We start from the raw sequence: 114,320 nt of genomic DNA on the forward strand, positions 1-114,320 counted from the left end.
TCGCCGATCTGCACCACCGGCAGCGATCGCTCACGGCTCTGTTCTGCTCGCTCTGCTCCTTCTCGTGAAGGCGTGGTCCTACGCGCTCGATCGCTATTTGCTGCTCTATGGCGACAATGGCGTGGTCGTTGGCGCCAGCTACACGGACGTTCACGTGCAGCTTCCGGTGCTGTGGTTATTGATTGTGCTTTCGCTGATCGCCGCATTGATGGCGTTCGCAAACCTGGGTGCGCGAACCTATTGGCTTCCGGTAGCCGCGATCCTGGTCATCGCCCTTGGCTCTTTTGTGCTATCCGGCGTCGTCCCCTCGCTGTTCCGACACTTTTTCGTCAAGCCAAGCGAGCTCGAGCTGGAGAAGCCCTACATTGCGCGCAATATCGCGCTGACCCGACAGGCATACGATCTCGATCGGATCGCCGCCAAACCGTTTGCGGCCGAACAGACCCTGACCTTCAAGACGCTGGAGGCCAACAAAGCGACCATCGACAATATCAGATTGTGGGACTGGCGCCCCCTATCGGATACCTACGCTCAGCTCCAGGAGATCCGAACGTACTACAAATTTCACGACCTTGATGTCGATCGTTACTGGCTGGGCGGCTCCTATCAAAGCGTGATGCTCTCGGCGCGCGAACTGCGACCCTCGCTGCTGCCGCCGAATGCCCAGACCTGGGTCAACCGTCATATTCTGTTTACGCACGGCAACGGCGCCGTGATGAGCCCGGTGACCCGCAAGAGCGCCGAGGGGCTGCCATATTTCTATTTGCGCGATATTCCCCCCGTTGCGGACGGCGGCCCCGAGATCCGCGAGCCGCGCATCTATTACGGTGAAGAGAGCGACGGCTACGTCATCGTCAAGAGCACCGTTGCGGAGTTCGATTACCCCAAAGGAAAGGATAACGTCTATGCCGCTTACAACGGAAGCGGTGGAGTTCCGATAGCGGGACTGTTGAGGAGAACCCTGTTTGCCCAATACTTCAGCGACGTGAACCTGCTTCTCACGGATTACATCACGGGCGACAGCCGTATCATGCTCCGGCGCAACATTCAGGAGCGGGTGCGCACGATCGCTCCCTTTCTGAGGCTGGATCACGATCCGTACCTCGTCCTCAGCGAGGGGCGGATGTTCTGGATACAGGACGCTTACACGACGAGCTCGTATTTTCCCTCCGCTCAGCCCGCGCAGGATCTCGATCTCAACTACATCCGCAATTCCGTGAAAGTCGTGATCGACGCCTACAACGGCACCGTTGCCTTCTATCTGATGGACCCGGGCGATCCGATCGCCGCGACCTACCAGCGCACATTTCCAACTCTGTTCAAGCCGTTCGCGGCAATGCCTGCGGACTTGCAGAAGCACATCCGCTATCCGGAGGACCTGTTCCTGATCCAGGCGCAGATCTATCAGGCCTACCATATGGAAGACGCCGCCGTTTTTTATAATCGCGAGGATCTTTGGCAATTCCCGCGCCAGCCGGGTGGCGATGGCACCACGATGATGGCCCCCTACTACATTATCATGCGGCTGCCGGGCGAGCCGCAGGCCGAATTCTTTCTCATGCTGCCGATGGTCCCGAGCCGTCGCGACAACATGATCGCCTGGCTTGCCGCACGCTGTGACCCGCCCGATTACGGCAAGCTGATCGTCTACGAATTTCCCAAGGACAAGCTCGTCTATGGTCCGTTCCAGATCGAAGCGCGCATCAACCAGAATACCGAGATTTCCCAACAGCTCACGCTGTGGAACCAGATGGGATCGCGGGTGATCCGCGGCAACCTCCTCGTGATCCCGATCGAGAACTCGATCCTCTATGTGTCGCCGCTCTATTTGCGGGCCCAACAAGGACACCTGCCGGAGTTGAAGCGGGTGATCGCGGCCTACGACGAACACGTGGTGATGAAGGAGACGCTATCGGAGGCTTTGTCGGCGCTGTTCACAGAACCTGGCCCCGCGCCGACCACGCAAGCATCGCACGAAGGCTCCGCGCAGCAGGCACTCGATCACTACAACCAGGCAATGGAGCGCCTGAAATCAGGAGATTGGGCCGGCTTCGGCAAGGAGATCGAAGCGATGCGTGTCATTTTGGAAGCCTTGGGGGGACGACCGAGCGAGCCGCAGCGTCCTGGCGAGGCGAATGGCGGAAATCCCAGCCGGTAGCTGCACGAAGCGCAGCGAAGTCGCATGCGCGCAAAATCGAATTTTATGAAGCCCTTCAATCTGATCGGCGTTTTCAAGATGTCGCGCGAAAATAAATCGCTTTGCGATGACCCCAAATCAGTCGCATTCTCCTTCGCGTCCCACCTCGATGAGGGGCGTACGCGTCGTCACGGACGTTGAGTGCGGGATGCGGTGGACGCGAGGGTGCCGAACGACGAACGGCATCTTTCGCGGACGGCGAAGTCGTGTGGTCCTGGCGCCCCAAGGCTGGCGCCAAGTTTCGCGAAGATGCGCTTTGCGCATCTCGCAGGCGACGGTGACAACAAAGTCTGGCTCACCGGGGAGAGCGCGAAGTAAGCCGTAAAACCACTGCGCAGGGAATGCCGGACTGCTCCGGCTGAACCTGTGGTCAACGCCCCGCGCACTTCTTTCGCGCGGGGACCATGGGTGCAGCCAGCACCCGGCATTCCCTGCGCCCTCTGATTTTCGAGAGGGTCGTCCCGATGCAAGACTCGGGTGCTACGCGCCGCGGGAACACGAAGTCATGGCCGCCGCATCACTCATGGCCCATCCTTCGCGACGCCGCGGAGTCTATCATCGGCCGCGCTTTGCGCGGACGCGTTGGCGGCTCCTTGGGGATGAGGTCCTCATGTCCGGCACACTGTCCAATCCTCGTGGTGAGGAGGCGCGAAAGCGCCGTCTCGAACCATGGGGCCCGGATGCGCAATATCGCCAATCAAACCTTACGGCTTCAGCGTCTCCAGGAAGCGCACCGGCTCGCCCTGCGATGGCGTCACCAGTTCGCCTTGCCACATCACGCGCTTGCCGCGGACGAAGGTGCCGACCGGCCAGCCGGTGACGCGCATGCCGTCGTAGGGTGTCCACCCCGCCCGCGAGGCTATCCAGTTGTTCGTGATGGTCTCGCTGCGCTTGAGATCGACGATGGTAAAGTCCGCATCATAACCGGCCGCGATGCGGCCCTTGCAGGCGATGTTGTAGAGCCGCGCGGGTCCTGCGCTGGTGAGATCGACAAAACGGGCGAGCGACAGCCGTCCGGCATTGACGTGGTCGAGCATGATGGGCACCAGCGTCTGTACCCCGGTCATGCCCGAGGGCGAGGCCGGATAGCTCTTGCTTTTTTCCTCCAGCGTATGCGGCGCATGATCGGAGCCGAGCACGTCGACGATGCCCTGGCTGATGCCGTACCAGATGCCCTCGCGGTGATCGGCCGTGCGCACCGGCGGGTTCATCTGGGCCAGCGTGCCGAGCCGTTCGTAGCATTCCGGCGCCGCCATGGTCAGGTGATGCGGCGTCGCCTCGCAGGACGCAACGTCCTTGTGGCCGCGCAAGAACTCGATCTCTTCCTTGGTCGAGATGTGCAGAACATGGATGCGCTTGCCGGTCTCGTGCGCCAGCGCGACCAGGCGCTGGGTCGCCATCAGCGCCGCCGTCTCGTCCCGCCAGACGGGATGCGAGCGCGGGTCACCCTCGATGCGCAGGGATTTGCGGTCGTTGAGACGGTATTCGTCCTCGGCGTGAAACGCAGCGCGGCGGCGGATCACCTGGAAGATCCTGCGCAGGCTCTCGTCGTCCTCCACCAGCAGCGCCCCGGTCGAGGAGCCGATAAAGACCTTCACCCCGGCGCAGCCCGCCGCGCGCTCCAGTTCAGGCAGAGCCTGAACATTCTCGCGCGTCCCGCCGATGAAGAAAGCGAAATCGCAATGCATGCGATGGGTGCCGCTCCGGACCTTGTCGGTGAACGCCGCCTTGGTGACGGTCAGGGGCGCGGTGTTCGGCATTTCGAACACGCCCGTCACCCCGCCCATCACGGCGCTGCGGGAGCCGGTCTCGAGATCTTCTTTATGCGTGAGCCCCGGTTCGCGGAAATGCACCTGGGTGTCGATCACGCCGGGCAGGATGTGCAGACCCTTGCAGTCGATCACCTCGGCGGCGGAGGCGTTCGCGAGCGCGCCGATTTCGGCAATCCGGCCGCCGGTAATCCCGATATCGCGGACACCCTCGCCGTCCTGATTGACCACGGTACCGGACTTTAGAATGGTATCAAATCGTTGATTCATGGATCCTCAATGCCCGCTTTGGCGAAACGTATTGGCGAAACGTATGGTCGCGCAGGCCTTGTTGGGCGCACCTTAGCGGCTTACCTTGCGACGTAATATCGGCTAGGTGCCGTATCCAACAAGAACTTCAAGAGAACCCGATGAAAGCAGCGTTTCTTCCCGACCGCGGCGTGGTCAAGGTCTCCGGCGAGGACGCGCGCAATTTCCTCAATGGCCTCGTTACCACTGATGTGACGAAGCTCAAGCCCGGAGAGGGCCGGTTCGGGGCGCTATTGACACCCCAGGGCAAGATCATCGTCGATTTCCTGATCACGGAGGCGCCTTCCGGCCATGGCGGCGGCTTTCTGCTGGACTGCCCGCGTGCGCTTGCGCAGACGCTGGCCACCAAGCTCGGTTTCTACAAGTTGCGGGCCAAGGTCGCCCTGGAAAACCTCGCTGGCAGCCTCGGCGTGTTCGCCGCCTGGGACGGAACACCCGCAATGCAACCCGACCTCGCCTTCGGCGATCCGCGCGCGGGCGAACTCGGCGTTCGCATTTTCGCGCCCGGAGATCTCGCCCAGAAGGTCGCCGATCTGATCGGCGCCGAGCTCGTCGATGCGAGCACCTACGAGGCCCACCGCATCGCCTGCGGCGCCCCGCGCGGCGGGATGGATTTTATATACGGCGATGCCTTCCCGCATGAGACCAATATGGACCGGCTGCACGGCGTCGATTTCGACAAGGGCTGCTATGTCGGCCAGGAGGTGGTGTCGCGCATGCAGCATCGCGGCACCGCGCGTACCCGCACGGTCAAGATCCTGCTCGACGGCCCTTCGCCGGAAACGGGCGCGACCATCCTCGCCGGCGACAAGCAGGTCGGCACCGTCGGTTCGACGGCAGGCGGAAGCGGATTGGCCCTGGTGCGGATCGATCGGGTCGCCGATGCGCTTATCGCCGGCCAGCCGCTGATGGCCGGCGGACTCTCGCTCCGCCTCGCCGATCCGGACGCGGTGCTCAAAGCCAACAAGCAGAGCGTGGCATGAGCCGGTCCGCACGCTTGCATTCCGACGGCAAGATCCGCTGCCCCTGGCCGGGGGACGATCCGTTCTATGTCGCCTATCACGACAATGAATGGGGCGTACCGGAATATGACGACCGCGCGCTCTACGAGAAGCTGATCCTCGACGGCTTCCAGGCCGGCCTCTCCTGGATCACGATCTTACGCAAGCGCGAGAATTTCCGCCGCGCCTTCGACGACTTCGAACCCGCAAAGATCGCACGCTACAATGCGAGGAAGGTCCATGCGCTGATGAACGATGTCGGCATCGTGCGCAACCGCGCCAAGATCGAAGGCGCGATCGAGAGCGCGAAATCCTATCTGAAGATCATGGAAGAGGGTCCCGGCTTCGCCAAGTTTCTGTGGGATTTCGTCGACGGACGTCCCAAGGTCAACCAGTTCAAGACCACGGCGAGCGTCCCGGCCTCGACGCCGCTGTCGGTGAAGATTTCAAAGGAGCTTGCCTCGCGCGGCTTCAAATTCGTCGGCCCCACGATCGTCTACGCCTTTATGCAGGCGACCGGCATGGTCAACGACCATCTCGTCAACTGCTTCTGTCACGAGACTTGCGGCAAGCAACACCGCGCGCCGCGCCTTGCCGTCAAATGAGCGCAAATCAAGCGAGCGCAAGCAAGCCGGTTCAGCAGCCACGCGCCTGGCAGCGCATGCTGTCCGGGCGCCGGCTCGACCTGCTCGACCCCTCGCCGCTCGACGTCGAGATCGCCGACATCGCCCATGGGCTCGCGCGCGTCGCGCGCTGGAATGGCCAGACGACCGGCGCTCACATCTTCTCGGTCGCGCAGCACACGCTGTTGGTCGAAGCCGTGATGCGCGCGGAAAATCCCAACGTTGATACACGCGTGCGGCTTGCCGCACTGCTGCACGACGCGCCGGAATATGTTATCGGCGACATGATCTCACCCTTCAAGGCGGTGTTGGGAGGCGATTACAAGGCAGTCGAAAAGCGCTTGCTTGCGGCAATTCACGTTCGCTTCGGCCTGCCGGCGCAGTTGTCGGGCGACATCGAACGGCAGATCAAGGCCGCCGATCGCGGCGCGGCCTATCTGGAGGCGACGGAACTGGCGGGCTTCTCCAAGGAGGAAGCGAAACGGCTGTTCGGCCGCGATCCGGGCCTGCCGGAAACCGCCATGCGCGATTATCTGACCCCCTGGAGCGCGGTCAAGGCGGAGAAGCGGTTCCTGGCCCGTTTCAAGGCGCTGGAGGGTTGAATAGGAGGGGCGAAGGTGCTTTCAAACGGCTCTACCCGCGTAATTTTAAGGTGGGCAAGGGCACTCGCGCGCCGGACCCACTGGCTTGGTGAGTTCCCGACGCCCCAGCTTAGCCCACCCCGCAAGTTCGATATAAGGAGGCCAATGATACACGTCTGTTCGCTCGCCGCCCTGCCCGAAATCGTACGCTTGACGGGCGCCAGCCATGTGCTGACCGTGATGGGCAAAGTCGATCAGGTTCAGCGGCCGGCGTCGATTCTCGAGGCGAACCATTTGAAGGTCTCGGTGGACGACATTATTGAGCCGATGGAAGGCTTCGTTGCGCCATCGGCGGAGCACGTCGAGCAGGTTCTCAATTTCGTCCGGAGTTGGGACCGCGCCGCGCCGCTGGTGATCCATTGCTATGCCGGCGTCAGCCGCTCGACCGCGAGCGCCTTTGCGGCCGCCTGCGCGCTCAATCCGCACCGCGATGAGATGGCGATCGCCCGGCAGATCCGCGCCGCCTCGCCGATCGCCTCGCCCAACCGGCTGATCGTGAGCCTCGCCGATAAGGCCTTGGGGCGCGAGGGCCGCATGCTGCGCGCGCTCGATGCGATCGGTCCCGCATCGATGATGGTGGAGGGCCGGCCGTTCCGGGTCGAGCTCGATTGAGGCCACGTGATAGACTCTCGCCCCGAGGCTGACGCGTTCGGATTCGGGGCAGCAGGCATGAGCGAACAGGCTCTCAAGCCGATCGAGATCGGCCTGACCGCGGCAATCGTCGCCATGGAGGACAGTGAGCCGCTGATCCTGACCGCGTCCGGTCAGGATGATGGCAAGCTGACCGGCCTGCCCTTCGGTCCCTTCGATGCGGTCGCGCACCGCACCTTCGAGATCGGCTTGCGCGCGTGGGTCGAAGAACAAACCGGCTTGCGTCTCGGCTATGTCGAGCAGCTCTACACCTTCGGTGACCGCGGCCGCCACGCGCAGGCTGCCGATACCGACGCCCATGTCGTCTCGATCGGCTATCTGGCGCTGACCCGCAAGGTCGCGGAGAGCGCCACGCCCGCGCCGCGGGCAAGCTTCGAGCCGTGGTATCGCTTCTTCCCCTGGGAGGATTGGCGCCAGGCCCGCCCCGACATCATCGAACGCCACATTCTTCCCGAACTGACGGCGTGGGCCGGTCAAAGCGAGCAGCCGGAAACCGCGCGCGCGCTGGCGCGCAAGGACCGCGTCAAACTCTATTTCGGCACCGAAGGCGCGAATTGGGACGAGGAGCGCGTGCTCGACCGCTATGAGCTGCTTTACGAGGCGGGCCTCGTCGAGGAAGCGCGCCGCGACGGACGTCCCGCGGCGCTGGCGCGGCCGGCGTTACCGCCGCTCGGTGTCGCCATGCGCTTCGACCACCGGCGGATCCTGGCGACCGCGATCGCGCGGCTACGCGCGAAGCTGAAATATCGGCCGGTGGTGTTTGAACTCATGCCGGGCGAATTCACCCTGACTGACCTGCAGCGCACCGTGGAGGCGATCTCGGGGCGGCATCTGCATAAGCAGAATTTCCGCAGGCTGGTGGAGAGCGGCGCCCTGGTCGAACCGACCGGCGTGATGTCGACCCAAACGGGAGGGCGGCCCGCCGCGCTGTTTCGCTTCCGCCGCGAGGTGCTGCAGGAGCGCCCTGCTCCGGGCCTCCGGGTGCGCGGCCGGCGTTGACGAAAGACGAGCGGATGATCAATGCGCCGGAAAGACGATCAGTTATCAGCGGATGCGTGGCGCCTTACGCGCCGCGCGCCACATCCAGAAACTCACTGGATTCGAGTCACTCAGTCGAGCGGCGCAGCTCGGGCGCGGGGTCCGGCTTTGCGGGTTCGGCCTTCTCGGATTTGACCGGCTCGAGCTTGGCGCTCTCGACCTGCGGCGTCTCCACCCGTGCCGCGACTTCTGCCCGCGGAGCATTGGCAGAGCCCGTCTGCTCCGCACGACGCGAGCGCGGCCGCGCGACCGCCCGCGCCATCAGCATCTGGTGCCCGCCCTCGTGGTGGAAATCGCAATACGCGAAGCTCATGCCGGCAACCGACCCGCGGAAGCTGACCTCGTCCTTCTTATCGAGATTGAAGCAGGGCTCGAACGGCAGGCCGCGCAATGACGCGCATACCGATTGGCCGCGAATCTGCAGGGTATTGCCGGGCAGCCGGACATGCCGGATCGGACCGGAGCCGGAGAACTGCACGGCGCCTGCCGCGCCCATGTCATCGAGAATGCGTCCGGCACCGCGGGTGCCGTCAACGCAGGTGAAGGCGAAGACCTTGCCGGCAACGAATTTGCGGGCCTCGTCGGCGGTCATCATCCCAGCGAGCGCAGGTGCAAACATGGCGCCGGCGGTGACGGTGCCCAACAGGATACGCGCAAGCATGCTGCAACTCCAACTTAACTCAGCGCGAGCAAGTCTGCCTTCTTTACCCGCTGCTTACCATACTAACCGTGGCAACATTGGAGCAGCTTGGTTGGTAAAGTCTGAACGTCCTCAGACAATTTTTACCACGATGCGCCCGCGAACCTGGCCAGCAAGGATTTTCGATCCCATCCCGATGACTTGGTCCAAGCCGATTTCATGAGTGATTTCAGAGAGTTTTGCCCGATCCAAATCGCGCGCCAGGCGCTCCCAGGCATTTTTTCGCAAAGCAAGCGGGCACATCACGGAATCGATGCCGAGAAGGCACACCCCGCGCAAAATAAACGGCGCGACCGATGACGGCAGGTCCATGCCCCCGGCAAGGCCACATGCCGCAATGGCCCCGCCATATTTGGTCATGGACAGAAGGTTGGCGAGCGTGGTCGAACCGACGCTGTCCACCCCACCCGCCCAACGCTCCTTGCCCAGCGGCTTGGCAGGAGCTGACAACTCGTTGCGGTCGATCACCTCGGCCGCACCGAGGGCCTTGAGATAGTCGCCTTCGGACATCCGCCCGGTCGAAGCGATGACATGATAGCCGAGCTTGGCGAGCACCGCCGTCGCGACCGAACCGACGCCGCCCGCCGCGCCCGTGACCACCACCGGACCGGCTTGCGGCGACAGCCCGTGCTTTTCCAGCGCCAACACCGCGAGCATGGCAGTGAACCCGGCGGTGCCGATCGCCATGGCCTCCCGCGCCGACAGCCCATCTGGCAAACGCACCAGCCAGTCGCCCTTGACCCGTGCCTTTTCCGCATAGGCCCCGAGGTGGGTCTCACCCATCCCCCAGCCGGTGCAAACGACCTTGTCACCCGGCTTCCAGTTGGGGTGGGAGGACTGCGCGACAGTTCCGGCGAAATCGATGCCCGCGATCATGGGAAAGCGCCGCACCACCGGCGCCTTGCCGGTGACGGCAAGGCCGTCCTTGTAGTTCAAGGTCGACCATTCGACAGCGACGGCGATGTCGCCATCCATCAATTCGGCTTCGTCGAATTGCGTGAGCGCGGCGGTGGTGCCTTTGTCGGCCTTGTCGATCCTGATCGCCTTGAACGTTGCCACGGCAAAACTCCCTAAAACGTCTGCTTGCCGGGGTTTTAGCCCATCAGGCCGGTTGCGCAATGGCTCGAGGCACCGGCTTTTCGACGATCGGCAGGTTGATCAGCGCGGAGAGCACGCCGAACAGCACCGACAGACACCAAACGGGGGTGTAGGAACCGAAACCTTCGAACACCACGCCGCCGAGCCAGACGCCGAGAAATCCGCCAACCTGGTGACTGACGAAAGCAAAGCCGTAGAGCGTCGAGAACCAACGTGTGCCGAACATCAGCGCCACCAGCGCGGAGGTCGGCGGCACCGTGGACAGCCACATGAGGCCGCTGATCGCGCCGAACAGGATGGCGGATATGGGCGTGACCGGAAACGAGATGAAGGCAACCGTCGCCAGCGCGCGCACGAAGTAGATGGCGGACAGGATGTAACGCTTGGGCAGGCGATTCTGCAGCCAGCCGGCGCCGAGAGAGCCGATGATGTTGAACAGTCCGATCGCCGCGATGACCCAGCCACCGGTCTGCGCGGTGATGCCGCGATCGGCAAGGTAAGCCGGCAGGTGCACGGTGATGAAAGCAAGCTGAAAGCCGCAGGTGAAGAAGCCGAGCACCAGCAGCACGTAGGAGCGGTGGCCGAACGCTTCCACGAGCGCCGTCTGGAACGATTGCTGGTCCCCAGCGCCGGCTCTCGCGGGGAGCGCCGGCGGCGTTGCAATCGCAAGCGACAGCGGAATGATCAGCAGCATCAGGCCCGCGAACACCATCAGCGCCGTCTGCCAGCCGAAGTTGTCGATCAGCGCCACGCCGAACGGCGCGAAGAGGAATTGTCCAAACGACCCAGCCGCGGTGCCTGCGCCAAGCGCGAGCCCGCGTCGCTCGGGCGACAGCAATTTGCTGAACGCTGACAGCACCAGATTGAAGGAGCAACCGGCCAAGCCAAAGCCGATCAGCACGCCCGCGCCGATATCCAGTGAGAAAGGCGTGGCCGCGTAACGCATCAGCACCAGCCCACCGGCATAAAGCAGGGCGCCGACGATCATCACCCTGAGCACGCCAAAGCGGTCGGCAATCGCACCGGCCAGCGGCTGACCGAGGCCCCACAGCAGGTTCTGCACGGCGAGCGCGAGGCCGAACACGTCGCGGCCCCAAGCGTATTCCTGCCCCATCGGCTTGATGAAGAAGCCGGCGCTGGAGCGCGGGCCGAAGCTCAACAAGGCGATGGCGCAGCCGCAGATGATGATGACGGGCGGCGTGCGCCAACCGGCACGACCGGGAGCCGGCGAAAGATCAGTCGTCGACATGCAGTTTCCCCTACTCCGTCCTTTGGCGGCTCTCCGGAATCGGCGACCCCGGAGGTCTCCAAGGATTAATGCATCTGCATGAAAAGCCAACCGTCATCTAAAAGGAATTTCATTGCGCAGGGCTGCCCTGCAAAGCGCACCGGTCTGTTACGCTGAATTGATCATGCGCGGATCTGGCGCGATGCGGAGGCCCGTGCTATATTCGTTTTGCTCATCTTGAGGATAACAGCTATCCTTCGAGTGCTGAGGTTCCGCGACGCTGCGGCGCTCCAGCTAAACCGAGACCAGGAAACGATGACCGGCCCGGCTAAGGCCGGGTTTCTCAGCGCCAATATATACTCAAATTGAGTATATTCGCTGGGAGGGCAACGTGAACAGGGAGGCTGACATGCCGATCGCCGGAATTTACGGACCCGAAGATTTCGCCACTGAGCGGACGCAGGTGGCAACGCTGCCGCCGCGGACCGCGACCAGTTCGCCCCCTCGCGCACTGCCCGCACCGGCATTGGAATGGAACAGCGACGTCGAGCGTGCCACGGCGCCTCTGTATGAGCGGGTCAAGCACGTCATTCCGCCGATCGAGTGGCCGTTCATGGCCCCCTACGTCAAGGCGATCAACGAACTGAAGGGCGAACGCGACGCGGTGATCCTCGCGCATAATTACCAGACGCCGGAGATCTTCCACTGCGTCGCCGATATCGTCGGCGATTCTCTGCAGCTTGCCATCGAGGCCACCAAGGTAAGGGCCTCGACCATCATACAATGCGGCGTCCACTTCATGGCGGAGACGTCGAAGATCCTGAACCCGGACAAGACGGTGCTGATCCCGGATTCGCGCGCCGGCTGCTCGCTGGCCGCGAGCCTGACCGCGGCCGACGTGCGGCTGCTGCGCGAACGTTTCCCGGGCGTGCCCGTGGTTGCCTATGTCAACACCTCGGCCGAGGTGAAGGCGGAGGTCGACATCTGCTGCACGTCCTCGAACGCGGTGCAGGTGGTTGAGAGCCTGAACGCTCCGACGGTGATCTTCCTGCCCGACCAATATCTGGCGAAATACGTCGCCTCGAAAACCGACGTGAAGATCATCGCCTGGAAGGGCGCCTGCGAAGTGCACGAACGCTTTACCGGCGATGAGCTGCGCGCCTATCGCCAAGCCGATCCGACCGTTCAGATCATCGCCCATCCGGAATGCCCGCCGGATGTGCTCGCAGAAGCCGATTTCACCGGGTCGACCGCGCATATGATCAACTGGGTGCGCAACAAGCATCCCAAGCGACTGGTGATGATCACCGAATGCTCCATGGCCGACAATGTGCGCGCGGAGCTGCCCGGCATCGAAATGGTGCAGCCGTGCAACCTGTGTCCGCACATGAAACGGATCACGCTCGCCAATATTTTGGAGAGCCTGGTCCACCTGCGCGAGGAAGTCACCGTCGATCCTGTGATCGCGGAGCGCGCGCGACGTTCGGTCGAGCGAATGATCAATCTGAAGAACTAGCTCCGTCGTCCCGACCGAGCCAACGGGTCCCACGCGAATGCGCGGTCCGATGCCAGGCTCCCCGCGAGCCGGGGCGAGGAGAGACAACCACGAAACGACGCCGGCTTTGGTTATGGGGCTGGCGTTCGCCAGGACGCAAGGTGACAGGCATGAGCAACTCAATTCAGAATCTGAAAAGCGCAACCGACATCGTCATCATCGGTGGAGGTCTCGCAGGCCTGTTTTGCGCACTAAAACTGGCGCCGCGACCGGTCACGTTGATTTCGGCGGCGCCACTCGGGAGAGGCGCCTCGACGGCCTGGGCGCAAGGCGGCATCGCTGCCGCGCTTGCCGAGAACGATAGCGCCGAAGCACATGCCGCTGACACGATTGCGGCGGGCGCCGGGCTTGTCGATGAGAGGATCGCTCTCGGCCTCACCCGCGAAGCGGCCGACAGAATCGACGACCTGCTCCGCTACGGCGTTCCGTTCGATCGCGACCTCGAAGGCCGGCTGGCGCTTGGCCGCGAGGCGGCGCATTCAGCGCGACGCATCGTGCATGTGCGCGGCGACATGGCCGGACAAGCCATTATCGCTGCACTGACGGACGCGGTGCGCAACACGCCATCGATCCGCGTGGTGGAAGGCTTTGTGGCCGAGGCGCTGCTAGCCGAGGACAACGCGGTGACGGGACTGCAATTGCGAAAGCGCGGCGACGACATGGCGAGCCCGGAAACGATCGCAGCTCGCGCGCTGGTGATCGCGACCGGTGGCATCGGCCACCTCTACGCAGTCACCACTAATCCGCAGGAGGCAAGCGGTCTTGGCGTTGCGATCGCCGCGCGCGCCGGCGCCGTCATCGCCGATCCCGAATTTGTCCAGTTTCATCCCACAGCAATCATGGTCGGTCGCGATCCGGCGCCGCTTGCGACCGAAGCCCTGCGCGGCGAAGGCGCGACCTTGATCAACGACAAAGGCGAGCGCTTCATGCGAGCGGCTCACCCACTCGCCGAGCTCGCGCCGCGCGACATCGTCGCTCGCCGCGTGTTCGCGGAGATCGTCGCTGGCCGCGGTGCATTTCTCGATGCCCGCGCGGCGCTGGGCGATCGCTTCGCGGACAAATTCCCCACCGTTTACGCAAGCTGCATGGCGGCCGGCATCGATCCGGCGAGGCAGCCGATACCGGTCGCGCCCGCCGCGCATTATCACATGGGCGGGATTGCCGTTGATGCACGCGGCCGCAGCTCGATTGAAGGACTCTGGGCCGCCGGCGAAGTGTCGTCGACCGGCGCGCATGGCGCCAACCGATTGGCCTCCAATTCCCTGCTCGAGGCGATCGTGTTCGCCGCGCGCATCGCCGAGGACATTGCAGGCCGCATCGCCTCGTCGACGAGGCGGCCGACGACCGAACAACCCACCCCGCGCAACTGCGCTTTGCCGGCGAAAGCCGTGCACGACCTACGCGCCATGATGACGTCGCATGTCGGCGTGATCCGCGATCGCGAACATCTTGCGGAAGCCGTGCGCGCCTTCGCCGCGCTCGAACGCGACACGGGCAATGTCGTCTTACGCAACATGGCGACAACGGCGCTCATGGTTGCGGCCTCCGCCTTCAACCGCCGCGAAAGCCGCGGCGCACATTACCGGGACGACTATCCGGCGCCAAGCAAGGCATTGGCCCGCCGTACGATGACAACGTTGACGCAAGCGCGGGAGATCGCGCGAGCGCTCGACGAAAGCGCGCAAGACGCCGTGCAGCCGATGATGGCCTGAGGAGGACTACGTGACGACACCCGCTTCGCTTCCGCATTCGGACGCATTTCTCTCGCAGCTCGCGATCGACGAAGCCGTCGTGCGTGCGCTCGACGAAGATCTTGGCCGCGCCGGCGATGTCACATCGATCGCCACCATACCCGAAGCCACCAAGGCCCAAGCCGTTATGGTGGCGCGGCAGCCGGGCGTCATCGCCGGCCTGCCGCTCGCGGTCGCGGTATTCCAAAAGCTTTCGAGCGAGGTTCGCGTGCAGGCCCATGTCCGCGATGGCGCGTCCGTTGCCGCTGGTACGCATGTACTGACCATTTCGGGACCGGCGCGCGCGGTGCTCACCGGCGAGCGCACCGCGCTCAATTTTGTCGGCCGCCTCTCCGGCATCGCCACGCTGACGGCCGACTACGTGCGTCGCACTGCGGGCACCAAGCTGCGCATCTGCTGCACGCGCAAGACCACGCCTGGCCTGCGCGCGCTGGAAAAATACGCCGTGCGCTGCGGCGGCGGCTTCAACCACCGCTTCGGCCTCGATGATGCGATCCTGGTCAAGGACAACCACATTGCTGTCGCTGGCGGCATCAGGCCGGTGTTGGAGCGTGCCCGCGCCCACGCCGGCCATCTCGTCAAGATCGAGATCGAGGTCGACACGCTCAAGCAATTGCGCGAGGTCTTGGAGACCCGGCTCGCCGACGCGGTGCTGCTCGACAACATGGATATCGCAACGCTCACCGAAGCAGTGCGGATGGCGGAAGGTCGCGTGGTTCTCGAAGCCTCCGGCGGAGTCACGCTCGATTCGATTGCACAGATCGCGGCAACAGGCGTGGATTATGTTTCTTCCGGCGCACTGACGCATTCCGCGGCGAATTTCGATATCGCGCTGGATATCGAGGCGTGAATGGCTACCCCGTCAGCCCGAGGCGCTCGCGCAGGCGAGCCTCGAAGGATGAACGGCCCCGCTGCGAGAGCCGGGCCGTCGCCCTTCGAGACGGCGCTACGCGCCTCCTCAAGGTGACGGAGAGAAACCGAAGCGGCCGGCAGCGGTACACAACGATTGCCCCTTATCGCCGCACCGAGTTCGGGTACATCTCGGCCTCGCTCTTCGCCTCTTCGGCGAGCTCCGCCGAGATCGCGGCGGTCTGCTGCGGCGTGCCCCAGCTCGGCGCATCGCTGCCGTCGCCCCAGGCTTTCGGCCGGTAGAACGTGTGCACGCCGAATTTGTACATCCGCTTCATCTCGGCCACCCAGGACGGATGCACATAATAGGCGTGGTAATGGGTCGACTTGCCGACTTCGGGCAACCAGATCAGGCCGTCCAGCATCGCCTTGGCGATCTTCTTCGCGCGCTCCCACATGTCGGGCTCGCGGATGACGTCGGGATATCTGTCGCAGGCGAAGGTGAACTGACAGGCGTAGTGCCGGTACTTGTTCTGATAGACCACGCCGCAGACCGTGGTCGGATAGTAGCCGGAGAAGGTGCGGTTCATCACCACTTGCGCCACCGCGATCTGGCCACGCACGGCTTCGGCCCGAGCCTCGAAATAGACGGCTTCCGCCAAGCACTTTTCCGCCTTTGCACGCGACTTCGGGTCAAACAGGCCGAGGCGCTCGGCCGGCGTCTTGGTGCGCTGATTATCGGCGTTCACCTCGCCCTTCGGGGCGATGCTTTCGCCGCTCTCGGTTTCCTTGGCGGCATCACCGGAAAGCGGCAGCGAAGCCGTCACCTTCAGATCGGGATCGGGCTGTACGCTGGGGCTGACGATCAGCGGCTCTTCGCCGGGCTGCCAGCGCTCGATATTCTCGTAGGAGCCGCCGAGCGAGGCAGTACCGAAATAAAGGCTCGCAGTGTTGACGTTGAAACCATCGTCCCGCGAAGGCGCAGGTTCAGCCGGAAGGATCTCCGGAGCCTTCTTCAGATCGTCCAGTGGGTGCGCTTCCAAGGACAGCGAGATGTCGTATTGCGACAAGGGCGGCGCGTTCAGCGCCTCCTGCAGTTCCGGGTCGAGTCCCCCGGACGCTGCTGACGGGAGCGCGGCGGTCTTGGCGCCGGCGATCGAAAAATTGGGCGTCGGGGGATTTTCAGACGCGGGCGGGTTCTCGGCGGGAGCTGCCTGCTCCGCCGGAGCAGGCGGCGTCACCACGAGACGGTCGCCCTTCAAAGTCCGATCGACCTTGGGAAAATCGGAAGGCTGATAGCGCGGCGGCGTCTGCAAAACCGGATTGCGCGTCACCGCTCCTGTCAGACCGTCGTGATCGAAGCTCGCCAGCAGCAAAGCAGCGCTCCGCGGCGCGGATGTGCCGATCGGCCGCGCGAAACTGTAAGTGGCAAGCTGGATCGACGCGGCCGCAGAAAACACCCGCTTCTGCCAGCGCTCGGCGACGCCAGGCTGGCGCGCCAAAAGCGAAGCGATGTCCTGATAGCCGATTTCGTTCGGCACCATTGCAAAGATGCAAAGGCCGAGACCGAAGGACGCGAACCGCACGCCCTTCGGCCGGTTACGCACGACTGACATTGATACGCTCACGCAACGCTTACACACGTCAGGAACCGAACGCAGTACATCCGTGCAATTCGGCCGTTTGCGGTAGTAACTAATTTAGGTTGCTGGGGCGTTAATCGGCGTGGCGTCCGCGACACACGCAAGCAAACGCGCGCCTCTGCGCGCTGATCTCGACACCGTTGGTAAATGGCCGCTGGATGCGACTGGTAAAGATCGCGTCAAGAAATATGGTTAGGGAACTGTGACCCGTGTGACTACGGGTGGCTTCAACAACGCTTGTTGTTGAGCACGTCATTCCGGTGCGTCGCGTCAGCGACGAACCCGGAATCTCGAGATTCCGGGTTCGATGCTTCGCATTGCCCCGGAATGACAGTTGTGAACGGCTATGCAGTGCCTATGCTTCGCCCTAACTCAGCTCACGCCGTGCTGGAGACCGTCTTCCCGTTCGCCGCTTGCGCGGCGGCGAGCCGCGCGATCGGCACGCGATAGGGCGAGCACGAAACGTAGTCGAGACCGGACTCGTGGCAGAACGCCACCGAGGCCGGATCGCCGCCATGCTCGCCGCAGATGCCGACCTTCAGGTTGGGCCGCGTCTTGCGGCCCCGCGCGACACCGATCTTGACGAGCTCCCCGACGCCGTCGCGGTCGAGCGAGATGAAAGGATCGACCTCGAGAATGCCCTTGGCGATGTAGGTGCCGAGGAAGCTCGCCGCGTCGTCGCGGCTGATGCCATACGTCGTCTGCGTCAGGTCATTGGTGCCGAAGGAGAAGAACTCCGCCGAATTCGCGATATCGGCGGCCATTAGCGCCGCTCGCGGCAGCTCGATCATGGTGCCGACCTGGTAGGCGAGCGTTGCCCCGGTCTCACGCATGACGGCTTGTGCGGTCGAATCGATCCGCGCTTTGACCAGATCGAGTTCGGCCTTGGTCGCGATGAGCGGCACCATGACCTCGAGCCCGACCGCCTTGCCGGTGCGCTTTCCGGCCTCGACCGCCGCCTCGAAGATGGCGCGCGCCTGCATCTCGGCGATCTCAGGATAAGCGATCGCCAGACGGCAACCGCGGAAGCCGAGCATCGGGTTGAACTCCGACAGCTCGCGCACCCGATCGGACAGCCGCCGCGGGTCGGTGTTCATCGCGCGCGCAACTTCCTCGATCTCGGCATGGGTGTGTGGCAGGAATTCGTGCAGCGGCGGATCGAGCAGGCGGATGGTGACCGGCAGGCCCTTCATGATCTCGAACAGCTCGACGAAGTCGGCCCGCTGCATCGGCAACAGCTTCGAGAGCGCCGCACGCCGCGCCTGCTCCTCTTCGGCGAGGATCATCTCACGCACGGTGCGGATGCGCGTCTCCTCGAAGAACATGTGCTCGGTGCGGCAAAGCCCGATTCCTTCCGCGCCGAACTTGATCGCGGTGCGCGCGTCATCGGGGGTGTCGGCGTTGACGCGCACGCCGATCTTGCGCACCTCGTCCGCCCAGCCCATCAACGTGCCGAACTCGCCCGACAGCTCCGGTTCGATCATCGGCATGCGGCCGGCCAGCACCTGGCCGAGTGAGCCGTCGATGGTGATGACATCACCGGTCTTGAAGGTGCGCGAGCCGATGCTCATGGTGCCGCGACCGTAGTCGACGCGGATGTTGCCGCAGCCGGAAACGCAGGGCTTGCCCATGCCGCGCGCGACCACCGCCGCATGCGAGGTCATGCCGCCGCGCGTCGTCAGGATGCCTTCGGCGGCGTGCATGCCGTGAATATCTTCGGGGCTGGTCTCGATACGAACCAGGATGACCTTGCGGCCGTCGGCCTGGAGCTTGGCGGCTTCATCGGAGGAGAACACGATTTCGCCGGATGCCGCTCCGGGCGAGGCCGGAAGACCCGTGCAGATCACATCGCGCTTGGCGGCGGGATCAATGGTCGGGTGCAGGAGCTGATCGAGCGAGGCGGGGTCGATGCGCGACACGGCATCCTTTTTCGTGATCAGGCCTTCATTGGCGAGTTCGACCGCGATCTTCAGCGCCGCCTTGGCCGTGCGCTTGCCGTTTCGGGTCTGCAGCATCCACAGCTTGCCGCGCTCGACCGTGAACTCCATGTCCTGCATGTCACGGTAGTGCTTCTCCAGCAGCGTATAGATGCGCGTCAGCTCCTTGAAGGCATCGGGCATCGCGACTTCCATCGAGGGCTTGTCGGAGCCGGATTCTCTTCGCGCGTCCTCGGTGATCTCCTGCGGCGTGCGGATGCCCGCGACCACGTCTTCGCCTTGCGCGTTGATCAGGAACTCGCCATAGAGCTTGCTCTCGCCGGTCGAGGGGTTGCGCGTGAAGGCAACGCCGGTCGCCGACGTCTCGCCCATATTGCCGAACACCATCGCCTGCACGTTGACGGCAGTGCCCCAGGACTCCGGAATGTTGTGCAACTTGCGGTACGTCACCGCGCGCGCATTCATCCAGGATGAAAACACCGCGCCGATTGCGCCCCAGAGCTGGTCGTGCGGATCCTGCGGGAATTCCTTGCCCGTCTCGCGCGCTACCGCCTCCTTGTAGCGGCCGACCAGTTCGACCCAGTCTTCCGCCGAGAGATCGGTGTCGAGAGAATAGCCCTGGCTGTCCTTAAAGGTGTCGAGGATGTCCTCGAAATGATGATGCTCGAAGCCGAGCACCACGTCGGAATACATCGTGATGAAACGGCGATAGCTGTCATAGGCGAAGCGGCGATCGCCCGACATCGCCGCTAGCGCCTCGACGGTCTGATCGTTGAGACCGAGATTGAGCACGGTATCCATCATGCCCGGCATCGAGGCGCGGGCGCCCGAGCGCACCGAGACGAGCAGCGGATTGTTGGGATCGCCAAACTTCTTGCCGGTGAGCTTGCCGACATGATCCAGCGCTTTTTCGACCTGTGCCTTCAGCTCCTTCGGATAGGTCTTGTCGTGCTCGTAGAAGTACGTGCAGACCGAGGTCGGAATGGTGAAGCCGGGCGGGACCGGCAAGCCGAGATTGGCCATTTCGGCGAGGTTTGCGCCCTTGCCGCCCAAGAGGTCGCGCATCTCCGCACGCCCCTCGGCCTTGCCGTCACCAAAGGTATAGACCCACTTGCCGGGCTTCGCGGCTGAGACCGCGGGCGCTGCCTTCTTCGGCGCAGGCGTGGCGGCCTTTTTGGAAGCCGGCGCCGGCTTCTTGACCGCTGCGGGCTTTTTCAGCGCTGGTACGGGTTTTTTCAGCGCCTGCGCGGGTTTGGCCGCAGCCTTTTTCAGAGCCTTGCGCGCCGGCGCCGCGGATTTGGCCCGGGCTGGCGTGGATGGCTTTGATTTCGCAGCGATTTTCTTCGATCTCGCGAGGGCTTTGGCCATGGCTTGCTACGATCCGGGATGATGGACGGGATGAACGAGAGGTTGCGCGCGTTACAACATTTTGGGCCGGCCGGCGCAAGCCGGCGGGTTCCGGTTTTTGCCCGCTAGAGGTGCAGCCACCGCAACAGGCCGAGTCCGATCAGGCCGACGAAGATGAGGTAGATGGCTACAATGAAGTTGAGGAGCCGCGGCATGATGAGGATCAAAATGCCTGCGATCAAAGCCACGATGGCAGGCACATGCGCAGCGGTGATGACCATTTGAATTGTCTCCGGATGATGCGGGAAAACGAATCGGGGAGAGCATCTTAGCGGTGCGGGTTCCGAAATAGGAGACGCCGACGCCGCTCATCGGGTTCCGTTGATCTTCTATATTGCTGAAAATTGTTGCGCGTAAGACGCGGTGTTCCGCGGAACGATACCGCGCGAGACGCATTGGCGCGAGTGGCATACCGGCGCAAGCCGGTCGATACTTTCGAAGTTGGAGTCGCCCCCATGCGGAACAACATCCTTGCCATCGTCGCTCTCGCGGCCGCGGCCAATGCGCCGATCCTGGCGCACGCGCAAACCGTGGGCGTGGCGCCCGGCACAAGCGTGATCGTGGAGGACGCCCCCGGTATCGCGGCGGAATCCTATCCGGCCTTTCGTGAATACGTCATCGGCGAGCGAATTCCGAATCACACAATTCCCGGCACCATCGCTGTTGGCACCGTGCTGCCCGACGATGGCGTCACTTTTTACGATGTCCCGCCGTCATTTGTGGCGACACCTTATCGTTACACCGTCGTGAACGGCGAGACCGTCCTGGTTGAGCCGCGCACGCGGCGTATCGTTCAAGTCATTGAGTGATGTCATCGAATGTTTCCGGTCGAACAGAACATCACCAAATTGTCCGGATAGCCGCAGCGGCGCCGGACAAGAAGGCCCTGCCCGGTTCCCCCCGCCGGGTGGGGTTCTTTTTGCGCAGCTAAAGCGCGATGGGATTAGGTTGAATCGCCATCGCGCTTTCGCTTCTTGTTTGAGCATGATCTTTCCGGAAAACCGCCTCACACTTTTCCGGACCATGCTCTAGCCCGCTTTCCGCGCGACGAGGCGGTGAATGGTCTTTCCCGACGAAGCACTGACCACCTCTTCGTCGAGCAGCAGCATTGCTTTGGTCAAGGCGCTGCGTACCAGCTCAGTATCGAAAGCCGCATAGAGCCGGCCATGACCATCGCGCAAATCGGCGCCTTCGGTCACGCGCCAGCTCAGATAAAGAATGCCATTCGGCTTGACGATATCGAGCAAGCGGCAAACGGACGGCGCAATCCGTGCAGGCTCGAGATGCATGATGACCGTCTCGCAGAGCACATTGTCGTAAGTGTTGGCCGCAATGCCTTGGAGCTCCGGCAGCTCGGCATGGCCGAATTTGAGCTGCGGATAGCGATCCTGCGCCTGTCGCAGCAGGCCGTCGGATGCATCAAAACCCTCGGCAGCAAAACCGTTGACGGTGAGCCAGGCAACCTCGCGGCCGCTGCCGCAGCCGATATCGCAGGTCTTGCCGCCCCGGATGAAGAAGCGCGCGACGATCTCGTGCAGATCGGTCGGAGCCGACTGCTCATGCCAATCCTTCGCGAAGGCGGCGGCGTCGTGATCGTAGGCCGCGAGAGTCGCAGGGTCCATGATCAACCCTCGATCTTGGAGAAATCGGCGACCGCCCGCGTGGCGGCGCGAATCTGGTTCAAGAGCTTCAGGCGGTTCTCGCGCATCTTGGGGTTTTCATCGTTGACCCTCACCTTATCGAAGAACGCGTCGACCGGCGGGCGAAGCGTTGCCATCACGCTCATTGCGCCGGCAAAATCCTCGCGTGCGACGGCCGCGCTTGCTTGCGCCTTCACCTGATCGATCGCCTTTGCGAGCGCCTTTTCCTCGGCGAGACTATAGAGCGCGACATCCGGCGCGCCGTCGAACGTGCGCTTATCCCGTTTCTCTTCGATCGCGAGAATGTTGCTCGCGCGTTTTGTGCCGGCGAGCAGGTTCTTGCCGTCATCGGTGTCGAGAAATGCAGCCAGCGCCTCGACGCGGCGGACAATCATGAGGAGATCGTCCTGGCCTTCGAGCGAAAAAACGGCGTCGACGAGGTCGTGTCGCGCGCCCTGCTCGCGCAGTTGCACTTTGAGGCGGTCGGCGAAGAAGGCGAGCAGGTCGGAGAGAAGCTCGTCGCAAGCTGGCAACTCGTTGATCACGTCGTAATAATGATCAACACTGTGCAACACGAAAGTTACCGAACTTTCTGTATGGGACTCTGGCTCATTCTTGTTTTTGGAAACGCACACCAAAGCTTGCTTCGAAAAATCGAATTCCTTTCGAAGCTTGGGGTCTGTTGCAATCATTGACGTTATCGATGCATAACCCTTTCCGTCTTGGGTTGGCAGAAACACAAACAAGTTGCCTCGTTGGATTCGCAACAAATGAAGGAGGTACGAGCTTCTAAACAACTTCGTTAGTGCTTGGCGGTACTGACCTTCCAATATTAACCTGATCACCCCCAGCGCTGCACGCCGCAGTGCATAAGGATCCTTGCTGCCGGTCGGTTTCTCGTCGATCGCCCAGAACCCGACCAGCGTGTCGATCTTGTCGGCGAGCGCGACCGCGACCGAAACCGGATTGGTCGGCACGTCGTCGTTCGGGCCTTGCGGTTTGTAATGCTCCTCGCAGGCGGCCGCGATGGCGGGATCCTCTCCTTGCGCCAGCGCGTAGTATTTGCCCATCAGCCCCTGAAGCTCAGGGAATTCGCCGACCACCTCGGTGAGCAGATCGGCCTTGGCAAGCCGCGCCGCGCGTTTTGCTTTTTCGAGATCGGCGCCGACCAGCGGCGCAATCTCCGCCGCGAGCCGTTCGATGCGCGCAATGCGTTCGCCCTGCGTGCCCAGCTTCTCGTGGAAGACGATGGAATCGAACTTCGGCAGCCGATCCTCTAACCGCGTCTTCAGATCGGTCTCGTAGAAAAATTTCGCGTCCGACAGCCGCGCGCGGATCACCCGCTCATTGCCGCCGACGATGGTCTTGCCGCCATCGGCCGTTTCGACGTTGGCGGCGAGGATGAATTTGTTGGCGAGCTTGCCGCTTCTGGGATCGCGAACGACAAAACACTTCTGATTGTTGCGGATGGTGGCGCGGATCACTTCGCCGGGAATGGACAGGAAGTCGTTATCGAACGATCCCATCAGCACCACGGGCCATTCGACGAGGCCCGCGACCTCGTCGAGCAATGCCGGATCTTCCACCAGCTCAAAACCTTGCGCGAATGCGAGCTGGCGCGCATCGGTGACGATGGAATCCTTGCGGCGCTCTGGATCGAGAACGACTTTCGCGTTCAAGAGCTTTGCTTCGTAATCCTCGAAACGACGAACATTGATGGCGGCGGGCGCCATGAAGCGGTGGCCGAACGTGGTCTGGCCGGCTTCGATGCCGTCGACCGAAAAATTCACGACGTCCGGCTCCTCGGTCTCGAGCCCAAAGGTCGCGGTGATCGCATGCAGCGGCCGCACCCACGACAGCGAGCCGGGTTTTGCCGAGCGCGCGCCCCAGCGCATCGATTTCGGCCACGGAAAAGTGCGGATGATCACCGGCAGGATATCGGCCAGCACGTCGATGCTGGCGCGCCCCGGCTTTTCGATCAGCGCGACGTAGAAGTCGCCCTTCTTGGGATCGCGCTGAATCTTGGCTTCCTCGAGCGAGGCAAGGCCTGCGGCCTTGAGAAAGCCCGCAATCGCGGCCGGCGGCGCATCGAGCCGTGGCCCTCTCCGCTCGTCCTTCAAATCCGGTTGGCGTACCGGAATGCCGTGCACGGTCAGCGCCAGCCGGCGCGGGGTGGCAAAAGCCTTGGCGCCTTCATAGACCAGGCCTTCCGCAACCAGCCGGTCGGTCACCATGCGGCGCAGGTCGTCCGCCGCCTTTGCCTGCATGCGCGCGGGGATTTCTTCGGAAAAAAGTTCAAGCAGAAGGTCAGGCATTTGATTCTACGATGTTCGAAGTCAGCAGCGGCGACGGGAGCAACGAAAGGACGAGCGAACGGCTCAAGCGCCCACGCCGCCAGCTTCGGTATGGATCCAGGCTTCGCCGCAAGCCTTTGCGAGGTCGCGCACGCGCAGAATGTAGCTCTGCCGCTCCGTTACCGAGATCACGCCGCGCGCATCGAGCAGGTTGAACACGTGGCTTGCCTTGATGCACTGGTCGTAGGCGGGCAACGCCATCAAATGTTCTTTGCGGTTGCCCTCGCGCCAGCCCGCCGCGAGGTATTTCTTGCAGGCCTCTTCCGCCATCCGAAACTGCTCGAACAGCATCGCGGTGTCGGCATATTCGAAATTGTGGCGCGAATATTCCTGCTCCGCCTGCAGGAAGACGTCGCCATAGGTGACGCGCTCGGCGCCATCGCGGCCGTTGAAGTTGAGGTCGTAGACGCGGTCCACGCCTTGCACATACATCGCGAGCCGTTCGAGACCGTAGGTCAATTCGCCGGCGACCGGCGCGCATTCGACGCCTGCGACCTGTTGGAAATAGGTGAACTGCGACACTTCCATGCCGTCGCACCAGCATTCCCAGCCCAGTCCCCAGGCGCCCAGCGTCGGACTCTCCCAATCATCCTCGACGAAGCGGATGTCATGCAGCGAGGAATCGATGCCAATCGCCGCGAGCGACTTCAGGTAGAGGTCCTGAATGTCAGGCGGCGAGGGTTTCAGGATCACCTGGAACTGGTAATAGTGCTGCAGTCGGTTGGGATTTTCGCCATAGCGGCCGTCCTTGGGACGCCGCGAGGGCTGCACATAGGCCGCGTTCCAGCGTTTCGGACCGAGCGCACGCAGCGTGGTCGCCGGGTGAAAAGTGCCCGCGCCGACTTCCATGTCGTAGGGCTGCAGGATCACGCAGCCATAGTCCGCCCAATAGCGCTGCAACGCCAGGATCAGTCCCTGGAACGAACGGTCCGGGCGCATATGCGGTGGCACTGATTGCATGGTCAAACGGGTCTCGCGGGGCCTTAAAATGCGCGGGACCGTATCGGCGGAGCCGCCGGGAATCAAGGCAATGGCGCCCGGAATCGGCCGCCAAACAACGTCAAATCACCAATTCAGCCCGGTCGGTAGGTGCCGGTGACGGGATCGCGGCGCAGTGTCTGGATCTCACCGGACCTTGCCGCCTCGGCGACCCGCGCCAAGCGCAGCTCTTCAAGCTCCTGGTTGACCCGTTGAGCTGCTCTGTAGGCCCAGCGCACCACCGCCAGACCACCCAAGACGCCCGCGAATGCGATGAACGGCGGCATGGTCGATCCTTGTTCGTAAACTCCGCCCCCACCTCGCATTGTTGCGCATGGAACAGCGCTCCGCAACGTCTCACTTGGGGACAAAATGGCGCGCCCCTGCGGATTCAAAAGCCAAATTTGGCCCAAATCGCCCGCGTCTCGAGCGCGGAGATCACATCATCGGGAAGCCCGGCCAGACCGTCCAGGCCAAGCGCGCCTGCCCCCGGCTGTCTGCGCCCGAGCAGGCCGGACAGCAGCCCGCCCGACGGCGTCACGACGGGCGTCAGCACCTTCTCGCCATAACGGGCGCGCAGCGTCGAGCGCAGGTCGCCGATCCCGTCCGCCAGCCCCAGCGCAACGGACTTCTCGCCTGCCCAATATTCTCCCGTGAACAGCTCACCGTCGGCACCCTTCAGCCGCGCGCCGCGGCTGGCTTTCACCAGCGCAATGAATATCTCATGGATGTCGCGCTGAATGGCCTTGAGCCGCGCGACGTCATCGGGGTTTTCGGGCAGGAACGGATCGAGCATCGCTTTGTGCTCGCCGGCCGTATAGAGCCTGCGCTCGACGCCGATCTTCTTGATCAGCTCCTGCAGCCCGAACGAGCCGCCGACCACGCCGATCGAGCCCAGGATCGAAGAGGGATCGCAAAAAATCTCGTCACCCGCACAGGCGATCATGTAGCCGCCGGAGGCTGCGACATCCTCGACGAACACCAGCACCGGCAACTTCTTCTCCTCGGCGAGCTGGCGGATGCGCAGATAGATCTGGCGTGACTGCACCGGCGAGCCGCCGGGTGAATTGATCAGCAGAGCCACCGCCTTGGCATTCTTGAACGCGAAGGCACGCTCAAGCGTCTTGGCCAGTCCCGCGAGCGTCATTCCCGGCCGCAACGGCGTGACCGCGCCGATCACCCCGGCAAGGCGGACCACGGGCACAACCACAGTTCCCCGTCGCAGCCGAGCCGGCAGCCATTCCATCGCGCGATCGATCCAACCGCTAGCGCCGCTGCGAACACTCAAATCGTCGGCCATTTCATTACCTCAAATTAACCATTTCTTATCACGCCACTGTCATTTGATCGGAAGGAACGCGTTTTGCATCCTTGTGGTTGCCAGGCCGCAAATGACGCAGCGGGAAAAGACATGAAAATCTATCTGCTGATGCTGCTGATCGGTACACTTTTGACGGCGATCCATTTCACTTCCGCACCGGAGCGGAAATCGGAACCGGCACAGCAATAGAACGTCCCGTCAAGCGATTGCCAGCGGCAGTCGACCCTGCCCCGCCAAAATCGCCGAGGTCTGCGGGTCGGGCCTGCCCTTTTCATCATTGAGCATCAGCGCGGACAAGATCTGGGTTGGCGCCTTGCCACCCTTCACCGCCCGAACGAGAACGCGGATCGCCGGCTTCCTTGCGTCCCCATGCACCGGGACAATGACGAGACTGCCAAAACCGCGATTGAGTGCGGCCAATGCATCGGCAAGTCCGTCGGCCCGCCAGATCAGGGTGAGAATGCCGCCGGGTCTGAGGATACGCCGCGCGGCGGCGGCCCACTGGTCCAGGGTGCCCGGCGCCGCCACATGCGCCGCCGCGCGCGCAAGATCGGGCGAGGCGCGGTGGCGCGCGGCGTCGTTGAACGGCGGGTTCATCAGCACGAGATCGACGTTGTCGGGTGTAAGCCCGGCGGCCGAAAAGTCTTGCGCCGGCGCCGTGACATCGAGCACCACGACCCGCGCGGCGATCCCATTCGCCACCGCATTGTGACCGGCGAGTGCGGCAAGGTCCGAATCGATCTCGACCAGCGTGAGCTCGATGCCGCCGACGCGCTTGGCCACCGCAAGACCGGCGGCGCCGACGCCCGCGCCGAACTCCACCACCCGCTCGCCCTGATACGCCCGGCTCGCGGCTGCAAGCAGCATGGCATCGTGGCCGGCACGATGCCCCGATTTCGGTTGACGCAAATGCAATTGTCCGCCGAGGAAGGCGTCCTCGGTATATTCTGGAATCGTCTCACTCATCCGGCCGCAATTCGTGGGACAGGCCCGCATCGGCCAGAACCTGGCGGGCCGCGCGGTTGTCCTCGTCATGCACAAGAATCCGCCGCGGCAGGATGCCAAGCGAGCCTTCGATAATGCTCATGTTCTGATCAAGCACCACATGATGGATGTCGGCGCCGTCCAGCAGCGCGCCGACCGCCGAAACCAGCACGAGGTCGTTGGTTCGAACCAATTCCCGCAAATCGCCTCTCCATGCTTGGTCATCCGCGGCAATGACGCACGCAAATCAATGACAAACCGCCCTTGCCGCGTGACGTGGCAGTTTCTATTGTCAGTTCCTAACATAGCAAATCTTGGAGACCGGCGTGGCGGTAATTGTGCCTTTTGAGAGCCCTTCGGGCGCGTCAATCGATGCCCTGATCGAGCTTGTTGCCGCCGACATGGAGCGCGTCAATTCCACCATCCTGGCGCGGACCGGCTCAGAAGTGACCCTGATCCCCGAGGTCGCCAATCACCTGATTTCGTCCGGGGGCAAGCGGCTGCGGCCGATGCTGACGCTGGCGATGGCGCAACTCTCCGGCTATTCCGGGGACGGCCATATCAAGCTCGCGGCGTCGGTCGAGTTCATGCATACCGCGACCCTGTTGCATGACGACGTCGTCGACGAGAGCGAGCTCCGGCGCGGCAAATTATCGGCGCGAATGTTGTGGGGCAACGAGGCGAGCGTTCTGGTCGGCGACTTCCTGCTCGGCCAGGCCTTTCGTATGATGGTCGAGGTCGGCTCGCTGCGCGCGCTTGATATCCTGTCGTCAGCCGCGGCGACGATCGCCGAAGGCGAAGTCATGCAGCTCGCCGCCGCGAAGAACACCGCGACCACCGAAGACGAATATCTGGCGGTGATCCGCGGCAAGACCGCAGAATTGTTCGCCGCGGCCTGCGAGGTTGGCCCTGTGCTCGCCAACCGGCCGAAAGCGGAGCAGACCGCCTGCCGCTCGGTCGGCATGAATTTGGGCATCGCTTTCCAGTTGGTCGACGACGTGCTGGACTATGGCGGCAAGTCGGCCAAGCTCGGCAAGAACATCGGCGACGATTTCCGCGAGGGCAAGATCACGCTGCCCGTCGTGCTCGCGTTCCGCCGCGGCAACGACTCCGAGCGTGCCTTCTGGGTGCGCGCGCTGGAGCGCGGTGAAATCGGCGATGGCGATCTCGAACATGCGATCGGGTTGATGGCCAAGCACCGCGCGCTTGAAGACACCATGAACCGCGCCCAGCACTATGGCGCCATGGCCGTCGATGCGCTTGCGCTGTTTCCGCCCTCGCCGATGAAGACGGCACTGGAGCAGGTGGTGGCGTTCTGTCTGGCGCGATCGCATTGACGACGCCTTCGTAGGGTGGGCAAAGGCGCATTCGCGCCGTGCCAGCCAGCTTATGGCTGCAGATGATGGTGGGCACGCTTCGCTTGCCTACCCTCCTGCTCCCGGCGATGACGCGCCCTAGCTCAATTCGCCCGCATGCACCCACCAGGTCGGGCGATCGGCGCAAATCTTCTTCGCCGCTGCTTGTGCCTCCGCGGCATGACCGAACAACGCAAAGCAGGTCGCGCCGGAGCCGCTCATGCGCGCTAGTTTTGCGCCTTCTGCTCCACCTAGCGCGCTCAGGACGTCGCCGATCACGGGTTCGATCCGCCTGGCGGGCGCTTCGAGATCGTTGCCGACGACCGACAGCGCCGCGACCCAATCGGCGAGCGGCGCGCCCTCACCCGGCCAGGCCGGCGACTTGATCACGTCGGCGGCCCCGACCAGGAGTTCGCCATTGCGCAAGCCGAGTGCCGCGAACACGTCCTTGGTGGCGACGGGGATGTTGGGATTGACCAGGACGCAAGGCAGTTTCGGCAGGTTCAGCGGCAACAGGCCCTCTCCCACGCCGGTCATGTCGCAAGCTTTCGAGAGCAGACAGACCGGCACGTCGGCGCCGGTCAGAAGCGCGACCTCGGCAAGGCGCGGATCATCAGGCGCAAGCCCGTTGAGCCGCGCCAGCAGGCGTAGCGCGGCGGCGGCATCCGCCGAGCCGCCGCCGATGCCGGCCGCGACCGGCAACATCTTCTCGAGTGCAAAGGCGCCGAGCTTCAGCTCCGGCACGCGTTCGGCCAGCAGCCGCGCCGCCTTCAACACGAGATTGTCGGCGAGTTCGCCGCAGGCCTGCGCCGTCGGCCCCGTGGTTACGAGCGTGAGCTCTGGCCCGGGCGTCAAGGTGAGGCGATCGGCGCAATCGGCAAAGGCCACAACGCTTTCGAGATCGTGATAGCCGTCGACGCGCCGACCCACGACCCGCAACGTCAAATTCACCTTGGCACGGCCGCAGTCGGCCAGCACGTGCGCCGTGGATGAAGCCTTCGCCCCTGTTTCTGCCTCGCCTGTCATCAGATAAGTCAAATCCAATTCGAAAATGAGATAAGCGTCTCTAGCGGTTCCGGCACGCGCAGAAAAGCGGCCCGCGACGAATGCCGGCACCCGCTTGCCTTCTCCCCTTGCGGGAGAAGGTGGCACGGACTTTGGTCCGCGACGGATCAGGGTATCTATCCACGGCCACAGGTTGAGAGATACTCGCCTGCGGAAGCAGACCCCTCACCCGGGCGAAGACCGACCAACTGAACTGCCCTCCCCCACAAGGGAGAGGGCACATCAACTGGCCATGCCGGCCGCTGGCCTAACCTAGCCGCCCTTGTCGTCCTCTTTCTTCTTGTCGGCGGATGCCGCGGCCGAGGGAGGAGAGTTATCGTCCAGCATGCCGTTGTCGATCTTGGCCAGGATCTTCGGCAGATCGTCCTGCTCGGGCTTGAGGTCGCGGGCATGGGCCCATTGGAATTTTGCCTCCAGCTTGCGCCCGACCCGCCAATAGGCGTCGCCGAGGTGGTCGTTGATGGTGGGATCCTCGGGCTTCAGATCGACCGCACGCTCGAGATTCTTCACCGCCTCATCGTAATTGCCGAGCTTGTAGTAGGCCCAGCCCAGCGAATCCACGATATACCCGTCGTCCGGACGCTGCTCGACGGCGCGCTTGATCATCTTCATGCCTTCGTCGAGATTGATGCCTTGGTCGATCCAGGAATAGCCGAGATAATTCAGGACGTGCGGCTGGTCGGGCTGCAGCTCCAGCGCCTTCTTCATGTCGGCTTCGGCCTTCGGCCACTGATGCGAGCGCTCCTCGCAGATGCCGCGGTAATAGTAATAGAACATGTTGTTCTTGTCATTCGCGTCCGGCAGCGCGTCGATGGCCTTGGAATAGGTCTCGGCGCAATCGGCGAACTTCTTGCGGCCGCGCTCGATATTGCCGAGCGCCATGATGGCTTCGAGATCCTTCGAATCGTCCGCGATCACACTTTTGAGGATCTTGATGGCCTCGTCGCTGCGGTCGGCGGCATCGAGATCGGTCGCGAGCTGGATCTGGGCGTTGCGCTTCAAGGGCGAGCTCGCGGGCACGCGCTCATACACCTTGATCGCCATCTGCGGCTTCTTCACGGATTCATAGAGATCGGCCAGCGACAGCAGCGCCAGCGGGTGGTCCGGCTTCAGGTAAAGAGCAAGCTGAAGATAGACCAGCGCGAGGTCCTCGCCGCCGCGGCGGGTCAGCGTGGCTCCGATGCCATACAGCGCCTCGGCCGCGCCGGCCTGTGCGGAATCGACCAGCGGCGGCAGCTTCGTGCCGGCATGGATTTCGCGCAGCGCGTCCTGCACCAGCGGATGGCGCGGCAGCTTCTTGTCGAAGGCTTCATAGATGCCGGCGGCCGCCCGCTCATCCTTGTTGCGCGACAGCCAATGCCCATAGGCCTCGGCGACCCGCAGCATGGAATCGTCGAGCTTGTAGGCGCGCTCGAAACGCACGCCGGCGTCCTTTTCCTTGCCGGCGAGTTCGTCGATCATGCCGGCATGAAGGTCCTTGAACAGCGGATACCACTCGGGACCGGTCAGCTTGTCGATGCTGGCGATCGCGCCCTTGGCATCGCCGGCGCCGTAAGCGGCCCAGCCCGACAACAGCGTCGCCACCAGATCGGTGATCGGTCCGCGAATCGACTGATTGATGTTGAGCTGCGCGGCGGCCCACTTCTTCTGCTTCAGGCTCTGCACGCCGAGCACGAGCCGCGCCACGCGGTTGGACTTGTCGACCGCAAGGATGCGCTCGGCGAGCTTGACGGCCTCGTCGATGTCGCCGTCGGCGACGGAGGAGATGAAGGCACGGTCCAGGAGCTCGTTGTTCTTCGGATCGGTGCGAAGCGCGGAGCGGTAGAAGGCTGCCGCGGACGCCGCGTCGCGCTCGACGCTGGCGTGGCGTGCCGCCAGATAGCTGCCGGACGTCGTCAGGCTTTTCAAATCGTGAGTGGTGGGAAACTGCGCCGTGTTTTCGGTCGGGTGCTCCGGCGTCTGCGCCAAGACCGAGCCGGGCAGGACCAGCGCAGCAAGAGCGAAGGCGGCAAGAGTTGAACGGGTGCAACGATGAGAGATCATCAGTTCGCCTTAGCGTTTTTAGGAATTGACGGAGCGTCTCGAATGCGAACCACACGGTGCATCAAGGCAGCGGTCGGACAATGCCGCGTTTGAAGCTCATCCGCAAGGATATGGCTGGCTATTGCGTTTGCCGAAGCGCACCTTTTGCTTGCCCTCGCGGCCTCAAAACGCCTGTTCTGTGGCCTTATCGTGACCGGGTCAGCCAAGGCCGCCCGGCTGCCTCACGCAATCGTGCTTAGTTCTTGTTCGGGCATGATCTTTTCGGAAAACCGCGGCACACTTTGCGCCGACGCGGCCCTCCAGGTCCGTATCATGCCCTACATTGCCTCATAGTTTGGCCCGCCGCCGCCTTCCGGCGGAACCCAGGTAATGTTGCCATTCGGGTCCTTCACGTCGCAGGTTTTGCAGTGGACGCAATTCTGGGCGTTGATGACGAAGCGCGGGGCTGAACCCTCCTCAACCCACTCATAGACGGCGGCGGGGCAATACCTGGCCGATGGCCCGGCATAGACGTCGTGCTCGGAAGTCTTCTGCAGGTTCATGTCGGCCACCTTGAGATGGACCGGCTGGTCCTCCTCGTGATTGGTGTTGGACAGGAATACCGATGACAGCCGGTCAAAGGTGAGCTTGCCGTCCGGCTTCGGATAGGAAATCGGCTGGTGTGTCTTGGCGGGATCGAGCGTGGCACGATCCAGCTTGCCGTGGGATTGCGTGCCGAACAGCGAGAAGCCAAGCGTGTTGCACCACATGTCGAAGCCGCCGAGCACCACGCCCAGCACGGTGCCGAACTTCGACCACAGCGGCTTGACGTTGCGCACCGGGTAGAGGTCCTTGCCGACGGGCGAAGCGCGCCAGGCCGTTTCATATTCGGAGAGCTCGTCATTGCCGCGGCCGGCCGCGATCGCGGCGGCGACATGTTCGGCAGCGAGCATGCCGCTGCCCATCGCGTTGTGTACGCCCTTGATGCGCGGCACATTGACGAAACCGGCCGCGCAGCCGATCAGCGCACCGCCGGCGAAGGTCAGCCGCGGCACCGATTGATAGCCGCCTTCCGTGATGGCGCGCGCGCCGTAAGCGAGCCGCTTGCCGCCTTCGAACAGCTCCCGGATGGCGGGATGAGTCTTGAAACGCTGGAACTCGTCGAACGGTGACAGATAGGGGTCGTCGTAGTTGAGATGCACGACGAAGCCCACCGCGACCAGGTTATCGTCGTAATGATAGAGGAAGGAGCCGCCGCCGGTCTTGTTGTTCAAGGGCCAGCCGAAGGAATGCTGGATCAGGCCCTTCTTGTGCTTGGCCGGATCGACCTGCCAGACCTCTTTCAGCCCGATGCCGAATTTCGGCGGCTGGCTGCCTATGTCCAGCGAGAACTTGGCGATGAGCTGCTTGGTCAGGCTGCCGCGGGCGCCTTCCGCAAACAAGGTGTACTTGCCGAGCAGTTCCATGCCGCGGGTGAAGGACGCTTTCAGCGAGCCGTCCTTGGCGATGCCCATGTCGCCGGTGGCGATGCCGCGCACTGCGCCCTGCTCGTCATAGAGCACCTCGACCGCGGCGAAGCCGGGATAAATCTCGACACCCAATGCTTCGGCCTTGCGCGCGAGGTACCGGCAGAGATTGCCGAGCGAGCCGGTGAAGCAATGATGATTGTTCATCAAGGGCGGCATCATGAAACTCGGCAGGCGGATCGCGCCGGTTGCTGTCATCCAGTAGAAGTGATCGTCCGTGACCTGCGTCTTCAACTGGCAGTCGGGATCCTGGCGCCATTCCGGCACCAGCTTGTCGAGCGCGAGCGGATCGATCACCGCGCCGGAGAGAATATGCGCGCCGACTTCGCTTCCCTTCTCCACCACAACGATGTTCAAATCCGCATTGAGCTGCTTCAGCCGGATCGCGGCGGACAGACCCGAGGGGCCGGCGCCGACGATCACGACGTCAAATTCCATGGATTCGCGCGGGGGAAGTTCTTGGGTCGCCATAGTCTATCTCAGCCCGAATTGAGACATTTCCTTAATTGTTGGCCCTCTTGTTTCCGATTTTTACTGCCAGGACAACCATGGAAATGCGTTTCGAAGGCGTGCAACGCCGCCTAAATTGACCTAAATGCCAGTTCAGCCCTCGCCATGACGCCCGAACCCGCCCTTTCCGTTCGCGAACTGCTCGCCTTCTATCTGGAGGCTGGCGTCGACTGCGTGCTGTCGGAGGAACCGGTCAACCGTCTGGCCGAGCCGGAGTTCGCCCCGAGCCCACGGGATGCGGTGGCGGCGCAACCGATGCGGCCCGTCGCACCGCCTCTTCCGCTCCCCCGCGGCGAACCACCGGCGCCGGATGCGGCGATCGCCTCGGCGCGCGAGGCGGCGCGCACCGCGCCGACGTTGGAGGCATTGCGCGAGCTGATGGAGCGCTTCGACGGCTGCACGCTGAAAGCGACCGCAACGCGGCTGGTGTTCGCCGACGGCAACGCGGAAGCCCGCATCATGTTCGTCGGCGAGGCGCCCGGCCGCGACGAAGACATCGAAGGCCTGCCCTTCGTCGGCCGTTCGGGGAAGCTGCTGGATCGCATGATCGGCGCGATCGGACTCGACCGCAGCAAGGCCTATATCGCCAACGTGATCCCCTGGCGACCGCCCGGCAACCGCACGCCGACGCCGCAGGAGACGCAAATCTGCCTGCCCTTCATCCAGCGCCAGATCGAACTGGTCGATCCGGACGTGCTGGTGACGCTGGGCAATCCCTCCACCCAGGCCCTGCTCGGCACGCGCGAGGGCATCATGCGGACCCGCGGGCGCTGGTTCGACTATGATACGGGAACGCGCACCATCCGCGCGCTGCCCACCTTCCATCCCGCTTATCTGTTGCGCTCGCCGGCCTATAAGCGGCTGGCCTGGCAGGACCTGCTGGCGATTGCGAAGGCGTTGCGGGGAACATGATCGTTTTACAGCGTCATTCCGGGGCGATGCGCCAGCATCGAAGCCGGAGTCTCACGCCGGAACTTCTGGATTCCGCCTTCGCTCGCCTTGCGAGCGCCCCGGAATGACGGCGCCTCTACTGCCCCTTCGGCCGCACGATCGCCCAGCCGATGCGCAACACGCCCTGGCGGCCATCGACGAGCCGGTCGAACGAGCGCGGCACTTCCGGCGCGAGGTTCGGAAAGCGCTGCGCGATATCAGGCGGCGGCGTGCCTGACGTGTCGGAGGCGCGCCAGACCACCACGCCGCCAACCTCGTTGAACTTGGCCGGTGTCATCCAGGGCGTCCGCTGCGGGCTTGCGTCGATGAACAGATGCGGGCGCCCCGGGCCCAGCGCGATCAGGCTTGCGATCTCCGTGTCGCCCGCGACCGCTTCGAGCTGATGATTGGTACGCCGCGCGAAACTGTCGGTAAAAAACTGCGCCATCGCGCGCGCAGGCAGGGTGGTGGCGACTTCGCCGGCGGACGTCCAGGGCAAGAACAACGTGCCCGCGACGACGACCAAGGTCGGCGCGGCGACGATCGCCGCCCATATCGCGCGCAGCATGCGCTGACGCTGCAATCGGATGAGATCGCCCGATATCACCACCACGGCGAGCCCGGACATCAACAGCGCAACGCCCGCGCCGCCGAACACGCGATCGAGACCGAACAGGCCGGCGATCAGGCTTGCCAGCAGCGGCGGCACGATCGCGAAGAAGTACACGAAATCCTGCGCCAGGGGCTGGACCGGAGACCGAAACAGGCTTGGTGGGTCCTCGCCCTCGCGGGCGAACAGGCGTGAATTGAACACCACCAGGATCACGATGCCGACAAACGCGAATAACAGCCAGGCGAGCAACCAGCCCCAGTGCCGGGCGCGAGCGCCCAGATCCGACAGCGCCGGCCAATGCTGGCCCCAATAGAGGCTCATCGGCTCGGCGCGCATCAGCCAGACCAGATAGGGCAGCGCCAGCGCGATCACCACCAGCAATGCGAACAACGGATCGAACGAGCGCAGCATGCGGCGGCCTTCGCTGGTCGCCAGCGCAAAGCCCGCGACCAGCAGCAACAGCATGACCGCGGCTGGGCTCGTCAGCAGCAAGAGGCCTGCATCGATCGACCAGGCGAACCAGACGTTGCGCCGCCGCTGCCCGATCAATTCCCAACTATGCAGCAGGAGCAGCGCCCAGAGCGGCCGGGCCAATACCGCCGGACCGAACTCCAGCGTCTGCGCCCCAAAGGCGGTGACCGTCATGGTCAAGAGCACGGCGAGCACTGCGTGTTGGCCGCCGACCAGCGCTCGGCCGAGCAGGAATAAAATCCAGAATGTCGCAACCGAGCAAAGCACGGCGAGCAGATAGACACCGAACATGTGACCGCCGGCCGCGCGATAGGCGATGTCGCCGAGCCAGAACGCCAGCGGCGGACCGAACTCCGTACCGACCTGATATTCGCGCCCATAAGCCAGTGCGATCGCAAGGTTCGGAGGCGGGCTGCGATAAAAGAGGAGCGCGACCGTTACCCATAGCGCGGCCTGCGCCAGCGCCACGATCCAGACCACCAGCCGCGGCCGGGCGCGGATCAGTTCGATGGCCAGGGAGGTGAAACGCATGAAAGGTCCGGCTGGCGAGCCAGCGCGGAAGCTAGCCCCTATTCGATCTTTGGCGTGTGATAATGGGCGCAAGAGTGCACGTCAAAGCGTCGCCGAGGACTCGATATCGACCTGTGCTTCCACCGAGAACAGGTCAAGCTCGCGCTTGATGGTCCACGGCTGATGCTTTTCGCGCGCGGCGATGACGGGCGCGAAGAAGCTGCGGTGATGCACGGAAGGACCGAGACGGTCCAGCGCCTCCAGATGTTCCGGCACGCTATAGCCCTTGTGCGACTCGAAGCCGTAACCCGGACATTCTTCGGCCAGCAGGCACATCAGCCGGTCGCGCGTCACCTTGGCGATGATGGAGGCCGCGGCGATCGATAGCACCAGGCCATCTCCGCCGATCACCGCTTCGCACTCGCAAGGCACATCGATCTTGTCGCGGCCGTCCACGAAGACCTGCTTGGGCGCTTCGGGCAGCGCGCGCACCGCGCGCGCCAGCGCCCACAGCGAGGCGCGCAGGATATTGTCACGGTCGATCCGCGCGGGAGATGCGAACGCGACGGCGAAGGACGCGGTCGCGCAGATCTTGTCGAACAGCTTCTCGCGCTGTTCCGGATTGAGCCGCTTGGAATCGTCGATGCCGCGGGGGATGCGGTTGGGGTCGAGCACGACGGCCGCAGCCACGACCGGACCGGCCAGCGGACCGCGGCCCGCCTCGTCGCAGCCGGCGACCGGCCAGATGCCGCTTTTGAAAAGCGCGCGCTCGCGGCGGAAATTCGGCGGCGTCACGGCAATGACACCCTTCGCAGGCTTCTCAGCAGGCTTGTCGATGTCCTTGGCTTTGATTTCTCGAGCCCTGATTTCCTGGGCCCTGATTTCTTGCGCCTTGACCTTTTGCGAAGCTTTTGCGGACTTGTCCCGACTCATGGCGGGAATGGTGGCGCAAGCAGGGGCCGCCGCGCAACCGGGAACTCCCGGTAATTCCCGTTATTCTCGTTTGTTAATCGGGTAGATGCACACGCCTGTCCTCACCGACGTCGATATTGGGCGCGACCACGGCTTCCCAGGCATGGCCATCCGGATCGGCAAAATAGCCGGAATAGCCGCCATGGTCGGTATCATGCGCCGGCCTCAGCAACGAGGCGCCCTTCGAGATCGCCAAATCAAGCACCGCATCGACTTCCTCGCGCGACCGGCAATTCCAGGCGAGCGTCATGCCGCGAAAGCCCTGCGGGCGCGGATTTTCCGGGATCGTGGCGTCCTGCGCGAGCTGATCCCACGGAAACAGCGCCAGCACCGGACGGCCGGTATCGAAGAAGGCGACGGCCTCGCCGGTTGCGCGAAATCTGCGCGCAAAGCCCAACGCCTCGTAAAACGCGATGCTCCTGCTCATATCGCCGACACCTAGCGTGATGACCGTGAGCCGCGGAACCGGAGCGGCGGCTTCCATAATCGTCCCTCAAAACAGGCTGAGCTGCTCGCCGGCTCGCTTCGGCCGGACAAAATGGTCGGTGGTCAGCTTGGAGCGTCGCTTGTTGAGCCCGTGCTTCTCGCATGCGATCTCGAAGCGGCGCCCGATCATCCAGGCCATCGGACCCGTGCCCTTCATCCGCGTCCCCCATTGCGAGTCGTAGTCCTTGCCGCCGCGCATATCGCGGATCAAGGTGAACACGTGGCGGTAGCGATCCGGATAATTGGCCATCAGCCATTCGCGGAACAGGTCCCGCACCTCCAGCGGCAGCCGCAGCAGCACATAGGAGGCTTCCTTAACGCCGGCATGGGCGGCTGCATCAAGAATGCGTTCCATCTCGGCATCGTTCAGTGCCGGGATGACGGGCGCCACCATCACGGTGGTGGGAATGCCCGCTTCCGACAGCCGCCGCAGCGCTTCCAGGCGTTTGGGCGGCGTGGAGGCGCGCGGCTCCATGCTGCGCGCGAGCTTTGGATCGAGCGTCGTGACCGAGATAGCCACCTTGGCCAGATTGCGCTTGGCCATCCGCGCCAGAATGTCGGCATCGCGGACGATCAGCGCCGATTTGGTGACGATGCCAACCGGGTGGCCGGTGCGCTCCAGCACCTCCAGAATGCCGCGCATGATCTTCCGCTCGCGCTCGATCGGCTGATAGGGATCGGTATTGGTCCCGATCGCGATCATGCGCGGTTCGTAGTCGGGTGCCGCCAGCTCCTTCTCCAGGAGCTGGGGTGCATCGGGCTTGGCGTAGAGCTTTGACTCGAAATCGAGGCCCGGGGACAGGCCGAGATAGGCGTGGGTCGGACGGGCAAAGCAGTAGATGCAGCCATGCTCGCAACCCCGGTAGGGATTGATCGAGCGGTCGAAGCCGATATCGGGCGAATCGTTGCGGGTAATAACTTTGCGCGCGGTATCGAGTGAAACCGTGGTCTTGAACGGCGGCAGATCGTCAAGGCTCTGCCAGCCGTCGTCGAAGGCGACGCGCGCCTCTGCCTCGTAACGGCCGCTGACATTGGACTGCGCGCCGCGGCCGCGCCGCCGCTCGCGATCGATGGCGACCGCAAGCTCAGGGAAAGCCGCCGCAGCGGCGCCCGCCGGCTCGGAGGGCACCGGGACCGGCGGGCGCTTGAGGGCATGTGACGATGCTCGACTCATGGGAGTAGAGATAGCACGCCATGAGAACAAATCAAGAACAATAATAAATGCCGTCATTCCGGGCCCCCCGAAGCGTGAACCCGGAATCTGGAGATTCCGGGTCCTGCCGCATCGCCCCGGAATGACGGTGCCCATCCGGCGCTGCCTGCCGATGAGGCAGGCGCCTTTGACCGCGCTCAAGCAGTTACCTTCAAATTCGCATTCTATCCTGGTGCGACGGAACGGATCGATCAAATGCGGGTCGTTCTGGTCGTGTTTCCACAGGAGGTCGGCATGGAACGGGTGAAACCGCAACAGACAGGCGTTGACGAGCTAGCGCTGCTCGACCGCTATTGGCGCGCCGCCAATTATCTCTCCGTCGGCCAAATCTATTTGTTGGACAATCCGCTGCTCAAGGAGCCGTTGCGGCCCGAGCACATCAAGCCGCGCCTGTTGGGACATTGGGGCACCACGCCCGGGCTGAACTTCATCTATGCCCACCTCAATCGCGCGATCCGCAGCTCCGACCTCAATGTCATCTATATCTGCGGCCCCGGCCATGGCGGGCCGGGCATGGTCGCCAACACCTATCTCGAAGGCACCTACAGCGAGATCTATCCCGAGATCACCCGCGATGCCGACGGCTTGCGCAAGCTGTTTCGCCAGTTTTCGTTTCCAGGCGGCATTCCGAGCCATGCCGCGCCGGAGACGCCCGGCTCGATCCATGAAGGCGGCGAGCTCGGCTATGCGCTGGTGCATGCCTATGGCGCCGCGTTCGACAATCCCGATCTGATCGTCGCCTGCGTGGTCGGCGACGGCGAAGCGGAGACCGGGCCGCTGGCGGCGTCATGGCATTCCAACAAATTCCTAAATCCCGTGCATGACGGCGCGGTGCTGCCGATCCTGCATCTCAACGGCTACAAGATCGCCAACCCCACCGTGCTCGGGCGGATGAGCAATGAGATCCGTGATCTCTTCATCGGCTACGGCCATGAGCCCTTGTTCGTCGAAGGCGACGATCCGGCACAGATGCACCGGCTGATGGCCGATGCGCTTGACGTCGCGCTCGCCAGCATTCGCTCGATCCAGCAAAGCGTCCGCGCCCAAGCCGCCGGCTTCCACCGGCCGAAATGGCCTGTCATCGTGCTGCGGAGCCCGAAGGGTTGGACCGGCCCCAAGGAAGTCGATGGATTGAAAGTGGAGGGGTTTTGGCGCGCGCACCAGGTGCCGATCGCCAATCCGCGCGGCAATCCTGATCATCTCAAATTGCTTGAGCAATGGATGCGCAGCTACGAGCCGGAGAAACTGTTCGACGCAAGCGGTCGTTTCGTCCCCGAATTGCAGGCGCTCGCGCCGGACGGCGACCGCCGCATGGGCGCCAATCGGCACGCCAATGGCGGCCTGCTGAAACGCGAGCTCAAGCTGCCGGATTTCCGAGAGTTTGCCGTCGATGTCCCCGGCCCCGGCGGCACTGTCGCGGAAGCGACGCGCGAACTCGGCAAATTCCTGCGCGACGTTGTGAAGCTGAATGCGCAGGCGCGCAATTTCCGCATCATGGGGCCGGATGAAACCTCGTCCAATCGGCTTGATGCCGTGTTCGAGGCGACCGAGCGGGTCTGGATGGAGAGCATCGAGCCGTACGACGTCCATCTCGCCCATGACGGCCGCGTGATGGAAGTCTTGAGCGAGCACCTCTGCCAGGGCTGGCTGGAGGGCTATCTGCTCACCGGACGCCACGGCTTCTTCTCCTGCTATGAGGCTTTCATCCACATCGTGGATTCCATGTTCAACCAGCACGCCAAATGGCTGAAGGTGTCGCGCGCGCTGCCCTGGCGACGCCCGATCGCTTCGCTGAACTATCTGCTGACGTCGCATGTCTGGCGCCAGGACCACAATGGTTTCAGCCATCAGGATCCGGGCTTCGTCGATCTCGTCGCCAACAAGAAGGCCGACATCGTTCGTGTCTATCTGCCGCCCGATGCCAACACCCTGCTCTGGGTCGCCGATCATGTCTTGCGCACTTACAACCGCATCAATGTGATCGTGGCGGGCAAGCAGCCTTCGCCGCAATGGCTCACGATGCGCGAGGCGATCGCCCATGGCGAAGCCGGCATCGGCATCTGGAAATGGGCGGGCACCGAGGCGGAGAATGCCGAACCCGACGTGGTCATGGCCTGTGCCGGCGATGTTCCGACATTGGAAACGCTCGCCGCCGTCGATCTGCTGCGCAAAGCGCTCCCCGAGTTGAAGATCCGCGTCGTCAACGTCGTCGACCTGATGACGCTGCAACCAAAAGACCAGCATCCCCATGGCCTTTCCGACCGCGATTTCGACAGTCTCTTCACCCGCGACAAGCCGGTGATCTTCGCCTATCACGGCTATCCGTATCTGATCCATCGCCTGACCTACAACCGGACCAATCACGCGGGCATGCATGTGCGCGGCTATGCCGAGGAAGGCACGACGACGACGCCGTTCGACATGGTGGTGCTGAACCAGCTCGACCGCTTCCATCTTGCGATCGAAGCCATCGAGCGCGTGCCGGGCCTTCCCGTCGCTGCGGCTCACGTCAAGCAGCAATTCCGCGACGCGCTGATCGAGCACTCGCGCTATGTGCGCGAGCACGGCGAAGACATGCCGCAGATCCGCGACTGGGTGTGGCCGAACAGCGCCGGCGGGTCGACACCGCGCGAAGCGGGAGACTAAGCGGAATGGCTTGGTGACTTCGCCCTGAGGCTTGATCGCTGCGCGACAATGCGCCTGCGCAGGAAGCGCGGCTCGATGACAGGCTCCACGAGCCTCGCGAGCACCTCTGAGTAACGGGTCAACTTGAGAGCACGTTGCGGGCGAATTCTGCCTCAGCGGCATCACCCCAAAAACCGTGATGACCGGGGCTGATTTGAATGTGACAAGGTGATAACAGTGCAGGGATTTCTGCTGTCTGAGGGTTTCCTTTAGCTCAATGCTGAGCGTCATCATCCCGACCGAGGGCGTCGAGCAGCCGACCGTCGCGACCCTTGCCGCGCTGGTGCCGGGCGCCGCGGCCGGCGTCGTGCGCGAGGTGCTGCTGGTCGATCGCGCCGACAACGGCGTGATCGAACGGGTGGCCGACGTCGCCGGCTGCCGCTTCCTGCGATTTCAGGGGTCACGCGCGGCGGCGATGGCCGCCGGCGCCCGGCAGGCCCGCTCGCCCTGGCTGATGTTCCTGCACGCCGGCGCCGTGCTGGATGCGGGCTGGATCGACGAGGCAACGCAATTCATTCAGCGCGTCTCGGCGAGCGACCGCCCGCGCGCCGGCGTGTTCCGCTATGCCCGCTCGCCGTATGCCGAACCGCGCCTGCAGGATAGCATCAAGCTTCTCGCCCGTATGATCGCAGGACCGGCCTCCGACCAGGGACTACTGATCGCCCGCGAGCACTACGACCGGCTCGGCGGCCATGCGGCGGATGGCCGCTCCGAGGCCAGGCTGCTCCGCCAACTTGGCCGCTCTTCGCGGACGCTGCTACGCAGCCGCATCATCATGGTTTGAGGCACGGAAGATACTTGCCAAAGTCAAGCAATTAATTGACAATGGCAAATATCGGAGGTGCACCGCCATGATCCCCGCCCAAAGCTCTCTGGCTCAAGCCGACCAGGACGTCGCCGCGGTCCGCGCGTTCAATCGCTTCTACACGCGCAAGCTCGAGGTGCTCGACCAGCACCTGCTCAAGAGCCCGTTCTCGCTGAGCGAGGCGCGGGTGATGTACGAGCTCGCGCATCGCGGCGATCTCTCGGCCAAGGAGATCGGGCTCGAACTCGGACTCGACCCCGGCTACCTCAGCCGCATCGTCCAAAAGTTCGAGGAGGACGGGTTAATCTCCCGCAAGCCCTTAGCCACCGACCGCCGACAATACCAGCTCAGCCTGACCGGCAAGGGACGCGCAGCCTTCGCAAAACTCGAGCGCACCTCGCAGGAGCATGTCGGCCTGATGCTGGGCACGCTGTCGGCCGACGATCGCAACCGGCTGCTCGGCGCGATGGGGCTGATCGAACGTCTGCTTGGTGAACAGCGCGCCGCCCTGCCGCCTGCGATCCTGCGCGACCCGCGGCCGGGTGACATGGGCTATGTTGTGCAAAGCCACGGAGCGCTCTACGCCAGCGAATACGGCTTCGATTCCAGCTTCGAGGCGCTGGTTGCGGAGATCGCGGCCGAATTCATCACCTCTTTCGATGCCTCGCGCGAACGCTGCTGGATTGCCGACATCGATGGCAGGCCGGTCGGCTCGGTCTTTCTGGTCCGGCACAATGATGATGTCGCGAAGCTGCGCTTGCTCCTGGTCGAGCCGAGTGCGCGCGGCCTGGGTCTCGGGCAGCGCCTAGTCGCCGAATGCGTCTCGTTTGCGCGGGCCTGCGGCTATCGCAGCATCACATTATGGACGCAGAGCATCTTGATCGCCGCACGCAAGATCTATCAGGACGCCGGCTTTGCGCTGGTGAAGAGCGAGCCGCATCGCAGTTTCGGGCAAAACCTGATCGGCGAGACCTGGGAGCGCGCGCTGTGAGAACGCCCGACCGCGAGCTCACGCCCCGCATCAGCCCAGAACTGATCGCGCTCTACAAGCGGCGCGCGCGAAGGCTGTGGATCGAGGCGTGCCGGCGCATGTGGCGGGCGGTGTGGTGGTCGTTGACAGGCTACGCGGCGCGCCACTGATTGCCTAAGCCGACGCGCCTTGCGCCTTCGGCCGACGCAGATGCTCGTCAAGACGCGGCATGATCTCGACGAAATTGCAGGGCCGCGTGCGGTAATCGAGCTGCGCCGCCAGGATGCCGTCCCAGGCATCGCGACAGGCGCCGGGCGAACCGGGCAGGCAGAAGATAAAGGTCGCGCCGGCGACGCCCGCGGTGGCGCGGCTTTGAATCGTCGAGGTGCCGATCTTGGCGTGGCTCAGCATGTGAAAAGCGATAGAGAAGCCGTCCATTCGCTTTTCGAACAACGGCTCAATGGCGTCTGGCGTCACGTCACGGCCGGTGAAGCCGGTGCCGCCGGTGGTGATGATCACATCAACGCCCTTGTCGGCGATCCATCGCTTCACGACGGCCCGAATCGCATCGACATCATCGGTGACGATATCGCGTGCGGCGAGCTTGTGGCCGGCTCCACTGATGCGATCGGCCAGCGTTGCTCCGGATTTATCATCGGCCAGCGAGCGCGTATCCGAGACGGTCAGCACCGCGATGTTGAGCGGGACGAACTGCTTTGATTCATTGATGGATGACATTGCGAATCCTCAACCGTCGTTCCGGGGCGCGCGAAGCGCGAACCTCAGATGCGCAATTGCGCATCGGGGAAGCTCGAGATTCCGGGCTCGGTGCTTTGCACCGCCCCGGAATGACACCACGCTACAGCGATGCGTTGCCGAACGTGTTGCACGCCTGCACGGTGCCCTGCTGATAGCCGGTCATGAACCAGCGCTTGCGCTGGGCCGAGCTGCCGTGGGTGAAAGAGTCAGGCACGACGCGCCCGGTCGCCTGCCGCTGCAACGTGTCGTCGCCGATGGCGGACGCGGTCTGCAGCGCGGCATCGATATCGCCGGCTTCAAGAAAGCCGGGACGCTTCTTCTCCTCGCGGTTCGTCCAGACGCCGGACAGGCAGTCCGCCTGCAGTTCCACCTTCACCTGCAACGCGTTGGCTTCGGCCTTGCTGCCCACCTGCTGCTGCAGGCGCGTCACGCGCGGGATGATGCCGAGCAGATTCTGCACGTGATGGCCGGCCTCATGCGCGATGATGTAGGCTGCGGTAAATTTGCAGGCGTTGCCGGAGCAGCCGTGGAAGCGCGTCTCGACCTCGCGGAAGAATCCGGTGTCGAGATAGATCTTCTGATCCGGCGGACAATAGAACGGCCCCATGGCGGACTGCGCCATGCCGCAACGGCCGCCATTGGTGACGTTGCGGAACAGCACAATCTTGGGGCCGACGTAATTCTGCCCATTGGCCCGGAAGATCTCGCTCCAGCGATCGTCGATCTCGCCCAGGATACCGGCGATCATGCTGCCCATCTCGTCGGTGGGCGCGCCGGTCTTGCCCGGCCCCGAGCGGCGATCGGTCTGATAGGTCGGTGCGTGACCGCCGCCGGAGAGAATTTCGGCGCCGCCGATCAGGATCCGCGGGTCGATGCCGAAGGCGTAGCCGATCAAACCGAGTACGATGATGGTGCCGATGCCGAGCCCGCCGCCGCCGATCGGCAGGCCCATGCCGCCGCCGCCACCCATCATGCCGCCGTCATCGCCACGACGATCCTCGATGTCGTCGCTGCGGCGGAAATCATCGTAGCGCATGGCGGCCTTTCCTTAACTCGTTTTGCGGCGCTCGTCCGACAGCGCGCGGAACAAACGTAAAATGTCCTTTACGCCAATCAATAGCCCGCCCGGCAAAAATTGCCTAGTGGCGTCGATTCGACGCTGCGCGATTGCGACACTCTCGCAGCTCAGGAGCAAAATCGAAAGGCAGCAAGGGAATGGAAAATTATTGGCGCCACATCGCGTCCGAATTTCGCCGCAAACCGCGCTGCGCTGCAGGATGCGCAGGAACAAGCGCTTACGAAAAATTTTCCGGGTTAAGTCGATTTTTACTTTGCCCCGCCATTGTAGCCGCCAGTCGGTTTGTTGGTCCCGCGTCGCCGACAGCGTCGCCTGAGTCAGAGTTCTTGAGTCATGGTTGTGTCGCGTCGCGGGGCGTCTGCAAGGGCGCCCCGCACAAATTTTGAGGCCACGGATTTCAGGGCCGCAGAACAACACCGCGTCATCGTTGGCGATTGCGTCGCCGAGATGTCGAAATTGCCGTCGGCCAGCGTCGACCTCGTATTCGCGGACCCGCCGTACAATCTGCAGCTCAAGGGCGATCTGAAGCGTCCCGACGAATCACATGTCGATGCCGTCAATGACGCCTGGGACAAGTTCTCCTCTTTCGCCGCCTATGACGATTTCACCCGCGCCTGGCTGCTCGCCTGCCGCCGCATCATGAAGCCGTCGGCGACGCTCTGGGTGATCGGCTCCTATCACAACATCTTCCGCGTCGGCACGATCCTACAGGATCTGGGCTTCTGGGTGCTCAACGACATCATCTGGCGCAAGTCCAACCCGATGCCGAATTTTCGCGGCCGCCGTTTCACCAATGCGCACGAGACCATGATCTGGGCGGCGCGCGATGAGAATGCGAAGGGCTACACATTCAATTACGAAGCGCTGAAGGCGGCCAATGAGGACGTGCAGGCGCGCTCGGACTGGCTGATTCCGCTCTGCACCGGCGAGGAACGACTGAAGGGCAAGGACGGCAAGAAGGTCCATCCAACCCAGAAACCCGAGGGTCTGCTCGCGCGCGTGCTGCTTGCCTCCTCAAGACCCGGCGATCTCGTGATCGATCCGTTCAACGGCACCGGCACCACCGGCGCCGTCGCAAAGCGCCTCGGCCGCCGCTACATCGGCTTCGAGCGCGACGCGGATTACGCCAAGGCCGCCGAAGCGCGCATTGCCGCAGTCCAGCCGCTACCCGAAGCGACACTCGCCCCCTTCATGACCGCGCGCGAAGCTCCGCGCGTGGCGTTCTCCGAGCTGATCGAGCGCGGCATGATCATGCCGGGCACAAAGCTGGTCGATGCCAAGAAGCGCCATGGCGCGCTGGTGCGCGCCGACGGCGCCATCATGCTCGGCGACAAGGTCGGCTCGATCCACCGCATCGGCGCGGTCGCGCAGGGCTCTGAGGCCTGCAATGGCTGGACCTTCTGGCATGTCGAGACCAAGAACGGCTTGAGGCTGATCGACGAATTACGCGCCGAGATCCGCGCCGAGATGGCGGCGGGATAGATCCATCCATCTCCACCGTCATTCCGGGCTCTATCCACCTCCACTGGTCATTCCGGGGCTCGCGAAGCGAGAACCCGGAATCTCGAGATCCGGGTTCGATGCTAGCGCACCGCCCCGGAATGACCGTGCCAAGCCATTGGCGGCCGCCCCTCCCTCCTTTACAAACTCGTCGCTTGCGCCCGCCCAAGATTTTGCGCATGGAAACGCCCGCGTGCGGTAGCGCAGCCGCATTCCGATTTTTCGAACCAACAAAGCCAAGGGAGACAGCCGATGCTCAAATTCTATTTCAACGGCGCGCCCAACCCGAACAAGGTGGCGCTGTTCCTCGAAGAGTCCGGCCTGCCCTACGAACTCGTACCCGTGGACACACGCAAGGGCGAGCAGTTCAAGCCGGAATTCCTGAAGGTCAATCCGAACGGCAAGGTGCCGGCGATCGACGATGAGGGCATCTTCGTCTTCGACAGCAACGCGATCCTGCTTTATTTGGCCGAGAAGACCGGCAAGTTCCTGCCGCCCGCCTCGCCGGCCAATCGCGCGCAGATGCTGTCCTGGCTAATGTTCATCGCCACCGGGCTCGGCCCCTATTCGGGACAGGCGGTGCATTTCAAGCACTTTGCGCCGAAGGAGCTGGACTACGCCAACAACCGCTATCAGTACGAGGCGAACCGCCATTACAAGATCCTCGACGAGCATCTCGCGAGCAGTCGCTACATGCTGGGCGACACCTACACCATCGTCGACATGGCGTTCTGGGGCTGGGCGCGGATGGCGCCATTCGTGCTGGGCGATGAAGCCTACAGCAAATATGCCAACGTGAGGCGACTGGTAGACGAGATCTCGGCCCGTCCCGCGGCGTCGCGCGCGCTGGCCCTGAAGGACAAGTTCACCTTCAAGGCGGAGATGGACGAGGAGGCGCGCAACTTCATGTTCGGGCATCTGAAGACGAAGGTGGCCTGATTTTGCTTTAGGCCCGTCATTCCGGGGCTCGCGAAGCGAGAACCCGGAACCCCGCGCCACAATCTCCCGATTCCGGGTTCGCTCGCATCGAACTCGGGTTTACCCGAGTTCGCCAATCTTGGATGTCCAAGTCGGCAACAGCCGACTTGGATGCGCGCGCCCCGGAATGCCGGGACATGGGGCAACCCGGTGCACGCTATTGCGCGCCCGGAAACTTCCCCAGCGCCTTCTCGGTCAGCACCGAGTCGCAATATTCCCTCACCTCCTTGATCCGGCCCCCATCGAGGCGGAACACCAGGCAATAGTCGTTGTCGTAACGAACGCCATCCCTGGTGAGGTTGTCGCCTTTCGCTTCGACCACGACGTAATCGCCCTCGGCGATGAAGCGATGCGCGAGCGTCCGCGCCCGATCGACCAGACGCGAGCGGACGTGACCGTGCAGGTCGCTCAAGATCGACTCCTTGCCGCTGAACGTACGCGACCAGGAATACTGGCCCGTCACCGTCCAGGTCGCGTCATCGGCAAGCGTTGCGATGAACAGCGCGCGGTCGCGCACGGCCGAGTCCGCACTTCCCGCAGCGGCAAAAATCTCCTGCATCAGCTTCTTGTTTTCAAGCGGGCTCATGGCGGTTTCTCCATCTTCGTGTGAAAAGACAACCACCTTGTGCGCGCCCGCCTGATATTCTTCCAATCGATAATTCATATGGTATAAATTCGCACGATGAATTTGGCCGCGCTCGATCTCAATCTGCTCGTGGCGCTGGATGCGCTGCTTAGGGAAGGCAATGTCAGCCGCGCCGCGATGCGGATCGGCCTGTCGCAACCGGCGGCGAGTCACGCGCTACAGCGGCTGCGCGATCTGATCGGCGATCCGCTGCTGGTGCGGACGGGCGCGCGCATGGAGTTGACGCCGCGCGCGCTGGCCTTGCGCGCGCCGCTGGCGCAAACGCTGGAGCAGGTGCGCGCGCTGTTCGTCGCGGAGGATTTCGATGCCGCGCACAGCGAGCGGCAGTTCCGGCTGATGATGCCGGATCTCGCGGTCGAACTGCTGATGCCATCTTTCATGGGGAAGGTCACGAAGCTCGCGCCGCATGTCCGGATCGATGTCGTGCCGTGGCGGGGACCTGCGATCTTCCATCCCGAATTCGCCCGCACCATCGACCTCGTGATCTCGATCGGCAATGCGTTCAAGGGCTTTCACCGGCAGTTGCTCTATACCGACTCGGACGCGCTGGCCGTGCGGCGCGGCCATCCTGTCGGCACCAAGCTCAAGCAGCGCGACGTCTTCCTCAATGCGCGGCACGTGGCCGTGATCATTCGCGGACAGAACGAGGACCTGATCGATACCTGGCTCCGCTCAAAGGGGATCGAACGCCACATTGCGCTGGTGGTCCCCGGCTATATTGAAGCCCTGCATGTCGCAGCGCGCACCGATCTCGTCGCCTTCGTGCCGCGTCGCCTGATCGCGGCACTCGCTAGGCAATTGTCGCTCATCACCATCGCCCCTCCGCTCGATCCTGGCATCGACGAGCAATTCATGTTCTATCCCACCCGGGCACAAATGGACCCGGGTTCGATCTGGCTGCGCAAGCTGATGCTGGAGACGGGACGGGAGTTGGATCGCGAGAGGCGGAAGGCATCGTAGGGTGGGCTAAGGTGCGTCAGCTCCGTGCCCACCATGCGGCGAGATCGCCCCTAGATCTTGGGCACGTTTCGCTTGGCCCACCCTACCGTCCCCTCAAGCCTTTTCCTCTTCAACCGCCTTGCGCACGGCGGGACGCTCCATCATGCGCTGGCGGTGCGCGATCACGTTCGGCAGGGTCGAGAGCTCGATGCCATCGCCCTCGAGCCACTGGGCCAGTGTAAACAGGTAGGGATCGCAGATCGTGTAACTTTCGCCCATCACCCAGGGACCTCTGAGCATCGCGCGCTCGACCAGCGCGAAGGCAGCGCCGACGCTTTTCGGCACCATCCGCTTCATGTCGGCGAACGACGTCTCCTCCGTCGCCCAGCGATAGCCGCGCATCCTGTGGGCGTGCGCCACATGCACCGTGGAGCAGAAATAGCTGGTGATGGCCTGCACCTGCGCAAGCGCGAAGGGATCGTCTGATGGAGCGAGTTTCGCTTGCGGGAAGCTCTGCGCGATATAGGCGAGGATCGCCGGCGTTTCCGTGAGCACGCCGCGGTCGGTCACAAGTGCCGGCACGCGGCCCTTGGGATTGATGGCGAGGTACTCCGGGCTGTTCTGCTGGTTGATCTTGAAATCGATCCGCACCGCCGTGTAGGCGGCGCCGACCTCCTCGAGCGCAATGTGCGAGGCGAGCGCGCAGGTCCCGGGCGCATAGTAGAGCTTGTACATGTCCGACCTCGTTTGGCAAAGGCGCAGGTTACCGGCGCCGCGCCGCGGCGTCCATCCCGGTCGGGTCGTCGAGCTGGGTGACCTGCGCTTCGTGGCGTAGCGCTGCTGCCAAGGCGCTGGCAGGAAGCTATAGGTCCAACCCGTGCGCGATCACCTTGCGCATCACATTGGGCAGCGCCTCCTCCGCAAGCGTCGCGATCGGCACCCAGCGCATGCCGTCGGGCGCGCGCGTCCGCGACGGCACCTCCGCTGTAAAGACCACGAGTTCGAGCGGGAAATGCGTGAAGACATGGGTGACAACGCCGGCCTTGCGGTGCCAACGCGCAACGCCTGTCAGCGCCGGCGCCTGCTCGAGCGCAGCCCGCTCCGTCTGCTCGGCCACCCAGTCGGAACCGGGCACCTCGGTCATGCCGCCAAGCAGACCTTTTGCGGGCCGCGTGCGCACCAGAAGCTCCTCGCCGCGCCTGACCACGAAGGCTGCTCCGAGCCGCAGCGCACCGGTCTTCTTCGCCGCCTTGCGCGGGAACGTCTCTTGCGTTCCCTGCACGCGTGCTGCGCAATCCTCCATCAACGGGCATAAAGCACAGGCCGGCTTCTTCGGCGTGCAGATCGAGGCACCGAGATCCATCAGCGCCTGTGCGCTGTCGCCGGCGCTGCCATCGCCGAGCAGCGTCGTCGCCAATTGCTGGATCAGCGGCTTGGCCTGGGGCAGCGCTTCCTCAACCGCGAACAGTCGGGACACCACGCGTTCAATATTGCCGTCGACCGGCATGGTGCGACGGTCGAACGCGATCGCCGCGATCGCTGCCGCCGTATAGGGCCCGATGCCCGGCAGCGAACGCAGACCCTCTTCCGTGTCCGGAAATACGCCACCATGCTCGCGCATCACGGCGGCCGCGCAGGCGTGGAGATTGCGCGCACGCGAATAATAACCGAGTCCGGCCCAGAGCCGCAGCACGTCATCGAGAGAAGCCCGCGCCAGGCTTGCGACATCGGGCCAGCGTGCCGTGAACTTTTCAAAGTAGGGCCCGACCGCCTTGACGGTGGTCTGCTGCAGCATGATTTCCGACAGCCAGACCCGGTACGGATCAGACGGCGCGCCGGGCGGCGCCCGCCAGGGCAGCCGGCGCCGATGCCGATCGTACCATTCGAGCAGCAGCGAGGGGCGGTCGGTGGCTGCAACCGTGGATGACTTTGCCTTGACGACACCAGCAGGACTCATAATGGCCTTTTTAGCGCAACTCTCGCCGCGTCATGGCCGGGCTTGTCCTGGCTTGTCCCGGCCATCCACGTCTTTCTCGCTGTGGCCCTTCGTGGATGGCCGGGACAAGCCAGGACAAGCCAGGCCATGACGGTGGAGTTCGTGGCTGCTATCGGGGATTCCAACGTGATAGAAGCAGCCCATGTCCAGACCCGGTCCCGTCAGCGCCAAGCCGCTTTCCGTCCTGCTCAGCGACGTCTTTTCCGACGCCTATGCCAAGCAGGGGTTTGCCGCGCGCGAATTGGTGACGCGCTGGGGCGAGATCGCGGGCGCGGACATTGCCGTCTTTGCCGAGCCATTGAAAATGCAATGGCCGCGGCCGGTCGAGGGCCAACCACAGGAACCGGCGACGCTGGTGCTGCGGGTGGAGGGCCCGATGGCCCTGGAAATCCAGCATCGCTCCGACGTCATCCTGGAGCGGGTCAACCGGTTTTTCGGCTGGCATGCGGTGGGGCGGATCGCGCTCCGACAGGCGCCGTTGTCGCGCCGACCTCGCCCAAGGCGCCCCGGCCCGCCGGATCCGGCCGCCGTAAAACAAGTCGCCGACACACTATCCGCGGTCGAGGACGAGGCGCTCAAGGACGCACTCGCGCGGCTTGGCGCCGCGATCAAGCGAAATTGACGCTCTTGTCAGGACCTGCACGCAAACCGCGCCATTGCCACGATGGCCGTTTTTGGCTAGCGAACGGCGTCTTGATTGGAACCTTTCGGCGCGGATGCGCCAATCCGGGAGCAGACCGTTGATCATCACGCGCCGCGCTTTCACCGCTGCCTTGTCACTGACCGGACTTGCCGCGCTCGTCGGCTTCTCGCCGCTGAGGCTGATCCCGGATGCGCTAGCGCAAAGCGCTGCCGACGTTGCCAAGCCGCAATCGCTGCCCGACATGGCCCTGGGTCCTGCGGACGCCAAAGTCACCATCGTCGAATACGCTTCGATGACCTGCCCGCACTGCGCGGCCTTCAACGAGCAGGTGTTTCCGAAGATCAAGTCGGAATACATCGATACCGGCAAGATCCGCTATATCTTCCGCGAGTTTCCGCTCGACATCAAAGCCGCGGCCGGATCGATGCTATCGCGCTGCATCGCCAATGGCGACGCCAACAAATATTTCGCCGTCACCGATCTTCTGTTCAGGTCGCAGAGCGACTGGGTGATGAAGAACACCACCGAGAGCCTCACGCGGATCGGCAAGCAGGCCGGGCTCAGCCAGCAGCAGGTCGAGGATTGCCTGAAGGATCAGTCACTGCTCGACAAGATCGCCGCGGACCAGAAATACGCGAGCGAAGTGTTGAAGGTCGACTCGACACCGACCTTCTTCATCAACGGCGAGAAGATCAAGGGCGAGGCCTCGATCGAGGAATTTGAGAAGAGGATCAACCCGCTTTTGAAGAGCTGATTGTGAGCTGATTCCTCCACAGGAATCAGCGCCTCACATAAGTCTCGCAAAAGCCTTGGGAAAAGCCCCGGCCGCCGGTTGCCCTAAAGGCGCGGCGCAGCCATTGTCGCCACCTTAAAGTGGCGCATCAGGCGCATCTCCCACACCGAGATTGCCATCTATGGTATTGTCCCGGCAGGGAGATTCGCTTCCTGCCGAAAGAGAATCCGCCTTTATGAAACTCACGCGTCTTCGCCTCCACGGTTTCAAGTCGTTCGTTGAACCCACCGATTTTGTGATCGAGCCCGGCCTCACCGGCGTGGTCGGTCCGAACGGCTGCGGCAAGTCGAACCTGGTCGAAGCGTTGCGCTGGGCGATGGGCGAGACCTCACACAAGTCGCTGCGCGCCGCCGACATGGACGCGGTGATCTTCTCCGGTTCCGGCAATCGCCCAGCACGCAACCACGCCGAAGTGGTGATGACGATCGACAATTCCGATCGCACCGCGCCGGCCGCCGTCAACGACAGCCAGCTCCTGGAAATCTCCCGCCGTATCGAGCGCGAGGCGGGTTCCGTCTATCGCATCAACGGCCGCGATGTCCGCGCTCGCGACGTGCAGCTCCTGTTTGCGGATGCGGCCACCGGCGCGCGATCGCCGGCCCTCGTGCACCAGGGCAAGATCGGCGAGATCATCCAGGCCAAACCGGAACAGCGCCGCCGCGTGCTGGAAGACGCCGCCGGCGTCGCCGGCCTGCATGCGCGCCGGCATGAGGCGGAACTGCGGCTGAAGGCGGCTGAAACCAATCTCACGCGCGTCGAGGATGTGATCGGCCAGCTCGCCGGCCAGATGGACGGCTTGAAGAAGCAGGCGCGCCAAGCCATCCGCTACCGCGAGGTTGCCGCCAAGGTGCGCAAGGCGGAGGCAACGCTCTACCACCTGCGCTGGCTGCAGGCCCATGCCGACGTCAATGACGCTGCGCAAAACCACGACATTACCGTCCGCGACATGGCTGAGCGCACCCGCGAACAGGCCGAGGCCGCGCGCATCCAGGCGATCCGCGCCTCCGAACTGCCGGGGTTGCGTGAGGCCGAGGCCCGCGCAGCCGCAGGCTTGCAGCGCCTGACGACGGCCCGCGACATGCTCGACCGCGAGGAAGAGCGAGCCAAGGAGCGCGTCGCCGAGCTCGACCGCCGGCTCACGCAATTTGCCGGCGACATCGCCCGCGAGCAGCAGCAGACGTCGGATGCCGACGTCGCCCTGCAGCGGCTGGAGACCGAGGACGCCGAACTCAAAGAAGAGATCAAGTCGCGCGTCGAGCGGCGCAGCGGCGTCGATGAACGCGTGGCCGAGGCCGAGGCGACGCTTGCCGAATGGGAGCGCCAGTTTGCGGAGCTGACCACCTCGCTCGCCGACCTCACCGCCCAGCGCAACCAGCTCGAGGCGAGCGTACGCAGCCACCGCGACCGCCTGGCGCGGCTCGATCAGGAGATCGCCAATGTTCAGCGCGAGGAAGAAAAACTCGCGCTGGAGACCGGCGGCTTCGGCGATGTTGATACGCTGGCCGCGGCGATGGAGAGCGCGCAGGAAAACCGTCTGCAGGCGGAAATGGCCGCACAGGCCAGCGAAACCGCGCATGCGGCCGCGCGGCAGACGCTGGAGGCCTCGCGCGCCCCACTCTCCGAGGCGGAGAAACGGGTGCAGCGCCTCGAGACCGAGGCGCGCACCATCGCCAAGCTCGTGACCAGCGCGACCAAGAATCTTTGGCCGCCGATCATCGACGGCGTCACCGTCGACAAGGGTTTTGAGAAAGCGCTCGGCGCCGTGCTCGGCGACGATCTCGACGCGCCAGTCGATGCGTCCGCGCCGATGCACTGGACGCTGGCGGGCGCGAGCGGCGAGGACCCCGCCCTGCCCGAGGGCGTCGAGCCGCTCGCCGCACGCGTGCAGGCGCCGCCGGAATTGGCCCGCCGTCTGGCGCAGATCGGCGTGGTGCCGAAGGAGCGCGGCGCGGAGCTGGCGTCGCAGCTCAAAGCCGGCCAGCGGCTGGTGTCGGTCGAAGGCGATGTCTGGCGCTGGGACGGCTTTGTGGCCGCAGCGCATGCGCCGACAGGTGCGGCGCGGCGTCTTGCCGAACGGGCGCGGCTGGTCGATATCGAGAACGAGCTGGAGCAGGCGCGGGGCGATGCCGCGGCCAAGCGCAACGCGCTGGAGACGGCCGAAGCGGAACTGCGGGCCGCCGCGGCCGCCGAGAGCGCCGCGCGCGAAGCCTGGCGCGCCTCGCAGCGCGAAGCCGATGCAGCGCGCGAGCGCCACGCGACAGCCGAGCGCGAGATCAACCGCCACGCCGCGCGCAAATCGGCGTTGTCGGAGGCGCGCAGCCGCCTGGAAGCCGATCTCACCGAGGCCTATGCCGCGCATCAAAACGCCACTGCAGCGCTCGACGAATTGCCCCCGAGCGTCGAGACCGAGCAAAAGCTCGCCGCTGTCCGCGCCGAAATCGAGGGTCATCGCCGGCTTGCCGCGCAGGTGCGGGCCGAGGCACAGGCCCTGGCGCGCGAGGCCGAGCTGGCCGACCGCCGCGTGCAGGCGATCCTCGCCGAGCGCAATGAATGGCAGAATCGCAAGGCGAGCGCTGCCTCGCAGATCGAGACCATCGAGGCTCGCATCACCGAGGTAACGGCCGAGCGCGCCGAGCTCGAGAACGCGCCCGAGTTCTTTGCCCAAAAGCGCAGTGCGCTCATCAGCGAGATTGAATTCGCCGAGAATGAGCGCCGCGTTGCCGCCGACGCGCTCGCCGCCGCCGAAGCCGCCATGGCGGAGACCGATCGTGCCGCGAAGGCCTCGCTGGAGGCGCTGTCGACCGCGCGCGAGGCGACCGCCCGCGCCGAAGAACGGATGGAAGGCGCCAAGCGCCGGCTCGCCGATATCGAGCGCGAAATCCACGACATGCTGGAGATCGAGCCGCAGGCGGTGGCCGGCCTTGCCGAGATCGAGCCCAACGCCGAACTGCCGCCGCTCGCCGAGATCGAGGAAAATCTCGAAAAGCTGCGCCGCGACCGCGAGCGGTTGGGCGCTGTGAACCTGCGCGCCGAAGAGGAGCTGGGCGAGGTCGAAACCCAGCATACGGCACTGACCACCGAGCGTGACGATCTGGTCGAAGCGATCAAGCGGCTGCGTCAGGGCATCCAGAGCCTCAATCGCGAGGCGCGCGAACGGCTATTGGCTTCGTTCGAGTCCGTCAACAACCAGTTCAAGCGGCTGTTCGTCGAGCTGTTCGGCGGCGGCGAAGCCGCGCTGCATCTGATCGAGAGCGACGACCCGCTCGAGGCGGGCCTTGAAATCATCGCCAAGCCGCCCGGCAAGAAGCCGCAGTCGCTGTCCCTGCTCTCCGGCGGCGAGCAGGCGCTCACCGCCCTGTCGCTGATCTTTGCAGTGTTCCTGACCAACCCTTCGCCGATCTGCGTGCTGGACGAGGTCGACGCGCCGCTCGATGACCACAACGTCGAACGCTTCTGCAACCTCTTGCACGAGATGACGGGCTCGACCGAGACGCGCTTCATCATCATCACCCACAACCCGATCACCATGGCGCGGATGAATCGCCTGTATGGTGTGACGATGGCAGAGCGCGGCGTCTCGCAGCTCGTGTCCGTCAACCTCGAACAGGCGACCAAGATCCTCGACCAGAACGTGGCGTAGGAGCTTGATGGTCATTCCGGGGCGATGCGAAGCATCGAGCCCGGAATCTCGAGATTCCGGGTTCGCGCTGACGCGCGCCCCGGAATGGCCGAGGATCACAGCATGATTCCTCCCACCCTTCCCGCCGCGCTAAAGGTCGCGCTCGATGCCAAGCTCGAGGGACTTTCGCGCAACGACGCCGCCGCGCGCGCCAGCGCGATCTCCAGGACCTATCGCGACGGCGGCGGCTCGGGCACGATCCGGACCGAAGCCGACGCGCTCGCCTACGCATTGGCGCGCATGCCGGCGACCTATGCGGCCGTCGTTGCGAGCCTGAACGCATTGTCGGAGATCAGGCCGGATTTTTCGCCGCAGACACTGCTCGACATCGGAGCCGGACCGGGAACCGCGAGCTTTGCCGCGGCGGAAGCGTTTGCTTCGCTTGAGCGCTTCGCGCTGCTCGATCGCAACGAGAGCCTGCGTGCGCTCGGCATCGAATTGGCCCGCGAGTTTCCTCGCCTGAACCAATCGACCTACTCCTCGAGCGACGCGCCCACCGGACTTGCGCAGGCCGACGTCGCCGACCTTGTCATCGCAAGCTATGTGATCGGCGAACTCAGCGAGGAGGACCGCAACGAACTCACAACGCTGATGTGGAGCAAGACCAGCGACACGCTCCTCATCGTCGAGCCCGGCACCCCCGCCGGCTACGCGCGGATCATCGGCGCGCGACAGCAACTGATCGCGCGCGGCGGCCACGTCGCCGCACCCTGCCCGCACGATTCGGCTTGCCCGCTGACGCCTCCCGACTGGTGTCACTTTGCCCAGCGCCTGGCGCGGTCGCGCGCGCACAAGGAAATCAAAGGCGCCGAATTGCCGTTCGAGGACGAGAAGTTTTCCTATGTCGCGGTGACGCGCAAGCCGATCATCTCCGGCCGCGCCCGTGTGCTGGCGCAGCCCTCGCTGAGCAAGGTCGAGGTCTCCGCCAAGCTTTGCACCGCTAGTGGCCTCCTGCTCGCAAAGGTGCCGCGCCGCGACAAGGCGGCCTACGCGCGCGCCCGGCGCTGGCGCTGGGGCGATGCCGTCATGGACGAAAGTTAACCAATTCAGCGGCTTAGTCGTTGAACTCAGCCCGCCTTGCGCGCGACCAAGGGGATACCCACCTCGCCGCTGTTGCCCGCGCCCGATTTCGTTAAGCTGCGCTTTGTTGTTCTTTCAGGAGCCATTTCCATGTCGTCCGGCTGGATCGTTCTCGGCATCATCATCATTCTCGTGCTGTTCGCCTTCGGCGCCTATAACCGCCTGGTCGCGCTGAGGCAGCGTGTCGATCAGGCCTTCGCCGATATCGACGTGCAGTTGAAGCAACGCCACGACCTGATCCCGAACCTGGTCGAGACGGTGAAAGGCTATGCGGCGCATGAGCGCGGCACGCTCGACGAGGTCATCAAGGCGCGCAACATGGCGATCTCGGCGCAGGGGCCGGCCCAGGTCTCCGCGGCGGAAACCCAGCTCACCGGCGCGCTTGGCCGGCTGATCGCGCTGTCAGAGGCCTACCCGGACCTCAAGGCCAACGCCAATTTCCAGCAATTGGCGGGCGAGTTGTCGGACCTCGAAAACAAGATCGCCGCGAGCCGGCGCTTCTTCAACAACGCGGTCCAGGAATACAACACCGGGATCCAGCAGATGCCCGCCGCGCTGTTTGCCGGCATGTTCGGCTTCACACGCAAGGACTTTTTCGACCTCGGCGCCAGCCGTGCGGAAGTTGAGGTTGCGCCGAGCGTGAAGTTCTAGGGACGCGAGAGCTTGCGCCACGCGATGCAAATTTACTCCCGTCATTCCGGGGCGGTCCAAAGGACCGAACCCGGAATCTCGAGATTCCGGGTTCGCGTCTTCGACGCGCACCGGAATGACGGAGTCGGATAATGGCCGCCTACGGTCTCTACACGCACATCGCCGCGAACAAGACCCGTTCGGTGCTGCTGCTCGCGGGCCTGTTCCTGCTCGTGTATGTGATCGTCTATGCCGGCGCACTGATCATCGAGGTGCTCGACTATGCCGGCGCGCCGGCCGACTATTATCTGCGTGCCGCGCTGCGCGACCTGATCTGGTCGCTGCCCTATGCGACCGGCGCGGCGGCGCTGTGGATCGTGATCGCCTATTTCTTCCACCAATCCATCATCGACGCGGTCACCGGCGGGACGGACGTGACGCGGAAGCAGCAGCCGCGACTTTACAATCTGTTGGAAAATCTCTGCATCTCCCGCGGCATTCCGATGCCAAAGCTGAAGATCATCGACAGCGAGGTGCTGAACGCCTACGCGACCGGTCTCAACCAGAGGCAATATGCCGTCACCGTCACCACGGGCCTGCTCAATGCCCTGAGCAATGACGAGATCGAGGCGGTGCTCGGCCACGAGCTTACCCACATCAGGAACGGCGACGTGCAGATGATGGTGGTCGCCGTGATCATCGCGGGCGTGGTCGGCTTTTTCGCCGAATTGTTCTTCCGCCTCTTCTTCAATTTCGGCAATTATGGCTGGGGCTGGAGCTACCGCCGCGGCTCGTCTTCGGATTCCTCCTCGGACTCCGGCAGCGGCAGCGAGCGAAGAAGTTCGGGCGGCGCCGCCATTCTGATCATCATCCTTGCGGTGGTGCTGATCGTGCTCGCCTGGGCATTGTCGCAACTGGTCCGGCTCGCGCTGTCGCGCTCACGAGAATATCTGGCGGATGCCGGATCGGTCGAACTGACCAAAAATCCCGATGCGATGATCTCGGCGCTGCGCAAGATCGAGGGACGCGGCGAGCTTCCCGGCGCGACCTCGGCGGTCATGGAACTGTGCGTCGACAATCCGCGCGAGGGCTTTGCCGACCTGTTCGCCACTCATCCGTCGGTCGAGGCCCGGGTGAAGGCGCTGGTGCGATACGCCGGCGGGCACTATATCGGCCCGCTCGCCTTGCCGATGCCGTCGGGAGCGGAAGGCGGCGAAGCGAATCAGGGCGAAAGCACTCCCCTGCCATCGCCCGCCCCATCATCCGGTCCCTGGGGCAGTGCCGACAATTCCACGAATGAGCCTGCGCCCTCGCACAGGCCGTGGGGCGATCCGGCCGAGAATCCAACCGGCCCCTGGGGACAGCATTAGGCCGCGGAGCAAGCTCCCTTTGAGGCACGACAACTTCTCTTCAAGTTGTCTCCGCTCTATCCCTTTATTGGGGCAAGACCTTTTCAGATAAAACCGCTTCTCGCTCGTGCTGATGTGGCTCTTCGGCCCGGATCATATTCTAAACAACAAATTCGGCGCGAATGGCAGAAACGGCGCTGCGATGAATTGAATTCTCCCTTGTTTCTGCCATGTTCGCGCCCAAAAGCAGATACCGGGAATAGTGGATCGATCGTCTCGATCGGGGCGTCTTTTTTGAGGGTGGCACATGGCAAAGCCGGCAGTGATCGTGGTGGGTGCGGACAAGGGCGGGGTCGGCAAGACCACGGTGTCGCGGACGGTGCTTGACTATTTTAGCGCCAATAACGTGCCGACGCGCGCCTTCGATACCGAGGCGCCGCGCGGCACCTTGAAGCGGTTTCACCCCGATATCACCGAAATCGTCGACATGACGTCGACGGCGGACCAGATGAAGATTTTCGATACGCTCAACACGGTGAGCCCCTCGGTCACCGTGATCGACGTGCGCGCCGGCCTCCTGTCGCCCGCGCTGGCCTCGTTGCGCGATATCGGCTTTCTCGACGCGGCCAAAGCCGGGCAAATCACCTTTGCCGTGTTCCATATACTGGGACCCTCGATCGCCTCGCTCGAAGAGATCGCGGAAACCGCCAATTTCATGAGTGGGGCGAAGTACTTCCTGGTGAAGAATTTCATCAACAACACCAGCTTCTTCGAGTGGGACCAGTCGACCTACAATTCCTACTTCCACCGCATCAAGGACGCGACCGAACTGACCATTCCGAAGCTGAACGAAATGGCTTACGAGCAGGTCGAGGTGGCCTCCGTCCCGTTCCTCAAATTCGTCGCCAACAAGGGCACTCGCGATGAGGCCGCGAACTATTCTTTCGTGCTGCGCGGCTATGTCCGCCATTGGCTCGCCAATGTCTGGAGCGAGTTCGATCGCATCAAGCTGACCGACATTGTCGGCAGCAAAGTCGCTGCGCGCGGGGGTGAAAAATAATTTCGGCGTCCCGATCCGAATCGGCTGGAATAGGCACGAATTTCGCCTGATATAGCGGGAAATGCCCGCAACCCCGGTCTACATCATCTGCTCGCCCCGACCGCAGGTCGGCAAGACCCTGCTTGCGCGCCTCTTGAGCGAGTTCCTGCTGCTGAAGAACGGGGCGGTGCTCGCCTTCGACGTCAACCTGAAGGAGCCGTCGCTGCTGGACTACTTGCCGAGCATCACCGAGACGGCGGAGATCGATGATACCTTCGGCAAGATGCAGCTAATGGACCGCGTCATTCTGGACGACGGCATTGCCAAGGTGATCGACCTCGGTTTCCACGCCTTCGACGAGTTCTTCAAGATGTCGGAGGAGATCGGATTTCTGAAGGAGGCGGCACGGCGCAATGTACGGCCCATCGTCCTGTTCGCGGCGGATACCGACCGCGCCTCGGCGCGCGGACACCAGATGCTGGTTCGGCAGATTCCGGCCACGCGCCTCATCGTCGTCGACAACGAATATATCGTACGCGGGGAACTGCCGGAGACCTTTACGGCCGGGCGGGTGCAGCGCATCAGCGCCTTGCCGGTGTTTCTGAAGACCTATATCGACCGCCTGACCTTCTCGTTTACCGACTATCTGCGGCACGAGAGGGATTCCTCCACCGAACTGCACCAATGGATCCGGCGCAACTATTTCAGCTTCCGCGAGCTGGAATTGAGCCTGATCCTGCAGCAGTCGTAGGGCCGGTATTTGTCTTGGAAGCGTTGAAAGCATTGTCCAGCATGCGAAACCCTCTGCCATGGCTGAGACGGGACAGCCAACGCTTCCTGATCCGCGGATTGAAAGCGCGCTTCCTCGACCAAAGACTCGAGTTCGATTTGATTCGACAACACGTTCGTTCGACCGATATCGTTTGCGATATCGGAGCGAACAAAGGCAGCTTCGTGTTCTGGCTGTCGCGCTGGTGCAAAGGCGGCCTGGTTGTCGCCTTCGAGCCCCAGCCCTGGTTTGCGGCCTCGCTTGCCGAACTCTGCCGGAATCTCGCGCTCGACAACGTCAAGGTCGAGCCCAAGGCGGTGTTTTCCCGCTCCGGAACGGCCGATCTGTTCGTCCCGAAAGCCCATTTGCAGAGCGCGTCCCTCCTCGGCAAGGCCGCGGATGCCGGCAATGTCGAGACTATCTCCGTCCCGACCATCCGCCTCGACGAATATTTTCGTGCAGACCAGCGTATCGCGCTGCTCAAGGTCGACGTGGAGGGCGCGGAGCTCGAGGTCTTCAAGGGCGCCGAGCGCATCCTTCGCGAGCACTCGCCGCTTCTCCTGTTCGAGTGCGAGAACCGGCACCTGGAAGGCAAAAGCGTGCAGGACGTGTTCGCCCACCTGGAGTCACTCGGCTACAGCGGCCGCTTCGTCGCGGGCCATCGCCTGCTCCCGCTGTCGGCCTTCGACGCTGCCATACACCAACGGGCTGACAGCGAGTGGTTTTGGAAGGAAAAGGACTACTATAACAACTTCATTTTCAGCAAAGCGCCGCTCGGCCAGCCGCAAGCTTAAGCACCTGGCGCTGCGCCAAGCACTCAATGCCCGTCGAAGCTCATCAGCGTACGCACCGGCACGTCCATGGCCCGCAGCTTTGCCGCGCCACCGAGATCCGGCAGATCGATGATGAAGCAGGCAGCCACGACGTTGGCCCCGATCTGGCGCAAGAGCTTGACCGCGCCTTCCGCGGTGCCGCCGGTCGCGATCAGGTCGTCGACCAGGATCACGCGCTCGCCGGGATGGACGGCGTCCGCATGCATCTCCATTTCGTCGATGCCGTATTCCAGCGAATAGGCGATGCGCACGGTGGTGTGCGGCAGCTTGCCTTTCTTGCGGATCGGCACAAAGCCTGCCGAGAGCTGATGCGCCACCGCTCCGCCCAGGATGAAGCCGCGCGCCTCGATCCCGGCGACCTTGTCGATCTTCGACCCGGCCCAGGGATGCACCAATTCGTCGACGGCGCGGCGGAAGGCGCGCGCATCGGCCAGCAAGGTGGTGATGTCGCGAAACAGGATGCCGGGCTTGGGATAGTCGGCAATGGTGCGAACGGCCGCCTTCAGATCGTGGTCAAAGGTCATGTTTATCTCTTCCCAGGTCACCGTCATTCCCCGGCGATGCCAACAGGTCCGGCCCTTGGCCGGCCCGATGACAGGCTCCGCATCGAACCCGGGATGACGGAACAGAACTCTTACACCAATCCGCGCTCAATTCATCGCCTCGTTCAGCCGAAACGCGTTTTCGACGATCCGCAAGCCCACCTCGCCTCCGAGCGACATCAGCGACTCCGGGTGAAACTGCACGCCGCCCACCGGCAGGCCGCTGTGCTCGATCGCCATGGCAACGCCGTCCTCGGTGCTGGCGGTAACGGTCAGCACCTCGGGCATGCTATCGCGCTCGACATAGAGCGAGTGATAGCGGCCGATCACGATCTCGTTGGGAAGACCCCGCATCAACCGGCCGCCGCGCACCTGGATCCGAGCGGGGCGGCCATGCGCGGGCTGCGCAAGCTGGCCGAGCTGGCCGCCAAAATACTCGCCGATCGCCTGCAAGCCCAAGCAGACTCCGAACACCGGCAGCTTCTTCTCGATCGCCACGTCGAGCGTGCCTGAAATCTTGAAATCCTCCGGCCGGCCCGGCCCCGGGGACAGCACCAAAAGATCCCATTTGCGCTGCTTCAGCATGTCCTGCGCATGCACATATCGGACCACGGTGACGGTGGCGCCGACCTGGCGGAAATAATCCGCCAGCATATGCACAAAACTGTCGTCATGATCGATCAAGAGCACCTGCTTGCCGCTTCCGGTGGCATCGGGTGCCGTGCTCGACAGCGGCTTCGGCGAATCGCCGCGCAGCGCCTGGAACAGCGCCGCGGCCTTGACCTGGCATTCGCGGTCCTCGGCCGCCGGATCGGAGTCAAACAAGCAGGTGGCCCCGACCCGCACCTCGGCCAGCCCGTCCTTCATGCGGATGGTGCGGATGGTGAGCCCGGTGTTGATGCTGCCGTCGAAATTGACGCAGCCGATCGCGCCGGCGTACCAGCGCCGGGGCGAGCGCTCATGGTCCTCGACAAACTGCATCGCCCATAGCTTGGGCGCACCGGTCACCGTCACCGCCCAGGCGTGAGTGAGGAAGGCGTCGAGTGAATCAAAGCCAGGCCGCAGCATGCCTTCGACATGGTCGACGGTGTGAAACAGTTTCGAGTAGGTCTCGATCTGCCGCCGCGCCAGAACCTTGATGGTTCCGGGCACGCAGACCCGCGCCTTGTCGTTGCGGTCGACATCGGTGCACATGTTGAGCTCGAACTCGTCCTTCTCCGAGTTCAGGAGCTGACGGATCTGCTCGGCATCGCCGATTGCATCCACGCCCCGCGCGATCGTGCCGGAGATCGGGCAGGTCTCGACCCGGCGGCCATCGGAGCGGACGAACATTTCCGGCGAAGCCGAAACAAGGAACTCCCCCCCACCGAGGTTCATCAGCGCGCCGTAGGGCGACGGATTGATGCGGCACAGCCGCTGAAACACTTCGGCGGGCGAACGCTCGCAGGGTTCGCCAAAGAGCTGGCCAGGCACCGCCTCGAACAGATCGCCGCGCGCAAAGGCCGCGCGCGCGGTCTCGACCGTGGCCTGGTATTCGCCCGGCGCGTGATCGGAAAATCCCTGGCGCGGGATTTTTGCGTAGACGCTTTCCGCAGTCTCGCGCGGCAGGCCGACGGTCGATTTGCCGTCGAAGGCAAAATCGTAACTCAAGATCACGCCCTGCGCGGTGGCGCGATCATAAGCCAACAGCCGGTCCGGCACATAGAGCACGATATCGCGCTGGTCGGCCTCGCGCGGACGCTTTTGCACGAGATCCTCGATCTGGAAGACGAGATCGTAGGCGAAGGCGCCGAACAGGCCGAGCAACGGATCGTCGTTTGCGGCAAAGCTCGCAACGAGGTCGCGCACCAGCGACATCACGCTCGCGCGCCGCGTGCGCTGGTCTTCTTCAACCGGCGCTGCGCCGCGGACGATGTGGCCGACCAGACGCGAAGGCGTCTTCTCGGTGACGACAACACACTGCTCGCGCAAGGCATTGCCCAGAAGGGCAATCAACACTTCGCCGCGCTTGTTCAGCGCGCTGAGCGTAAACTCCACGCCCTTGGTTTCCAGCGCCAGCGGCGGATCGGAAAAGCCGAGGTCAAAGCTCTCATAGCGGCCCGGCACGGTGGTGCCCGAGGACAGCACTACGCCGCGGCGGCGGTCCAGCAGGTCGATCAGCGCGTCGAGCCGGCTCGCCCCGCCGGAAAAATGCTCCGCCACGCGTGTGACCAAGAGGCCGCCGCGCGTGCGGTATTCGCTGCGTTCGGCTAAGGAGAAAACTGTCCTGTTCATGTGATCCTCTTACGAAACTTGCCGAGGGAACGCCACACAGGACAGAGGAAGGGCCGCCGCACTGCGATGGCGGCCTTCGACGATCAGAATCTAGGGAAATCGCACCGGCCACCTTTTACAAGGTGGGCCACCACAGACCGGAGGGGCGGAAGACGGTGCTCATGGTCTCTAGACACCACGGCGGCGGGGCGGCGTCAAGGGCGAGCGACCACCGCCGGGTCGTCCCGGCTCGCGTTTGGCTTGGCCGGCACGACGGCGAAACTCACCCCAGGTGTTTCCGGAAAAACTCGGTCGCGCGACCCCAGGCGAGCTCGGCGGCTTCGCGGTCGTGCACCGATTGCCGCTGCTCGTTCACAAAGGCGTGCTCGGCATCATAGCGATACAGTTCGAGCGACTTGCCGGCGGCCTTCATTCCCTTCTCGAAGGCGTCCACCACCTGCGGCGTGCACCAGTCGTCCTTGTTGGCGAAATGCGCCTGCAACGGAATTTTGACGTCCGCGGGCTTTGCCGCCTGCTCCGGAGGAATGCCATAGAACACCACGCCCGCCGCAAGCTCCGGGATCTTGGTCGCGCCAATGATGGTGACGGCGCCGCCGAGGCAGAAACCGGTCAGGCCCACCTTGGCGCCGTTACGCGACAGATATTGCGCGGCGCCCCGCACCGTCTGTGTGGTGGCGTCCATGAAATCGAGCGAGTTCATCTCTTTGCCCGCGGCATCCGTGTCGTGATACGGCACCACCTTGCCTTTGTAGAGATCGGGCGCCAGCGCGTCGAAGCCTGCCAGCGCGAAACGATCGCACAGACCCTTGATCTGGTCCTGGAGACCCCACCATTCCTGTATCACCACCACGCCGGGTGCGTTGCCGCGCGCCGCATTGGCGAGATAGCCGGATGCCTCTTTTCCGTCCGGCCGCTTGAACGTGATGATCGTACCCATGATTCCTCCGAGGGCTCCTTGAGGGGATTGCTACTATTCTGACCGTAGCTGTCCGCCGCTGCAAGCGCGCCTAGCCAGTCCCCGCTCCGTCGTTCCGGGGCGTACGAAGCGCGAACCCGGAATGGCGGTGCCCAAACAAGAAAGCCCCCGGCTTGCGGGGGCTTCGCATTGTTCGGTGGAGGCCAGTTCAGTGTGCGTCGGCCCAGACCTTCTTCTTGGTGAAATACATCAACCCGCAGAAGATGATCAGGAAGACGAACACCTGCATTCCAAGCTGCTTGCGCTCCTCCATGTGTGGCTCGGCCGCCCACATCAGGAAGGTTGCGACGTCGTGCGCGTATTGCTGGACGGTTGCGGGCGAACCGTCATCGAAGGTGACTTGGCCGTCGGAGAGAGGCTTCGGCATCTTGATGGCGTGGCCGGGGAAGTACTTGTTGTAATACGAGCCTTCCGGAATGGTGACGCCGGCCGGCGGCGTGTCCTCAAATCCCGTCAGGATCCCGACGATATAGTTGGGACCCTGCTCCTGGAACTGGGTGAAGAAATCGAAGATGAACCAGGGGAATCCGCGCTCGTAAGAACGCGCCTTGGCGATCAACGACAGATCGGGAGGCGCAGCACCACCATTAGCCGCCCGCGCCGCCTGCTCGTTCGGGAAGGGCGATGGGAAATAGTCGGCCGGCCGGCCCGGCCGCTCGAACATGTCGCCCTGATCGTTCGGGCCGTCCTTGATCTTGTATTCGGCCGCGAACGACTTGACCTGCGCCTCCGAATAGCCGGGGCCGCCGGGATCGCCGAGGTTGCGGAACGCGATATAGGACAGCGAGTGACAGTTGGAACAGACCTCCTTGTAGACCTTCAGGCCGCGCTGCAGCGCGGCGCGGTCGTACTTGCCGAATGGGCCGGCAAAGGACCATTTCTGCGAGGGCGGCGTCTCGTCCTCAGCCCGGGCGCTTTGCACGCTGCCGGCGAACAATCCACCCGCAACCATCAGGGCGATGACGGTGGAGACCATCGGGGTCGCCTTGCTCCCCGTCTTGGCCAGCACGTCATCGGCAATCGAGTTCGGCAGCGGCCGCGGCTTCTCGATCCGGGACAATAGCGGCATCAAGATCAGGAAATAGGCGAAATAGCAGACCGTGAGAACGCGGCCGGCGATCACGTAGATGCCCTCCGGCGGCTGCGCGCCGAGGTAGCCGAGCAGGATGCAAACGATCACGAAGATCCAGAAGAACTGCTTGGCCAGCGGACGATATTTGCAGGAGCGGGTCTTGGCGGTGTCGAGCCAGGGCAGGAAGACCAGCACGAGGATCGCCGAGAACATCGCGATGACGCCCGCGAGCTTGTTCGGGATCGAGCGCAGGATCGCGTAGAACGGCAGATAATACCATTCGGGCACGATATGCGCGGGCGTCACGCCGGGATTGGCGGGGATGTAGTTGTCGGCGTCGCCGAGATAGTTCGGCATGTAAAAGATGAACCAGGAGAACAGCAGCAGGAACACGGAGACGCCGAACAGGTCCTTGATCGTTGCGTAAGGCGTGAACGGCACCGTGTCCTTCTCGGTCTTCGGCTCGACGCCGGCCGGATTACCCTGGCCCGCGACATGCAGAGCCCAGACGTGCAGCACGACCACGCCCGCGATCAGGAACGGCAGCAGGTAGTGCAGCGAGAAGAAGCGGTTCAGTGTCGGGTTGCCGACCGAATAGCCGCCCCACAGCAGCGTGACGATGCTGTCGCCGACATAGGGAATGGCCGAGAACAGGTTGGTGATGACGGTGGCGCCCCAGAAGCTCATCTGGCCCCAAGGCAGCACGTAACCCATGAAGCCGGTGGCCATCATCAGGAGATAGATGATGACGCCGAGGATCCACAGCACCTCGCGCGGCTCCTTGTATGATCCGTAATAGAGGCCGCGGAACATGTGGACATAGACCGCGAAGAAGAACATCGATGCGCCGGCGGCATGCATGTTGCGCAACAGCCAGCCGTAATTGACGTCGCGCACGATCAGTTCGACCGAGCGGAAAGCCATCGTCGCTTCTGGCGTGTAGTGCATCGCCAGGATCACGCCGGTGACGATCTGCGCCGCCAGCATGAAAGAGAGGATGGCGCCGAACGTCCACCAATAGTTCAGGTTGCGCGGCGTCGGGTAGGCGACAAACGAGGAATGGATGAAGCCCATGATGGGCAGGCGCCGTTCAATCCACTTCAGCGCCGGATGGCTAGGCTGGTAATCGGAGGGTCCGCTCATGTTGCGATCCTGAGGAATAGGGCAATACGACGGGCGCAGGCTCCCGGACTTAGTCCGAGGCCTTTAGCCAATCTGGATTTTGGTATCGGAGACAAACTGATAGGGCGGCACCGCCAGATTGGCCGGCGCAGGCCCCTGGCGAATGCGTCCCGAAGAGTCGTATTGCGATCCGTGGCAGGGGCAGAAGAACCCGTCGTAGTTGCCCTCATGGGCGATCGGGATACAGCCGAGATGGGTGCAGATGCCGATCACGACCAGCCATTGGTCATGGCCCGATTTGACCCGGGATTCGTCCGTCGCCGGATCCTTGAGGCTGGCGACCGGGACACCCCTCGCCTCCTCGATCTGCTTCTTGGTGCGGTTCATGATGTAGATCGGCTTGCCGCGCCAGAAGACCTTGATGTCCTGCCCCTCGGCGATCGGGGTGAGATCGACCTCGATCGGCGCGCCGGCGGCGATCGTGGATGCGTCCGGATTCATCTGGTCAATGAACGGCCAGAGCGTGGCCACTGTACCGACCGCCGCGGCCGCTCCGGTTGCAACAAAAAGGAAATCACGGCGTGTCGGTTGGTCCGCCGAAGACGCTGTCGTCACGTTTCCACACCCTTTCTTACCTGCAGCCGGTGGAACCGCCCCGGACGCCAAAACATGGCCGGAAAGGCTGCCGGCGCCCGCGACCCCCGCGGCGGCAGAGGACCGTCGTTTGATTTCAGCCAAGCAGGCCAAAGTGGCGGTCCAGAATCGTTCTATTGGCACCCTTGCCGGAATAGCGCAAGCCCGCTATCGGCCCATAGGCGTGCAATGCACGAATTCCGCGCGTGGCTCATTGCGCTCGCGCAATCCCTCAAGGCAACATCGGATGCAGATTGCGCTTTTTCAGCCCGACATCCCCCCGAACACGGGAACAATACTGCGCCTCTGCGCGTGCCTCGATGTGAACGCTCATATCATCGAGCCGGCCGGATTTGCCGTATCCGATCGGACTTTCCGCCGGGCGGGAATGGATTATCTGGAGCACGTGAAGCTGATGCGCCACGATTCCTGGGACAAATTCGATGACTGGCGCCGCAACGCGGGACACCGGCTGGTGCTGTTCACCACCAAGGGGGCAACCTCATACCTGGATTTTCATTACGGCGAGGGGGATATCCTGATGTTCGGCCGCGAAACCGCGGGTGTGCCGGAGACCGTTGCCGCGAAAGCGGATGCGCGGCTCAAGATCCCGATCAAGCCGACCTTGCGCTCGCTCAATGTCGCGATGGCGGCCGCAATGGCCGTCGGCGAAGCGCTGCGGCAGACCCGCTCCAAACCGCAAGGAGCGATTTGAGTGAGTTACGCCGTCAAGGAAATCTTCCTGACGCTGCAGGGTGAAGGCGCCCACACCGGACGCGCGGCAGTATTTTGCCGATTCGCCGGCTGCAATCTCTGGAGCGGCCGCGAAGAGCATCGCGCCAGCGCCACCTGCCAATTTTGCGACACCGATTTCGTCGGCACCGATGGCACTTTGGGCGGCCGCTACGCCTCAGGGGCCGAACTCGCCGACATGATTGCCGCGCAATGGAAGGGAGATGACCGGGATCGCTACGTCGTGTTGACCGGAGGCGAACCGCTGCTGCAGGTGGATGCGCCCCTCATCGCGGCGCTCCATGAGCGCGCCTTCGCGATCGCTGTCGAGACCAACGGCACGCTCGAGGCTCCGCCAGGGCTGGACTGGATTTGCGTCAGCCCGAAAGCGGGCACGAGGCTCGTGCAACGACAAGGCCACGAACTGAAGCTCGTGTACCCGCAGGCCGGTGCCGAGCCGGAGGTCTTTGCTGATCTCGCCTTCGAACGGTTCTCGCTGCAGCCGATGGACGGGCCGGATGTTGCGGAAAATACCGCGCGCGCAGTTGCCTATTGTCTTAAGCATCCGCAGTGGCGGCTCAGCCTGCAAACACACAAGGCGCTCGGGATCAGATAGGCCTTTTGGAATCAGATCGAGAGCACGCAGATCTTCACGACATAGGCGAACGATGAACTCATCAGATATCGAAGCGCGCAAAGCACGCGCCAAAGCCTGGTTCGAAATGCTGCGCGACGACATCTGCGCTGCCTTCGAAAAGCTCGAGGACGAGGCGCCGGCCGCCCTCTTTCCCGGTGGCGCCGGACGCTTCGCGCGCACGCCCTGGCAGCGCACCGACCACAGCGGCGTGCCGGGCGGAGGCGGCGTGATGTCGATGATGCATGGCCGCCTGTTCGAGAAGGTCGGCGTGCACTGCTCGACCGTATCAGGCGAGTTCGCCCCGGAATTCCGCAGCCAAATTCCTGGCGCTTCCGAGGACCCGCGCTTCTGGGCTTCCGGCATTTCGCTGATCGCGCACATGCGCAGTCCGCACATTCCAGCCGTGCACCTGAACACGCGCTTCATCGTCACGACCAAGAGCTGGTTCGGCGGCGGCGCCGATCTCACGCCGGTGTTGAACAGCCGCCGTACCCAGGAAGACCCCGACACGATTGCCTTTCACGCCGCGATGCGATCGGCCTGCGATGCCCATGCCAGAATTGCGCCCTACGAAAAGTACAAGACGTGGTGTGATGAGTATTTCTACCTGCCGCATCGCAAGGAGCCACGTGGCATCGGCGGCATCTTTTACGATCATCACGACTCCGGCGACTGGGATGCCGATTTCGCCTTCACCCAGGCCGTCGGCCGCGCTTTTTTGCGAGTCTATCCGCAACTCGTGCGCGCCAATTTCAACACGCCGTGGACGGACGCGGAGCGTGAGGAGCAATTGATCCGGCGCGGCCGCTATGTCGAGTTCAATCTTCTGTACGATCGCGGCACGCTGTTTGGGCTCAAGACCGGCGGCAATATCGACTCCATCCTCTCCTCGATGCCGCCCGAGGTGAAGTGGCCGTAGGGTCAAGGATCATTCCGGGGCGGGCGCGTCGCGACCGAACCCGGAATCTCGAGGTTCCGGGCTCGATGCTAGCGCATCGCCCCGGAGTGACGGAGAAAGACGCCGCAACGATATTTCGATTCACGGCCTGTCGCGGGTCAGGCGGGCCACGGTCTGGTCGACGATGGACGCAAGCGAAGACGGATCGAGCGGAAAATCGGCGGCCAGCCAGGCATCCTCAGCGAGCGTGAGCACATGTCCGAGCGCAGGGCCTTGAGCAATGCCGCGGGCGATGAAATCGGCGGCCTTCAACGGAAATTTCGGCGCCTGCCAGCGCCGCGGCAGCGTTGCAAAATTCCGCCACGGCGTGGGATCGGTGTTGCCGCCGGCCCGCGCCCAGGCGAGCAGCAGACGATCGCGATACGCCTCTTCGCCCAGCCGGTAGAGCCGACGCTTCGCCCGCGCCTCGTCCATCGCCGCCAGCCGCCACCAGCGGTGGCCCATGGAGTCGAGCCGCTTGGCTTCGGCACTGCTGAGGCGCAAGCGCGTCGCCAGGCGCCGCGCGTCCTCGGTGACGGCAACCGCAAGCGCCGCGAGCCGGCGGATCGCATCCGCCGCCAGACCAAGCTCGCGTTCGGCGGCAATCATTGACGCGAACGGCCCGGTATAGGCGACACCGCCGAATATCGCCTGCAGCAAACCGCCCTCCGCCATCGCCGCCACCGCGCCGACGGCACCGTCCGCGACGAGCAGCTTCAGGATCTCCATCCGCACGCGCTCTGCCGACAGCGTGGCAAGCCCTGCGCGCGCCGCGATGCAGGCGAGATAGCCGGCGCGGTCCACCTCGCCTGCGCCGAACGCGGCGTGAATGCGGAAGAAGCGAAGGATTCGCAGGTAATCCTCCTCGATCCGCTGCGCAGGATCACCGATGAAGCGCACCCGTCGTTGAGCGATGTCGGGTAATCCGCCGACATAGTCGTACACCACGCCGGTAAGATCGATGGAGAGCGCGTTAATGGTGAAATCGCGTCGGCGCGCATCGCCCACCCAGTCGCGACCGAACGCGACCTTGGCCTTGCGGCCGAAGGTCTCGGTGTCCTCGCGCAGCGTGGTGATCTCGAACGGATGCGCATCCACCACCAGCGTCACCGTGCCGTGCTCGATCCCCGTCGGCACGCTCTTGATCCCGGCCGCCTTGGCGCGGCGGATCACCTCGTTCGGTAGGGCCGTCGTCGCGATGTCGATATCGCCGGTCGGAATGCCGAGCAGCGCGTTACGCACTGCGCCGCCGACCACGCGCGCTTCCTCGCCATCACTGTTCAAGAGGCCCAGCACGCGGACAGCGGGGCCGGATTTGAGCCAGGGCGCGTCCAGCACCCGAGCAGGACTCATTTCTCAACTCCGGGGACCAATTTGCCGTTCTCGATATGGGCGGGGATGTAGGTGGAATTTGGCGGCGCGCCGGAAAAATTAGCAAGCATGATGAAGCTTAGAATGACCAGAAGCAATGATCCAAGCACGAGTCTCGCCACAAGGTGAAGTGGCCACAAGGCCGGAACCAGCAGGCCGGAGCGGGTGGCGATCAGAAACAGCGCATAGACCGCGAAGGGAATGAGGAAGATCCCGATCTCGGTCGCTGCCTGCCGGATCATGGCAAATAGATCCGCTCGTAGAGCACCCGCAGGATGCCCGCGGTGGCGCCCCATATATACCGCTCGGCGAACGGCATGGCGTAGTAAGTGCGCTCCACGCCGCGGAATTCCTTGCTGTGAAGCTGATGATTCTCTGGATTCATCAGGAAGGCCAGCGGCACCTCGAAGGCGTCGTCGACCTCGGCATGGTTGATGGTGAGCGCAAACCCGGGCTTCACGCGCGCCACCGTCGGAAGGATGCGAAATCCGAAGCTCGTGCCGTAGACCCCGAGGTAGCCGAGCGGATCGACGAAGCTGCGGTCGAGCCCGACCTCTTCTTCCGCCTCGCGCAGCGCGGTGTCGCGGGGGGACGCATCGATCGCGTCGATCTTGCCGCCCGGAAACGAGATCTGGCCGGCGTGGTCGGCCAGGTTCGGCGAGCGCTGCGTCAGCAGCACGGTCGGCTCGGGGCGATCGACAATCGGGATCAACACCGCCGCCGGCCGGATCGGCTGCTCGCGCGCGATGACCTTGAGCATGTGGTCGGTACCGGCATCGCCACTTTGCGGAACGATATTCGGATCGACCAGGCTTGGGGGGACATCGAAGGTAAGCCGCGCGCGCACCCGGTTGAAAAACTCCGTCGAGCTGAGCTCGACCGGAGCTGTCTTCAGCATCGGCTCGTTCAAAGCGCCGCCCTCACCTGTTCCGCATCGGCCATCGGGAAAAATTCGCCTGCGGATTCCACCCCGAACATCGGCCGACCATCGATCATGCGCTCCTCGCCCATGTCAACCAGATCGTAGTAGAGCGCGCGCGTAACCTTGGCCCACAGATCGGCACGAACGTGAAGATAAGGCGTGAGCCCGCCGTCGCGGGACATCTCGAAGCGCAGCCTGTGCGCGGAATCGCAATCAACCCAATCATCCACATTGGTGCGGAAGCGCAGGCGCCGCCCGTCCGCGTGCTCTTCCTTGACCATTTCGACCGCAAGGAAGGGCGCATCATCGACGCGGATGCCCACCTTCTCGACCGGCGTCACCAGAAAATACTTATCCCCCTCGCGTTTGACGATGGTGGAAAACAGCCGTACCAGCGCCGGCCTGCCGATTGGCGTGCCCATGTAGAACCACGTACCGTCGGCGGCGATTCGCATGTCGAGATCTCCGCAGAACGGCGGATTCCACAGATGGAGCGGAGGCAGGCCCTTTCCGGCGACCGCCTTGGCAGCGTCGTTTGCCGCAGCCGTGAGGCCATCCAGGCCTTGATTTGAACTCTGCCCTTGCTTCGCCATGGTTTGCCCTGAAATTTTTACTGCACGATTTGGCACGATTGCTGCAGGCCAGACGTTGTAAATAGCCGGCGAGTTCCCCCGGAAATTGCGGGGGCTCAGGTCGCCACATCGTGATGCCGTTAATACCTCGAAACCCCCTTAATGTGGGGATAGTTTAACTCGACGAACACATGGCCTTTGCGCAAGGTTAGCATGGGTTCGTAGCATGGTCTGTTGGCATGGCGCGCAAGCGAGCCGCGTCAAGAAGGAGCGAAGCGGATGGCGGAGAGTGTCGAAAAGCTGGAGGACGTGATCGTCCGCTCGGCCGAACAGGTTTCGGGGCAGATCCGCGCCGCCAAGGAAGCGATCTCCACCGTCATTTTTGGCCAGGAACGCGTCATCGAGAACACGCTGGTGACGATCTTGTCGGGCGGCCATGCGCTTCTGATCGGCGTACCCGGCCTCGCCAAGACCAAGCTGGTCGAAACTTTGGGCATCACGCTTGGTCTCGATGCAAAGCGCATTCAATTCACGCCGGACCTGATGCCCTCGGATATTCTCGGCGCCGAGGTGCTGGACGAGAGCAATTCGGGCAAGCGGTCGTTCCGCTTCATCGCGGGACCGGTATTTGCGCAGCTCTTGATGGCCGATGAAATCAACCGCGCCAGCCCGCGCACACAATCCGCGCTGCTGCAGGCGATGCAGGAGCAGCATATTACGGTTGCGGGCGCCCGCCACGATTTGCCCAAGCCGTTCCATGTGCTGGCCACGCAAAATCCGCTGGAGCAGGAGGGCACTTATCCCTTGCCCGAAGCCCAGCTCGACCGCTTCCTGATGGAAATCGACGTCGATTATCCGGACCGCGATGCCGAGCGCCGCATTCTGTTCGAGACCACCGGCGCGGAGGAGACGCTGGCCAAGGGCGCCATGACGGCGGACGCGCTGATCGCGGCTCAACGGCTGGTGCGCCGCCTGCCCGTCGGCGATTCTGTCGTGGAAGCGATCCTGTCGCTGGTGCGTTCAGCGCGCCCAGGCCCGGACGGCGGCGATGCCGGCAAGCTGATCGCCTGGGGGCCCGGTCCGCGCGCCAGCCAATCCTTGATGCTGGCGGTGCGCGCGCGCGCCCTGCTCGACGGGCGGCTTGCGCCTTCGGTCGATGACGTGCTTGACCTCGCCGAGCCCATTCTCAAGCACCGCATGGCACTCACCTTCTCGGCGCGGGCGGAGGGGCGCACCATTCCGGACGTGATCCGGCAATTGAAGACCCGGATTGGTTGATGGCTGAAGCGACCAAGCAGACAAAGGGGGAGATCACTGCAATCCGACGTGCCGATGGCGAGAGCCGAACGCTCGCCGCATCGCTGCCGCGTCTTGTGCTTGAGGCCCGCCGCATCGCGGCCAATGTGATTCATGGATTGCACGGCCGGCGGCGCGCCGGGACCGGTGAAAACTTCTGGCAGTATCGCCGCTTCATCTCCGGCGAGCCCTCGCAAAATGTCGACTGGCGGCGGTCCGCGCGCGATGATCATCTCTACGTCCGCGAGCACGAGTGGGAGGCCGCACACACCGTGTGGATCTGGCCGGATCGCTCGCCGTCCATGGCGTTCGCCTCGAAACAGGCGCGCGACAGCAAGCTTGAACGTGCCTTGATCGTCACCTTCGCGCTCGCGGAACTGCTCGTTGCCGGCGGCGAACGGGTCGGCATTCCCGGCCTGTTGAATCCGACCGCAAGCCGCGGCGTCATCGACAAGATGGCGCAAGCGATGCTGCACGATAATGCGGACAGGATGAGCCTGCCGCCCTCTTTCGTGCCCTCGGCGCTTGCCGAGATCGTGGTGCTGTCGGATTTCTGGTCGCCGATCGCCGAGATCCGCAACACGCTGGCGGGCCTGTCGGCCTCGGGCGCGCATGGCGCGCTGGTCCAGATCGTCGATCCCGCGGAGGAAAGCTTCCCTTATTCCGGACGGATCGAGTTCGTCGAACCGGAAGGCCACGGCGTCATTACCGCCGGACGCGCGGAAAGCTGGACGAACGACTATGTCGAGCGGGTGGCCCTGCATCGCGATCAGATTCGCGCCGAGACCAACCGGCTCGATTGGCTGTTCTCGACCCACACCACCGATCGCTCGGCGGCCGAGCTCTTGCTGTTCCTGCACAACGGCATGACCGTGGGCAAGGGCGGCTTGCGCAGCAATGTCAAAGTGGGGCTGAGTGCATGATGTTTGGCCTGCCCCTCTCCTTCACCGAGCCACTGCTGCTCGCGGGCCTGTTGAGTCTGCCCGTGTTGTGGTGGGTGCTGCGGGTGACGCCGCCGCGGCCGCGGCGCATCGAGTTTCCACCGACCCGGCTGCTGTTCGACATTGCGCCTCGCGAGGAGACGCCCTCGCGTACACCGTGGTGGCTGACCGTACTGCGACTCGCTGCCGCCGCGCTGGTAATTTTTGCGGCCGCGGGTCCCGTGTGGAATCCGCTGAGCGGTCTTGCCGGCAGCAAGGCGCCGCTTCTGATCCTGCTCGACGACGGCTGGAGCGCAGCATCGAGCTGGGACGCGAGGATCAGGGCCGCCGATGAATTGGTCGCCAAGGCCGATAACGACCGGCGCGGCGTTGCGCTCGCGCCGCTCTCGGATCCCGCACGCGACATCACCTTGATGCCGGCGGGCGCCGCGCGTGTGGCGCTGCGGCAGCTTGCGCCCAAACCCTATGCCGTCGAACGGGTGGACACCCTCGCCGCGATCGATCGTTTCCTCAAGGGAACCGGTGATGTGGAGATCGCCTGGCTGACTGATGGCGTCGACACCGGCCGCGGAGCGGAGTTCGTCGAAGGCCTCGGCAAGGTCATCGCCGATCGCACCCTGACCATCTATGAGGGCGGCACGCCATCGCCGCTTGCGCTCGCGGACGCTGAAAACGCCGCCGCCAAGATGACGGTGAAGGTGCTGCGCACCGATACCGGCATCGCAAGCGGGGTCGTGCGCGCGCTCGATTCCAAGGGGTCGCCAATTGGCGACGCACGCTTCTCCTTTGCGCCCCAATCCCCCGAGACCGAAGCCGCATTCGATCTTCCGGTCGAATTGCGCAACGACATCGCGCGGCTCGAAATCGCCGGTGAACGCTCCGCAGGCGCGGTGCAATTGCTCGACAAGCGTTGGCGTCGCCGCGCGATTGGCATCGTCAGCGGCGCGACCAGCGAGACCGCGCAGCCGCTGTTGGCGCCGACCTTCTATCTCGCCCGGGCGCTGTCGCCCTTCGCCGATGTGCGGCTGGGCGATCGCGGCGTGGCGCCGCAACAGGCGATCGGGCAGTTCCTCGACCAGAAGGTGCCGATGATCATTATGGCCGATGTCGGCTCGCTCTCGCCGGAGCTGCGCGATCGCCTCAACGCCTGGATCGATCAGGGCGGCGTGCTGGTGCGCTTCGCCGGTCCTCGCCTAGCGCAGGGCGATGACGATCTGGTGCCGGTCAAACTGCGCCGCGGCGGCCGCACGCTTGGCGGCAGTCTCACCTGGGAGAAGCCCCAGCACCTCACGGCTTTCGCCGGCGACGGTCCTTTCGCCGGCCTTCCGGTGCCCAAGGACGTCACCGTCAGCCGTCAGGTCCTGGCCGAACCCGACGCGGTGCTCGCGACCAAGAGCTGGGCTTCCCTGGAGGATGGCACCCCGCTCGTCACCGGCGAGCACCGCGGCAAAGGCATCATCAGCCTTTTCCACGTCAGTGCCGACATGCGCTGGTCGGACCTGCCGATGTCGGGCACCTTTGTCGAGATGCTGAGGCGGATCGTCGATATGTCCGGCTATACGTCCACCCCGGGCCCCGGCGTCGCCAGCCAGGGCAGCAAGGAGACCGTGGCACCGCTGCACACGCTCGACGGCTTTGGCGTGTTCGGCCCGCCGCCATCGACGGCCAAGCCGCTGGCGGCCGATTACCGTGACCGCGCGACGCCGGACCATCCGCCCGGCTTCTACGGCCCGGCCGAAGGGCCGCTGGCGGTGAACACGCTGGCCGCGGCCGACCGCATCGCGGCGCTCGATGCCTCGCCGTTGCACGCCCGGCGCGCCACCTACACCAACGCCGAGCCGCGCGACCTCCGGGGCATTCTGCTCTCGGCTTCGCTCGCTCTGTTCCTGCTCGACGCGATCATCGTTGCCCTGCTCGGCGGAGGCCTGGCCGCCCTGGTGCGGCGGCGCGCGGCCGCCACTGTGCTGGCCGTCGGCCTCATTCTTGCGGGAACGCTGATGCCGTCGGCGATCCGCGCCGAAAGCGCCGACGATTTCGCCATGAAGGCGGTGTCGCAAACGCGGCTTGCCTACGTCGTCACCGGCAATGCCGACGTGGATTCCATCGTAAAGGCCGGCATGGCCGGGCTCACGCTGTTTCTCGCGCAGCGCACCGCGCTCGAGGCTGGAGATCCCATCGGCGTCGATCCCGCGCACGATGAATTAGCTTTCTTCCCGTTGATCTATTGGCCGATCGTGCCCGGCGCGCCCAAGCCGCCGCAGGACGCGCTCAACAAGATCGACGCCTATATGAAGCAGGGCGGCACCGTGTTGTTCGACACCCGCGACGCCATCGACGCGCCGCCAAGCGAAAACGGCGCCTCGCAGACGCCCGGCATGCAGGCGCTGCGCGACATCCTCTCCTCGCTTGATGTGCCCGAACTCGAGCCGGTGCCGCGCGAGCATGTGCTCACCAAGACGTTCTACCTGCTGCGCGACTTTCCGGGACGCTTCACCAACGGGCAGACCTGGGTCGAGGCCTTGCCGCACGACGAGGAAGAGGATGCAGCATCGCGCCCGGCGCGCGGCGGCGACGGCGTCTCGCCGATCATCATCACCTCGAACGACCTTGCCGGCGCCTGGGCGATCCGGCCGGACGGGCAGCCGATGCTGCCGCTAACACCGGGTGAGCCCAAGCAGCGCGAATTCGCCTTCCGCGCCGGCGTCAACATCGTGATGTACACCCTGACCGGCAACTACAAGGCCGACCAGGTGCACGCGCCGGCGCTGATCGAGCGGCTCGGACAATAAGGTCAGGATATGAACTACGGCATCGCCTTCACGCCGCTTGTTCCCTCGCTCGTGCTCTGGATCGCGATCGGCGCGATCGTGGTGATCGCGGCAGTGCTTCTGCTCGCCCGCGCGCGCGGCGCGGCCGTGCGCGTTGCGGCGCTTGCGCTGATCGTGCTGGCGCTCGCCAATCCGTCATTCACCCGCGAGGACCGCGAACCCCTGAACTCGGTGGCCGCGGTCGTGGTCGACAAGAGTCCCAGCCAGAATTTCGGCGACCGCAACAAGCAGACCGAACAGGCCCGCACCGAGCTCGTCGATGCCTTGAAGAAGATCAAGGGGCTGGAGGTCCGCGTCGTCGAGGCCGGACAGGCGGACGGCGAGACGGACGGTACCCATCTGTTCGGCGCGCTGTCTTCGGCGCTGTCGGACGTTCCGGTCGACCGCGTCGCCGGCGCGTTCCTGATCACCGACGGGCGCGTGCACGACATTCCCGCCAATGCCAACGCGCTCGGCTTTCAAGCGCCAGTCCATGCCCTGGTCACCGGGGCGAAGAACGAACGCGACCGTCGCATTGCCGTGACCGCCGCGCCGCGCTTCGGCATCGTCGGACAAACGCAGACCATCACCTACCGGCTCGATGATCAGGGCGTGACCGGCGAGCGCGCCAAGGTCACGATCCGCCGCGACGGCGAGACGATCAGCGAGCGCACCCTGCAAAGCGGGCAGACCTCGAGCGTCGATGTCGACATCAAGCATGAGGGACCGAACATCGTCGAGATCGAGGCCTCGCCGCTGGAGAACGAACTCACGCCGGTGAACAACCGCGCGGTGGTGGCGATCGACGGCGTGCGTGACAAGTTGCGGGTGCTGCTCGTCTCTGGCGAGCCGCATTCGGGCGAGCGCACCTGGCGCAACCTCTTGAAATCGGATGCCAGTGTCGATCTCGTGCATTTCACCATTCTGCGCCCGCCCGAAAAACAGGATGGCACGCCGATCAACGAATTGTCGCTGATCGCCTTCCCCACGCGCGAATTGTTCCAGCAGAAGATCAACGAATTCCAGTTGATCATCTTCGATCGCTACGCGCGGCAAGGCGTGCTGCCGGTCGCCTATTTCGACAATATCGCGCGCTATGTGCGCTCGGGCGGCGCGGTGCTGGTCTCGGCCGGTCCCGACTACGCCTCAAACACCAGCATCTGGCGCACGCCGCTGGATTCGGTGTTGCCGGCGGAGCCCGTCGGCGTCACCGAAAAGCCGTTCTACGCGCACCTCTCCGATGCCGGCAAACGCCATCCGGTGACGCGCGGGCTTGAGGGCTCGGCAAGCGAGCCGCCGCATTGGAGCCGCTTCTTCCGCACGGTCGATACGCGCAATGCAACCACGGCGCCCGTCATGACCGGGGCCGACGGAAAACCGCTGCTCCTCCTGTCGCATTACGGCGAGGGACGCGTCGCGCTGCTGCTGACCGACCATATCTGGCTATGGGCGCGCGGCTACGAGGAGGGCGGCCCGCATCTCGACCTGTTGCGGCGCATGTCGCATTGGCTCATGAAGCAGCCGGATCTCGACGAGGAAGCACTGCGCCTGAAGGTTCAAGGGCACGATCTTGAAGTGATCCGACAGACGATGTCCGACAGCGTCTCGCCTGTTACGGTGACCTCCCCGTCGGGCACCACCAAGGAATTGACGCTTAGCGAGGGCGAACCGGGGCAATGGCGCGCGACGCTGCCGGCGAGCGAGCTTGGGCTCTGGCAGGCGACGGATGGCACGCTGAAGGCGCTGATCAATGTCGGCCCCACCAACCCAAAGGAATTCTCGGAAGTGACCTCCACGACCGATACGCTGAAGCCGCTCGCGCAGGCGACGGGCGGCGATGCGAGGCGCGTGGCGGACGGGTCAAGCGTCGAGCTGCCGCGCATCGTGGGCGTGCGTTCGTCCGGCGTTTTCCACGGCGAGGGCTGGATGGGTGTACGGCTGCGCGATGCCAGCGTCGTCAAGGGTGTCGGCGTGCTGCCGATCTTCGCCGGCCTGATCGGGCTCTTGCTGCTGCTCGGCGCGTTCGCCGCGACCTGGCTGCGCGAGGGACGTTGAGACCGTCAGACAGCAGGCGGGCCTCGCACTATTTCGCAAAATCCCAGTCGGGGCGGATCGCTCCCGAAACACCGTCGAAGGCGTTGTCGGCGAGTTCGGCGACCAAGAGCCGATCGTAGTCGACCGGTCCCGGCATGGTCGCCCTGCTCTTCGGCACTTTCCTGAAGCCGACCCGGCTATAATAGGGCTCGTCGCCCACCAGCAGCACAAGGCGATGGCCTTTGGCCTTCGCCTCCTTGAGCGCGCGCTCGAGCAGCGCCCGCCCGACACCGCGGCCGCGAAACGGCGGCTCGACGGTGAGCGGCCCAAGCAGCAGAGCCTTGGTATCGCCGACACAGATCGGTAATTGCCGCACCGATCCGACCAGGAGCGTGCCGATACGGGCGGTGAAGGAGAGATCGAGCAGATGGTCGACATGCTCGCGCAGGCGGTAGGCGCTAAGCACGAAACGGCCGGGGCCGAAGGTACGTTCGAGCAAGCGTTCGATCGCCTGGGCGTCCTTCGGGTCTTCCGGTGCGATGGTCAGGGACAAATCATTCATGCGAACGCGCCTTAGCATCCGCGGCGCGTGCGGTCCATTGCCCCACACGCCCCCAATGAACCGAAACGCATCATGACTTGTTGACGGGCGGCTGCGAGAGATAGGCAAGCAGCTTCATTTCGCGCCGCCCCCGCGTCACAGTGTCGAGCACGAGCCCCGAGGAGACTGAAAGGATCGCCACGATCATCAGGCCGGTCGACAACACCGCCGTCGGCAGGCGGGGAACGACTCCTTGTTCGAGGTAGGTGATGAAGATCGGGATCGCGAGCCCGACCGACACCAGCGCCAGGAAGATGCCGATGGCGGTGAAGAATCGCAGCGGCTTTTCCGAGCGGTAGAGCTTGAGGATAGTGCCGAGAATCCGAAGGCCGTCGCGCCAGGTATTCAGCTTGCTGAACGAGCCCTCGGGGCGAGCGAAATAGGGCGTCTCGACCTCGGCAACAGGCAGCGCCAGTTCGAGCGCGTGGACCGTCAATTCGGTTTCGATCTCGAAACCATCCGACAGCACCGGAAAGGACTTGACGAAACGGCGCGAGAACACCCGATAGCCGGACAGGATGTCCTTGAACGCCTGGCCGAACACCGAGGACAGGAAGCTCGTCAACATCCAATTGCCGGTGCGGTGGCCCCGGCGATAGGCGGCCTGGACCTGATCGATCCGCAGCCCCACCACCATGTCGAGATGCTCCTGTACTAGGCGCTCGATCATGCGCGGCGCGCTCGGGGCGTCGTAGGTGGCGTCCCCATCCACCAGAACATAGACGTCCGCGTCGACGTCGGCGAACATGCGCCGCACCACATGCCCTTTGCCCTGCCGCCGTTCGCTGCGCACGGTTGCGCCGGACTGCCGGGCGACAGCGACGGTCCGGTCGCGCGAATTGTTGTCGTAGACATAGATTTCCGCAGCAGGCAGCGCCTTGCGAAAATCACCGACCACGGTCGCGATCGCCGCCTCCTCGTTGAAGCAGGGGATCAGAACGGCAATCCGCAGCGATGACAGGCTCATTTTCGAAAACGTCCGTCCATGGAGGTTCACCAGGCCCCCGGCTGCATATCACGACCAGAGCCCTGGCCGCCCCTCCGACAGGCTTATCATCCACTGCCACGTGGCATCACCGCCACGTTGCAATGGGCGGCCTCCCCTCGAGCACTTCCGCTATCCGCAGGCGCGTACCTTTCGTGGTGCCCTCCGGGAGGGCATCGGGCGCGAAGAAGCCGCAGGCGGCGATTTCGCTGTTAGGCTCGGGCAGGCGGTCCTGGCGGTAGCTTCTGACCACATAGACCACGACATGGTCGCGTCGGGACACGTGGCTGTTGAAGAATACGCCGTGCAGCGCCGGCGGCGCGGCAAGCTCGATGCGTCCCTCCTCCATCAATTCGCGTTTCAGCGCCTCCGTGAGGCTCTCGCCGACCTCGACGCCGCCGCCAGGCAGATGCCAGCCGGAGACATAGCTGTGCAACACCAGGAAGATGCGATTCTCGCCGTCCAGCACCACGGCACGCACGCCCAGCGTCATACCGCGGGCGAAGCGCCAATAGAAGTGAAACAGGCGCCGCAGCCACGGCTCCAGGCGCCTTCGCAAGCCCTCCCCCTTGCCGGTCATGCGTCTCCTCCGTCGGCGTTTGCAGTTGCGCCGGCGCCAGCGGCTTGCGAATAGATGAGCATTCGGAAGGGTCTCACGTGGTAGCCATGCAATCGCTTACAGTTGCGCGACAGGGGATTGGATGACGTCCACCTTCACCCTTGCACATCTGTCGGATCCGCATCTGCCGCCGCTGCCCGCGCCGCGCCTGTCCGAACTCATGGGCAAGCGTGCGCTGGGCTATCTCAACTGGACGCGTAACCGCCATAAATATCACCGTCGGGACGTGCTTGATGCCGTGTCCGCGGACCTCAAGAGGCAGGCGCCCGACCACATCGCAGTCACCGGCGATCTCGTCAATCTGGCGCTGAGCGCTGAATTTGGGCCGGCGGCCCGCTGGCTGCAGACGATCGGCACGCCCGAGCAGGTGACCGCCATTCCCGGCAATCACGACGCTTATGTGCGCGCGACCAGCCATTGCTTTGGCCGGATCTTCGCGGACTATCTGCGCGGCGATGCGGCCGCGGCCGATGCGCGCTTTCCGTCGCTGCGCCGGCGCGGTCCGCTTGCGCTGATCAGCCTCTCCTCCGCGCTGCCGACCCCGCCGTTCTTCGCGACCGGCACCCTGGGGCGCGACCAGCTCGCGGCGCTCGCAGGCTTGCTCGATCAATTGTCCGCCGAACCGCTGTTTCGCGTGCTCCTGGTGCATCATCCGCTGCGCTCGGATTCCTACATCAAGCGGCTGACCGATGCGGCCGAGCTGCGCGCCATCCTGCGCCGGCACGGCGTGCAATTGATCCTGCACGGTCACGACCACATTCACTCCACCATCTGGATCGACGGGCCGGACGGCAAGATCCCCGCCATCGGCGTGCCGTCGGCCTCTGCGCTTCCCCATGGCCGCCATCCCGCCGCCGCATACAACCTGTTCTCGATCGCACGCGAAGGCAATGGCTGGCGCTGCGACCAAATCGTGCGCGGCATGAACGAGACCCTGCACGTTGTGGAGCTCAATCGCACGCGGTTGATATAGGTCGCTCTCGTCATTTCGGGGCGCGCGCCAGCGCGAACCCGGAAGCTCGAGGTTCCGGGTTCGGTGCTTTCGCATCGCCCCGGAACGACGGAGGCAATTCACAAATTCTGCAAGGCAGCAACCAGCGCGAGCGCGAACAGCGCCAGCGCGCCGAGCACGAAGCCGAACGCGAACACCCAGACGCCGCGGCGGCGCCGCTTCTCGGCCGCAACCGGCTTGGGCGCCGGCGTCGCGGCCAGCGCATGTTCGCGCTCGATCATGCGGCGGGCGACATAATCGGTCACCGCCTCGACGATGGCCGGCACGTCGTGCGACTCCGCAAGCACGATGCGGCCAAAGCGCGTGTCCTGCACGAAGCGGTAGATGCGCTTGTCGCGTCCCATCACGACATGGGCCACGACATCGATCCATAACCGCGGCGTTTCGCCCTGGCTGATGCCGCGATCGAACAGGTCGATGTCTCCCGGCACCTGCGCGAACACGGGATCGAGCGCCTCGTTCAGGATTTCCAGCCGCGCCACTTCCGCATCGCGCAGGTCGACTACGACACCGGTGCGGTCGGCGGCCTCGATCCGCGCCTTGCGGAGCGCATCGCGCAAGCTGATCGGCCGGCTCTCGGCTGTGCTTTGCGTAGTTTGCGCCTCTGACATCTGACGGCCTTAAAAGGTGGGTTTTGACCCCGTTAGCCTATCAGTAACCAGAACCCGCGCAAAGCAGCTTTAGTCTCAAGGACTTATCTGCCTGGGGATGAAACAGGCAAACGGCCCCACCCGGAGATCCGGATGGAGCCATCTGCCTTGGGCATTTTATTTCGGGAGCATGATCTTATCGGAAAACCGGTACCCACTTTTCCGGATCATGCTCTACCCGGCCATGAGGCCTCTCAGGCCGCCGCGATGCGACTGGGCTCCTCCACGATCGAGAAGCGCACGCCGGCCTTGTGGCGGTGTTCTTCCGACACCTCGCGCCAGCAGTCCTCGGCTTCCTTGCGGGTCTTGAAGGGACCTTTGACCTGGGCCGAGCCTTCCACGAGCTTGTGGAAGTTCATCGAGCCGAACTCGCCGCCAATCACCCAGAAATTGCTGCCTTTGGTCATGATCTCCTCCTCAAAAGCTATTCAGCAGCCTGAACGTGGATGTCCGAACCCTGCGACTTGAACTGCGCGGTTTCGGTCGAGTCGTGCAGCGCCGTGGTCGACGACTGGCCACCGGTGATGGTGGTCGAGACCAGGTCGAAATAACCGGTACCGACTTCGCGCTGGTGGCGCGTTGCCGAGTAGCCGAACTTCTCCGAGGCGAACTCGGCCTGTTGCAGGCGGGAATAGGCCGCCATGCCCTCGGTCTTGTAGCCGCGCGCCAGCTCGAACATGCCGTGGTTGAGCGAGTGGAAGCCCGCCAGCGTCACGAACTGGAATTTATAGCCCATCGCGCCGATCTCGCGCTGGAATTTTGCGATCGTCGCCTTGTCGATGTTGGCCTCCCAGTTGAATGAGGGCGAGCAGTTATAGGCGAGCATCTTGTTCGGATAGACCTTGCGCACGGCCTCCGCGAACGCCTTGGCATCGTCGAGGTTCGGCGTCGAGGTCTCCCACCATAACAGGTCCGCATATTTCGCGAAGGAGAGGCCGCGCTTGATGCAATGCGCGAGACCCGTGCCCGGCTTCAAGCGGTAGAAGCCTTCCGCGGTGCGCTCGCCGGTGATGAACTCGCGGTCGCGCTCGTCGATATCGGAGGTGATCAGCTTCGCGCTTTCCGCATCCGTGCGCGCCATCACGAAGGTCGGCACGCCGCAGACGTCGGCAGCCAGACGCGCCGCGATCAGGTTGCGCTCATGGGCCGCGGTCGGGATCAACACCTTGCCGCCCATGTGGCCGCACTTCTTTTCCGACGCGAGCTGGTCCTCGAAGTGAACGCCGGCCGCGCCCGCCTCGATATAGGCCTTCATGATCTCAAACGCGTTGAGCGGACCTCCGAAGCCGGCTTCCGCATCGGCGACGATCGGCAGGAACCAGTCGACCTTGGCGCCGCCTTCGGAGTGCTCGATCTGGTCGGCCCGCTGCAGGGCGCGGTTGATGCGGCGGCAGAGCTCGGGGCCGGCGTTGGCCGGATAGAGGCTCTGGTCCGGGTACATCGCGCCAGCGGTGTTGGCATCGGCGGCAACCTGCCAGCCCGAGAGATAGATCGCGGGCAGGCCAGCGCGCGCCTGCTGCATCGCCTGATTGCCGGTGACCGCGCCGAGCGAGTGGACATAGGGCTCGCTCTGCAGGGCCTTCCACAGCCGGTTGGCGCCGCGCTCGGCGAGCGTATAGGCGATCGGCACGGAGCCGCGGAGCCGCTCCACCTCGGCCGGGCTGTAGGGACGGGTGATACCGTCAAAACGGCCTGCCGGCGCAGGCACAAGCTGCTCAAAGGTCTTCGCCATTTTTCTCTCCACAATCGTGACAGTGCATTGCGAAATGCGTGTCAGGAGGTAAACGCGAATCCCGCCGATAAGTACAGTTTCCTTGCTTTTGATTGGTGATGCGATGTAACATACCTCTTTGTGTTAAATGTTACTTTGTAAAATTTGTCACAAGATAGGTCAGAGAAGCTGCCATGCCTGCCGATACCGGAAAAAAGCTGTTCGTCGGCCCGCGTTTCCGCCGCATCCGCCAGCAGCTCGGCCTGTCGCAGACCCAGATCGCGGAAGGACTGGGCATCTCGCCGAGCTACATCAACCTGATCGAGCGGAACCAGCGCCCGGTCACGGCGCAGATCCTGCTGCGGCTGGCGGAAGCCTACGACCTCGACTTGCGCGATCTCGCCACAGCGGACGAGGACCGGTTCTTCGCCGAGCTGAACGAGATCTTTTCCGACCCCCTGTTCCGCCAGATCGAGCTGCCCAAGCAGGAACTGCGCGACCTTGCCGAGCTCTGTCCTGGCGTGACCCACGCGCTGCAGCGGCTCTATGCTGCTTATATCGAGGCACGGCGCGGCGAGACGCTGGCGGCGGCGCAAATGGCCGACCGCGATGTCGCCAACCGCTTCGACACCAATCCGATCGAGCGCGTGCGCGAGCTGATCGAAGCCAACCGCAATTATTTCGGCGAGCTCGAACAAGCCGCGGAAAATCTGCGCGACGAACTCAACGTGCCCGCCGAGGGCCTCTATGCCGCCCTTGCCGCGCGGCTGCGCGAAAAGCACTCCATCACCACCCGCATCATGCCGGTCGACGTCATGCGCGAGACGCTGCGCCGCTTCGACCGCCACAGGCGACAGCTTTTGATCTCCGAGCTGGTGGACGGCTCGGCGCGCACCTTCCAGCTTGCGTTCCAGATCGGACTTGCCGAATGCGCCCCCCTGCTGGAGACCCTGGTCGGCCGCGCCGGCGCACTGGATGACGCGCCGCGCCGGCTCTACCGGATCACGCTCGCGAACTATTTTGCCGCCGCGGTGATGATGCCCTACCAGGCTTTCCTTTCCGCGGCCGAGGCGCTGAGCTACGACCTGCACGTGCTGGCGCAGCGGTTCAATACGGGCTTCGAGCAGGTCTGTCATCGCCTGACCACACTGCAGCGCCCGAACGCGCGCGGCATTCCCTTTTTCATGCTCCGCGTCGACAATGCGGGCAATGTCTCCAAGCGCTTCTCCTCCGGCACCTTTCCGTTCTCGAAATTCGGCGGCACCTGCCCGCTGTGGAACGTGCATTCGACCTTCGACACCCCAGACCGGCTGCTCAGGCAGGTGATCGAACTGCCTGACGGCACGCGTTATTTCTCGATCGCGCAGATGGTGCGCCGCCCCATTGCACCGCATCCCTTGCCGCAGCCGCGCTTTGCGATCGGTCTGGGTTGCGAGATCCGCCATGCCTCGAAACTCGTCTACGCCGCCGGCATGGATCTGGAGAAAACGGAAGGCACGCCGATCGGCGTCAACTGCCGCCTCTGCGAGCGCGAAAACTGCAGCCAACGCGCCGAGCCCCCGATCACGCGCACGCTGATCTTGGATGAGAACACGCGGCGGGTGAGCTCATTCATGTTTTCCAACGCAAGGGAATTGTGAGGCGCACTCTCTCTTGTGGTCCCGGCGAAAGCCGGGACCCATACCGCGAAACGTGTCCGTAGGACCGAATGGCCGACGACCTTCGCCGCAACGGCCGCCTGCGGTTATGGGTCCCCCCTTTCGCTGGGACGACGTAGATGGGTGACGCTCCCTCACGCCAGCGTATGCACGATCACCGGGCCGGCGACTGCGGTCGTAGGGCCGACCAGCAGCGGCGCGAGATTTTGCTCGCCCCAGGCGAGCGCGCGCCGGTTCGCCTCCTCGGCCTGCTCGTATTTGTTGAAGATGCTGATCGCCGTGACCGTGTCGTCGCCGGCATAGACGACGTAGTAACCCATAAAGCCCTCGACGTCGCTGATGATGGGAATCGCGCCCTCCTTGATCCGGCGCGCCAGCTCCTCGGCACTTCCCGCTTTTGCCTTGGCCTGACGGATCGCGGCATACATGGGTTCCTCCTTCGGGCTTGTCGATGATGAGGCGCGTCTTGCCTGCGCGCTTGCTGTCGCCATCGTACTTCATGCGGTACTTCCGATCCATGTGATACGGAGCGCCTGATTGCAATTTTCCAAGCGCCTATCCGACGCCGCGCCTCGAAGGATGGGCCACGACAAAGACGGCGACACGACTTCTCGTTCTCGCCGCGCGATCCGCGCCCGAGTTCTGCATCTTCTCGTCCCTCGATAGCAGAGGGCGCAGGGAAGGCCGGGTGTCCGCCGCACCCATGGCCCCGTGTGCGGCAGATGCGCTAAGAATGCACACGGGAGCAACCACAGGTACAGCCGGGTTCACTCCGACCTTCCCTGCGCAGTGGTTTACGGCTTACTTCGCGCTCTTCCCGGTGAGCCAGACTTTGTTGTCACCGTCGTCAGCGAGATGCGCTTGCGCATCTTCGCCAACTTAGCACCAGCCATGGGGCGCCAGAACCACACGACTTCACCGTCCGCGAAACAATGCCGTTCGTCTCTCGACATCTTCGCGTCCACCGCATCCCGCACTCAACGTCCGTGACGACGCGTACGCCCCTCAGCGAGGCAGGACGCGAAGAAGATGCGACTGATTTGGGGCAAGCGCCAAGCGATATATTTTTTCGATCGGATCTGGACGACCCAAATCAGGTTGAAAGAGCTCACGAAATTAGTTTTTACACGCAACGCCTTTTCAGATTCCTTTTAGATCCCTGCAGGACGCACGAGCAGCAAGTGCACGCAAGAACGAGATGATTTGCCCGACGAGCCAAGTCATTGTTAGCCGTTCGTAGGGTGGGCAAAGCGCAGCGTGCCCACCGTTTCCTGATCGCGTGTCGGAAATGGTGGGCACGGCGCGGCGCGCCTTTGCCCACCCTACGAACTGACGGAAGATCGCGACGTAGATTTCACAGGTGTTCAGACGCTCTCGCCAGCATCAAAGCGATTGCTCAGCCGCCGTTGGATTGTTCATCGGGCGCCGCCGACCTTTTCTTGAGCTGAACGAGGGCGCGCCGGCCGATATAGGTCAGTTCGCCGAGCGTCGTCTTTCCGGCGCGCGCGGCCTGGATGAGCTGCTCAGCAACGAACTTGCGGCTCTCATGGTCGCCGCCGTTCGGCAGCTCGGCACAGACCTCATCGAGCACCACGTCCATGTTGGCCTGAGTCCGATCGTCAAAATCGCCCATAGCCTGTCCTCGCAGGTGCAAGCTTAGGCCGAATGCCCTCGGGCGTACAGGCGCAAACACGCGTTCAGCTCTCGGCCGCGAGGATAGAAGTGAACGCAGCGTGCCGTACTTGCGCACCTGCCTATCCTCGATGCGCCGAGCGAGCTCGTCGGAGTTGCAGACAGACCCGCGCGCGAGGAGCCGAGCTCTCGGAACCAAGCGAGCGTCTTTGAAGTTTTGAGACTTCGGGACGTTCACTGGGCAGATGAAATTCTTGGATCGGAAACATGGGTAAATTTGCAATCGCGTTGATCGTGGCGCTTGCGCCCTCGTCCTCAGTTCTGGCGCAAGGCCATGCCGGGACGCCAGAAGAGCAGCAGGCCTGCTCGCGCGACGCCTCGCGGTTTTGCCGACGCGTCCTGGGCGATGATAGCGCGGTGCGGCAATGTCTGGAGCAGCACCGCCACAGGCTTTCCTCGGCCTGCCGGAAAGTGTTCGAGAGTCACGGCATGTAAGGTCCGCCTCCAGACGGCCGCGGAGGTCTGAGCAGCGCGCGGCAGCAGACAGACGCCTGCGCCGCAAAGCCGGTTCATTCCACCGGGCAGGACGCGATCCGCGCCAGCCGGCGCTGCGGCGCCGTTTCCGATCTGGCCGCGGCCGCGCAATGCGCGAGCGCCACGGCAATCTCCTCGGCGACAATGGGCCAGCGCACGATGTCGGCCACGCCGGCGCCCATCAGTATATCGGCGCCGGCTTCGATCGCCCCCTTGTTGGCCAGCACGATGGGCAGACGCGGCACGGCCGCATGCAATAAAGCCGCAAGTTCAAGCGACTGCCTGACCGACCCGAACTGGCTGATGATCGCCATGTCAAAACGATCGGGGGCAGCGGCGCAGGCGGCGAGCGCCGCCTCCGCGGTGGCGAATCCGACCGGTTCATACCCAAGCGCCGCGAGCGTCTCCTCGTCCCGCAGCACGCGCTCTTCGTCCAGCGCCACAAGCATCACTGTCTGGCCTTCTCCCGTCGGAAGGATGCCCGCCCCCGGCTCGGGCGTCAGCTCGGCCGCCAGCCGCGGTAACCACACCTCAAAACGGCTGCCCTCGCCCAATTTGCTCTGCACGTTGACCGCACCGCCATGGTCGCGGACGATCTCGCGCACCGTGGCAAGCCCAAGGCCGTTGCCGGACGATCGTGTCGTGAAGAATGGCTCGAAAATCCGTGCCAGCGTCAGCTCGTCCATGCCCGCGCCGGTATCGGTCACGACGACGCAGACGTAAGAGCCGGGCTTGATCTCATCGTGGCTCAGCGAACGCGACTGCGACAGCTCGTGCAGTTCGGTCGCGACCTCGATATGGCCGCCGCCCGGCATCGCATTGGCCGCATTGTTGCAGAGATTGAAAATCACCTGCTGGAGCTGCGCACTCTCGCCGGATACGACGGTGGCGGCCGGTGGCTGACGAATGATGAGATCGATGCCCGGCGCCAGCGAGGCCTCCATGAGGGACGCGGTTTCGGAGACCAACGCGCCGACGCTGAGCGGCTTGTGGCCGATCTCGCGGCGGCGGCCGAAAACCAGGATCTGGTCGACCAGATCTCGCGCCCGCTCCGCGCCGCGCCGGATCGCACCGAGATTGCGCACAAGCTTTGCGTCCGAACCGACATACTCTTCCATCACTTCGGAATGGCCGAGAATCCCGCCCAATATGTTGTTGAAGTTGTGGGCGATGCCGCTGGTGAAGATGCCGATCTTCTCCATGCGCCGCGCCTGCTGCAAACGTACCTCCAGGCGCGTACGCTCCTTCTCCATGGATTGCCGCTCGATGGCCTGAACAAAGGTGTCGAGCGCCATTCGCAACAGCGCGAGTTCGCCTGTCTGCGAAATGCGACTGGGCCGGCCGACGGTGTCAAAGCCGAGCGCGACGCTGACGCCGGCACTGTCGATGTTGGTCGCGCAGGCCCATCCTCCCAGGCCGACATCGAGGCAGGCCGCCTTGTCGTCGCCCACCGGCATGGAGCCGACGCGGGGAATGTGGACGACGCCATCCGACCCGGCGCCGATCCGACGGGCCAGCTCGGGAGCCCGCGCGGGCCAGCCGGGCGGCGGCTCCATGCCGGGCTTATGCCAGACGTGCAGACGCTGCCGGGGGCCGGACATCATGAAATAGATGCGATCCGAGTCGCTATAGGCCGCGAGAGCGGCCAATGCGCCGTCGATTGCACGATCGATGTTCTGCGGCGATGCGTTGATGAAGCGCATCGAGATGCCGGCGATCACATGCTCGAGCGCGGCGCGGCGGCGCAGCGCCTGGGCGCCCGATCTCAGTCGGGTGCCGAGGTAAACGAGGAATCCCACGAGCACCAGCGAGGTGCTGTACAGCAAGAGACGAAACCACCGGGCCGACTCGCGCGATGTCATCTGGCGCGCCAGGATCAGGCGGCGCAGGGCTTCCTCGTCGCGCTTCTCCGGCAGCGCCCGCATGGACTTCAACGTGTTGTCGACGGAGGGCAGCAACCTGTGCAGCAGACGCCCATGCGCGAGCAGCGCCTCCACGGACGCCGCACGGCCACTGCGAGAGGCCTGCTCGTCTAGCTCGTGCAAGCGGTCCTCGACATCGCCGACCGCCGAGGATGACGTATCGAGCGAAAGGTGCAGGATCGCGGCGGCGGCCGCGCTGATCGCCGGATCGAGATCCGGCGTGAGCGAATTGACGCCGAGACGTCCGAAAAAGGCCAGCGAGTTGTGCAGCAGCGCGTTTTCGCTCTTGAACAGCTCCAGCAACTGCTCCTGGCGGTCGAGCGAGAGCGCCAGCCGATCGACGGCCAGCGTGGTTTCGTCATCGAGGTCGGATGCACGGCTCAGACGTTCGAGCGAGGCGCGCAGCAAGTTGATCTCGCTCACCAGCGGATCGTAGTTGCGCAGCATGCCGGCGCGCGCGGTGAAGATGTCACGATACAGCGCGTTCTCGAACATGCCGAAACGATCGAGCTGGGCGAGAGCGCGGTCGAACAGCTCGGCGTCGGGATTGGAGGCGCGCGAGGAGAACCAGGTGAGCAATGCGACCAGAATGACGACGATAGCCGTTGCAGGGGCTGCTCTCATGGAGAGGCTCCTACAACGGGCTTGCCGCGATAATTCCCGGTCAGCGTCTGGAGGAACGCCACCACGGATGCGACCTGCTGATCGGTGAGCGTGCGGTCGAGCTGCGCCGCCGCCATCCGGCGCACCGCCTCTTCGAGCGTCGCGGCGCTACCGTCATGAAAATAGGGCGCCGTCGTCGCGACGTTGCGCAGGCTCGGCACGCGCACGATCTTGGGCTGTCCTTCAACCAAGGGCCGAAACACACCCTGCCGCTCGAACAAATTGCCGCCGACATTGACGCCCTGGTGACAGGAGCTGCACCCGTATGATTTGAATATGCGATACCCTTCGAGTTCGTCCGAAGAGAGCGCTGTCGCCCCGCCTTCGAGCCAGCGATCAAACCGGCTTCCCGGCGTGAGCAAAGAGCGCTCGAACGTCACCAGCGCATCCAGAAAATTGTCGCGATCGGGTGCCTGCCCATAGGCGGCATAAAACTTCCGGCTGATGGCCGGATCGGCGTTCAGCTTGCGAACGACCTCGACGACACTCGAGTGCATATCATTGCCCGGACTTTCAATCGAGGATACGGCCTGCGCCGCCAGGGTGCGAAAATTGCCCTCCCAGTTCAGGCGGAAACTGAGCGCGGCGTTGAACACCGTCGGCGTGTCGAACGTCAGCCGCGTGCCGTCCTGCGCCATTCTGCGCCTGTTGCCGGCGCCGTTGGTGCTGAGATCATGGCAGGACGAGCAGGCGACATTTCCGGTCTCGGAGAGGCGGCCGTCGCCGAACAGGCGTTCGCCCAGCGCCAGCTTCAGCGGATCGGCGGCGGGCGGCGGCGGTATAGGCGTGATCGGCTCCTGGTCGGCCGTGTGGTTGGTTTGCGGAGGTGCTGGCGGCGGCGCCGGAGCCTGGGTCGCCGCGATGCTCACCAGCAGCACGACGACGCAAGCCAATCCCCAGAGCGGAGGAGACAGGCGCGCGCTGAACGCTGGCGACCATGCCCGCATCATCCTCACCAGCGTCCGCTCTTGACGGCGGCTTCGACATCGCTGCGGCAAAGGCCAATGTCGCGTAGCGATCGGTCGTCGAGCGCTTCGAGTTCGAGGACGGCGCGGCGCCGCACGCGCGCCTGCCGTACGCTCGCAAGCCACACCGTTGCGGCGGCGCTGATCGACACATACCAGGGCGAAGGCGCCTCTTGCGGCGATGTCGACAGCAAGGGCTCCAGCGGCTCCGATAGCGGAAGCGGTTCGCGGCTCTCGACACCCGACGCTGCGGTGCCGGCAATCACGCGCAGCTTGGGCCGCGGGCTTGCGGCGTCTCCGCGGGCGCGCGGCAACACTGATGGCGGCGGGCTTGCCGCCTCCGCTTCATCGTCAGCCGGCACGGGTACCATGTACATGGCCTCGCCGTAAGCGGCGCAGCCGGCGAGAAATTCGCCAATCACCCAGGTGACGATGCCCAGCAGGCCGTTCGGAAACGTCGTCCCGGCGCAGGCCGCCAGTCGCGCGAACGCTTCGAAGGTGAAGCGAAACAGCGCCGGCGGGATGTCCCGTCGCGCGGTACCCTGCCGCGCGATCGCGAGCCGGTCACCATCGAAAGGGCGGATCGGAATCGGATGCCTATCGATCCGGAGTGTCTGTTGAGTTTGCGATTCCGCCTGGACGACGGACAATTGCCTTGAGGACAATTGCTTCGAGAATGGCATCGGTATCTCCCTGGCAATGCGAGTCAGAGAGACTCTGTCGCGCGGATGTTTCCGCAGCATTCCGCTGCCGCAAATTAAGGCTACGGCTGTAATGCGGCCCGACGCCGCGCCCGGCCTGGGAGCGGGCGTCGCGCGGCCTCGTGGTCGCGGCGAGGTGCTCGGATTCCACTCGGCCCTGCGCTCTCGCATCAGAGCTGTTCGACAGGCAGCGCGAAGACGTAGCCTACGCCGCGTTCGGTGCGGATGATGGACGGCGAGCTCGGATCCGATTCCAGCTTGCGCCGAAGACGCAGCACCTGCACGTCGATGCTGCGATCAAAGACATCTTCGTGAATTCGGGTCGCCTGCAGGAGATGCTCGCGCGAGAGCGGGCGCTGTGGCGCGTCGACAAAGGCGAGCAAGAGCGCGTACTCGCCCTTGGTCAGGGCGACCGGCTCGCCGCGCGAATTGGTCAGTCGCCGGCTCCGGCGGTCAAGCTGCCAATCACCGAAACGGCAGCGGCCTTTCTCGACGTCGCGCTGGGCCGCGGTCTGTCCGGCTTCCCGACGCCGCAAAACGGCGCGGATGCGCGCCAGGAGCTCCCGCAAGCCAAACGGCTTGGTGATGTAATCGTCGGCTCCGAGCTCCAGTCCGACCACACGGTCGATCTCGTCGCGCCGATGCCCCGTGGTGATGATCACGGGCACATCGGAGTTCGCGCGGATCTCGCGCAAGAGATCGAGACCGTCTTCCTGGCCAAGCCTGAGATCAAGCACCACAAGGTCCGGCTGGCTGCGGGCCAGCAGGCCCGCCACCTCGTCCCGGCGCGAGGCGGAGATCGCGCGGATGTCGTGATCCTCAAGATAATTCGTCACCAGATGCCGCATGGTGCTGTCGTCCTCGACGACCAGGCACACCGGCGATTTGCGATCCGTGCTGTTGCTCGCGGACGCTGGTCCGGGCGGCGCAAATGCATTGCTGTCGAATTGGCTGGCTGGGCGGGCCGCGGGGCTCTCGGTCCTTTCAGTCATCATATTCTCCGGCGCCCCCCGGTACCGCCTATAGGGCACACGACCTTGCGCTGCAGCACACGTTTCAGAGAGCGATCTGTTATCGGTTCGCGATTTTTTCGAGCGACTTGTCGGCGTCGCAGCGCCGCCGATGAGGCGCTTGGTTACAGCCGTAACGCGAAGGGGCTCCAGCGAAATGAATTTGGCATCGCGCGTCCGATAATTCCGCCAGTGCTGGTCCCCAATGCCGCGGCCGAGCCGTCCGGTCGGTTCGCCGGCAGGTCACGGCGAATCTGCCGTCGCGACCTACGACACATCGGATGATGACGATGGTCGAATTGTTCGAACCCGCAGTTCCGATGGCCACCGCCGCCCTGCTGGCCCGCTCAAGCGTTCGTGCCTGGCACGCAAAAATCCCTGGCTGAAATGGGGCGGCGCGAGTCTTGCCGCTTTGCTGTCCGCAATCCTGGTGGCGCTGGGCGTCGTGCTGATCGTCGGACTGTTCAAGCTGCATGCGCGCAGCGCGCCGGCCGTGCGGCTGAAGGTGACCAGCACGGCCGAGCAAATTCGCCGCGGCGAGGCGATCGCCGCGAGCTTCTGCGACGCTTGCCATGCGCAGAACGGCGCCCTCACCGGCGGTCGCGACGTCGCGCAAGAACTTCCCCTAGGCACCCGCACCGCGCGCAGGGCAGGCATCCGCGCCGTCGCGGCTCTTCAAATATGACGTTCTTAAGTCATTGAGTCCACGAGCGGAATGGACCGAGGCGGTGTTGCCGCTTTTTTCATCGGTGGTGGCAGGGGGCGGGCCCCGATATTTGTGCTAAGCTGCTTAAGCATCGGCTGCAGTCATCCCGCCCAAACGATGTGAGTTATGAACAAGCCAACATCGAAGACCGTATCAGTCGTGCTCGCGACACATAACGGAGCCCAGTATGTTGAGGAGCAGATCAAGAGTATCGCCGCCCAGACGCTGGCTCCTCTCGAATTGATCATTTCCGACGACGCCTCGACCGACAATACGCTCCAGATCATTCAGGACGTATTGGCGCAATGTCATTTCAGCACAAAAATCATTCGCAACGAAAAAGCGCTCGGCTTCCGGGATAATTTTCTCAAGGCCTGTCTGCTCGCGCGCGGCGATTTCATCGCATTCAGCGATCAGGACGACGTCTGGCGTCCGACGAAGCTGGAGACGTGTTCGCAGTTCTTCGAAGACAGAACGGTTTCCCTTATCGCCCACGCCGCTACGCTCATCGACAACGCCTCCAATCCCATCGGCATGTTTCGCCAGGGGATTACCAATACGACCGTCAAGCCGCCTCTCAGCTATGATCCCTGGGACACCTTCTGGGGGTTCTCGATGGTGTTTCGCCGCGAGATCATCGAGCTGGTGGACATTCAGGACAGGATCATCGACTACATCGTACCGAGCGAACGGCTCGCGCACGACAGGTGGGTCATGCTGCTTGGACAGATGGTCGGCGCGACCGCCGAGATCAAGGACCCGCTCGTGGGTTACAGGCAGCACGCAACCAATCTCTTCGGCTCACAGCGGCGCAAGCATTCCGCCTTCGATCTCCGCAGGCGATCGGAAATCTACATCGATGCCACCTCGCAGATGCTCGACGTCGTGGCGAAAATGCCGACGGACACCAACGAGAGCTTTCCGCTGTTCGACAAAGACCGCTGTCATCGGTTTTTGAGCTCTGCCCTGCTCCAGCTCACGCGCAGACACACGATCTACGAATCCGCCTCGACGTCGACGGCCTTCCGCCAAATCTGGGCGTGCCTTAGCCAGGGCTCCTACAGGAATGTCCATGACGGCAGCATGCGCTGGAAGTCGCTCATGAGGGACGCCAAGTTTGCCGCGCTGGGCGCCTAACCCGAACCCATTCACTGCAGTTAGACACGATCCAAGTTCAGTTATTGCCGGAGCCCTGACCAAATCATCATCACAAAATTCGGTTTTACATGACCACTCCGATTACTCGCACCCATCATTACACGACGCTCGACGGCATCAGGGGATTTGCGGCCTTATCGGTGCTCGCATTTCATCTTGGTCGCTGGCTCGATATTCCCTGGCTCTGCGCCAACGGCAATCTCTCGGTCGATACTTTTTTCTGCCTGAGCGGTTACGTGCTTCCTCTCGCCTATGGACGGAAGATCGCCACCCTGTCCATGAACGCCTTTATCGTCACCCGCCTGATACGGCTGATGCCGATGATCGTGCTGTCGGTTGCCATCAGCGCACCTTACGTGTTCTTTCGAAGCGTCGTCTCCCACATCGACGTTTCGGCGGCGGCGATCTTCTCGGCTGCGCTGCTCGGCCTGTTGAACTTGCCGTATTTCTATGCGCCGCCTGGCGTCGGGGGACCCCAGCTCTTCCCGCTGAACGGACCTCAGTACTCGCTCTTCCTCGAGGTGGTCGCGAACATCATCTGGTGGGCGGGCCGTTACCTGCCTCAAATGGCGGTCGCCGCGGTCGTCGCCGTCGTCTCTGCGGAGATACTTGTTCTCATCGGAATCGGCGGAGATACCACCGAGACGTTCTGGTATGGTTTCCCGCACGTGGGCGCATCATTCGCGCTCGGCGTTCTCATCTATCACCTCGATCAGCGATTGCCCTCCTGGCGCGGCTGGACACCGCTCTTCTGGGCCCTGACCGCAAGCATGATCGTCATTTTTTTCGCTCCATATGAAGCGACTTTCGCTGTAAAACTCGCATGGAAATTATTTCTGTCCCCGCTGCTGGTGCTCGCGGGCGCTCACGTTCAATTCGGAAAGAGGATAGATTCGTTTGCACTTGGGATCGGCGCCCTCTCGTACCCCATCTACGCGCTGCACTATCCGCTGTTCTGCTGGATCAACGGCGCTTCCAGGATGCTGCTGGGTGCGCGGGACGGCTGGATCGAGGGGCCCCTGATCTTCGTGGCCGTGATCGGCTTGAGTTATCTGGCACTACGTGCCTACGATGAACCGGTCCGATCCTATTTGTCGCGAAAGCTCGTTGCCCCGCGGGCGAAAGCGGCCGTTCCCGCCGAATAGACGAGCCGGCGATGCCGTCCGTGCGCATCTTGCGGTGAACGACCTGCCGGCGATGATGGATTGGCGGCGGAACCGCGGCAAAACAACCTTGAAGAAAGCAAGACTCGACATGCCGGTTCGCGCCGCCTGTCTGACAAGAGGACGAGATCCGGAATGCTGACCACCAAGACAATTCTCGGCGCCGGCTGGACGGTGTCGTCGCGACTGGCCGGCCGCCTGGTCGATTTCGTGACGGTCCTGATCCTCGCCCGAATGCTGTCTCCGGCCGACTTCGGGCTGACGGCACTCGCCATGACGCTCACGACGATCGTCGACATGGTGCTCGAGGTTCCGCTCATTCAAGCGCTGACGCGTCTGCCCGAGGTGAGAAAATCCCACATAGACACGGCGTTCACGCTGGGCGTTCTGCGGGGCCTCTTTCTTCTGTTTGTCATCCTCGCGGCGGCCTGGCCGTTCTCCTACCTCTACGACGACAATCGCCTGATCCCGCTGGTGGCGACGACCGCGATCGGGCCCTTGATGCGAAGCCTCTACAGCCCGGCGATGGTCACGCATGTTCGGGAGATGAGCTTCCGGCAGATCTTCATCGCGGAGTTTGTCGGAAAGATCATTGCCGCCACGATCGCGATCTCGGTGCTGTATCTGGGCGGCGGATATTGGGCCATCGTCGCGAACGGCGTCTCCGCATCTGTCGCGACAACGTTAATCTCCTATATTCTCGCGCCGTACCGACCAAGGTTCACTCTGGCCGCTTTTTCCGATTTCTCCGGCTTCCTCGGATGGTTCAGCACCGCCCAGATCGTCATCGCGTTCAGTTGGCAGTTCGATCGGATATTGCTTGGATACTTCGTCAATAGGTCCGACCTCGGGCACTACACCATGGCCACCGACCTCGCGGTCTTGCCGACGCAAAGCCTGATCGGTCCGGCGATGCAGCCGGTCATGGCGGCATTCTCCAGGATCAACAACGATCGCAAGCGGCTTCAGAATGCGTATTCGAAGGCCTCGCAATTGACGATGCTGGTCGCGGTCCCGATTTGTCTCGGCATGTCCTTGACGTCCGACCTGCTCGTCAACGTGCTCCTGGGAGCCAAATGGAAGGAGGTCGACGTCTTCCTGCAGTGGCTGGCGCTCGCCACCATGCTCAGCGCCTTCTATCCTCCGGTCCATGCCCTCGCTCTGGCCACCAACCGGACCAATGTCGTCTTTCGATTGAGCCTCATGGAATTTTTGTTGCGGATCGTCCTGATACCGCTAGGGCTGCATTTCTATTCGCTCATGGGCGCGATTTTCGCGCGCCTGCTCATCTCGCTGATCATGTTCATTTTGGTTTTTGCAACGGCGCGGCAACTGACCGGGTTCAATACCGCAACCGAGGCGCTCAAACTAGGAAAGATCGCTGCGGCCGGCGTCATTATGGCGCTGCTCGTCCTGGTCGTCCGTCACGAGATGGCGGCGCAGCACGTTGGGATGCTGATCGAGCTGGTCGTTACGGTCTGTGTCGGCGCCGCGGTCTACTTCGGCGCGCTCTACGCGCTTGGAATCCGGCTGATGACGAACTGGAAGCTGGCGATCGGCTGAGTCCTGCCGCTCTCAGTCGAACACCTCGGCGCCGCGCAGCACCGGCGCCTGCGCGTCCTTCTCGCTCATGATCGGGCTCTCCGTCAGCGGCCAATCGATGCCGATGTCCGGATCATCCCATCGGATACAGCGCTCGTCGGCTTTGCTGTAAAGATCGGTCGTCTTGTAGAGGAACTCGGTGTCGTCCTGCAGCGCGAGGAAGCCGTGGGCAAATCCCATGGGGACCCAGAGCTGCCGACGATTTTCGGCCGTAAGCAATGCCCCTGCCCATCGTCCAAAGGTGCCGGAGCTCTTGCGAATGTCCACGCCAACATCAAAGGCCGCTCCACGCACGACACGAACGAGCTTGCCTTGTGCATGCGGCGGCAACTGGTAATGCAGGCCGCGCAGGACGCCTTTTCTGGATACCGAATGATTGTCCTGCGGAAAATCGCAGCGCAATCCGGTCGCCGCCTCGAAGACCGGCCGGCTGAAGCTTTCAAAGAACGCGCCCCGATCGTCCGCATAGACGCGAGGCTGAAAAACGATCAGCTCCGGAATGGTCAGACGGTTGTAGTCCATCAGTTACCGGCCTCCTTCGCGAGCGTCAGTAGATATTGCCCGTAACCGCTCTTGCCAAGCGAGGTGGCGAGCGAGACCAGCTCGTTGGTCGATATCCAGCCCTGGCGCCAGGCGATCTCTTCGAGACACGCGATCTTCTGCCCCTGTCGCTTCTCGATGGTCGAGATGAACTGTCCGGCATCAAGAAGAGAGTCGAATGTACCGGTATCGAGCCAGGCAAAACCTCTGCCCAACAGCTCGACGTTCAGCGCGGATCGCTCCAGATACAGGCGGTTGAGATCCGTGATCTCAAGCTCGCCGCGCGCGGACGGCTGCAATGATTTCGCGAGCTCGACGACTTCGCCATCATAGAAATACAAGCCGGTCACCGCATAATTCGACTTCGGAACCTTCGGCTTCTCCTCGATCGACAGAACCTCGCCACGACTGTTGTACTCCACGACGCCATAGCGCTCCGGATCAAGGACGTGGTACGCGAACACGGTTGCGCCGCTTGTCCGGTTGGCCGCCCGATTGAGCAGCTCCGGCAGACCATGACCAAAGAAAATGTTGTCGCCGAGCACCAGCGTCGACTGATCATTGCCGATGAATTTCTCGGCGATAAGAAAAGCCTGAGCCAGGCCCTCTGGATTGGGCTGAACAGCATAGGAGATGTTGAGCCCCCAGGATCCCCCGTCGCCCAGCAAGCGCCTGAAACGCGGTGTGTCTTCAGGCGTCGAGATGATCAACACATCCCGGATATCCGCAAGCATGAGCGTCGAGAGCGGATAATAGATCATCGGCTTGTCGAAAACCGGCAGAAGCTGCTTGGAGATGGATAGAGTTGCCGGCCAAAGCCGGGAGCCGGTACCGCCTGCGAGAATGATGCCTTTGCGGGTCAAATGAAATTTCCTTTGATCACGTCCGCTACGAATTTTCGCATGTCCAATTGCCAGGGCGGCAAGGACACACCCAAACCATGCTCGAGCTTTGTCGTCCTTAGTCGCGAGTTCAATGGCCGCGCTGCGGGCGTACGGTAGTCCGCCGTCGCAATCGGCCTAATGCCTTCGGGTGCAAGCGCCAGCGGGGCGCCCTGTTGCCGGGCCTCGGCGACGATGAACCTTGCCAGATCCGCGCGGCCGACCTCCCCTGAGGCCGCCAAGTGATAGACACCCGAGAGGCTCGAGGCTGCCGCGCCGGACTCGGCGATCTTCGCCACGGCGTTTGCGGTGATCTCGGCAATCAGGCCGGCGCTGGTCGGGGCCCCGACCTGATCGGACACGACATCGATATTGGCGCGCTCCTTTCCCAATCGCAGGATCGCAGCCGGAAAATTGTTATGTCCCGGCGCATAAACCCAGCTCACTCTGAAAACGAAGTGCTTGCAGCCGGAGTTGGTGACGGCCTGCTCTCCTTCCAGCTTGGTCGCGCCATAGACGCTGAGAGGCTTCGCCTCGTCCGTTTCGACATACGGCGCCTGCTTCAGGCCGTCGAAAATAAAGTCGGTCGAGAAATGGATGAGCCAGCCGCTCCCTACACAGCGCGCCAGCGCCGCGACGGCTTGCGAATTGACCAGGCGCGCGCGTTCCGGCTCGCTTTCCGCCTTGTCCACGGCCGTATAAGCCGCCGCGTTTACGATAACGTCGGGCCGTAGCGTTCCAACGAGGTCTGTCAGCGCATCCACCCGTTCAAGATCGGCCTCGGCCCGACCGCAAGCGATGAGCTGGCCGAACGGCTGGAGCCGCCGCTGCAACGCCCGGCCCAACTGACCGTCCTTGCCGAGCAACAGCATCTTCATGCGTAGTGTCTCGCCACCCAGTCCCGGTAGGCGCCGCTGGTGACCCGTTCGACCCAACCGGAATTGTCGAGGTTCCACCGGATCGTCTTTTCGAGGCCACTCTCGAAACTTTCCAGCGGCCGCCAGCCCAATTCGCTCTTGAGCTTTCTGGCATCGATCGCATAACGGCGGTCATGGCCCGGCCGATCTTTGACGAAGGTGATCTGATCCGCATAGGTCTTGTCGTGACCAAGCGGCCGCAAGCGATCAAGAATGTCACAGACGCTCTTGACGACATCGATATTGGCGCGCTCGCTCTCGCCGCCGACATTGTATGTTTGACCGGGGCGGCCACCCTTCAGGACCGCACGCAACGCGCTGCAGTGGTCCTTGACGTAGAGCCAGTCGCGCACCTGTTTGCCGTCGCCGTAGAGAGGCAGCGGCTTGCCGCGCAGCGCATTGTGGATCACGAGGGGGATGAGCTTTTCCGGAAAGTGGTAAGGGCCGTAATTGTTGGAGCAGTTGGTGATGAGCACCGGCAAGCCGTAGGTCTCACCATAAGACCTCACGAGATGATCCGATGCCGCCTTGCTCGCGGCGTAAGGGCTGTTGGGCCGATACGGATTGCTCTCGCTGAAGGGCAGCTCATCCGGCCCGAGGCTGCCATAGACCTCGTCCGTGGAGACGTGAAGAAACCGGAAATTGTCCTGCCGCTCGGCGCTCAATCCCGACCAATAGCGCCTCACCGCATCCAATAGCTTGAACGTGCCAACCACATTGGTGTCGATGAAGGCACCCGGTCCAACGATCGAGCGGTCCACGTGGCTTTCGGCGGCGAAGTTGACCACCGCAGTGACATTCTCCGCCGCCAGCAGATCGCTGACGAGAGCTTCGTCCTCGATCGCTCCGAGCACGAAGCGGTGTTGCGCACAGCCGTCGAGCGAAGCGAGATTTTCGCGGTTGCCGGCGTAGGTCAGCTTATCGAGGCTGACCACCTCCTCGAGCCCGGCAGCAATCCAATCAAGTACAAAATTCGAGCCGATGAACCCAGCGGCCCCAGTAACGAGAATTGACATTTACACCCCGCAAAATGGCAAGGTCGTCTGGCGAGCCACCTTAGGTCAGAACCGGTGGCATGAAAATGACCTGGGGCTGGTATCCTGGTCCGCATCCGTCAGCGGGGTCAGGCACAATTCGGGCGGTCGGAGAAGCGGCGAGCAGTTCGCCGCGCCCATAACGCACAACGCAAGCCCGCGCTGGGACGGCCAGCGAGAAGCGCGTGCGGACGGCCCCAAGACGAAGAATACATCCAGCAAGGAACCCGGCGCGGCTCGCGCAGATTCCGACTCACCTCGCGAAAAATCGGTATATAGTCGAGTTCTTTTCAGCATCTGGGACAGATATTCGTCGTTAGTTCTCTACAATTTATCGTTGAGATATAGTCATGGTCGTTTTTGCGCGACTTGTTCTGGTTGTCTCAATCCTGCTGTTCGCAGTGTCCGATCTCACGATCGCACGCTCTCGACGATCAGCCGACGACGTGCTCGGCACTCAACGTGCTGCGGAAACCGAAATCAGGGATCAGGTCAACGCCTGGAGCGTCGGACTCGCCGGCGGCTTGCTCGAAGGCGCACCGATCCGGTTCGCGACTGAAATAGCCCGGATCGTCAACGACAACGGTCAGATGCACGTCCTGCCGATCGTCACCCGCGGTCCCACGGAAAACGTCAACGACCTCCTGTACCTAAAGGGCGTCGATGTCGCGATCATCAACAGCGACTCCCTGGAGGAGTACAAATCCCAGGTGCCCCAGATCCAGCAACGGATCGTTTACATCCTCAACCTGTTTCCGTCCGAGCTCCACATCTTCGTTCGGCCCGAGATTCGCACGCTGGCAGACCTCGCCGGGAAGAAGGTCAATTTCAATACGCAAGGCACCGCCGCTGCCTATTCGGGACCTCTCATCTTCAGCCGTCTCGGCATAGAGGTTGACAAGACCTTCATCCCGCATCCCGTTGCCCTCGAGCAGATGAAGCGCGGGGAGATTGCGGCTGTCGTTTTCGTCACGACAAAGCCGGTGGATGCTTTCGTGAAGGGAAAGTGGGGCGAGGGATTCAAATTCCTTCCGGTCGAGTACGGTCCGAAATTCGAGGACTACTATTTGTCCTCCTATCTTGAGGCGAGTGACTATCCCGGCCTCATCGCCAAAGGCGAGCGGATCGCCACAATCTCGGTTCCTACGATCCTGGCAGCGTTCAATTGGCGTCCCGACTCGCCCCGCTATCGCCGTGTGGCGAGATTTGTCGACGAGCTGTTCGGCCATCTCGACAGGCTGCGCTCACCCGGCTTCGATGCCAAGTGGAAGGACGTCAATCTCTCCGCGCGGGCTCCGGGGCTGGAACGCTTTCGGGCGGCCCAGGAATGGCTGAATCGCTACGCAACGACGAAACAGAGCGGAGGTCCGTGATGTGGACCCGACTGGCAGGCATTGTGCTGTTTGTCGCGGGCGGTATCGCTCAAGCGCAATCCGCCAGCGAAAATGCGCCCACACTGGAATCGTGCTTCCAAAACGTTCGCGTCGCCGACGCGATCTGCTCCAAATTGTCAGACCCGGAACAGCGGGTGAGTTGCTCCGTAACAGCACAGAAGGTGGAGCTTGAATGCCTGGAACGCGTCCTCGCCGTGGCGCCTGCCGGGCGGAAGGGACCCGCAGTTCCTTCCGACACGGCGCAGTCGACGCCTTCCTCCGCTACTGCGCTGCCGACCGCGTCGTCAGTGGGCGGAGAGAGGGAGACTGCACCGGTGGATTCGACCGCAAGCATTCCCGTCGGCAGGTCCGCGGCGCGGCCAGATGGCGCGGCGAAATCACCCCCGCCAAGCAGCCTTTCATCGTTGGCCGAAGCGCCCAGCACATCGATACGGAGTGACGCATCTTCCAAGGACGAGCAGCTCCCTGGCAAGTCGAATTGGATTGTGAGCGAGACAACGTCGCCCGTCGACTTTGGTCCGCTCGTCACCGCAGTGCTTCATTCAGGCTCGGGCGCGAAAGACAGCGGCGATACCCTTTCGATTCGATGCAGCTCCCATCATGCCGAGGTTTCGCTCCGGATGGATCGCGCATGGACGGTGCGCCCGAACGACAAGCTCCCGGTTGACTATCAGATCAACGACCAATCGCCTGTTCGGCAGCAATGGGCCGTATCGGCAGACGGAAAGACCGCGGTCTACAAAGGTGACGCCATCGCGTTTTTGCAATCGATCCCAGAGGGCGCAACGATGAGAGTCTCCCTCACCGACAAAGGCATTCGCCCCGAAGCAGTCTTTCACCTGACCGGACTATCCGTCATTCGACAGAAAATCGTGGCTGCCTGCGAGCACACGCCAGTGACCGCCAGAACCTCATTCGGAACGCGATGACAGACGAGCCCGCGCCCGTTCATGATGCGGTTCAGGGTCGGATGTAGCTCCAGCCCTTCTCTTGCAATTCCATCAGATGGATGACGCCTGAGGGAACGATCACCGCGTCCGATATAAGGTCGATCGCGTGTCCCTCCCTTTTCTCCATCCCCTGCTTGGTGACATTGCATGCGGAAAACTGGATCGTGCTCGGGAACGCCACGCCCTTCAATTGCTTGATCCGATCCTGCACCGGCGATGCATCGGCTCGAAGCATGTTGAGGCCCGGGCCGTAGGTCACGATATCCACCGCCACTTCCTCGCCCTTCGACCGATAATATTCGATGACGTTGCTGGCGTTGTTGAGGGCGAGATTCATGACCGCCGGATCGTTCTGATCGATCTGGATGAGGAGGCGATGCGGTTTGGCCGACTGATGCGCGCGAGTCTCGGCCGCTCGACCGGCCGAAACAACAATCAAGGAGGACAACGCCACGGCGACTGCTCGAAAAAACCATTTACGCATGACAATCTCCCATCAATTAAACCGACAATAGGCAATCGATTGCATGTCATATTAAATTCCACCGGCAGTCATCTGCCAATCTAAATCATGCAACTGCCAAACGTCTGAAGCACCGTCAGCAAGGCCGAGGTAGCGGCTGGCTCGGCTCTGAACCCGTGCAAGAGTACCTTCCCGCCCCGCGCGAGGCCTTCAGGCCGAGGCGAAGCACGCGGCAGCTTACCTTGGCGTTCCCGCAGCGGCATCGAAGAATGCGTAGACGTCCATGCGCAGGATGCCATAGGTCGAGCTTGCATGCAGCCGCTCGGCGCGCCAATTCGCGCCGGCGGCGCCCAGGCTTACGAAGATCGGCAACAGGTGCTCTTCGCTCGGATGATTCTTGGTCGCAAACGGCGCCTGCCGTCGATAATCGAGCAGATCCTCCGTCCTTCGCATCGCCAACCTGTCGCTGAACCAATCCGCAAAGCCGTTGACCCAGTCCGGTGCCGGCGCGTCCAGGCTTTGGCCGCGAAATTCCGACAGATCATGCGTCATGCTGCCGCTGCCGATCATCAGCACGCCCTCGCCCCGCAACTTTTCCAACGCACGCCCGATGCGGAGATGATGCGCTACCCCAAGATGCGGCTGCACCGACAATTGCAGCACCGGAATGTCTGCATCCGGATACATCAGCATCAGGGGTACCCAGGCGCCGTGATCGAGCCCACGGCTCTCGTCGATGCCGCTGGCAAGACCGGCCTTGCTCAACAGATCCGAAATCTCCTTCGCAAGGGACGGCGCGCCGGGCGCGGGATAGCGAAGTTGATAGAACTCACGCGGAAAACCATAGAAGTCGTGGATCGTGTCGTTGCGCGTCACGGCACTGACCGTAGGCTGCGCAGTCTCCCAATGCGCCGAGATCACCAGAACCGCTTTCGGCCGCGGGAGCTGCCCGCCGAGCCCGCGCAGGAAGCGGCGGGCCGGCGTGTCGGTGAGCGGCAAGGTCGGCGCGCCGTGCGAGAGAAACAGGCTGGGAAACATGACGCTGACCTCCGGTAGGACCGCTTGGCGCCTCGCTCAGTGCGAATGCACGCCCGACAGCTTCGTACCACCAAAGAGATTGGCGAAGGACGCGCCCAGCGTGTAAGCGCCGTCCCCGAGCAGCGCCTGCACCACCAGCGCGATGGTCCAGAACGCGGGATATTCCCAGCCGCCATGCGGGTTGGTGAAGAAGAAGCCGGCCGCGCCGTGCACCGTGTAGATGGCGCCGAGCAGGATCGGGCTCGCCAGCAGCGCCACCACGCGCGTCCAGATGCCGAGGATCAAGGCGATCGCGGCAAGCACTTCGGCCGTCATGATCACATAGGCAAGTTCAGGCGGCAGCCCGACGCTGCCGAAGAATTTCGCGGTGCCGGCCGGCGTGAAGACCAGGATCTTCAGCCCCGCATGCGCAAGGAACAGGACGCCGAGGCTGAGGCGCAGCAGCAGCGCGGCATAAGGGGCGGTTCTCGAATCGACCATGACTGTCTCCGGTTGGACCTCCCGCCCTTATGATCCATTCCATCATGGCGGATAATCTGCTATCCGTGAATTTCAGCTCACACTAGGAGGATGAAATTCCGCATGCCGGACCGGCTCACCGGACTTGAGGTGTTCGCAAAGGTCGCCGCGACCGGCTCCCTGTCCGCCGCCGCCCGCGCCATGGGCCTGTCCCAGAGCATGGTGACGAAGCACCTCGCCGCGCTCGAAGCCCGCCTCGGCACGAAGCTGTTTCATCGCACCACGCGACGGCTGTCGATGACCGATGCCGGCCGCATCTTTCTCGAATCCTCCGAGCGTATTCTGGGCGAGATCGAGGCCGCCGAAGCGGAGGTGGCCGCCGACAGGCTCGAGCCGCGCGGGCTGCTGCGGCTCAACGTGCCCTTGGTGTTCGGCGTGCGGCAGATCGCGCCACGGCTCGCCCAGTTCGCGCAGATTTATCCGCGCGTCACCATCGAGCTCGGTCTCAACGACCGTCTCGTCGATCTTGCCGAGGAAGGCTGGGACCTCGCGATCCGGATCGGCAATTTGCGCGATTCCAGCCTGGTGGCGCGTCGGCTTGCGCCCTGCCGCATGGCGGTTTGCGCGGCTCCCGCTTATCTCGCAGGCCACGGCACGCCGCGCACCGCCGCGGATCTCGCAAAACATAACTGCCTTGGCTACACGCTTGCGCAGGCTGGCGCGGAGCGCTGGGTGATGGGCGGACGCTCCGGGCTCAGCATTGCCGTTTCCGGAAATCTGCGCGCCAACAATGGCGACGCGCTGCTCGCGGCCGCGGTGGCCGGACAGGGCATCATCTATCAGCCGACCTTCATCGTCGCCGACGATTTGCGCGCGGGCCACCTGGTGCAGCTCACGCTGGACCTGCCGCCGAGCGAATTGCTCGCAGTCTACGCCGTCTATCTCCCGCACCGTCATCCGCCGGCCAAGGTGCGCGCCTTCATCGATTTTCTCGCCGGGCAATTTGCGCCCGAACCGCCCTGGGATGTCGGCGTGGTCTAACATCGCGAGTTGCCGTCGACATCGGCGCCTCATGGTTCGAGACGCGCTGTCGCGCTCCTCACCATGAAGGTCTAACATGGTGCCGCGTACGACACCTCATCCCTGAGGAGCGGCCGCGAGGCCGCGTCTCGAAGGATGGGCCGCGAGAGGGCTGCCAGATGGCGCGTGCAAGCCCTTGCGGTGCGCGCAGCGATCGGTTTTGTTCCTCGACATCGTGAAGGGAGTCGGGGATTGGCAAATTCGCACACTGCGCAGACGTCCGAGACATCCTGGCCGGTGTTTCGGTCCTTGCGGGCGTACCGGCCCAGCGACTTGCCGGGCGACCTGATCGCAGGCCTCACGCTTGCGGCGATCGCGATCCCCGAACAGATGGCGACCGCGCGGCTGGGCGGCTTCGCGCCGCAGATCGGATTTTTGGCCTTCGTCGCCGGCTCGCTCGGCTTTGCGCTTCTGGGCGGCAACCGCTTCCTGTCCGCGGGCGCGGATTCCACCATCACGCCGATCTTCGCCGGCGGACTTGCACTGCTCGCCGCGTCCACCTCGCCGCACTACCTGCCGCTGGCGATGGCACTTGCGCTTTTGGTCGGCCTGTTCTTGATCCTCAGCGGCTTGTTCCGGCTGGGCGGCATCGCCAACCTGCTCTCGACGCCGGTGACGGTCGGCTTTCTCGCCGGCATTGCGTTGCACATCCTGGTCTCGCAAATTCCCGGCGTGCTCGGCTTGCCCTCGCCCGACGGGCCGATGCTGGAGCGGATCGCCGTGCTGGCGCTCGAGGCGCCAAAGGCCAACGCTTACACGCTCGGCATCGGATTGGGCGTGTTCGCCATCGTCACGGCTTCAGAGGCGCTGAGCGCGAAAATTCCAGGCGCATTGATCGGCCTGATCGCGGCAACCATTGCGGTGATTGCGGGAAGCCTGGAAAGCAAAGGCGTCAAGGTGGTCGGCAGCGTGCCGGCGACCTGGCCGACGCCGTCACTGCCGGACATCGATCCCGAGCAATGGGCGAAGCTCGTCCCCTTGAGCCTCCTGATCGCGATCGTGGTGATGGTGCAGACCTCCGCCGTCACCCGCGCCTTTCCATCCGAGCCGGGCAAACCGGCCGACGTCGACCGCGACTTTCTCGGCGTTGGCGCCGGCAGCGTGGTCGCGGGCTTGTTCGGCGCATTCCCTGTCAATTCCAGCCCGCCGCGCACCGGTATAGTTGCCGAGACCGGCGGCAGGACGCAAGCGTCGGGGCTTGTCGCCGCGACAATCGTGCTTGTGCTCTCGGTATTCGGCGGCACGCTGCTCAAGCATGTGCCGAATGCGGCGCTCGGCGGCGTGCTGCTGTTCGTGGGCCTGCGCATCATTCGCTTCCGCCAGATCGTCCTGATCTTTCGCGAGTCGCTGCCGGAATTCTTTCTCGTCATTGCCACGGCGGCCGCCATCATCGTGCTGCCGATCGAACAGGGTGTTGCGATCGGCATCGGGCTGTCGCTGCTGCATGGCATCTGGAGCAGCACGCGTGCGCGACTCGTGGTGTTCGAGCGCGTGCCGGGGACCACGATCTGGTGGCCGACCAGCCCGCATATCAGCGGCGAGCGCATCCCGGGCGTGCTGGTGGTCGGACTACAGGCGCCCCTGTCCTTCCTCAACGCCTCGACCTTTCATACCGATCTGTTTCACATGTTGCATGCGAGCAAGCCGCATTTGCTGGTGCTGGAGGCCGCGAGCACGCCGGAAATCGACTTCACCGCCGCGCAGCTCCTGCTCGACCTGTTCACCGAATGCCGCAAGCTCGGCATCACGGTCGCGATCGCAAGGCTCGAATCCTTGCGCGCGCAGGACGCGTTCGAACGTTTTGGACTCTACGACGTGCTGCCGCGGGATCACATCTTCCGCAGCGTGGATGAAGCGGTGAAGGAGCTGGGCCAGCCTGCAGCCAACAGCAGCCCGTGAGACAGCGCCAGCGCAATCACGTCGTCCGCCGCGGCCCGATCGCCTCGAACTGCGCCTTCTGCTCGTCGCTCAGCGTGCCGTAAAAATTATCCAGCGCCGGACGCACCAGTTTCAGCGCCTGCAGCATGGTCTCCAGCCGCGTTGCCGCAGCAGCAAGCCGCGCCGGCGGCGTCACCGCCTCATCCGGCGGGCAGGCCGCCTTCAACATGTCGGTCGCCCGGGAGCTGGCGTCCGCGAGCACTTGCAGCGCAGGGCGCTGCATGTCGTTCGGGTGCACCCTGGCCTCGATCTCGCTGCTCGGCCATTGGAATGCTGCGGGCCGCGCGCTGGCGCAGTTCTGCGTGAGCGAGGCTTGGGAGGGGTGCGCCTTGCGCTGGTCTTCGGCGAGCGCATTGAAGCGCTCTTTCTGTTCGTCGCTCAGCAGACCGTAAAACTTCTCCAGCGGCGGGCGGACGATGCCCACGGCGGCGATCATCGCCTCGATGCGGTGCTGCATGGCCGCAAGCCGGTTCGGTGCGGTCAGCACCACCTGCGTCGGGCACGACGCGCGGATGGTCTGGGCGGCCTCGACCGAAGCATTGGCGAGTTCATCAAGGGCGGCGCGCTGCGCATCGTTCGGCTGGACCGCCTCCTGGATCTGATCGATCGGCAGATCCGCGATCTCGCGGCTGTCATCGCCACAGAGCTGCGCGACCGAGGGCAGCCTGCCATGACGTCGGCCATGCGCCGGCGGCGCGATGTACCCGGAAAGATCATCATAGCCGTAAGGAGCAAAGATTCCCGCATAGATGTCCGGATAACCGTAATCCCAGAAGCCGAGGCCATCGCCCCAGATCGTGTAGTCGTAGATGTCGTAATAGGCGAAGGGCCAGAACAGCGGTCCGACCCAGCCGTAGAAGCCGTTGCCGTGCTGCCACCAGCCATTGCCGATGTTGCCGCCGTGCCAGCCGGCGAGCGCCGCGACCGCGGCGATCTGCCCGCGCGCGGCCGGATTGCTGAGCAGGCGGCCGTTACGCAGCCCGCCGGCATGCGACAGCGAAGCCATCGCGCCGTGAATGCTTGCGGCGCGAACCGGCGCGTTGCGAATCTGACCGAAATGCGTCCCGCCGTGGCCGGCAAAGGAACGGCCGCCATGGGAAAATGCGCGCCCGGCAAAATGCGCGCCGCCATGGTGTCCGCCAAAATGTCCGCCGCCAAAATGCCCCCCAGCGAAATGGCCGCCGCCGTGGCCGCCACCAAAATGTCCGCCGCCGAAGTGCCCGCCACCATGGCCTCCTCCGCCATGGCCGCCGCCACCACCACCACCACCATGGCCGCCACCGCCATGTCCTCCACCGCCGCCGCCTCTGCCGAACGCCGCACCAGACAATGCGGTCGCGAGCAGCAGAACGATAACTGCAATGCGGGATTTCGACATGGCCCCTCGCTCTATCCCCGACGGCATCACCGCGCCGCGCCTGCAAACATCAAAAGCTTCTGCCTCCGCCAGCGGAGCCGTCATGCCGTTCGTTTGGGCCCGATCGCCTCGAACTGCGCCTTCTGCTCGTCGCTCAGCGTGCCATAGAGATCATCCAGCGCCTGGCGCACCAGCTTGATGGCTTCCAGCATCGCGACGAGCCGCCGGTCCGCGGCGGCGAGCCGCGCGGTCGGCGTGATCGCATCCTCCTCCTCGCAGGCATCCTTGAGCATGTCGGAGGCCCTGCCGCTGGCACGCTGCAGCACGCCGAGCGCAGCGCGCTGGGCGTCGTTCGGGTGCAGTCCCTGCTCGATCTCGTCCGCAGGCCATCGCGGTGCGGCGGCTTGCGCTGTGTCGCAGCGCTTGGCGGATGCTTGGCTCGGAGTCTTGCGCCGATTTTCCGACAGCGCATTGAACCGCTCCTTCTGCTCGTCATCCAGGAGGTCATAGAATTTTCCGAGCGAAGATTGCAGGTTCAACTCCGCCTTGATGATGGCCTCGATCCGCTCCTGCATGGCGGCCAGGCGTGCGGGAGCCCCTACCGGCGCTTGCGTCGGACAGGATGCGCGAATGAGCTGGACGCCTTGCGTCGATGCCTTGGCGAGGTCGTCCAGGCCGGCGCGCTGTGCATCGTTCGGCTGGACCGCCTGCCGGATCTGATCGATTGCGGAAGACGTGGTATCGCCCTTGTCGTCGCCGCAAAACTGCTGCAGCGAAGGCACCCTGGCGCGTCGCCGCGTGGACGGCTCCTGTCCCATATAGCTCGCAAGATCACCTTGCGCATAGGGCGCGAAAATACCGGCGTAGACGTCGGCATAGCCATAGTCCCAGAAGCCCGTGCCGTCGCCGAGCAGGGTGTAGTCGTAGATGTCGTCATAGGCGAACGGCCAGAACAGCGGCCCCACCCAGCCATAGCCGCCGTCGCGGTGCTGCCACCAACCATTGGCGACGCTGCCGCCATGCCAGCCGGCCAGCGCGGCCGCTGCGACGATCTGCCCGCGCGCCGTGGGATTGCCAAGCAGCGGCCCCTCGCGGGCTTCGCCGACCTGCGGCGCAGCAACGATATTGCTCTCCTGTTTTGGCTGATTTGGCACCTGCGGCTGAGCTGGCTTGCTCTGCTCGTTGCGCGCGAACGCCGCGTTACGGACCCGACCGTGGCGTGCATAGTGGCGCGCATAATGGCGGGTGCGATGAAGCGCCCCGAGCGGCAGCAGGCGGGCGAACGTTGATCTTACGACGCCCAGGGGACCGCCGCGCAAACTGAGGCCTCCGCCCTGCGCTTCGCCCGTCAGCAGGATGGCCACAACAAGGACTGCAATGCCAACAGGGAATCTCGACATGGCACCTCCCCGCGCCAAGCCTCACCGCGTGACTTAGATGACGCCGCAAGGAACCGAAAGTTCCCGTCGTCCGATCGTCTGACGTTGACGCATTGCGCGGGAAGACGGCGGAAATCGGATCGCGCAGTGCCGCCGTCGCCTATTGCCGCAGCGCAGGGTGCTGGTTGAGCACGTCCTCGCGGATCGAGTCG

General features: G+C 63.7%; 103 protein-coding genes (2 of these 103 only partly in view). 46 read left to right on the forward strand and 57 right to left on the reverse strand.

From position 1 onward, the window contains the following. Nucleotides 1-2,158, forward strand: partial view of a UPF0182 family protein gene (locus P6U23_RS32445; protein WP_407176415.1) — the 3' portion only. The gene continues 623 nt to the left of window position 1, outside the view; only the last 2,158 of its 2,781 coding nucleotides appear in the window; the start codon falls outside the window, past its left edge; it ends in the stop codon at nt 2,156-2,158. A 743-nt stretch (nt 2,159-2,901) separates the two neighbouring features. Here the strand turns inward: P6U23_RS32445 and P6U23_RS32450 are convergent. Further along, nucleotides 2,902-4,236 (reverse strand): dihydroorotase, encoded by a 1,335-nt coding sequence (locus P6U23_RS32450; protein ID WP_407176416.1) that lies wholly within the window; start codon nt 4,234-4,236, stop codon nt 2,902-2,904. 140 nt (nt 4,237-4,376) lie between these two features. On the opposite strand from P6U23_RS32450, the gene P6U23_RS32455 reads away from it, so the two are divergent. From P6U23_RS32455 to P6U23_RS32475, 5 genes are all read left to right on the forward strand, one after another. Then, the gene (locus tag P6U23_RS32455) at nt 4,377-5,258 is read left to right on the forward strand and encodes a YgfZ/GcvT domain-containing protein (RefSeq protein ID WP_407176417.1); all 882 of its coding nucleotides are present in this window, start codon (nt 4,377-4,379) and stop codon (nt 5,256-5,258) included. Further along, nucleotides 5,255-5,881 carry a DNA-3-methyladenine glycosylase I gene (locus tag P6U23_RS32460; RefSeq protein ID WP_407176418.1) on the forward strand — a complete coding sequence of 209 codons (627 nt, stop codon included), beginning with the start codon at nt 5,255-5,257 and terminating at the stop codon, nt 5,879-5,881. Before P6U23_RS32455 ends, P6U23_RS32460 begins: the two co-directional genes overlap by 4 nt. Further along, nucleotides 5,878-6,501 (forward strand): YfbR-like 5'-deoxynucleotidase, encoded by a 624-nt coding sequence (locus P6U23_RS32465; protein ID WP_407176419.1) that lies wholly within the window; start codon nt 5,878-5,880, stop codon nt 6,499-6,501. Before P6U23_RS32460 ends, P6U23_RS32465 begins: the two co-directional genes overlap by 4 nt. A gap of 144 nt (nt 6,502-6,645) precedes the next feature. Further along, nucleotides 6,646-7,152, forward strand: coding sequence for a tyrosine phosphatase family protein (locus P6U23_RS32470; RefSeq protein ID WP_407176420.1), 507 nt, complete (start codon nt 6,646-6,648; stop codon nt 7,150-7,152). A gap of 57 nt (nt 7,153-7,209) precedes the next feature. Continuing rightward, the gene (locus tag P6U23_RS32475; protein WP_407176421.1) at nt 7,210-8,190 is read left to right on the forward strand and encodes an NUDIX hydrolase; all 981 of its coding nucleotides are present in this window, start codon (nt 7,210-7,212) and stop codon (nt 8,188-8,190) included. 106 nt (nt 8,191-8,296) lie between these two features. Here P6U23_RS32475 and P6U23_RS32480 read toward each other — a convergent pair whose 3' ends face one another. From P6U23_RS32480 to P6U23_RS32490, 3 genes are all read right to left on the reverse strand, one after another. Next, a complete protein-coding gene (locus tag P6U23_RS32480) occupies nt 8,297-8,890 on the reverse strand; it encodes a hypothetical protein (protein ID WP_407176422.1) in 594 nt (197 codons plus the stop codon). Nucleotides 8,891-9,001: 111 nt separating this feature from the next. Beyond that, the gene (locus P6U23_RS32485) at nt 9,002-9,988 is read right to left on the reverse strand and encodes an MDR family oxidoreductase (RefSeq protein ID WP_407181659.1); all 987 of its coding nucleotides are present in this window, start codon (nt 9,986-9,988) and stop codon (nt 9,002-9,004) included. A gap of 43 nt (nt 9,989-10,031) precedes the next feature. Further along, complete coding sequence (locus tag P6U23_RS32490) at nt 10,032-11,276, reverse strand: MFS transporter (RefSeq protein WP_407176423.1); 1,245 nt, start codon at nt 11,274-11,276, stop codon at nt 10,032-10,034. A 388-nt stretch (nt 11,277-11,664) separates the two neighbouring features. On the opposite strand from P6U23_RS32490, the gene nadA reads away from it, so the two are divergent. The 3 genes from nadA to nadC all read left to right on the forward strand — a co-directional run bounded on the left by nadA (nt 11,665) and on the right by nadC (nt 15,411). Beyond that, complete coding sequence (gene nadA, locus P6U23_RS32495) at nt 11,665-12,771, forward strand: quinolinate synthase NadA (protein WP_407181660.1); 1,107 nt, start codon at nt 11,665-11,667, stop codon at nt 12,769-12,771. A 149-nt stretch (nt 12,772-12,920) separates the two neighbouring features. Beyond that, complete coding sequence (locus P6U23_RS32500) at nt 12,921-14,522, forward strand: L-aspartate oxidase (RefSeq protein WP_407176424.1); 1,602 nt, start codon at nt 12,921-12,923, stop codon at nt 14,520-14,522. A 10-nt stretch (nt 14,523-14,532) separates the two neighbouring features. After that, a complete protein-coding gene (gene nadC, locus P6U23_RS32505) occupies nt 14,533-15,411 on the forward strand; it encodes a carboxylating nicotinate-nucleotide diphosphorylase (protein ID WP_407176425.1) in 879 nt (292 codons plus the stop codon). Between the two features lie 163 nt (nt 15,412-15,574). Here the strand turns inward: nadC and P6U23_RS32510 are convergent, their stop codons facing one another. The 3 genes from P6U23_RS32510 to P6U23_RS32520 form a co-directional block, all read right to left on the reverse strand. Next, nucleotides 15,575-17,026, reverse strand: a complete 1,452-nt coding sequence (locus P6U23_RS32510; protein WP_407176426.1) for a cell wall hydrolase — start codon at nt 17,024-17,026, stop codon at nt 15,575-15,577. A gap of 404 nt (nt 17,027-17,430) precedes the next feature. Beyond that, complete coding sequence (ppdK, locus tag P6U23_RS32515; RefSeq protein WP_407176427.1) at nt 17,431-20,358, reverse strand: pyruvate, phosphate dikinase; 2,928 nt, start codon at nt 20,356-20,358, stop codon at nt 17,431-17,433. 104 nt (nt 20,359-20,462) lie between these two features. Then, nucleotides 20,463-20,618, reverse strand: coding sequence for a DUF3096 domain-containing protein (locus P6U23_RS32520; RefSeq protein ID WP_407176428.1), 156 nt, complete (start codon nt 20,616-20,618; stop codon nt 20,463-20,465). Nucleotides 20,619-20,852: 234 nt separating this feature from the next. Here P6U23_RS32520 and P6U23_RS32525 point away from each other — a divergent pair, with 234 nt between their 5' ends. After that, nucleotides 20,853-21,206, forward strand: coding sequence for a DUF1236 domain-containing protein (locus P6U23_RS32525; protein WP_407176429.1), 354 nt, complete (start codon nt 20,853-20,855; stop codon nt 21,204-21,206). A 219-nt stretch (nt 21,207-21,425) separates the two neighbouring features. On the opposite strand, the gene P6U23_RS32530 is transcribed toward P6U23_RS32525, so the two are convergent. The 7 genes from P6U23_RS32530 to P6U23_RS32560 all read right to left on the reverse strand — a co-directional run bounded on the left by P6U23_RS32530 (nt 21,426) and on the right by P6U23_RS32560 (nt 27,876). After that, complete coding sequence (locus P6U23_RS32530) at nt 21,426-22,019, reverse strand: class I SAM-dependent methyltransferase (RefSeq protein WP_407176430.1); 594 nt, start codon at nt 22,017-22,019, stop codon at nt 21,426-21,428. A 2-nt stretch (nt 22,020-22,021) separates the two neighbouring features. Next, on the reverse strand, nt 22,022-24,352 hold the full coding sequence (gene glyS, locus P6U23_RS32535; protein WP_407176431.1) for a glycine--tRNA ligase subunit beta: 2,331 nt from the start codon (nt 24,350-24,352) through the stop codon (nt 22,022-22,024). 63 nt (nt 24,353-24,415) lie between these two features. Further along, nucleotides 24,416-25,351 (reverse strand): glycine--tRNA ligase subunit alpha, encoded by a 936-nt coding sequence (locus tag P6U23_RS32540; protein WP_407176432.1) that lies wholly within the window; start codon nt 25,349-25,351, stop codon nt 24,416-24,418. A gap of 113 nt (nt 25,352-25,464) precedes the next feature. Further along, nucleotides 25,465-25,656, reverse strand: a complete 192-nt coding sequence (locus tag P6U23_RS32545) for a hypothetical protein (protein WP_024508237.1) — start codon at nt 25,654-25,656, stop codon at nt 25,465-25,467. A 104-nt stretch (nt 25,657-25,760) separates the two neighbouring features. After that, on the reverse strand, nt 25,761-26,615 hold the full coding sequence (locus P6U23_RS32550) for a S49 family peptidase (protein WP_407181661.1): 855 nt from the start codon (nt 26,613-26,615) through the stop codon (nt 25,761-25,763). 273 nt (nt 26,616-26,888) lie between these two features. Then, nucleotides 26,889-27,656 (reverse strand): tRNA1(Val) (adenine(37)-N6)-methyltransferase, encoded by a 768-nt coding sequence (locus P6U23_RS32555; protein ID WP_407176433.1) that lies wholly within the window; start codon nt 27,654-27,656, stop codon nt 26,889-26,891. After that, nucleotides 27,649-27,876, reverse strand: coding sequence for a DUF2007 domain-containing protein (locus P6U23_RS32560; protein WP_024508240.1), 228 nt, complete (start codon nt 27,874-27,876; stop codon nt 27,649-27,651). Before P6U23_RS32560 ends, P6U23_RS32555 begins: the two co-directional genes overlap by 8 nt. Nucleotides 27,877-28,000: 124 nt before the next feature. On the opposite strand from P6U23_RS32560, the gene P6U23_RS32565 reads away from it, so the two are divergent. Beyond that, complete coding sequence (locus P6U23_RS32565) at nt 28,001-29,011, forward strand: polyprenyl synthetase family protein (protein ID WP_407176434.1); 1,011 nt, start codon at nt 28,001-28,003, stop codon at nt 29,009-29,011. 117 nt (nt 29,012-29,128) lie between these two features. Here the strand turns inward: P6U23_RS32565 and P6U23_RS32570 are convergent, their stop codons facing one another. From P6U23_RS32570 to P6U23_RS32580, 3 genes are all read right to left on the reverse strand, one after another. Continuing rightward, nucleotides 29,129-30,055, reverse strand: coding sequence for a 4-(cytidine 5'-diphospho)-2-C-methyl-D-erythritol kinase (locus P6U23_RS32570; RefSeq protein ID WP_407176435.1), 927 nt, complete (start codon nt 30,053-30,055; stop codon nt 29,129-29,131). A 291-nt stretch (nt 30,056-30,346) separates the two neighbouring features. Further along, entirely contained in the window at nt 30,347-32,137 is a 1,791-nt protein-coding gene (locus P6U23_RS32575; protein WP_407176436.1) for a tetratricopeptide repeat protein, read from the reverse strand. Nucleotides 32,138-32,454: 317 nt separating this feature from the next. Continuing rightward, the gene (locus P6U23_RS32580) at nt 32,455-34,113 is read right to left on the reverse strand and encodes an electron transfer flavoprotein-ubiquinone oxidoreductase (RefSeq protein ID WP_407176437.1); all 1,659 of its coding nucleotides are present in this window, start codon (nt 34,111-34,113) and stop codon (nt 32,455-32,457) included. A gap of 144 nt (nt 34,114-34,257) precedes the next feature. Here P6U23_RS32580 and P6U23_RS32585 point away from each other — a divergent pair, with 144 nt between their 5' ends. Beyond that, a complete protein-coding gene (locus P6U23_RS32585) occupies nt 34,258-35,064 on the forward strand; it encodes a uracil-DNA glycosylase family protein (protein ID WP_407176438.1) in 807 nt (268 codons plus the stop codon). A 115-nt stretch (nt 35,065-35,179) separates the two neighbouring features. On the opposite strand, the gene P6U23_RS32590 is transcribed toward P6U23_RS32585, so the two are convergent. The 4 genes from P6U23_RS32590 to P6U23_RS32605 all read right to left on the reverse strand — a co-directional run bounded on the left by P6U23_RS32590 (nt 35,180) and on the right by P6U23_RS32605 (nt 39,308). Further along, the gene (locus tag P6U23_RS32590; RefSeq protein WP_407176439.1) at nt 35,180-36,697 is read right to left on the reverse strand and encodes a glycosyltransferase family 39 protein; all 1,518 of its coding nucleotides are present in this window, start codon (nt 36,695-36,697) and stop codon (nt 35,180-35,182) included. An 81-nt stretch (nt 36,698-36,778) separates the two neighbouring features. Beyond that, complete coding sequence (locus tag P6U23_RS32595) at nt 36,779-37,609, reverse strand: ribonuclease HII (protein WP_407176440.1); 831 nt, start codon at nt 37,607-37,609, stop codon at nt 36,779-36,781. 73 nt (nt 37,610-37,682) lie between these two features. Then, nucleotides 37,683-38,132, reverse strand: coding sequence for a VOC family protein (locus P6U23_RS32600; RefSeq protein ID WP_407176441.1), 450 nt, complete (start codon nt 38,130-38,132; stop codon nt 37,683-37,685). Nucleotides 38,133-38,141: 9 nt separating this feature from the next. Next, the gene (locus P6U23_RS32605; protein WP_407176442.1) at nt 38,142-39,308 is read right to left on the reverse strand and encodes a PA0069 family radical SAM protein; all 1,167 of its coding nucleotides are present in this window, start codon (nt 39,306-39,308) and stop codon (nt 38,142-38,144) included. A gap of 273 nt (nt 39,309-39,581) precedes the next feature. Between P6U23_RS32605 and P6U23_RS32610 the strand changes: the two genes are divergently transcribed. From P6U23_RS32610 to P6U23_RS32625, 4 genes are all read left to right on the forward strand, one after another. Beyond that, entirely contained in the window at nt 39,582-41,993 is a 2,412-nt protein-coding gene (locus P6U23_RS32610) for a phosphoketolase (RefSeq protein ID WP_407181662.1), read from the forward strand. 256 nt (nt 41,994-42,249) lie between these two features. Next, nucleotides 42,250-42,816, forward strand: coding sequence for a glycosyl transferase (locus P6U23_RS32615; RefSeq protein ID WP_407176443.1), 567 nt, complete (start codon nt 42,250-42,252; stop codon nt 42,814-42,816). Nucleotides 42,817-42,883: 67 nt separating this feature from the next. Next, nucleotides 42,884-43,828, forward strand: coding sequence for a GNAT family N-acetyltransferase (locus tag P6U23_RS32620; RefSeq protein WP_407176444.1), 945 nt, complete (start codon nt 42,884-42,886; stop codon nt 43,826-43,828). Continuing rightward, nucleotides 43,825-43,977 (forward strand): hypothetical protein, encoded by a 153-nt coding sequence (locus P6U23_RS32625; protein ID WP_407176445.1) that lies wholly within the window; start codon nt 43,825-43,827, stop codon nt 43,975-43,977. The genes P6U23_RS32620 and P6U23_RS32625 overlap by 4 nt, the downstream gene beginning before the upstream one ends. A 4-nt stretch (nt 43,978-43,981) precedes the next feature. Here P6U23_RS32625 and moaB read toward each other — a convergent pair whose 3' ends face one another. Both moaB and P6U23_RS32635 read right to left on the reverse strand, forming a co-directional pair. Then, a complete protein-coding gene (gene moaB / locus P6U23_RS32630) occupies nt 43,982-44,545 on the reverse strand; it encodes a molybdenum cofactor biosynthesis protein B (protein ID WP_407176446.1) in 564 nt (187 codons plus the stop codon). A 121-nt stretch (nt 44,546-44,666) separates the two neighbouring features. Beyond that, on the reverse strand, nt 44,667-45,602 hold the full coding sequence (locus tag P6U23_RS32635) for a neutral zinc metallopeptidase (RefSeq protein ID WP_024508253.1): 936 nt from the start codon (nt 45,600-45,602) through the stop codon (nt 44,667-44,669). A 375-nt stretch (nt 45,603-45,977) separates the two neighbouring features. Between P6U23_RS32635 and P6U23_RS32640 the strand changes: the two genes are divergently transcribed. After that, nucleotides 45,978-47,126, forward strand: a complete 1,149-nt coding sequence (locus P6U23_RS32640; RefSeq protein ID WP_407176447.1) for a site-specific DNA-methyltransferase — start codon at nt 45,978-45,980, stop codon at nt 47,124-47,126. A 270-nt stretch (nt 47,127-47,396) separates the two neighbouring features. After that, nucleotides 47,397-48,083 carry a glutathione S-transferase family protein gene (locus P6U23_RS32645; RefSeq protein ID WP_407176448.1) on the forward strand — a complete coding sequence of 229 codons (687 nt, stop codon included), beginning with the start codon at nt 47,397-47,399 and terminating at the stop codon, nt 48,081-48,083. Between the two features lie 196 nt (nt 48,084-48,279). Here P6U23_RS32645 and P6U23_RS32650 read toward each other — a convergent pair whose 3' ends face one another. Further along, nucleotides 48,280-48,708, reverse strand: a complete 429-nt coding sequence (locus tag P6U23_RS32650; RefSeq protein ID WP_407176449.1) for a nuclear transport factor 2 family protein — start codon at nt 48,706-48,708, stop codon at nt 48,280-48,282. 96 nt (nt 48,709-48,804) lie between these two features. Here P6U23_RS32650 and P6U23_RS32655 point away from each other — a divergent pair, with 96 nt between their 5' ends. Continuing rightward, the gene (locus tag P6U23_RS32655; RefSeq protein WP_407176450.1) at nt 48,805-49,728 is read left to right on the forward strand and encodes a LysR family transcriptional regulator; all 924 of its coding nucleotides are present in this window, start codon (nt 48,805-48,807) and stop codon (nt 49,726-49,728) included. 93 nt (nt 49,729-49,821) lie between these two features. Here P6U23_RS32655 and P6U23_RS32660 read toward each other — a convergent pair whose 3' ends face one another. Continuing rightward, nucleotides 49,822-50,442 (reverse strand): glutathione S-transferase family protein, encoded by a 621-nt coding sequence (locus tag P6U23_RS32660; RefSeq protein WP_407176451.1) that lies wholly within the window; start codon nt 50,440-50,442, stop codon nt 49,822-49,824. A gap of 127 nt (nt 50,443-50,569) precedes the next feature. Continuing rightward, nucleotides 50,570-51,664: an A/G-specific adenine glycosylase gene (mutY, locus tag P6U23_RS32665; protein ID WP_407176452.1), complete on the reverse strand. Its 1,095-nt coding sequence runs from the start codon at nt 51,662-51,664 to the stop codon at nt 50,570-50,572. 181 nt (nt 51,665-51,845) lie between these two features. Between mutY and P6U23_RS32670 the strand changes: the two genes are divergently transcribed. The 9 genes from P6U23_RS32670 to P6U23_RS32710 all read left to right on the forward strand — a co-directional run bounded on the left by P6U23_RS32670 (nt 51,846) and on the right by P6U23_RS32710 (nt 62,479). Further along, nucleotides 51,846-52,325 (forward strand): DUF721 domain-containing protein, encoded by a 480-nt coding sequence (locus P6U23_RS32670; protein WP_407176453.1) that lies wholly within the window; start codon nt 51,846-51,848, stop codon nt 52,323-52,325. Nucleotides 52,326-52,443: 118 nt separating this feature from the next. Next, nucleotides 52,444-53,100 carry a DsbA family protein gene (locus P6U23_RS32675; protein ID WP_407176454.1) on the forward strand — a complete coding sequence of 219 codons (657 nt, stop codon included), beginning with the start codon at nt 52,444-52,446 and terminating at the stop codon, nt 53,098-53,100. A 214-nt stretch (nt 53,101-53,314) separates the two neighbouring features. Further along, nucleotides 53,315-56,779, forward strand: coding sequence for a chromosome segregation protein SMC (smc, locus tag P6U23_RS32680; protein WP_407176455.1), 3,465 nt, complete (start codon nt 53,315-53,317; stop codon nt 56,777-56,779). 102 nt (nt 56,780-56,881) lie between these two features. Then, entirely contained in the window at nt 56,882-57,859 is a 978-nt protein-coding gene (locus tag P6U23_RS32685) for a small ribosomal subunit Rsm22 family protein (RefSeq protein WP_407176456.1), read from the forward strand. A 129-nt stretch (nt 57,860-57,988) separates the two neighbouring features. Next, a complete protein-coding gene (locus tag P6U23_RS32690; RefSeq protein WP_407176457.1) occupies nt 57,989-58,549 on the forward strand; it encodes a LemA family protein in 561 nt (186 codons plus the stop codon). A gap of 131 nt (nt 58,550-58,680) precedes the next feature. Further along, nucleotides 58,681-59,898 (forward strand): M48 family metallopeptidase, encoded by a 1,218-nt coding sequence (locus P6U23_RS32695; RefSeq protein WP_407176458.1) that lies wholly within the window; start codon nt 58,681-58,683, stop codon nt 59,896-59,898. Nucleotides 59,899-60,184: 286 nt separating this feature from the next. Continuing rightward, nucleotides 60,185-60,937, forward strand: coding sequence for a hypothetical protein (locus P6U23_RS32700; protein ID WP_407176459.1), 753 nt, complete (start codon nt 60,185-60,187; stop codon nt 60,935-60,937). A 61-nt stretch (nt 60,938-60,998) separates the two neighbouring features. After that, a complete protein-coding gene (locus P6U23_RS32705) occupies nt 60,999-61,667 on the forward strand; it encodes a hypothetical protein (protein WP_407176460.1) in 669 nt (222 codons plus the stop codon). Nucleotides 61,668-61,708: 41 nt separating this feature from the next. Further along, nucleotides 61,709-62,479 (forward strand): FkbM family methyltransferase, encoded by a 771-nt coding sequence (locus P6U23_RS32710; protein WP_407176461.1) that lies wholly within the window; start codon nt 61,709-61,711, stop codon nt 62,477-62,479. Between the two features lie 23 nt (nt 62,480-62,502). Here P6U23_RS32710 and P6U23_RS32715 read toward each other — a convergent pair whose 3' ends face one another. From P6U23_RS32715 to petA, 5 genes are all read right to left on the reverse strand, one after another. Beyond that, nucleotides 62,503-63,042, reverse strand: a complete 540-nt coding sequence (locus P6U23_RS32715; RefSeq protein WP_407176462.1) for an adenine phosphoribosyltransferase — start codon at nt 63,040-63,042, stop codon at nt 62,503-62,505. A gap of 126 nt (nt 63,043-63,168) precedes the next feature. Then, nucleotides 63,169-65,334 (reverse strand): anthranilate synthase component I, encoded by a 2,166-nt coding sequence (locus tag P6U23_RS32720; protein ID WP_407176463.1) that lies wholly within the window; start codon nt 65,332-65,334, stop codon nt 63,169-63,171. Nucleotides 65,335-65,596: 262 nt separating this feature from the next. Beyond that, nucleotides 65,597-66,271: a dienelactone hydrolase family protein gene (locus P6U23_RS32725; protein ID WP_407176464.1), complete on the reverse strand. Its 675-nt coding sequence runs from the start codon at nt 66,269-66,271 to the stop codon at nt 65,597-65,599. 187 nt (nt 66,272-66,458) lie between these two features. Beyond that, the gene (locus P6U23_RS32730; RefSeq protein ID WP_407176465.1) at nt 66,459-68,525 is read right to left on the reverse strand and encodes a cytochrome c1; all 2,067 of its coding nucleotides are present in this window, start codon (nt 68,523-68,525) and stop codon (nt 66,459-66,461) included. 63 nt (nt 68,526-68,588) lie between these two features. After that, complete coding sequence (petA, locus tag P6U23_RS32735; RefSeq protein ID WP_407176466.1) at nt 68,589-69,119, reverse strand: ubiquinol-cytochrome c reductase iron-sulfur subunit; 531 nt, start codon at nt 69,117-69,119, stop codon at nt 68,589-68,591. A 265-nt stretch (nt 69,120-69,384) separates the two neighbouring features. Here petA and P6U23_RS32740 point away from each other — a divergent pair, with 265 nt between their 5' ends. From P6U23_RS32740 to hemF, 3 genes are read left to right on the forward strand one after another with little or no spacing between them, the layout of a single operon-like run. Next, the gene (locus P6U23_RS32740; protein ID WP_407176467.1) at nt 69,385-69,852 is read left to right on the forward strand and encodes a tRNA (cytidine(34)-2'-O)-methyltransferase; all 468 of its coding nucleotides are present in this window, start codon (nt 69,385-69,387) and stop codon (nt 69,850-69,852) included. Then, nucleotides 69,853-70,485, forward strand: a complete 633-nt coding sequence (queE, locus tag P6U23_RS32745) for a 7-carboxy-7-deazaguanine synthase (protein ID WP_407176468.1) — start codon at nt 69,853-69,855, stop codon at nt 70,483-70,485. Between the two features lie 52 nt (nt 70,486-70,537). After that, nucleotides 70,538-71,425, forward strand: coding sequence for an oxygen-dependent coproporphyrinogen oxidase (gene hemF, locus P6U23_RS32750; protein WP_407176469.1), 888 nt, complete (start codon nt 70,538-70,540; stop codon nt 71,423-71,425). 120 nt (nt 71,426-71,545) lie between these two features. Here hemF and P6U23_RS32755 read toward each other — a convergent pair whose 3' ends face one another. Genes P6U23_RS32755 through P6U23_RS32770 form a run of 4 tightly spaced genes read right to left on the reverse strand, consistent with a single transcriptional unit; the run spans nt 71,546 to nt 74,329 of the window. Beyond that, entirely contained in the window at nt 71,546-72,796 is a 1,251-nt protein-coding gene (locus tag P6U23_RS32755) for a CCA tRNA nucleotidyltransferase (protein ID WP_407176470.1), read from the reverse strand. Further along, complete coding sequence (locus P6U23_RS32760; RefSeq protein WP_024508278.1) at nt 72,793-73,056, reverse strand: DUF6111 family protein; 264 nt, start codon at nt 73,054-73,056, stop codon at nt 72,793-72,795. Before P6U23_RS32760 ends, P6U23_RS32755 begins: the two co-directional genes overlap by 4 nt. After that, nucleotides 73,053-73,712: a CoA pyrophosphatase gene (locus P6U23_RS32765; protein ID WP_407176471.1), complete on the reverse strand. Its 660-nt coding sequence runs from the start codon at nt 73,710-73,712 to the stop codon at nt 73,053-73,055. The genes P6U23_RS32760 and P6U23_RS32765 overlap by 4 nt, the downstream gene beginning before the upstream one ends. A gap of 8 nt (nt 73,713-73,720) precedes the next feature. Further along, a complete protein-coding gene (locus P6U23_RS32770) occupies nt 73,721-74,329 on the reverse strand; it encodes a DUF1285 domain-containing protein (RefSeq protein WP_407176472.1) in 609 nt (202 codons plus the stop codon). A 258-nt stretch (nt 74,330-74,587) separates the two neighbouring features. Between P6U23_RS32770 and P6U23_RS32775 the strand changes: the two genes are divergently transcribed. Genes P6U23_RS32775 through P6U23_RS32790 form a run of 4 tightly spaced genes read left to right on the forward strand, consistent with a single transcriptional unit; the run spans nt 74,588 to nt 81,407 of the window. After that, entirely contained in the window at nt 74,588-75,586 is a 999-nt protein-coding gene (locus P6U23_RS32775; protein WP_407176473.1) for an AAA family ATPase, read from the forward strand. Beyond that, entirely contained in the window at nt 75,586-76,527 is a 942-nt protein-coding gene (locus tag P6U23_RS32780) for a DUF58 domain-containing protein (protein WP_407176474.1), read from the forward strand. Before P6U23_RS32775 ends, P6U23_RS32780 begins: the two co-directional genes overlap by 1 nt. Next, nucleotides 76,527-79,334, forward strand: coding sequence for a DUF4159 domain-containing protein (locus tag P6U23_RS32785; RefSeq protein ID WP_407181663.1), 2,808 nt, complete (start codon nt 76,527-76,529; stop codon nt 79,332-79,334). The genes P6U23_RS32780 and P6U23_RS32785 overlap by 1 nt, the downstream gene beginning before the upstream one ends. A 9-nt stretch (nt 79,335-79,343) precedes the next feature. Then, a complete protein-coding gene (locus P6U23_RS32790) occupies nt 79,344-81,407 on the forward strand; it encodes a hypothetical protein (RefSeq protein WP_407176475.1) in 2,064 nt (687 codons plus the stop codon). A gap of 28 nt (nt 81,408-81,435) precedes the next feature. On the opposite strand, the gene P6U23_RS32795 is transcribed toward P6U23_RS32790, so the two are convergent. The 3 genes from P6U23_RS32795 to P6U23_RS32805 form a co-directional block, all read right to left on the reverse strand. Further along, nucleotides 81,436-81,948 carry a GNAT family N-acetyltransferase gene (locus P6U23_RS32795; RefSeq protein ID WP_407176476.1) on the reverse strand — a complete coding sequence of 171 codons (513 nt, stop codon included), beginning with the start codon at nt 81,946-81,948 and terminating at the stop codon, nt 81,436-81,438. Between the two features lie 70 nt (nt 81,949-82,018). Continuing rightward, a complete protein-coding gene (locus P6U23_RS32800) occupies nt 82,019-82,954 on the reverse strand; it encodes a glycosyltransferase family 2 protein (protein WP_407176477.1) in 936 nt (311 codons plus the stop codon). Nucleotides 82,955-83,060: 106 nt separating this feature from the next. Next, entirely contained in the window at nt 83,061-83,552 is a 492-nt protein-coding gene (locus P6U23_RS32805) for an NUDIX domain-containing protein (protein ID WP_407176478.1), read from the reverse strand. Between the two features lie 121 nt (nt 83,553-83,673). Between P6U23_RS32805 and P6U23_RS32810 the strand changes: the two genes are divergently transcribed. Next, the gene (locus P6U23_RS32810; RefSeq protein ID WP_407176479.1) at nt 83,674-84,564 is read left to right on the forward strand and encodes a metallophosphoesterase family protein; all 891 of its coding nucleotides are present in this window, start codon (nt 83,674-83,676) and stop codon (nt 84,562-84,564) included. A gap of 98 nt (nt 84,565-84,662) precedes the next feature. On the opposite strand, the gene P6U23_RS32815 is transcribed toward P6U23_RS32810, so the two are convergent. From P6U23_RS32815 to aceA, 3 genes are all read right to left on the reverse strand, one after another. Further along, entirely contained in the window at nt 84,663-85,214 is a 552-nt protein-coding gene (locus P6U23_RS32815; protein ID WP_407176480.1) for a hypothetical protein, read from the reverse strand. Nucleotides 85,215-85,447: 233 nt separating this feature from the next. After that, entirely contained in the window at nt 85,448-85,660 is a 213-nt protein-coding gene (locus tag P6U23_RS32820; protein ID WP_024508290.1) for a hypothetical protein, read from the reverse strand. 17 nt (nt 85,661-85,677) lie between these two features. Then, nucleotides 85,678-86,985, reverse strand: a complete 1,308-nt coding sequence (gene aceA / locus P6U23_RS32825; protein WP_407176481.1) for an isocitrate lyase — start codon at nt 86,983-86,985, stop codon at nt 85,678-85,680. Nucleotides 86,986-87,158: 173 nt separating this feature from the next. On the opposite strand from aceA, the gene P6U23_RS32830 reads away from it, so the two are divergent. Beyond that, nucleotides 87,159-88,604, forward strand: a complete 1,446-nt coding sequence (locus tag P6U23_RS32830) for a short-chain fatty acyl-CoA regulator family protein (RefSeq protein WP_407176482.1) — start codon at nt 87,159-87,161, stop codon at nt 88,602-88,604. A gap of 152 nt (nt 88,605-88,756) precedes the next feature. Here P6U23_RS32830 and P6U23_RS32835 read toward each other — a convergent pair whose 3' ends face one another. Continuing rightward, the gene (locus P6U23_RS32835; protein WP_024508293.1) at nt 88,757-89,050 is read right to left on the reverse strand and encodes an antibiotic biosynthesis monooxygenase; all 294 of its coding nucleotides are present in this window, start codon (nt 89,048-89,050) and stop codon (nt 88,757-88,759) included. Between the two features lie 968 nt (nt 89,051-90,018). After that, nucleotides 90,019-90,255 carry a hypothetical protein gene (locus P6U23_RS32840; RefSeq protein ID WP_407176483.1) on the reverse strand — a complete coding sequence of 79 codons (237 nt, stop codon included), beginning with the start codon at nt 90,253-90,255 and terminating at the stop codon, nt 90,019-90,021. Nucleotides 90,256-90,521: 266 nt separating this feature from the next. Between P6U23_RS32840 and P6U23_RS32845 the strand changes: the two genes are divergently transcribed. Beyond that, nucleotides 90,522-90,749, forward strand: coding sequence for a cysteine rich repeat-containing protein (locus tag P6U23_RS32845; RefSeq protein ID WP_407176484.1), 228 nt, complete (start codon nt 90,522-90,524; stop codon nt 90,747-90,749). 74 nt (nt 90,750-90,823) lie between these two features. On the opposite strand, the gene P6U23_RS32850 is transcribed toward P6U23_RS32845, so the two are convergent. The 4 genes from P6U23_RS32850 to P6U23_RS32865 form a co-directional block, all read right to left on the reverse strand. Continuing rightward, nucleotides 90,824-93,334 (reverse strand): two-component system VirA-like sensor kinase, encoded by a 2,511-nt coding sequence (locus tag P6U23_RS32850; RefSeq protein ID WP_407176485.1) that lies wholly within the window; start codon nt 93,332-93,334, stop codon nt 90,824-90,826. Continuing rightward, on the reverse strand, nt 93,331-94,323 hold the full coding sequence (locus P6U23_RS32855) for a cytochrome-c peroxidase (RefSeq protein ID WP_407181664.1): 993 nt from the start codon (nt 94,321-94,323) through the stop codon (nt 93,331-93,333). The genes P6U23_RS32850 and P6U23_RS32855 overlap by 4 nt, the downstream gene beginning before the upstream one ends. Nucleotides 94,324-94,325: 2 nt before the next feature. Further along, complete coding sequence (locus P6U23_RS32860) at nt 94,326-95,021, reverse strand: DUF1127 domain-containing protein (RefSeq protein ID WP_407176486.1); 696 nt, start codon at nt 95,019-95,021, stop codon at nt 94,326-94,328. A gap of 188 nt (nt 95,022-95,209) precedes the next feature. Next, entirely contained in the window at nt 95,210-95,887 is a 678-nt protein-coding gene (locus P6U23_RS32865) for a response regulator (RefSeq protein ID WP_407181665.1), read from the reverse strand. A 367-nt stretch (nt 95,888-96,254) separates the two neighbouring features. On the opposite strand from P6U23_RS32865, the gene P6U23_RS32870 reads away from it, so the two are divergent. From P6U23_RS32870 to P6U23_RS32885, 4 genes are all read left to right on the forward strand, one after another. Further along, nucleotides 96,255-96,734 carry a hypothetical protein gene (locus P6U23_RS32870; RefSeq protein ID WP_407176487.1) on the forward strand — a complete coding sequence of 160 codons (480 nt, stop codon included), beginning with the start codon at nt 96,255-96,257 and terminating at the stop codon, nt 96,732-96,734. 147 nt (nt 96,735-96,881) lie between these two features. After that, nucleotides 96,882-97,892, forward strand: coding sequence for a glycosyltransferase (locus P6U23_RS32875; protein ID WP_407176488.1), 1,011 nt, complete (start codon nt 96,882-96,884; stop codon nt 97,890-97,892). Nucleotides 97,893-97,981: 89 nt separating this feature from the next. Beyond that, nucleotides 97,982-99,058: an acyltransferase family protein gene (locus P6U23_RS32880; RefSeq protein ID WP_407176489.1), complete on the forward strand. Its 1,077-nt coding sequence runs from the start codon at nt 97,982-97,984 to the stop codon at nt 99,056-99,058. Nucleotides 99,059-99,211: 153 nt separating this feature from the next. Continuing rightward, nucleotides 99,212-100,639, forward strand: a complete 1,428-nt coding sequence (locus P6U23_RS32885; protein WP_407176490.1) for a lipopolysaccharide biosynthesis protein — start codon at nt 99,212-99,214, stop codon at nt 100,637-100,639. Nucleotides 100,640-100,651: 12 nt separating this feature from the next. Here P6U23_RS32885 and rfbC read toward each other — a convergent pair whose 3' ends face one another. Genes rfbC through rfbB form a run of 4 tightly spaced genes read right to left on the reverse strand, consistent with a single transcriptional unit; the run spans nt 100,652 to nt 104,032 of the window. Beyond that, complete coding sequence (rfbC, locus tag P6U23_RS32890; protein WP_407176491.1) at nt 100,652-101,200, reverse strand: dTDP-4-dehydrorhamnose 3,5-epimerase; 549 nt, start codon at nt 101,198-101,200, stop codon at nt 100,652-100,654. Next, nucleotides 101,200-102,081, reverse strand: coding sequence for a glucose-1-phosphate thymidylyltransferase RfbA (gene rfbA / locus P6U23_RS32895; RefSeq protein ID WP_407176492.1), 882 nt, complete (start codon nt 102,079-102,081; stop codon nt 101,200-101,202). The genes rfbC and rfbA overlap by 1 nt, the downstream gene beginning before the upstream one ends. Next, on the reverse strand, nt 102,078-102,977 hold the full coding sequence (gene rfbD / locus P6U23_RS32900; protein WP_407176493.1) for a dTDP-4-dehydrorhamnose reductase: 900 nt from the start codon (nt 102,975-102,977) through the stop codon (nt 102,078-102,080). The genes rfbA and rfbD overlap by 4 nt, the downstream gene beginning before the upstream one ends. Continuing rightward, the gene (gene rfbB / locus P6U23_RS32905; protein ID WP_407176494.1) at nt 102,974-104,032 is read right to left on the reverse strand and encodes a dTDP-glucose 4,6-dehydratase; all 1,059 of its coding nucleotides are present in this window, start codon (nt 104,030-104,032) and stop codon (nt 102,974-102,976) included. The genes rfbD and rfbB overlap by 4 nt, the downstream gene beginning before the upstream one ends. 368 nt (nt 104,033-104,400) lie before the next feature. Between rfbB and P6U23_RS32910 the strand changes: the two genes are divergently transcribed. Further along, nucleotides 104,401-105,423, forward strand: coding sequence for a TAXI family TRAP transporter solute-binding subunit (locus tag P6U23_RS32910; protein ID WP_407176495.1), 1,023 nt, complete (start codon nt 104,401-104,403; stop codon nt 105,421-105,423). Next, nucleotides 105,423-106,373 carry a hypothetical protein gene (locus tag P6U23_RS32915; RefSeq protein ID WP_407176496.1) on the forward strand — a complete coding sequence of 317 codons (951 nt, stop codon included), beginning with the start codon at nt 105,423-105,425 and terminating at the stop codon, nt 106,371-106,373. Before P6U23_RS32910 ends, P6U23_RS32915 begins: the two co-directional genes overlap by 1 nt. 31 nt (nt 106,374-106,404) lie before the next feature. Here P6U23_RS32915 and P6U23_RS32920 read toward each other — a convergent pair whose 3' ends face one another. The 3 genes from P6U23_RS32920 to P6U23_RS32930 all read right to left on the reverse strand — a co-directional run bounded on the left by P6U23_RS32920 (nt 106,405) and on the right by P6U23_RS32930 (nt 108,375). Next, the gene (locus P6U23_RS32920; RefSeq protein WP_407176497.1) at nt 106,405-106,878 is read right to left on the reverse strand and encodes a hypothetical protein; all 474 of its coding nucleotides are present in this window, start codon (nt 106,876-106,878) and stop codon (nt 106,405-106,407) included. 216 nt (nt 106,879-107,094) lie between these two features. After that, the gene (locus P6U23_RS32925; RefSeq protein WP_407176498.1) at nt 107,095-107,895 is read right to left on the reverse strand and encodes a DODA-type extradiol aromatic ring-opening family dioxygenase; all 801 of its coding nucleotides are present in this window, start codon (nt 107,893-107,895) and stop codon (nt 107,095-107,097) included. A gap of 36 nt (nt 107,896-107,931) precedes the next feature. After that, nucleotides 107,932-108,375: a DoxX family protein gene (locus P6U23_RS32930; RefSeq protein WP_407176499.1), complete on the reverse strand. Its 444-nt coding sequence runs from the start codon at nt 108,373-108,375 to the stop codon at nt 107,932-107,934. A 102-nt stretch (nt 108,376-108,477) separates the two neighbouring features. On the opposite strand from P6U23_RS32930, the gene P6U23_RS32935 reads away from it, so the two are divergent. Together P6U23_RS32935 and P6U23_RS32940 are read left to right on the forward strand one after the other, a co-directional pair. After that, nucleotides 108,478-109,395: a LysR family transcriptional regulator gene (locus tag P6U23_RS32935; RefSeq protein WP_407176500.1), complete on the forward strand. Its 918-nt coding sequence runs from the start codon at nt 108,478-108,480 to the stop codon at nt 109,393-109,395. Nucleotides 109,396-109,626: 231 nt separating this feature from the next. Beyond that, the gene (locus P6U23_RS32940) at nt 109,627-111,333 is read left to right on the forward strand and encodes a SulP family inorganic anion transporter (protein WP_407176501.1); all 1,707 of its coding nucleotides are present in this window, start codon (nt 109,627-109,629) and stop codon (nt 111,331-111,333) included. A gap of 16 nt (nt 111,334-111,349) precedes the next feature. Here the strand turns inward: P6U23_RS32940 and P6U23_RS32945 are convergent, their stop codons facing one another. The 3 genes from P6U23_RS32945 to P6U23_RS32955 form a co-directional block, all read right to left on the reverse strand. After that, nucleotides 111,350-112,750, reverse strand: coding sequence for a Spy/CpxP family protein refolding chaperone (locus tag P6U23_RS32945; protein WP_407176502.1), 1,401 nt, complete (start codon nt 112,748-112,750; stop codon nt 111,350-111,352). An 80-nt stretch (nt 112,751-112,830) separates the two neighbouring features. Further along, a complete protein-coding gene (locus P6U23_RS32950; protein WP_407176503.1) occupies nt 112,831-114,129 on the reverse strand; it encodes a Spy/CpxP family protein refolding chaperone in 1,299 nt (432 codons plus the stop codon). A gap of 139 nt (nt 114,130-114,268) precedes the next feature. Beyond that, a protein-coding gene (locus P6U23_RS32955) for a hypothetical protein (RefSeq protein ID WP_407176504.1) crosses the window boundary here: on the reverse strand, nt 114,269-114,320 show its 3' end. Its footprint extends 371 nt past the window's final position; the window shows 52 of its 423 coding nt (coding positions 372-423); its start codon lies off the right edge, out of view; its stop codon occupies nt 114,269-114,271.

Origin of the sequence: Bradyrhizobium sp. STM 3562, assembly GCF_045571435.1 — a bacterium.
GTDB lineage: Bacteria > Pseudomonadota > Alphaproteobacteria > Rhizobiales > Xanthobacteraceae > Bradyrhizobium.

Bases quoted from the DNA above. Each gene is read 5' to 3' on its own strand.
- P6U23_RS32530 (WP_407176430.1), bottom strand. From the start codon at position 22,019: ATGGACCCTGCGACTCTCGCGGCCTACGATCACGACGCCGCCGCCTTC.
- P6U23_RS32765 (WP_407176471.1), bottom strand. From the start codon at position 73,712: ATGCTGAAGACAGCTCCGGTCGAGCTCAGCTCGACGGAGTTTTTCAAC.
- P6U23_RS32575 (WP_407176436.1), bottom strand. From the start codon at position 32,137: ATGATCTCTCATCGTTGCACCCGTTCAACTCTTGCCGCCTTCGCTCTT.
- smc (WP_407176455.1), top strand. From the start codon at position 53,315: ATGAAACTCACGCGTCTTCGCCTCCACGGTTTCAAGTCGTTCGTTGAA.
- P6U23_RS32835 (WP_024508293.1), bottom strand. From the start codon at position 89,050: ATGTATGCCGCGATCCGTCAGGCCAAGGCAAAAGCGGGAAGTGCCGAG.
- glyS (WP_407176431.1), bottom strand. From the start codon at position 24,352: ATGCCTGACCTTCTGCTTGAACTTTTTTCCGAAGAAATCCCCGCGCGC.
- P6U23_RS32545 (WP_024508237.1), bottom strand. From the start codon at position 25,656: ATGCCGCCGTTCATCGCATTCGCGGGCGTCTTGGGTGGTCTGGCGGTG.
- P6U23_RS32870 (WP_407176487.1), top strand. From the start codon at position 96,255: ATGCCGCGGCCGAGCCGTCCGGTCGGTTCGCCGGCAGGTCACGGCGAA.
- P6U23_RS32660 (WP_407176451.1), bottom strand. From the start codon at position 50,442: ATGTACAAGCTCTACTATGCGCCCGGGACCTGCGCGCTCGCCTCGCAC.
- P6U23_RS32770 (WP_407176472.1), bottom strand. From the start codon at position 74,329: ATGGCGAAGCAAGGGCAGAGTTCAAATCAAGGCCTGGATGGCCTCACG.
- P6U23_RS32490 (WP_407176423.1), bottom strand. From the start codon at position 11,276: ATGTCGACGACTGATCTTTCGCCGGCTCCCGGTCGTGCCGGTTGGCGC.
- P6U23_RS32670 (WP_407176453.1), top strand. From the start codon at position 51,846: ATGTCCAGACCCGGTCCCGTCAGCGCCAAGCCGCTTTCCGTCCTGCTC.
- P6U23_RS32935 (WP_407176500.1), top strand. From the start codon at position 108,478: ATGCCGGACCGGCTCACCGGACTTGAGGTGTTCGCAAAGGTCGCCGCG.
- P6U23_RS32800 (WP_407176477.1), bottom strand. From the start codon at position 82,954: ATGAGCCTGTCATCGCTGCGGATTGCCGTTCTGATCCCCTGCTTCAAC.
- P6U23_RS32790 (WP_407176475.1), top strand. From the start codon at position 79,344: ATGAACTACGGCATCGCCTTCACGCCGCTTGTTCCCTCGCTCGTGCTC.
- P6U23_RS32510 (WP_407176426.1), bottom strand. From the start codon at position 17,026: ATGTCAGTCGTGCGTAACCGGCCGAAGGGCGTGCGGTTCGCGTCCTTC.
- P6U23_RS32475 (WP_407176421.1), top strand. From the start codon at position 7,210: ATGAGCGAACAGGCTCTCAAGCCGATCGAGATCGGCCTGACCGCGGCA.
- P6U23_RS32600 (WP_407176441.1), bottom strand. From the start codon at position 38,132: ATGGAAGCCGCCGCTCCGGTTCCGCGGCTCACGGTCATCACGCTAGGT.
- P6U23_RS32920 (WP_407176497.1), bottom strand. From the start codon at position 106,878: ATGCGTAAATGGTTTTTTCGAGCAGTCGCCGTGGCGTTGTCCTCCTTG.
- P6U23_RS32710 (WP_407176461.1), top strand. From the start codon at position 61,709: ATGCGAAACCCTCTGCCATGGCTGAGACGGGACAGCCAACGCTTCCTG.
- P6U23_RS32685 (WP_407176456.1), top strand. From the start codon at position 56,882: ATGATTCCTCCCACCCTTCCCGCCGCGCTAAAGGTCGCGCTCGATGCC.
- P6U23_RS32590 (WP_407176439.1), bottom strand. From the start codon at position 36,697: ATGCGTTTCACCTCCCTGGCCATCGAACTGATCCGCGCCCGGCCGCGG.
- P6U23_RS32930 (WP_407176499.1), bottom strand. From the start codon at position 108,375: ATGGTCGATTCGAGAACCGCCCCTTATGCCGCGCTGCTGCTGCGCCTC.
- P6U23_RS32645 (WP_407176448.1), top strand. From the start codon at position 47,397: ATGCTCAAATTCTATTTCAACGGCGCGCCCAACCCGAACAAGGTGGCG.
- P6U23_RS32570 (WP_407176435.1), bottom strand. From the start codon at position 30,055: ATGACAGGCGAGGCAGAAACAGGGGCGAAGGCTTCATCCACGGCGCAC.
- P6U23_RS32700 (WP_407176459.1), top strand. From the start codon at position 60,185: ATGGCAAAGCCGGCAGTGATCGTGGTGGGTGCGGACAAGGGCGGGGTC.
- P6U23_RS32460 (WP_407176418.1), top strand. From the start codon at position 5,255: ATGAGCCGGTCCGCACGCTTGCATTCCGACGGCAAGATCCGCTGCCCC.
- P6U23_RS32465 (WP_407176419.1), top strand. From the start codon at position 5,878: ATGAGCGCAAATCAAGCGAGCGCAAGCAAGCCGGTTCAGCAGCCACGC.
- P6U23_RS32480 (WP_407176422.1), bottom strand. From the start codon at position 8,890: ATGCTTGCGCGTATCCTGTTGGGCACCGTCACCGCCGGCGCCATGTTT.
- rfbB (WP_407176494.1), bottom strand. From the start codon at position 104,032: ATGTCAATTCTCGTTACTGGGGCCGCTGGGTTCATCGGCTCGAATTTT.
- P6U23_RS32540 (WP_407176432.1), bottom strand. From the start codon at position 25,351: ATGCAATCAGTGCCACCGCATATGCGCCCGGACCGTTCGTTCCAGGGA.
- ppdK (WP_407176427.1), bottom strand. From the start codon at position 20,358: ATGGCCAAAGCCCTCGCGAGATCGAAGAAAATCGCTGCGAAATCAAAG.
- P6U23_RS32805 (WP_407176478.1), bottom strand. From the start codon at position 83,552: ATGACCGGCAAGGGGGAGGGCTTGCGAAGGCGCCTGGAGCCGTGGCTG.
- P6U23_RS32715 (WP_407176462.1), bottom strand. From the start codon at position 63,042: ATGACCTTTGACCACGATCTGAAGGCGGCCGTTCGCACCATTGCCGAC.
- P6U23_RS32730 (WP_407176465.1), bottom strand. From the start codon at position 68,525: ATGAGCGGACCCTCCGATTACCAGCCTAGCCATCCGGCGCTGAAGTGG.
- P6U23_RS32620 (WP_407176444.1), top strand. From the start codon at position 42,884: ATGATCCCCGCCCAAAGCTCTCTGGCTCAAGCCGACCAGGACGTCGCC.
- P6U23_RS32550 (WP_407181661.1), bottom strand. From the start codon at position 26,615: ATGGAATGGCTGCCGGCTCGGCTGCGACGGGGAACTGTGGTTGTGCCC.
- P6U23_RS32635 (WP_024508253.1), bottom strand. From the start codon at position 45,602: ATGCGCTACGATGATTTCCGCCGCAGCGACGACATCGAGGATCGTCGT.
- P6U23_RS32780 (WP_407176474.1), top strand. From the start codon at position 75,586: ATGGCTGAAGCGACCAAGCAGACAAAGGGGGAGATCACTGCAATCCGA.
- P6U23_RS32855 (WP_407181664.1), bottom strand. From the start codon at position 94,323: ATGATGCGGGCATGGTCGCCAGCGTTCAGCGCGCGCCTGTCTCCTCCG.
- P6U23_RS32595 (WP_407176440.1), bottom strand. From the start codon at position 37,609: ATGAGTCGGGACAAGTCCGCAAAAGCTTCGCAAAAGGTCAAGGCGCAA.
- P6U23_RS32650 (WP_407176449.1), bottom strand. From the start codon at position 48,708: ATGAGCCCGCTTGAAAACAAGAAGCTGATGCAGGAGATTTTTGCCGCT.
- P6U23_RS32655 (WP_407176450.1), top strand. From the start codon at position 48,805: ATGAATTTGGCCGCGCTCGATCTCAATCTGCTCGTGGCGCTGGATGCG.
- P6U23_RS32585 (WP_407176438.1), top strand. From the start codon at position 34,258: ATGACGCCCGAACCCGCCCTTTCCGTTCGCGAACTGCTCGCCTTCTAT.
- P6U23_RS32720 (WP_407176463.1), bottom strand. From the start codon at position 65,334: ATGAACAGGACAGTTTTCTCCTTAGCCGAACGCAGCGAATACCGCACG.
- P6U23_RS32860 (WP_407176486.1), bottom strand. From the start codon at position 95,021: ATGCCATTCTCGAAGCAATTGTCCTCAAGGCAATTGTCCGTCGTCCAG.
- P6U23_RS32865 (WP_407181665.1), bottom strand. From the start codon at position 95,887: ATGCGGCATCTGGTGACGAATTATCTTGAGGATCACGACATCCGCGCG.
- rfbD (WP_407176493.1), bottom strand. From the start codon at position 102,977: ATGAAGATGCTGTTGCTCGGCAAGGACGGTCAGTTGGGCCGGGCGTTG.
- P6U23_RS32885 (WP_407176490.1), top strand. From the start codon at position 99,212: ATGCTGACCACCAAGACAATTCTCGGCGCCGGCTGGACGGTGTCGTCG.
- P6U23_RS32580 (WP_407176437.1), bottom strand. From the start codon at position 34,113: ATGGCGACCCAAGAACTTCCCCCGCGCGAATCCATGGAATTTGACGTC.
- P6U23_RS32455 (WP_407176417.1), top strand. From the start codon at position 4,377: ATGAAAGCAGCGTTTCTTCCCGACCGCGGCGTGGTCAAGGTCTCCGGC.
- P6U23_RS32520 (WP_407176428.1), bottom strand. From the start codon at position 20,618: ATGGTCATCACCGCTGCGCATGTGCCTGCCATCGTGGCTTTGATCGCA.
- aceA (WP_407176481.1), bottom strand. From the start codon at position 86,985: ATGGCGAAGACCTTTGAGCAGCTTGTGCCTGCGCCGGCAGGCCGTTTT.
- P6U23_RS32840 (WP_407176483.1), bottom strand. From the start codon at position 90,255: ATGGGCGATTTTGACGATCGGACTCAGGCCAACATGGACGTGGTGCTC.
- P6U23_RS32695 (WP_407176458.1), top strand. From the start codon at position 58,681: ATGGCCGCCTACGGTCTCTACACGCACATCGCCGCGAACAAGACCCGT.
- P6U23_RS32795 (WP_407176476.1), bottom strand. From the start codon at position 81,948: ATGAATGATTTGTCCCTGACCATCGCACCGGAAGACCCGAAGGACGCC.
- P6U23_RS32775 (WP_407176473.1), top strand. From the start codon at position 74,588: ATGGCGGAGAGTGTCGAAAAGCTGGAGGACGTGATCGTCCGCTCGGCC.
- hemF (WP_407176469.1), top strand. From the start codon at position 70,538: ATGAACTCATCAGATATCGAAGCGCGCAAAGCACGCGCCAAAGCCTGG.
- P6U23_RS32470 (WP_407176420.1), top strand. From the start codon at position 6,646: ATGATACACGTCTGTTCGCTCGCCGCCCTGCCCGAAATCGTACGCTTG.
- P6U23_RS32725 (WP_407176464.1), bottom strand. From the start codon at position 66,271: ATGGGTACGATCATCACGTTCAAGCGGCCGGACGGAAAAGAGGCATCC.
- P6U23_RS32845 (WP_407176484.1), top strand. From the start codon at position 90,522: ATGGGTAAATTTGCAATCGCGTTGATCGTGGCGCTTGCGCCCTCGTCC.
- P6U23_RS32850 (WP_407176485.1), bottom strand. From the start codon at position 93,334: ATGAGAGCAGCCCCTGCAACGGCTATCGTCGTCATTCTGGTCGCATTG.
- P6U23_RS32950 (WP_407176503.1), bottom strand. From the start codon at position 114,129: ATGTCGAGATTCCCTGTTGGCATTGCAGTCCTTGTTGTGGCCATCCTG.
- P6U23_RS32610 (WP_407181662.1), top strand. From the start codon at position 39,582: ATGGAACGGGTGAAACCGCAACAGACAGGCGTTGACGAGCTAGCGCTG.
- P6U23_RS32820 (WP_024508290.1), bottom strand. From the start codon at position 85,660: ATGACCAAAGGCAGCAATTTCTGGGTGATTGGCGGCGAGTTCGGCTCG.
- P6U23_RS32525 (WP_407176429.1), top strand. From the start codon at position 20,853: ATGCGGAACAACATCCTTGCCATCGTCGCTCTCGCGGCCGCGGCCAAT.
- P6U23_RS32640 (WP_407176447.1), top strand. From the start codon at position 45,978: ATGGTTGTGTCGCGTCGCGGGGCGTCTGCAAGGGCGCCCCGCACAAAT.
- P6U23_RS32925 (WP_407176498.1), bottom strand. From the start codon at position 107,895: ATGTTTCCCAGCCTGTTTCTCTCGCACGGCGCGCCGACCTTGCCGCTC.
- P6U23_RS32755 (WP_407176470.1), bottom strand. From the start codon at position 72,796: ATGAGTCCTGCTCGGGTGCTGGACGCGCCCTGGCTCAAATCCGGCCCC.
- P6U23_RS32555 (WP_407176433.1), bottom strand. From the start codon at position 27,656: ATGAGTGAGACGATTCCAGAATATACCGAGGACGCCTTCCTCGGCGGA.
- P6U23_RS32815 (WP_407176480.1), bottom strand. From the start codon at position 85,214: ATGTCAGAGGCGCAAACTACGCAAAGCACAGCCGAGAGCCGGCCGATC.
- P6U23_RS32875 (WP_407176488.1), top strand. From the start codon at position 96,882: ATGAACAAGCCAACATCGAAGACCGTATCAGTCGTGCTCGCGACACAT.
- mutY (WP_407176452.1), bottom strand. From the start codon at position 51,664: ATGAGTCCTGCTGGTGTCGTCAAGGCAAAGTCATCCACGGTTGCAGCC.
- P6U23_RS32915 (WP_407176496.1), top strand. From the start codon at position 105,423: ATGTGGACCCGACTGGCAGGCATTGTGCTGTTTGTCGCGGGCGGTATC.
- P6U23_RS32810 (WP_407176479.1), top strand. From the start codon at position 83,674: ATGACGTCCACCTTCACCCTTGCACATCTGTCGGATCCGCATCTGCCG.
- P6U23_RS32450 (WP_407176416.1), bottom strand. From the start codon at position 4,236: ATGAATCAACGATTTGATACCATTCTAAAGTCCGGTACCGTGGTCAAT.
- P6U23_RS32690 (WP_407176457.1), top strand. From the start codon at position 57,989: ATGTCGTCCGGCTGGATCGTTCTCGGCATCATCATCATTCTCGTGCTG.
- P6U23_RS32500 (WP_407176424.1), top strand. From the start codon at position 12,921: ATGAGCAACTCAATTCAGAATCTGAAAAGCGCAACCGACATCGTCATC.
- P6U23_RS32740 (WP_407176467.1), top strand. From the start codon at position 69,385: ATGCAGATTGCGCTTTTTCAGCCCGACATCCCCCCGAACACGGGAACA.
- moaB (WP_407176446.1), bottom strand. From the start codon at position 44,545: ATGTCATCCATCAATGAATCAAAGCAGTTCGTCCCGCTCAACATCGCG.
- P6U23_RS32880 (WP_407176489.1), top strand. From the start codon at position 97,982: ATGACCACTCCGATTACTCGCACCCATCATTACACGACGCTCGACGGC.
- P6U23_RS32760 (WP_024508278.1), bottom strand. From the start codon at position 73,056: ATGATCCGGCAGGCAGCGACCGAGATCGGGATCTTCCTCATTCCCTTC.
- P6U23_RS32945 (WP_407176502.1), bottom strand. From the start codon at position 112,750: ATGTCGAAATCCCGCATTGCAGTTATCGTTCTGCTGCTCGCGACCGCA.
- P6U23_RS32615 (WP_407176443.1), top strand. From the start codon at position 42,250: ATGCTGAGCGTCATCATCCCGACCGAGGGCGTCGAGCAGCCGACCGTC.
- nadA (WP_407181660.1), top strand. From the start codon at position 11,665: ATGCCGATCGCCGGAATTTACGGACCCGAAGATTTCGCCACTGAGCGG.
- P6U23_RS32785 (WP_407181663.1), top strand. From the start codon at position 76,527: ATGTTTGGCCTGCCCCTCTCCTTCACCGAGCCACTGCTGCTCGCGGGC.
- P6U23_RS32705 (WP_407176460.1), top strand. From the start codon at position 60,999: ATGCCCGCAACCCCGGTCTACATCATCTGCTCGCCCCGACCGCAGGTC.
- P6U23_RS32910 (WP_407176495.1), top strand. From the start codon at position 104,401: ATGGTCGTTTTTGCGCGACTTGTTCTGGTTGTCTCAATCCTGCTGTTC.
- P6U23_RS32830 (WP_407176482.1), top strand. From the start codon at position 87,159: ATGCCTGCCGATACCGGAAAAAAGCTGTTCGTCGGCCCGCGTTTCCGC.
- rfbC (WP_407176491.1), bottom strand. From the start codon at position 101,200: ATGGACTACAACCGTCTGACCATTCCGGAGCTGATCGTTTTTCAGCCT.
- P6U23_RS32605 (WP_407176442.1), bottom strand. From the start codon at position 39,308: ATGAGTCGAGCATCGTCACATGCCCTCAAGCGCCCGCCGGTCCCGGTG.